The 108,156-nt window shown below is 62.6% G+C and carries 118 protein-coding genes and 5 pseudogenes (2 of these 123 only partly in view); 70 read left to right on the top strand and 53 right to left on the bottom strand.

Annotated features, from left to right (window positions below):
- From ACVWZM_RS33030 to ACVWZM_RS33045, 4 genes and pseudogenes are all read right to left on the bottom strand, one after another.
- A pseudogene (locus ACVWZM_RS33030) lies at positions 1 to 656 on the bottom strand (substrate-binding periplasmic protein); it reaches 300 nt to the left of the window's first position.
- Entirely contained in the window at positions 653 to 940 is a 288-nt protein-coding gene (locus ACVWZM_RS33035) for a c-type cytochrome (RefSeq protein WP_229188856.1), read from the bottom strand. The pseudogene ACVWZM_RS33030 and the gene ACVWZM_RS33035 overlap by 4 nt, the downstream one beginning before the upstream one ends.
- 79 nt (positions 941 to 1,019) lie before the next feature.
- The gene (locus ACVWZM_RS33040; protein ID WP_076834181.1) at positions 1,020 to 2,684 is read right to left on the bottom strand and encodes a methanol/ethanol family PQQ-dependent dehydrogenase; all 1,665 of its coding nucleotides are present in this window, start codon (positions 2,682 to 2,684) and stop codon (positions 1,020 to 1,022) included.
- A 220-nt stretch (positions 2,685 to 2,904) separates the two neighbouring features.
- Positions 2,905 to 3,150: a hypothetical protein gene (locus tag ACVWZM_RS33045; protein ID WP_456855623.1), complete on the bottom strand. Its 246-nt coding sequence runs from the start codon at positions 3,148 to 3,150 to the stop codon at positions 2,905 to 2,907.
- A gap of 192 nt (positions 3,151 to 3,342) precedes the next feature.
- Here ACVWZM_RS33045 and ACVWZM_RS33050 point away from each other — a divergent pair, with 192 nt between their 5' ends.
- The 4 genes from ACVWZM_RS33050 (at position 3,343) to ACVWZM_RS33065 (ending at position 5,612) form a co-directional block, all read left to right on the top strand.
- Complete coding sequence (locus ACVWZM_RS33050; protein ID WP_310879955.1) at positions 3,343 to 3,741, top strand: EF-hand domain-containing protein; 399 nt, start codon at positions 3,343 to 3,345, stop codon at positions 3,739 to 3,741.
- Between the two features lie 328 nt (positions 3,742 to 4,069).
- Positions 4,070 to 4,150: a pyrroloquinoline quinone precursor peptide PqqA gene (gene pqqA, locus ACVWZM_RS33055; RefSeq protein ID WP_009031067.1), complete on the top strand. Its 81-nt coding sequence runs from the start codon at positions 4,070 to 4,072 to the stop codon at positions 4,148 to 4,150.
- A 223-nt stretch (positions 4,151 to 4,373) separates the two neighbouring features.
- Positions 4,374 to 5,258 (top strand): hypothetical protein, encoded by an 885-nt coding sequence (locus tag ACVWZM_RS33060; RefSeq protein WP_456855624.1) that lies wholly within the window; start codon positions 4,374 to 4,376, stop codon positions 5,256 to 5,258.
- A 117-nt stretch (positions 5,259 to 5,375) separates the two neighbouring features.
- On the top strand, positions 5,376 to 5,612 hold the full coding sequence (locus ACVWZM_RS33065; RefSeq protein WP_076834175.1) for a hypothetical protein: 237 nt from the start codon (positions 5,376 to 5,378) through the stop codon (positions 5,610 to 5,612).
- A 5-nt stretch (positions 5,613 to 5,617) separates the two neighbouring features.
- Here ACVWZM_RS33065 and ACVWZM_RS33070 read toward each other — a convergent pair whose 3' ends face one another.
- Genes ACVWZM_RS33070 through ACVWZM_RS33085 form a run of 4 tightly spaced genes read right to left on the bottom strand, consistent with a single transcriptional unit; the run spans position 5,618 to position 8,384 of the window.
- Positions 5,618 to 5,971, bottom strand: coding sequence for a hypothetical protein (locus ACVWZM_RS33070; RefSeq protein WP_456855625.1), 354 nt, complete (start codon positions 5,969 to 5,971; stop codon positions 5,618 to 5,620).
- A 40-nt stretch (positions 5,972 to 6,011) separates the two neighbouring features.
- A complete protein-coding gene (locus ACVWZM_RS33075) occupies positions 6,012 to 6,722 on the bottom strand; it encodes an ABC transporter ATP-binding protein (protein ID WP_076834171.1) in 711 nt (236 codons plus the stop codon).
- On the bottom strand, positions 6,712 to 7,449 hold the full coding sequence (locus ACVWZM_RS33080; protein WP_057020570.1) for an ABC transporter permease: 738 nt from the start codon (positions 7,447 to 7,449) through the stop codon (positions 6,712 to 6,714). The genes ACVWZM_RS33075 and ACVWZM_RS33080 overlap by 11 nt, the downstream gene beginning before the upstream one ends.
- A gap of 2 nt (positions 7,450 to 7,451) precedes the next feature.
- A complete protein-coding gene (locus ACVWZM_RS33085; protein WP_168856108.1) occupies positions 7,452 to 8,384 on the bottom strand; it encodes an ABC transporter substrate-binding protein in 933 nt (310 codons plus the stop codon).
- Between the two features lie 149 nt (positions 8,385 to 8,533).
- On the opposite strand from ACVWZM_RS33085, the gene ACVWZM_RS33090 reads away from it, so the two are divergent.
- Positions 8,534 to 8,875 (top strand): hypothetical protein, encoded by a 342-nt coding sequence (locus ACVWZM_RS33090; RefSeq protein WP_370176133.1) that lies wholly within the window; start codon positions 8,534 to 8,536, stop codon positions 8,873 to 8,875.
- Between the two features lie 121 nt (positions 8,876 to 8,996).
- Here ACVWZM_RS33090 and ACVWZM_RS33095 read toward each other — a convergent pair whose 3' ends face one another.
- Together ACVWZM_RS33095 and ACVWZM_RS33100 are read right to left on the bottom strand one after the other, a co-directional pair.
- A complete protein-coding gene (locus tag ACVWZM_RS33095) occupies positions 8,997 to 9,821 on the bottom strand; it encodes a quinoprotein dehydrogenase-associated SoxYZ-like carrier (RefSeq protein WP_316397603.1) in 825 nt (274 codons plus the stop codon).
- A 43-nt stretch (positions 9,822 to 9,864) separates the two neighbouring features.
- Positions 9,865 to 10,755 (bottom strand): quinoprotein relay system zinc metallohydrolase 2, encoded by an 891-nt coding sequence (locus ACVWZM_RS33100; RefSeq protein WP_456856810.1) that lies wholly within the window; start codon positions 10,753 to 10,755, stop codon positions 9,865 to 9,867.
- Positions 10,756 to 10,958: 203 nt separating this feature from the next.
- Between ACVWZM_RS33100 and ACVWZM_RS33105 the strand changes: the two genes are divergently transcribed.
- Positions 10,959 to 11,840 carry a substrate-binding domain-containing protein gene (locus ACVWZM_RS33105; RefSeq protein ID WP_057020566.1) on the top strand — a complete coding sequence of 294 codons (882 nt, stop codon included), beginning with the start codon at positions 10,959 to 10,961 and terminating at the stop codon, positions 11,838 to 11,840.
- The gene (locus ACVWZM_RS33110) at positions 11,837 to 12,391 is read left to right on the top strand and encodes a PQQ-dependent catabolism-associated CXXCW motif protein (protein WP_456855626.1); all 555 of its coding nucleotides are present in this window, start codon (positions 11,837 to 11,839) and stop codon (positions 12,389 to 12,391) included. The genes ACVWZM_RS33105 and ACVWZM_RS33110 overlap by 4 nt, the downstream gene beginning before the upstream one ends.
- A 27-nt stretch (positions 12,392 to 12,418) precedes the next feature.
- Here ACVWZM_RS33110 and ACVWZM_RS33115 read toward each other — a convergent pair whose 3' ends face one another.
- The 6 genes from ACVWZM_RS33115 to ACVWZM_RS33140 form a co-directional block, all read right to left on the bottom strand.
- Entirely contained in the window at positions 12,419 to 12,715 is a 297-nt protein-coding gene (locus tag ACVWZM_RS33115) for a copper-binding protein (RefSeq protein WP_016847793.1), read from the bottom strand.
- A gap of 142 nt (positions 12,716 to 12,857) precedes the next feature.
- Positions 12,858 to 13,475, bottom strand: a complete 618-nt coding sequence (locus ACVWZM_RS33120) for a hypothetical protein (protein WP_057020564.1) — start codon at positions 13,473 to 13,475, stop codon at positions 12,858 to 12,860.
- Positions 13,472 to 14,320 carry an ABC transporter permease gene (locus ACVWZM_RS33125; protein WP_456855627.1) on the bottom strand — a complete coding sequence of 283 codons (849 nt, stop codon included), beginning with the start codon at positions 14,318 to 14,320 and terminating at the stop codon, positions 13,472 to 13,474. Before ACVWZM_RS33125 ends, ACVWZM_RS33120 begins: the two co-directional genes overlap by 4 nt.
- Positions 14,317 to 15,138, bottom strand: coding sequence for an ABC transporter ATP-binding protein (locus tag ACVWZM_RS33130; RefSeq protein ID WP_246786779.1), 822 nt, complete (start codon positions 15,136 to 15,138; stop codon positions 14,317 to 14,319). Before ACVWZM_RS33130 ends, ACVWZM_RS33125 begins: the two co-directional genes overlap by 4 nt.
- Positions 15,135 to 16,112 (bottom strand): YVTN family beta-propeller repeat protein, encoded by a 978-nt coding sequence (locus ACVWZM_RS33135; RefSeq protein ID WP_076834157.1) that lies wholly within the window; start codon positions 16,110 to 16,112, stop codon positions 15,135 to 15,137. The genes ACVWZM_RS33130 and ACVWZM_RS33135 overlap by 4 nt, the downstream gene beginning before the upstream one ends.
- A 5-nt stretch (positions 16,113 to 16,117) precedes the next feature.
- Positions 16,118 to 17,299: an ABC transporter substrate-binding protein gene (locus ACVWZM_RS33140; RefSeq protein ID WP_141339821.1), complete on the bottom strand. Its 1,182-nt coding sequence runs from the start codon at positions 17,297 to 17,299 to the stop codon at positions 16,118 to 16,120.
- Between the two features lie 146 nt (positions 17,300 to 17,445).
- On the opposite strand from ACVWZM_RS33140, the gene ACVWZM_RS33145 reads away from it, so the two are divergent.
- Positions 17,446 to 17,964 (top strand): DUF3280 domain-containing protein, encoded by a 519-nt coding sequence (locus ACVWZM_RS33145; RefSeq protein WP_141339820.1) that lies wholly within the window; start codon positions 17,446 to 17,448, stop codon positions 17,962 to 17,964.
- Positions 17,965 to 18,154: 190 nt separating this feature from the next.
- On the opposite strand, the gene fghA is transcribed toward ACVWZM_RS33145, so the two are convergent.
- Both fghA and ACVWZM_RS33155 read right to left on the bottom strand, forming a co-directional pair.
- Positions 18,155 to 18,994 carry an S-formylglutathione hydrolase gene (gene fghA / locus ACVWZM_RS33150; RefSeq protein ID WP_456855628.1) on the bottom strand — a complete coding sequence of 280 codons (840 nt, stop codon included), beginning with the start codon at positions 18,992 to 18,994 and terminating at the stop codon, positions 18,155 to 18,157.
- Positions 18,995 to 19,024: 30 nt separating this feature from the next.
- Complete coding sequence (locus tag ACVWZM_RS33155; RefSeq protein ID WP_456855629.1) at positions 19,025 to 19,645, bottom strand: response regulator; 621 nt, start codon at positions 19,643 to 19,645, stop codon at positions 19,025 to 19,027.
- A 181-nt stretch (positions 19,646 to 19,826) separates the two neighbouring features.
- On the opposite strand from ACVWZM_RS33155, the gene ACVWZM_RS33160 reads away from it, so the two are divergent.
- A complete protein-coding gene (locus ACVWZM_RS33160) occupies positions 19,827 to 21,191 on the top strand; it encodes a histidine kinase (protein ID WP_456855630.1) in 1,365 nt (454 codons plus the stop codon).
- Here the strand turns inward: ACVWZM_RS33160 and ACVWZM_RS33165 are convergent.
- Entirely contained in the window at positions 21,188 to 21,622 is a 435-nt protein-coding gene (locus ACVWZM_RS33165) for a YkvA family protein (RefSeq protein WP_229188798.1), read from the bottom strand. The genes ACVWZM_RS33160 and ACVWZM_RS33165 overlap by 4 nt on opposite strands.
- 30 nt (positions 21,623 to 21,652) lie before the next feature.
- Entirely contained in the window at positions 21,653 to 22,627 is a 975-nt protein-coding gene (locus ACVWZM_RS33170; RefSeq protein ID WP_016847804.1) for a helix-turn-helix domain-containing protein, read from the bottom strand.
- A 420-nt stretch (positions 22,628 to 23,047) separates the two neighbouring features.
- Between ACVWZM_RS33170 and xoxF5 the strand changes: the two genes are divergently transcribed.
- The 7 genes and pseudogenes from xoxF5 (at position 23,048) to ACVWZM_RS33205 (ending at position 31,543) form a co-directional block, all read left to right on the top strand.
- Positions 23,048 to 24,853: a lanthanide-dependent methanol dehydrogenase XoxF5 gene (gene xoxF5 / locus ACVWZM_RS33175; RefSeq protein ID WP_076834147.1), complete on the top strand. Its 1,806-nt coding sequence runs from the start codon at positions 23,048 to 23,050 to the stop codon at positions 24,851 to 24,853.
- Positions 24,854 to 24,976: 123 nt separating this feature from the next.
- Entirely contained in the window at positions 24,977 to 25,459 is a 483-nt protein-coding gene (locus ACVWZM_RS33180) for a c-type cytochrome, methanol metabolism-related (RefSeq protein ID WP_076834145.1), read from the top strand.
- A gap of 50 nt (positions 25,460 to 25,509) precedes the next feature.
- A pseudogene (locus ACVWZM_RS33185) lies at positions 25,510 to 26,620 on the top strand (S-(hydroxymethyl)glutathione dehydrogenase/class III alcohol dehydrogenase).
- A gap of 33 nt (positions 26,621 to 26,653) precedes the next feature.
- Complete coding sequence (gene gfa / locus ACVWZM_RS33190) at positions 26,654 to 27,217, top strand: S-(hydroxymethyl)glutathione synthase (RefSeq protein ID WP_016847312.1); 564 nt, start codon at positions 26,654 to 26,656, stop codon at positions 27,215 to 27,217.
- Between the two features lie 137 nt (positions 27,218 to 27,354).
- Positions 27,355 to 28,308, top strand: a complete 954-nt coding sequence (locus ACVWZM_RS33195; RefSeq protein WP_456855631.1) for a hypothetical protein — start codon at positions 27,355 to 27,357, stop codon at positions 28,306 to 28,308.
- Between the two features lie 310 nt (positions 28,309 to 28,618).
- Positions 28,619 to 29,758 carry an epoxide hydrolase family protein gene (locus ACVWZM_RS33200; RefSeq protein WP_253625938.1) on the top strand — a complete coding sequence of 380 codons (1,140 nt, stop codon included), beginning with the start codon at positions 28,619 to 28,621 and terminating at the stop codon, positions 29,756 to 29,758.
- Positions 29,759 to 29,824: 66 nt separating this feature from the next.
- Entirely contained in the window at positions 29,825 to 31,543 is a 1,719-nt protein-coding gene (locus tag ACVWZM_RS33205; RefSeq protein ID WP_456855632.1) for a metallophosphoesterase family protein, read from the top strand.
- Here the strand turns inward: ACVWZM_RS33205 and ACVWZM_RS33210 are convergent.
- From ACVWZM_RS33210 to ACVWZM_RS33220, 3 genes are all read right to left on the bottom strand, one after another.
- Entirely contained in the window at positions 31,540 to 32,574 is a 1,035-nt protein-coding gene (locus tag ACVWZM_RS33210) for an AI-2E family transporter (RefSeq protein WP_456855633.1), read from the bottom strand. The genes ACVWZM_RS33205 and ACVWZM_RS33210 overlap by 4 nt on opposite strands.
- Before the next feature lie 84 nt (positions 32,575 to 32,658).
- A complete protein-coding gene (locus ACVWZM_RS33215; RefSeq protein WP_456855634.1) occupies positions 32,659 to 33,123 on the bottom strand; it encodes a GNAT family N-acetyltransferase in 465 nt (154 codons plus the stop codon).
- 64 nt (positions 33,124 to 33,187) lie between these two features.
- On the bottom strand, positions 33,188 to 33,316 hold the full coding sequence (locus ACVWZM_RS33220) for a hypothetical protein (protein ID WP_283805986.1): 129 nt from the start codon (positions 33,314 to 33,316) through the stop codon (positions 33,188 to 33,190).
- Positions 33,317 to 33,532: 216 nt separating this feature from the next.
- Between ACVWZM_RS33220 and ACVWZM_RS33225 the strand changes: the two genes are divergently transcribed.
- From ACVWZM_RS33225 to ACVWZM_RS33235, 3 genes are all read left to right on the top strand, one after another.
- Positions 33,533 to 34,060: an invasion associated locus B family protein gene (locus ACVWZM_RS33225; protein WP_159109496.1), complete on the top strand. Its 528-nt coding sequence runs from the start codon at positions 33,533 to 33,535 to the stop codon at positions 34,058 to 34,060.
- 393 nt (positions 34,061 to 34,453) lie between these two features.
- Positions 34,454 to 35,860 carry an adenylate/guanylate cyclase domain-containing protein gene (locus tag ACVWZM_RS33230; RefSeq protein WP_246786778.1) on the top strand — a complete coding sequence of 469 codons (1,407 nt, stop codon included), beginning with the start codon at positions 34,454 to 34,456 and terminating at the stop codon, positions 35,858 to 35,860.
- A gap of 495 nt (positions 35,861 to 36,355) precedes the next feature.
- Positions 36,356 to 36,538 carry a hypothetical protein gene (locus tag ACVWZM_RS33235; RefSeq protein WP_018272863.1) on the top strand — a complete coding sequence of 61 codons (183 nt, stop codon included), beginning with the start codon at positions 36,356 to 36,358 and terminating at the stop codon, positions 36,536 to 36,538.
- A gap of 869 nt (positions 36,539 to 37,407) precedes the next feature.
- Here ACVWZM_RS33235 and ACVWZM_RS33240 read toward each other — a convergent pair.
- Positions 37,408 to 37,836 (bottom strand): DoxX family protein, encoded by a 429-nt coding sequence (locus tag ACVWZM_RS33240; protein ID WP_141339808.1) that lies wholly within the window; start codon positions 37,834 to 37,836, stop codon positions 37,408 to 37,410.
- 296 nt (positions 37,837 to 38,132) lie between these two features.
- Complete coding sequence (locus ACVWZM_RS33245) at positions 38,133 to 38,327, bottom strand: hypothetical protein (RefSeq protein WP_016847326.1); 195 nt, start codon at positions 38,325 to 38,327, stop codon at positions 38,133 to 38,135.
- 152 nt (positions 38,328 to 38,479) lie between these two features.
- Between ACVWZM_RS33245 and ACVWZM_RS33250 the strand changes: the two genes are divergently transcribed.
- On the top strand, positions 38,480 to 38,680 hold the full coding sequence (locus tag ACVWZM_RS33250) for a hypothetical protein (protein WP_016847327.1): 201 nt from the start codon (positions 38,480 to 38,482) through the stop codon (positions 38,678 to 38,680).
- Between the two features lie 74 nt (positions 38,681 to 38,754).
- Here ACVWZM_RS33250 and ACVWZM_RS33255 read toward each other — a convergent pair whose 3' ends face one another.
- The 3 genes from ACVWZM_RS33255 to ACVWZM_RS33265 form a co-directional block, all read right to left on the bottom strand.
- A complete protein-coding gene (locus tag ACVWZM_RS33255) occupies positions 38,755 to 39,159 on the bottom strand; it encodes a response regulator (RefSeq protein ID WP_076834133.1) in 405 nt (134 codons plus the stop codon).
- A gap of 291 nt (positions 39,160 to 39,450) precedes the next feature.
- Positions 39,451 to 39,642 (bottom strand): hypothetical protein, encoded by a 192-nt coding sequence (locus ACVWZM_RS33260; protein ID WP_456855635.1) that lies wholly within the window; start codon positions 39,640 to 39,642, stop codon positions 39,451 to 39,453.
- A 466-nt stretch (positions 39,643 to 40,108) separates the two neighbouring features.
- Entirely contained in the window at positions 40,109 to 40,903 is a 795-nt protein-coding gene (locus ACVWZM_RS33265) for a class II aldolase/adducin family protein (RefSeq protein ID WP_456855636.1), read from the bottom strand.
- Positions 40,904 to 41,090: 187 nt separating this feature from the next.
- On the opposite strand from ACVWZM_RS33265, the gene ACVWZM_RS33270 reads away from it, so the two are divergent.
- The gene (locus ACVWZM_RS33270) at positions 41,091 to 42,587 is read left to right on the top strand and encodes a M81 family metallopeptidase (protein ID WP_456855637.1); all 1,497 of its coding nucleotides are present in this window, start codon (positions 41,091 to 41,093) and stop codon (positions 42,585 to 42,587) included.
- Positions 42,584 to 43,594, top strand: a complete 1,011-nt coding sequence (locus ACVWZM_RS33275; RefSeq protein ID WP_456855638.1) for a glutathione S-transferase N-terminal domain-containing protein — start codon at positions 42,584 to 42,586, stop codon at positions 43,592 to 43,594. Before ACVWZM_RS33270 ends, ACVWZM_RS33275 begins: the two co-directional genes overlap by 4 nt.
- Positions 43,595 to 43,633: 39 nt before the next feature.
- Here the strand turns inward: ACVWZM_RS33275 and ACVWZM_RS33280 are convergent, their stop codons facing one another.
- The 5 genes from ACVWZM_RS33280 to ACVWZM_RS33300 all read right to left on the bottom strand — a co-directional run bounded on the left by ACVWZM_RS33280 (position 43,634) and on the right by ACVWZM_RS33300 (position 49,609).
- Complete coding sequence (locus tag ACVWZM_RS33280) at positions 43,634 to 44,263, bottom strand: DsbA family protein (protein ID WP_456856812.1); 630 nt, start codon at positions 44,261 to 44,263, stop codon at positions 43,634 to 43,636.
- 506 nt (positions 44,264 to 44,769) lie between these two features.
- Positions 44,770 to 46,692 carry an NAD(P)-binding domain-containing protein gene (locus ACVWZM_RS33285; protein WP_456855639.1) on the bottom strand — a complete coding sequence of 641 codons (1,923 nt, stop codon included), beginning with the start codon at positions 46,690 to 46,692 and terminating at the stop codon, positions 44,770 to 44,772.
- A 9-nt stretch (positions 46,693 to 46,701) separates the two neighbouring features.
- Positions 46,702 to 47,475 (bottom strand): SDR family NAD(P)-dependent oxidoreductase, encoded by a 774-nt coding sequence (locus tag ACVWZM_RS33290; protein ID WP_076834122.1) that lies wholly within the window; start codon positions 47,473 to 47,475, stop codon positions 46,702 to 46,704.
- Positions 47,472 to 48,116, bottom strand: a complete 645-nt coding sequence (locus ACVWZM_RS33295; protein ID WP_075968242.1) for a TetR/AcrR family transcriptional regulator — start codon at positions 48,114 to 48,116, stop codon at positions 47,472 to 47,474. The genes ACVWZM_RS33290 and ACVWZM_RS33295 overlap by 4 nt, the downstream gene beginning before the upstream one ends.
- Positions 48,113 to 49,609 carry an AMP-binding protein gene (locus ACVWZM_RS33300; protein WP_316397581.1) on the bottom strand — a complete coding sequence of 499 codons (1,497 nt, stop codon included), beginning with the start codon at positions 49,607 to 49,609 and terminating at the stop codon, positions 48,113 to 48,115. Before ACVWZM_RS33300 ends, ACVWZM_RS33295 begins: the two co-directional genes overlap by 4 nt.
- A gap of 171 nt (positions 49,610 to 49,780) precedes the next feature.
- On the opposite strand from ACVWZM_RS33300, the gene ACVWZM_RS33305 reads away from it, so the two are divergent.
- The 10 genes from ACVWZM_RS33305 to ACVWZM_RS33350 all read left to right on the top strand — a co-directional run bounded on the left by ACVWZM_RS33305 (position 49,781) and on the right by ACVWZM_RS33350 (position 58,732).
- Entirely contained in the window at positions 49,781 to 51,040 is a 1,260-nt protein-coding gene (locus tag ACVWZM_RS33305; protein ID WP_038383532.1) for an ABC transporter substrate-binding protein, read from the top strand.
- Positions 51,041 to 51,138: 98 nt separating this feature from the next.
- The gene (locus ACVWZM_RS33310; RefSeq protein ID WP_076834117.1) at positions 51,139 to 52,041 is read left to right on the top strand and encodes a branched-chain amino acid ABC transporter permease; all 903 of its coding nucleotides are present in this window, start codon (positions 51,139 to 51,141) and stop codon (positions 52,039 to 52,041) included.
- Positions 52,038 to 53,066 carry a branched-chain amino acid ABC transporter permease gene (locus ACVWZM_RS33315; protein WP_168856040.1) on the top strand — a complete coding sequence of 343 codons (1,029 nt, stop codon included), beginning with the start codon at positions 52,038 to 52,040 and terminating at the stop codon, positions 53,064 to 53,066. The genes ACVWZM_RS33310 and ACVWZM_RS33315 overlap by 4 nt, the downstream gene beginning before the upstream one ends.
- A complete protein-coding gene (locus tag ACVWZM_RS33320) occupies positions 53,063 to 53,842 on the top strand; it encodes an SDR family NAD(P)-dependent oxidoreductase (protein ID WP_076834115.1) in 780 nt (259 codons plus the stop codon). Before ACVWZM_RS33315 ends, ACVWZM_RS33320 begins: the two co-directional genes overlap by 4 nt.
- Positions 53,843 to 53,844: 2 nt before the next feature.
- A complete protein-coding gene (locus ACVWZM_RS33325; RefSeq protein WP_076834112.1) occupies positions 53,845 to 54,603 on the top strand; it encodes an ABC transporter ATP-binding protein in 759 nt (252 codons plus the stop codon).
- Positions 54,600 to 55,316, top strand: a complete 717-nt coding sequence (locus tag ACVWZM_RS33330; protein WP_075968245.1) for an ABC transporter ATP-binding protein — start codon at positions 54,600 to 54,602, stop codon at positions 55,314 to 55,316. The genes ACVWZM_RS33325 and ACVWZM_RS33330 overlap by 4 nt, the downstream gene beginning before the upstream one ends.
- Positions 55,317 to 55,426: 110 nt before the next feature.
- Complete coding sequence (locus tag ACVWZM_RS33335) at positions 55,427 to 56,626, top strand: CaiB/BaiF CoA transferase family protein (RefSeq protein ID WP_456855640.1); 1,200 nt, start codon at positions 55,427 to 55,429, stop codon at positions 56,624 to 56,626.
- Positions 56,627 to 56,642: 16 nt separating this feature from the next.
- Positions 56,643 to 57,419, top strand: a complete 777-nt coding sequence (locus tag ACVWZM_RS33340) for an enoyl-CoA hydratase/isomerase family protein (RefSeq protein WP_076834108.1) — start codon at positions 56,643 to 56,645, stop codon at positions 57,417 to 57,419.
- Positions 57,419 to 57,874: a MaoC family dehydratase gene (locus ACVWZM_RS33345; protein WP_016847346.1), complete on the top strand. Its 456-nt coding sequence runs from the start codon at positions 57,419 to 57,421 to the stop codon at positions 57,872 to 57,874. The genes ACVWZM_RS33340 and ACVWZM_RS33345 overlap by 1 nt, the downstream gene beginning before the upstream one ends.
- 3 nt (positions 57,875 to 57,877) lie before the next feature.
- Entirely contained in the window at positions 57,878 to 58,732 is an 855-nt protein-coding gene (locus tag ACVWZM_RS33350) for an HpcH/HpaI aldolase/citrate lyase family protein (protein ID WP_141339799.1), read from the top strand.
- Between the two features lie 85 nt (positions 58,733 to 58,817).
- Here the strand turns inward: ACVWZM_RS33350 and ACVWZM_RS33355 are convergent, their stop codons facing one another.
- From ACVWZM_RS33355 to ACVWZM_RS33365, 3 genes are all read right to left on the bottom strand, one after another.
- Positions 58,818 to 59,969, bottom strand: coding sequence for an OpgC domain-containing protein (locus tag ACVWZM_RS33355; RefSeq protein WP_253625955.1), 1,152 nt, complete (start codon positions 59,967 to 59,969; stop codon positions 58,818 to 58,820).
- Between the two features lie 164 nt (positions 59,970 to 60,133).
- Complete coding sequence (locus ACVWZM_RS33360) at positions 60,134 to 60,409, bottom strand: hypothetical protein (RefSeq protein ID WP_141339797.1); 276 nt, start codon at positions 60,407 to 60,409, stop codon at positions 60,134 to 60,136.
- 162 nt (positions 60,410 to 60,571) lie between these two features.
- Positions 60,572 to 61,210, bottom strand: coding sequence for a LexA family transcriptional regulator (locus tag ACVWZM_RS33365; RefSeq protein ID WP_141339796.1), 639 nt, complete (start codon positions 61,208 to 61,210; stop codon positions 60,572 to 60,574).
- A gap of 129 nt (positions 61,211 to 61,339) precedes the next feature.
- On the opposite strand from ACVWZM_RS33365, the gene ACVWZM_RS33370 reads away from it, so the two are divergent.
- The 4 genes and pseudogenes from ACVWZM_RS33370 (at position 61,340) to ACVWZM_RS33385 (ending at position 64,851) form a co-directional block, all read left to right on the top strand.
- Positions 61,340 to 61,576 (top strand): GcrA family cell cycle regulator, encoded by a 237-nt coding sequence (locus tag ACVWZM_RS33370; protein WP_456816366.1) that lies wholly within the window; start codon positions 61,340 to 61,342, stop codon positions 61,574 to 61,576.
- 380 nt (positions 61,577 to 61,956) lie between these two features.
- Positions 61,957 to 62,519, top strand: a pseudogene (locus tag ACVWZM_RS33375) (hypothetical protein).
- 353 nt (positions 62,520 to 62,872) lie between these two features.
- Positions 62,873 to 63,295, top strand: coding sequence for a GFA family protein (locus ACVWZM_RS33380; protein WP_026193083.1), 423 nt, complete (start codon positions 62,873 to 62,875; stop codon positions 63,293 to 63,295).
- Between the two features lie 293 nt (positions 63,296 to 63,588).
- Positions 63,589 to 64,851 (top strand): CaiB/BaiF CoA transferase family protein, encoded by a 1,263-nt coding sequence (locus ACVWZM_RS33385; RefSeq protein WP_076834095.1) that lies wholly within the window; start codon positions 63,589 to 63,591, stop codon positions 64,849 to 64,851.
- Between the two features lie 247 nt (positions 64,852 to 65,098).
- Here the strand turns inward: ACVWZM_RS33385 and ACVWZM_RS33390 are convergent, their stop codons facing one another.
- Positions 65,099 to 65,284 (bottom strand): hypothetical protein, encoded by a 186-nt coding sequence (locus tag ACVWZM_RS33390; protein WP_016847356.1) that lies wholly within the window; start codon positions 65,282 to 65,284, stop codon positions 65,099 to 65,101.
- 25 nt (positions 65,285 to 65,309) lie between these two features.
- Between ACVWZM_RS33390 and ACVWZM_RS33395 the strand changes: the two genes are divergently transcribed.
- Positions 65,310 to 65,492, top strand: coding sequence for a hypothetical protein (locus ACVWZM_RS33395; RefSeq protein WP_016847357.1), 183 nt, complete (start codon positions 65,310 to 65,312; stop codon positions 65,490 to 65,492).
- 25 nt (positions 65,493 to 65,517) lie between these two features.
- Here ACVWZM_RS33395 and ACVWZM_RS33400 read toward each other — a convergent pair whose 3' ends face one another.
- From ACVWZM_RS33400 to ACVWZM_RS33415, 4 genes are read right to left on the bottom strand one after another with little or no spacing between them, the layout of a single operon-like run.
- Complete coding sequence (locus ACVWZM_RS33400) at positions 65,518 to 65,838, bottom strand: cupin domain-containing protein (protein ID WP_076834093.1); 321 nt, start codon at positions 65,836 to 65,838, stop codon at positions 65,518 to 65,520.
- Positions 65,835 to 66,575 carry a YqcI/YcgG family protein gene (locus ACVWZM_RS33405; RefSeq protein WP_233475399.1) on the bottom strand — a complete coding sequence of 247 codons (741 nt, stop codon included), beginning with the start codon at positions 66,573 to 66,575 and terminating at the stop codon, positions 65,835 to 65,837. Before ACVWZM_RS33405 ends, ACVWZM_RS33400 begins: the two co-directional genes overlap by 4 nt.
- Positions 66,576 to 66,615: 40 nt before the next feature.
- Positions 66,616 to 67,908: an MFS transporter gene (locus ACVWZM_RS33410; RefSeq protein ID WP_168856029.1), complete on the bottom strand. Its 1,293-nt coding sequence runs from the start codon at positions 67,906 to 67,908 to the stop codon at positions 66,616 to 66,618.
- Positions 67,908 to 68,621: a hypothetical protein gene (locus tag ACVWZM_RS33415; RefSeq protein ID WP_076834087.1), complete on the bottom strand. Its 714-nt coding sequence runs from the start codon at positions 68,619 to 68,621 to the stop codon at positions 67,908 to 67,910. The genes ACVWZM_RS33410 and ACVWZM_RS33415 overlap by 1 nt, the downstream gene beginning before the upstream one ends.
- Before the next feature lie 63 nt (positions 68,622 to 68,684).
- On the opposite strand from ACVWZM_RS33415, the gene ACVWZM_RS33420 reads away from it, so the two are divergent.
- The 3 genes from ACVWZM_RS33420 (at position 68,685) to ACVWZM_RS33430 (ending at position 71,350) form a co-directional block, all read left to right on the top strand.
- A complete protein-coding gene (locus tag ACVWZM_RS33420) occupies positions 68,685 to 69,704 on the top strand; it encodes an AraC family transcriptional regulator (RefSeq protein ID WP_253589730.1) in 1,020 nt (339 codons plus the stop codon).
- A 165-nt stretch (positions 69,705 to 69,869) separates the two neighbouring features.
- On the top strand, positions 69,870 to 71,003 hold the full coding sequence (locus ACVWZM_RS33425; protein WP_456855641.1) for an alpha-hydroxy acid oxidase: 1,134 nt from the start codon (positions 69,870 to 69,872) through the stop codon (positions 71,001 to 71,003).
- 143 nt (positions 71,004 to 71,146) lie between these two features.
- Positions 71,147 to 71,350, top strand: coding sequence for a hypothetical protein (locus ACVWZM_RS33430; protein WP_076834081.1), 204 nt, complete (start codon positions 71,147 to 71,149; stop codon positions 71,348 to 71,350).
- 13 nt (positions 71,351 to 71,363) lie between these two features.
- Here ACVWZM_RS33430 and ACVWZM_RS33435 read toward each other — a convergent pair whose 3' ends face one another.
- Complete coding sequence (locus tag ACVWZM_RS33435) at positions 71,364 to 71,549, bottom strand: hypothetical protein (RefSeq protein ID WP_253589732.1); 186 nt, start codon at positions 71,547 to 71,549, stop codon at positions 71,364 to 71,366.
- 218 nt (positions 71,550 to 71,767) lie between these two features.
- Between ACVWZM_RS33435 and ACVWZM_RS33440 the strand changes: the two genes are divergently transcribed.
- Positions 71,768 to 72,121 carry a phasin gene (locus ACVWZM_RS33440; protein WP_016847366.1) on the top strand — a complete coding sequence of 118 codons (354 nt, stop codon included), beginning with the start codon at positions 71,768 to 71,770 and terminating at the stop codon, positions 72,119 to 72,121.
- 27 nt (positions 72,122 to 72,148) lie between these two features.
- On the opposite strand, the gene ACVWZM_RS33445 is transcribed toward ACVWZM_RS33440, so the two are convergent.
- A complete protein-coding gene (locus ACVWZM_RS33445) occupies positions 72,149 to 72,409 on the bottom strand; it encodes a hypothetical protein (protein WP_050383887.1) in 261 nt (86 codons plus the stop codon).
- Positions 72,410 to 72,622: 213 nt separating this feature from the next.
- On the opposite strand from ACVWZM_RS33445, the gene ACVWZM_RS33450 reads away from it, so the two are divergent.
- A complete protein-coding gene (locus tag ACVWZM_RS33450; RefSeq protein ID WP_057020638.1) occupies positions 72,623 to 72,925 on the top strand; it encodes a hypothetical protein in 303 nt (100 codons plus the stop codon).
- A gap of 100 nt (positions 72,926 to 73,025) precedes the next feature.
- Here the strand turns inward: ACVWZM_RS33450 and ACVWZM_RS33455 are convergent, their stop codons facing one another.
- A complete protein-coding gene (locus ACVWZM_RS33455; protein WP_076834277.1) occupies positions 73,026 to 73,211 on the bottom strand; it encodes a hypothetical protein in 186 nt (61 codons plus the stop codon).
- Positions 73,212 to 74,057: 846 nt separating this feature from the next.
- On the opposite strand from ACVWZM_RS33455, the pseudogene ACVWZM_RS33460 reads away from it, so the two are divergent.
- The 4 genes and pseudogenes from ACVWZM_RS33460 to ACVWZM_RS33475 all read left to right on the top strand — a co-directional run.
- A pseudogene (locus ACVWZM_RS33460) lies at positions 74,058 to 74,153 on the top strand (GNAT family N-acetyltransferase); the annotation flags it as partial.
- A 407-nt stretch (positions 74,154 to 74,560) separates the two neighbouring features.
- Positions 74,561 to 75,736, top strand: a complete 1,176-nt coding sequence (locus ACVWZM_RS33465; protein ID WP_168856105.1) for an acyl-CoA dehydrogenase family protein — start codon at positions 74,561 to 74,563, stop codon at positions 75,734 to 75,736.
- A gap of 10 nt (positions 75,737 to 75,746) precedes the next feature.
- The gene (locus ACVWZM_RS33470; RefSeq protein WP_076834073.1) at positions 75,747 to 76,301 is read left to right on the top strand and encodes a flavin reductase family protein; all 555 of its coding nucleotides are present in this window, start codon (positions 75,747 to 75,749) and stop codon (positions 76,299 to 76,301) included.
- On the top strand, positions 76,298 to 76,984 hold the full coding sequence (locus ACVWZM_RS33475) for a TetR/AcrR family transcriptional regulator (RefSeq protein WP_253589734.1): 687 nt from the start codon (positions 76,298 to 76,300) through the stop codon (positions 76,982 to 76,984). The genes ACVWZM_RS33470 and ACVWZM_RS33475 overlap by 4 nt, the downstream gene beginning before the upstream one ends.
- 6 nt (positions 76,985 to 76,990) lie before the next feature.
- Here the strand turns inward: ACVWZM_RS33475 and ACVWZM_RS33480 are convergent, their stop codons facing one another.
- Positions 76,991 to 77,866: a polysaccharide deacetylase family protein gene (locus ACVWZM_RS33480; protein ID WP_456855642.1), complete on the bottom strand. Its 876-nt coding sequence runs from the start codon at positions 77,864 to 77,866 to the stop codon at positions 76,991 to 76,993.
- Between the two features lie 12 nt (positions 77,867 to 77,878).
- Entirely contained in the window at positions 77,879 to 78,976 is a 1,098-nt protein-coding gene (locus tag ACVWZM_RS33485) for an LLM class flavin-dependent oxidoreductase (protein WP_456855643.1), read from the bottom strand.
- Positions 78,977 to 79,146: 170 nt separating this feature from the next.
- Between ACVWZM_RS33485 and ACVWZM_RS33490 the strand changes: the two genes are divergently transcribed.
- The 8 genes from ACVWZM_RS33490 to ACVWZM_RS33525 all read left to right on the top strand — a co-directional run bounded on the left by ACVWZM_RS33490 (position 79,147) and on the right by ACVWZM_RS33525 (position 87,627).
- On the top strand, positions 79,147 to 80,028 hold the full coding sequence (locus tag ACVWZM_RS33490; protein WP_456855644.1) for an FAD binding domain-containing protein: 882 nt from the start codon (positions 79,147 to 79,149) through the stop codon (positions 80,026 to 80,028).
- Positions 80,025 to 80,510 (top strand): (2Fe-2S)-binding protein, encoded by a 486-nt coding sequence (locus ACVWZM_RS33495; protein WP_456855645.1) that lies wholly within the window; start codon positions 80,025 to 80,027, stop codon positions 80,508 to 80,510. Before ACVWZM_RS33490 ends, ACVWZM_RS33495 begins: the two co-directional genes overlap by 4 nt.
- Positions 80,507 to 82,897, top strand: a complete 2,391-nt coding sequence (locus ACVWZM_RS33500) for a xanthine dehydrogenase family protein molybdopterin-binding subunit (protein ID WP_456855646.1) — start codon at positions 80,507 to 80,509, stop codon at positions 82,895 to 82,897. The genes ACVWZM_RS33495 and ACVWZM_RS33500 overlap by 4 nt, the downstream gene beginning before the upstream one ends.
- Positions 82,898 to 82,965: 68 nt before the next feature.
- Positions 82,966 to 84,219, top strand: coding sequence for an ABC transporter substrate-binding protein (locus tag ACVWZM_RS33505; protein WP_141342837.1), 1,254 nt, complete (start codon positions 82,966 to 82,968; stop codon positions 84,217 to 84,219).
- A gap of 52 nt (positions 84,220 to 84,271) precedes the next feature.
- Entirely contained in the window at positions 84,272 to 85,156 is an 885-nt protein-coding gene (locus ACVWZM_RS33510; protein WP_076834052.1) for a branched-chain amino acid ABC transporter permease, read from the top strand.
- Positions 85,157 to 85,165: 9 nt separating this feature from the next.
- The gene (locus tag ACVWZM_RS33515; RefSeq protein WP_283070044.1) at positions 85,166 to 86,152 is read left to right on the top strand and encodes a branched-chain amino acid ABC transporter permease; all 987 of its coding nucleotides are present in this window, start codon (positions 85,166 to 85,168) and stop codon (positions 86,150 to 86,152) included.
- Positions 86,149 to 86,919, top strand: a complete 771-nt coding sequence (locus tag ACVWZM_RS33520; protein WP_456792558.1) for an ABC transporter ATP-binding protein — start codon at positions 86,149 to 86,151, stop codon at positions 86,917 to 86,919. The genes ACVWZM_RS33515 and ACVWZM_RS33520 overlap by 4 nt, the downstream gene beginning before the upstream one ends.
- A gap of 3 nt (positions 86,920 to 86,922) precedes the next feature.
- A complete protein-coding gene (locus tag ACVWZM_RS33525) occupies positions 86,923 to 87,627 on the top strand; it encodes an ABC transporter ATP-binding protein (RefSeq protein WP_456855647.1) in 705 nt (234 codons plus the stop codon).
- A gap of 36 nt (positions 87,628 to 87,663) precedes the next feature.
- On the opposite strand, the gene ACVWZM_RS33530 is transcribed toward ACVWZM_RS33525, so the two are convergent.
- Positions 87,664 to 88,677 carry a zinc-dependent alcohol dehydrogenase gene (locus ACVWZM_RS33530; protein ID WP_456855648.1) on the bottom strand — a complete coding sequence of 338 codons (1,014 nt, stop codon included), beginning with the start codon at positions 88,675 to 88,677 and terminating at the stop codon, positions 87,664 to 87,666.
- A 330-nt stretch (positions 88,678 to 89,007) separates the two neighbouring features.
- On the opposite strand from ACVWZM_RS33530, the gene ACVWZM_RS33535 reads away from it, so the two are divergent.
- The 5 genes from ACVWZM_RS33535 to ACVWZM_RS33555 are packed head-to-tail and all read left to right on the top strand — an operon-like array spanning position 89,008 to position 93,560.
- Entirely contained in the window at positions 89,008 to 90,015 is a 1,008-nt protein-coding gene (locus ACVWZM_RS33535) for an ABC transporter substrate-binding protein (protein WP_069275426.1), read from the top strand.
- Positions 90,016 to 90,053: 38 nt separating this feature from the next.
- Positions 90,054 to 90,869, top strand: coding sequence for an ABC transporter permease (locus ACVWZM_RS33540; protein WP_076834043.1), 816 nt, complete (start codon positions 90,054 to 90,056; stop codon positions 90,867 to 90,869).
- Between the two features lie 4 nt (positions 90,870 to 90,873).
- Positions 90,874 to 91,659 carry an ABC transporter permease gene (locus ACVWZM_RS33545; protein WP_028336858.1) on the top strand — a complete coding sequence of 262 codons (786 nt, stop codon included), beginning with the start codon at positions 90,874 to 90,876 and terminating at the stop codon, positions 91,657 to 91,659.
- Positions 91,656 to 92,720 (top strand): ABC transporter ATP-binding protein, encoded by a 1,065-nt coding sequence (locus ACVWZM_RS33550; RefSeq protein WP_456855649.1) that lies wholly within the window; start codon positions 91,656 to 91,658, stop codon positions 92,718 to 92,720. Before ACVWZM_RS33545 ends, ACVWZM_RS33550 begins: the two co-directional genes overlap by 4 nt.
- Positions 92,721 to 92,723: 3 nt before the next feature.
- Positions 92,724 to 93,560: a phosphodiesterase gene (locus ACVWZM_RS33555; protein WP_456855650.1), complete on the top strand. Its 837-nt coding sequence runs from the start codon at positions 92,724 to 92,726 to the stop codon at positions 93,558 to 93,560.
- A 215-nt stretch (positions 93,561 to 93,775) separates the two neighbouring features.
- On the opposite strand, the gene ACVWZM_RS33560 is transcribed toward ACVWZM_RS33555, so the two are convergent.
- On the bottom strand, positions 93,776 to 93,928 hold the full coding sequence (locus tag ACVWZM_RS33560) for a hypothetical protein (protein ID WP_456855651.1): 153 nt from the start codon (positions 93,926 to 93,928) through the stop codon (positions 93,776 to 93,778).
- Between ACVWZM_RS33560 and ACVWZM_RS33565 the strand changes: the two genes are divergently transcribed.
- Complete coding sequence (locus tag ACVWZM_RS33565; protein ID WP_233442927.1) at positions 93,918 to 94,589, top strand: Crp/Fnr family transcriptional regulator; 672 nt, start codon at positions 93,918 to 93,920, stop codon at positions 94,587 to 94,589. The genes ACVWZM_RS33560 and ACVWZM_RS33565 overlap by 11 nt on opposite strands.
- A 132-nt stretch (positions 94,590 to 94,721) precedes the next feature.
- Positions 94,722 to 94,991: a hypothetical protein gene (locus ACVWZM_RS33570; protein ID WP_141342844.1), complete on the top strand. Its 270-nt coding sequence runs from the start codon at positions 94,722 to 94,724 to the stop codon at positions 94,989 to 94,991.
- Positions 94,992 to 95,052: 61 nt separating this feature from the next.
- Here the strand turns inward: ACVWZM_RS33570 and ACVWZM_RS33575 are convergent, their stop codons facing one another.
- Positions 95,053 to 96,147, bottom strand: a complete 1,095-nt coding sequence (locus ACVWZM_RS33575) for an amidohydrolase family protein (RefSeq protein ID WP_076834033.1) — start codon at positions 96,145 to 96,147, stop codon at positions 95,053 to 95,055.
- Between the two features lie 843 nt (positions 96,148 to 96,990).
- On the opposite strand from ACVWZM_RS33575, the gene ACVWZM_RS33580 reads away from it, so the two are divergent.
- Together ACVWZM_RS33580 and ACVWZM_RS33585 are read left to right on the top strand one after the other, a co-directional pair.
- Complete coding sequence (locus ACVWZM_RS33580; protein ID WP_076834276.1) at positions 96,991 to 97,194, top strand: hypothetical protein; 204 nt, start codon at positions 96,991 to 96,993, stop codon at positions 97,192 to 97,194.
- 438 nt (positions 97,195 to 97,632) lie between these two features.
- On the top strand, positions 97,633 to 97,839 hold the full coding sequence (locus ACVWZM_RS33585) for a hypothetical protein (RefSeq protein ID WP_141342846.1): 207 nt from the start codon (positions 97,633 to 97,635) through the stop codon (positions 97,837 to 97,839).
- A 716-nt stretch (positions 97,840 to 98,555) separates the two neighbouring features.
- Here the strand turns inward: ACVWZM_RS33585 and ACVWZM_RS33590 are convergent.
- A complete protein-coding gene (locus ACVWZM_RS33590; protein ID WP_456855652.1) occupies positions 98,556 to 99,431 on the bottom strand; it encodes a tyrosine-type recombinase/integrase in 876 nt (291 codons plus the stop codon).
- A gap of 681 nt (positions 99,432 to 100,112) precedes the next feature.
- On the opposite strand from ACVWZM_RS33590, the gene ACVWZM_RS33595 reads away from it, so the two are divergent.
- The 4 genes from ACVWZM_RS33595 to ACVWZM_RS33610 all read left to right on the top strand — a co-directional run bounded on the left by ACVWZM_RS33595 (position 100,113) and on the right by ACVWZM_RS33610 (position 104,781).
- Positions 100,113 to 103,334: an adenylate/guanylate cyclase domain-containing protein gene (locus tag ACVWZM_RS33595; RefSeq protein ID WP_253625962.1), complete on the top strand. Its 3,222-nt coding sequence runs from the start codon at positions 100,113 to 100,115 to the stop codon at positions 103,332 to 103,334.
- A gap of 346 nt (positions 103,335 to 103,680) precedes the next feature.
- A complete protein-coding gene (locus ACVWZM_RS33600) occupies positions 103,681 to 104,277 on the top strand; it encodes a relaxase/mobilization nuclease domain-containing protein (protein ID WP_456855653.1) in 597 nt (198 codons plus the stop codon).
- 45 nt (positions 104,278 to 104,322) lie between these two features.
- Positions 104,323 to 104,562, top strand: a complete 240-nt coding sequence (locus tag ACVWZM_RS33605; protein WP_141342254.1) for a hypothetical protein — start codon at positions 104,323 to 104,325, stop codon at positions 104,560 to 104,562.
- Positions 104,563 to 104,643: 81 nt separating this feature from the next.
- Positions 104,644 to 104,781 (top strand): hypothetical protein, encoded by a 138-nt coding sequence (locus ACVWZM_RS33610; RefSeq protein ID WP_246786700.1) that lies wholly within the window; start codon positions 104,644 to 104,646, stop codon positions 104,779 to 104,781.
- On the opposite strand, the pseudogene ACVWZM_RS33615 reads toward ACVWZM_RS33610, so the two are convergent.
- A pseudogene (locus ACVWZM_RS33615) lies at positions 104,745 to 104,964 on the bottom strand (hypothetical protein); the annotation flags it as partial. The gene ACVWZM_RS33610 and the pseudogene ACVWZM_RS33615 sit on opposite strands and share 37 nt — an antisense overlap.
- A gap of 226 nt (positions 104,965 to 105,190) precedes the next feature.
- On the opposite strand from ACVWZM_RS33615, the gene ACVWZM_RS33620 reads away from it, so the two are divergent.
- The 3 genes from ACVWZM_RS33620 (at position 105,191) to ACVWZM_RS33630 (ending at position 106,976) form a co-directional block, all read left to right on the top strand.
- Positions 105,191 to 105,622, top strand: a complete 432-nt coding sequence (locus ACVWZM_RS33620; protein WP_141342255.1) for a hypothetical protein — start codon at positions 105,191 to 105,193, stop codon at positions 105,620 to 105,622.
- Between the two features lie 562 nt (positions 105,623 to 106,184).
- The gene (locus tag ACVWZM_RS33625; protein WP_141342256.1) at positions 106,185 to 106,430 is read left to right on the top strand and encodes a hypothetical protein; all 246 of its coding nucleotides are present in this window, start codon (positions 106,185 to 106,187) and stop codon (positions 106,428 to 106,430) included.
- Between the two features lie 342 nt (positions 106,431 to 106,772).
- Complete coding sequence (locus ACVWZM_RS33630) at positions 106,773 to 106,976, top strand: cold-shock protein (RefSeq protein ID WP_253589748.1); 204 nt, start codon at positions 106,773 to 106,775, stop codon at positions 106,974 to 106,976.
- Between the two features lie 820 nt (positions 106,977 to 107,796).
- Here ACVWZM_RS33630 and ACVWZM_RS33635 read toward each other — a convergent pair.
- Together ACVWZM_RS33635 and ACVWZM_RS33640 are read right to left on the bottom strand one after the other, a co-directional pair.
- The gene (locus tag ACVWZM_RS33635) at positions 107,797 to 108,054 is read right to left on the bottom strand and encodes a hypothetical protein (protein ID WP_253625964.1); all 258 of its coding nucleotides are present in this window, start codon (positions 108,052 to 108,054) and stop codon (positions 107,797 to 107,799) included.
- Between the two features lie 98 nt (positions 108,055 to 108,152).
- Positions 108,153 to 108,156: the 3' end of a hypothetical protein gene (locus tag ACVWZM_RS33640; RefSeq protein WP_253589749.1), read on the bottom strand. Its footprint extends 374 nt past the window's final position; 4 of the gene's 378 nt are visible here — the last part of the coding sequence; its start codon lies beyond the right edge, outside the window; the stop codon is at positions 108,153 to 108,155.

The raw sequence follows: 108,156 nt of genomic DNA on the forward strand, positions 1-108,156 counted from the left end.
TCGCCCAACAGATCGCTGCGCCCCGGAACGAGGTGCGTGATGTCGTCGATCAGCTTTCCCTTGTCGAAGGTCATCAGGATGGCGTCGCCCAGCGTGCCGCTTTCGATCGTCAGGCGAAGGCCGGCGAGATCGCCGATATCGGTGATCTTGCGCTCCTTGATCTTGTCTTTGGCCTTGGGACCGAGCACGACGGTCATCGGCGAATAGATGTAGGGCTGGCTCGGCGCCAGCACGCCGATCGGGATCCGCCGGCGGCGATCCTCGCGGGTGGCGCCGTCGAAGTCCGGCAGCTTGGCCGTCGTGACGCCGGGCGCCTTCAGCGAGTCCGTGGTAAGCGCGTAGCCGCCGACCAGCGAGCAGCGCCCGTCCGACAGCAGCGCATTGGCTTCCAGCGCCGGGCTTGCGGTGTCATCGAGCTTGCTTTCGAACCACTGGATCTCGAGCTTGCGGCCGAGCCGCCCGGTTATTGCCTGCGCGAGCGCAACGTCGAAGCCCGAGGCGGGCTTGCCGCGATGATGCACGGAAAACGGCGGCAGGTCCTCGTCGAGACAGACTCGGAGCGGCTCGTCGGCCGCGCGTGCCGCGGTCACGCCGGCAAGCGTCGAGATCAGTGCGAAGCCGAGAGCGGCGGCTAGCGCCGCGGTCCAGGCCCTCATGGCTTTCTCCGGCTTGCGACGAAGGCCCAGAGATCCGATATCTCCTCGTCGCTCAGGATGTCGCCCCACGGCGGCATCTTGCCGTTCTTGCCCTGCTTCACCGTGGTGACGAACCGTGTCTTGTCATCGGGATGGGTACGAAGGTCCGGCGTGACCGTGCCCGAATTGACCATGTTCGGACCATGGCAGTGCGAACACTTCTGGGCGTAGGTGACTTTGCCCTTGTCGATCGTGGCCTGATCGCCGTCGGCATTTGCTTGCTGTGCGATGGCAGGCATCGTCATGGTCGCGATGCCCGTCATCGCGGCGGCGGTGAACACCGCCGCCGTCCAGATCGATACTGTCTTCACGTGCGATCCGCGCTCACTGCTTGACGGCGAAGACCCAGAGGGACCCGCCCGTCGGCACTTTCGCAAGGCGCTCGTCGCCGGAGAAGATCGAGTACACTCCGCCGTAGCCGCTGGTGACGGCGATATACTGAACGCCATCTTGCTGCCAGGTCACCGGCTGGCCTTCGATGCCGGAGCCGGTCTGGAAGCTCCACAGCTTCTTGCCGTTCTCGGCGTCGAACGCATCGAATTCACCGGTCAGCTGGCCGGAGAACACGACGCCGCCGGCGGTCGAGAGCACACCCGAGAAGCGCGGGATGTCGCTCGCCACCTCCCACTTGCTCTTTCCAGTCATGGGCTCGATGGCCTTGAGATAGCCGCGCGGTCCGTTGGGCCAGGCCCAGGGATCGGTGAGGTCCATGCCGAGATACCATTCGCCCTGCTTGTAGGTCGCGGGCTCGGCCTTGTAGTTGCCGCCGATATTGAGCGTATTGGCGTAGGCTAGGCCGGTCTGCGGATTGTACGACATCGGCTCCCAGTTCTTGCCGCCAAGGATCGACGGTTGCACCAGGACTTTCTTGCCGTCGCGCGCATCCTTGGAGATGTCGGTCTCGATCGGACGGCCGGTTTTCAGATCGATGCCGCTCGCCCAGTTGACCGTCACGTAAGGATTGGCCGCGAGCAGCTTTCCATTGGTGCGATCGAGCACGTAGAAGAAGCCGTTGCGGTTGGCGTCCATCAGCACCTTGGTCGGCTTGCCCTCGACGGTCATGTCGGCGAGCACCATCTCGGCAACCGAGTCATAGTCGAACGGGTTGTTCGGCGAGAACTGGTAGTGCCACTTGATCTTGCCGGTCTTCGGATCCAGCGCGAGCACCGAGCAAGTGTAGAGGTTGTCGCCGGGACGCACCGCCGAATTGAACGGTCCGGGGTTGCCGATGCCCCAATAGACGGTGTTCAGCTCGGCATCGTAGGAGCCGGTGATCCAGGTCGATCCGCCGCCGAGCTTCCAGGTGTCGCCCTTCCAGGTGTCGCCACCGGGTTCGTCCGGGGACGGGATGGTATGGGTGCGCCATAGATGCTTGCCGGTTGCGGGATCCCAGCCGTCGATGAAGCCGCGGGTGCCGAACTCGGCGCCCGAGATGCCGGTGATCACGACGCCGTCGGCGACCAGCGGGGCCACCGTCATCGAGTAGCCTTCCTTGATATCCGCGGCCTTCTGGCGCCACAGCTCCTTGCCGGTCTTGGCATCGAGCGCGATCACATTGGCGTCGAGCGTGGTGCGGAACACCTTGCCATCGAACAGCGCCGCGCCGCGGTTGATGATGCCGCAGCAGACGATGCGCGGTGTTTCGGCGGGATATTCGACCTTGGTCTTCCACACCTGCTTGCCGGATTTGGCGTCAATCGCCATCGTGGCGTTGTGCGTGGTGAGATAGATGGTGCCCTGGTAGATCAACGGCTGCGATTGCTCGCTGCGATCGTCGGCGAGACTGTAATTCCAAACGGGAACGAGATTCTTGACCGTGTCCTTGTTGATCTGGTTCAGCGTCGAGAAGCGCTGAAGATTGTAACCCATGCCGTAATTGAGAACGTTCGAAGTATCAGTCGCCCCCTTGACCAACTGCTCGTTGGTCTGGGCGCTTGCACCATACGATGCAAGAATCACGAGGCTTGCGGCCAGCGCAATGCGTCTCATCCTATCCTCCCAATGAACCTTTTTCGCACGCCTATTCCTGACGTTGCGGACGGAACCATCCGCCTGAAACCAAAACGGGTCAATACGAAAACGTGAACGAGCGCCCGCTAACCGCAAGAGACTGATCGAAAGCGTCAGGTCTTTCGCAGATGCGTTCGTGGCTTGCCGCGTGGAATACGCTACACCAGCGCGGCCCGCCGTGATGCCGCGGCGCGAACCGTCAGCTGGACGGCGTCGGAGGACAGACACCCGGCCGCGGTTTCGCGCCCCGCTTGTCCGGCGGCACATTGCAATTATCGATACGCTGCTCGTCGGTCCATTTGCGACCGAGCCGTTCCTTGCCGGTGAGCACGCGCTGCTGGACCGCCTCCGCCGATGGGGCAGGGTGCCGGGTCTGCGCGGACACGGGCGCGATAAGACCGAATGCAACGAGGCACCCCAATGCGTTCTTGCAACTGCTGGTCATGGGTCACCTCGCTCGTTGTGGTGCAATCGAGAGCGCCACAGATGGCCCGTGAGGCAACCGCTTTCCACCCGAATCCCGACAGGATTTCGCCGCGTACACGAACTGTGGGAAGCCCCGCTGAAGCTGCTATGGTAGGCTCGGATCGCAGGCGCTCCGTGTCTTCGCCGGAGCGGCACTTACGGGAGACGAACGATGATTTCGCGCCGATCGCTTGCGCTGAGTTTGGCGATGGTTGTCCTGTCAGGTCCCGCGTTGGCCGCATCGGGCGGTCGCAGTGCGCTCAGGATGCTCGACCCCGATAATGACGGCACGGTCGACCTTGCCGAAGCCAAGAAGGCTGCCGCCAATCTGTTCGCGAAGCTCGATCCCGACCATGACGGCACGCTCGACGCGCGCGAATTGCGTGGACGGCTGACCGCGAAAGAACTGGCCGCTGCCGATCCCGATCACGACGGCACCCTGACGCTCGACGAATATCTCGCGGTCGTCGAGCAGCGCTTCAAGGCCGCAGATCCCGACAATGACGGAACGCTGGATGCGAAGGAGTTGAACTCGCGCGCCGGCCGGGCCCTGCTGCGCCTGCTCAAATAAGTTGCCAGCCGGCGAACTTTGCCGGGCGGATTTGCCGGATATTGACGCAGAATTCCGCGCATAACAAAAAAAGTTGCGATTTCGCTCTTGGGCAAGACGCGGCTGGATGAATCGGGTCTCCTTACCAACGCGTCGCCGCCCGGCAGCCGGAAAATGCCCGACAGATCAGTGTCGGAGTTCCCAATGCCGGGCAGATGTCAGCGAGCCGTCGTCCGCTTCGGCATGTCCAGCAGCGAAGTCGGGTCCTTACCCGGCCGGCTTGCGCCCTGGAAAAGGCAGCCCTAGCTTGCCGCGCGGCTTGCGCCAACTTATGACTTGGGAGAAGGAAATGGCCTGGAAAACACCGAAGATCGTCGAAGTGCCGGTGGGCATGGAAATCAACATGTACGCCTGCGCAGCGCGCAAGTAATCTTAAGACAAGTAACGCGAGACAGCCTGCCCGGCTCGTGCAGCGCGCTGCATCGAGCCGGGCAGGCGTCTTTTGTCGAACGTGTCTTTCTCGGGCGCTGCGGCCGCTCGGACAGCTTCTCTCACACCCTTCCCACAAGACCTTGAGACCGACACCACCTGCGCGATTGGCGGGCCTAGCTGCTTTGTCCTACAGTGTGGCCTGAGGCGGTGGTGCGGGGACGATGAATCCAAAACTCAAGACCGGGCGTTGGGCGGGGATGCTGTGCGCGGCGATTGCCGGCATCGCGGCGGTGTTGCCGCCTGGCGCATATGCCGAGGACTTTGATACCGAGCACATCTTCGGCTTCATGATCGGCTCCGACGTGGGCAATGTCGGTGAGCGCGAATTCCAGAGCCAGACCACAGGGCGCTTCGCCAAGGACGGCGGCCGGTATCGCACGCTCAATCAGGAAATGGAGCTCGAGCTTGTGCCCGCGCCGAATTTTCGTGTCGAGCTCGGAACGTCATTCGGCGCATACGACATCAACCGCGTTCCGGGTCTTGACGATCGGCGCCAGCTGTCGTGGCAGAGCGTCTCGGTCGATTTCCGCTATCGCTTTCTGAATCGCGAGACGGCGCCCTTTGGCATGACGGTCGCGCTGGAGACGCGTGCCGATCGCGTCGACGAGACGACGGCCGCAGCCGTCCGTAGTTATGGCACCGAACTCACGGTCGCGTTCGACCGCGAGGTGATCCCGAATTTTGTCATCGCGGCCCTCAACCTAAGCTACGAGCCGGAATGGACGCGCACGCCGCGCACCGGCGCTGCGGATCAGGATGCCACCATCGGTGCCGCATTCGGCCTCATGGCCAGGGTGAAGCCGGATATCCTGATCGGCGGCGAAGCGCGCTATTTCAGGAAGTACGAGGGAATCGGCCTGGATGAACTGTCCGGGCAGGCGCTGTTCATCGGACCGACCGCCTATTTCCAGCTCTCCGAACGTTCACGCCTGACCGCGACCTGGAGCGTCCAGGCCTGGGGGCAGCGGGCCGGAAGCAATGCCGCCCTCGACCTCGTCAATTTCGAGCGCCATCAGGCGCGGCTGGTGTACGGTTTGAACTTCTAGAGCGTGAAGCCTCCCGGACCGGGTTCCCCAACCTCTCACGGGGCTGTGAAACCCGGACGTGGCTGATTACGTATTTCGCCGTGTTATCTATTGCATGAGCACGCTTAGGGATCGCGCATGAACCCGATTGATCTGATCGTCACGGTATGTGCCGTGCTGTCGCCCGCCACCTGCGAGGAGCAGCATCTGGCGTTCAACTGGAACGGCTCGCTGCAGCAATGCGCCATGGCCGCGCCGCCTTACATCGCGCGGTGGGTCGGCGAACATCCGAAATGGACCGCGGTGCGCTGGCGTTGCGAATATCCGCACAGCAACGATCGGGCCGGCACGGGCGGCGAGCTGCCGGCGGGTTAGCCTTCCTATTTGTTGCAGTCCTTCAAGTCCTTGTCGGATACCGAAAACACGGCGTCGGCCTTGATCTCGATGTCGCGAACGAAGCACTGTTTGGCGCCGCTGTAGCCGACCTTGGCGTCGTAGCGGCCGGGCTCGACGCCGGTGATCCGCAGGCGCTCGTCATGGTCGACTTCCTTGTCCTTGTCGTTGAGCGTCTGGTTCGGACCCCACTCGTTCTTGCCTGCCGGCGACAGCTCAAAGCTCGAAATCGTGGCGCTGGTCAGATTCCACAGCCGAATGCCTTTGCCCTTGCTTTGGGCGAGCACCGTCGCCGGCAGCACAAGCGACGCAACACTAACAGCGATCAACGCGCGCGACATCCAGCCTCTCCTTTATGCTTCGTCCAAGGATGACGGCGTCTCACATATTTGCAAGGTCCAACTGTGAGAGTTGCCGCTTGATTTCGTCGATCTCGGGTTCGCCGCGCGTCGCGCGTGGTGTGGCAATGGTCTCGACGTGGAGGATTCGGGCCGGCCGCGATGACAGGAAGAACAGGCGATCGCCGAGGCGAACGGCGTCGTCGAGATCGTGGGTGACGAGCAAGGTCATCATTTTCCGGCTCGCCACCAGCGTCGCGACCTGGTCGCGCAGCCGCCCCGCGAGCGCATTGTCGAGCGAGGCCAGCGGCTCATCGAGGATCAGGAAATCGGGCTCGATGGCGAAGGCGCGGGCCAGCGCGACGCGGCGGGCGAGGCCGAGCGACAGCTCCGCGGGAAAATGGTTGCGGTGCGCGCCCAGTTCGAGCACCTCGAACAGCGCAGAGAGCGTGCTGTCGTCGACATGCGGCGCGGCCAGCCGTACATTTTCCTCGACCGTGCGCCAGGGCAACAGCCGCGGCTCCTGGAAGACCATGCCAAGGCGCATGCCCGGCGACCGCGCGACATGGCCCCGGTAGTTGGCGTCGAGCCCGGCGAGGATCCGGAGCAGGGTGCTCTTGCCGCAGCCTGACGGGCCGAACAGCACGCCGACCTCGCCGGCGTTCAGCGTGAAGGTGACGTTGTCGAGCACGTCGTGCCGCTTCCCGGCCGCGCTCTCAAAACTCTTGCCGGTGATATTGACTTCAAGCTGCACGGAGCCGCCACCGCGTTAGCCTGGTTTCAAACGGCTGCACCAGCAGGGTTTCGATGATGAGCACGACACCCGCAAAGCTCAGCGAATAGGCAAGCAGCAAGGGGATGTCGAACAGCTGGAAGGCAACCCCGATCTCGAAGCCGACGCCGTTCGGCCGGCCGAGATATTCGGCGACCAGCACGATCTTCCAGACCAGCGAGAGCCCGGAGCGCGCAGCGGCCGCGATGTAGGGCGCAAGCTGCGGCAGGATCACATGACGGAAGGCGCGGCCGCGCGGAAAAGAAAACGCCGTCGCCATTTCGTCGAGCGCAGGATCGAGCGCGCGGGCGCCTTCGCGCAGGGTGACGACGGCGGTCGGCAGCTTGTTGATGGCGATGGCGGCGATCGCGGCGACCTCGGTCAGCCCGGCCCAGATGTAAGCGAGCACGATGACGACGAGCGCGGGCAGGTTGAGCAGCAGGATCAGCCAGGGATCGCCAAGGCGATTGGCAAGCGAGACGCGGCCCATCAAATAGCCGATCGCCGAGCCGAGCGCCATGGCAAGGGTGAAGGCCAGCGCGACCCGGGCCAGGGTTGCGCCGAGATTGACGAACAGCGCGCCCGATCGAGCTTCGGCGACGAGCACCGACAGCACCGCCGGCGGCGCCGGCAGCTTCGCATCGCCGATCAGCAGCGAGGCGATCCACCAGGTCGCGATGAACAGCGTGAATGAGAGGAGACGCAGCACCGCTAGTCTCCCGGGATCGCTTGGTAGAAGGTGCCGGGATCGAGCTCGGTTGCCGTGCCGACCAGATCGCGGCCGCCGAGCTGCGCCAGCACCCGGTAGAGCACGCGCGCATCGGCCTCTTCGTCCGCGATCGGACGGCGCGGGATGCCTTCGCGGTAGCGCTCACGATAGGCATGCAGGGTTGCGGGATCCTGCGCGCCGGTGAGCGGCGCGATCGCGTCCCATTCGGCATCCGAGGTCGCCAGAATCTCTTTCGCCGCGCGGGTCACCGCGATGAAGCGGGCCACCAGATCCTTGTTGGCATTGGCCCAGGCTTCGTCGAACACGTAGCCGATCATGGCGATGCGGCCCTTGCTGCCGAGCTTTTGCAGGATCTCTTCCATCCCGGCGAGCCGGCGAAAGCCCTTGGCTTCGAGCGCGGCGCAGAAATTCCAGTAATTGAGCGTCGCGTCCATCTCGCCGCCGAGCGTCTTGGCAGCGAGCAGCGGCGGCGCGCCGTAGACGATGGTCGCCTGCGACTTCAGGTCGACGCCGTCCTGCTTCGATGCGGCTTGCAGCAACAGCCAGTTCTTGTCGATCGCCCCGCCGGCAATAGCAAGCTTCCGCCCCTTGAGGTCCGCGAGCGTCTTGACCGGCGAGGAGGCCGGGACCATCACGGCGCCGAGCGCGCTCGAATAGGGATAGAATTGCAGCTTGGCGCCGAGCGACCGCTCGCGCGACACCCAGGGCCAGTCCGATACCATCACGTCGGCCGTGCCGGCGCGCAGCGCGATCTTGCCGGCCTCGGGGCTGGCCAACTCGACGACGTCGATCGACAGATTGGCCTTCTTGTCGAGACCATGGGAGCGAATGACGGCCAGTTCCCAGGCCAGCGTTCCGGTCTTCTGCGCTGCAACGCGGATGGTCTGCGCGTAGCACGAGGTGCCGAACTGCATGACCGCCAGAACTGCCGCAGCCAACACCGTGCGTACAGAGATGATCATCGTTTCTTGAGCCACTTCCCCGAATGTTTTCTTTTCTGATCAACATCCATAGCATAGCTTGCGGAAAGAGAAGAGGAAGCAGGACCATGGCAGGAGCTGGCATGCTACGACCGATTGTCGCCATCCTGGTGCTGGCCGGGGCGGCGGTCAGCGTGCGGGCCCAGGAGATCAACGACTATCCGACCTCGGCGCGGGCGGAATATGTGTTCGGCTGCATGAAGGCCAATGGCGAATCCCGGCAGTCGATCGAGCAATGTTCCTGCTCGATCGACGTCGTCGCCTCGATCATCCCCTACGATCGCTATGTCACCGCCGAGACCGTGCTGAGCATGGCGCAGGTGCGCGGCAATCTGGGCGGCCAGTTCCGCTCGTCCGAGCAGGCCGCGAACGCGCTCAACGACCTCAGGCGCGCCCAGGCCGAAGCCGAAGTCAGGTGCTTCTAGAGCATGATCCGGAAAAGTGCGAAGCGGTTTTCCGGAAACATCATGCTTAAATATCGGGCTAAGGCGCGATAGCGATCCAACCTGATCTCATTGCATTTTGCGTCCGTCGTGACGCGAGGCGTCAGGTGCCGGGATTCTCGACCTTCCATTCGTGCTCGAAGATATGCCCTTCGGTGTCCTTGGCTTCGGCACGGAAGCGCTTGGCGCCATTCGAGACGTAGGTGAAGCGGATATTGGGATCCTCGGAAATCGAGATTCCGCCCTCCATCGCCAGCACCGGACTGTCGTCCTGCCAGATGTGCAGCTCGTTGACGAAGAAGGCCGGGATATAGAGCTGCGTGACCTGGTCCATCTGCAGGCCTGAATTATTCGGATGCCCGATCATGATCTGGGCTTCCCGCGTGCTGGTCGCAGGTCCCTGTTCGGACTTGGTGAATTGCCGGTAGCGCATCTGGCCGAGGCGGTTCTTGGCTTCCTCGACGTTCTTGCCGGCCGGCGCTGAGCAGCCGCCGGACGCCTTGACATAGACCTTGCTGACATAGAGCTTGCCGTCGCTGAGCTCCGCGACGGCGTGCACATTGGTGTAGTTGTTGACGCGGACACGGGTCGAGATCTCGGTGACGTTGGCGGCCGGCCCCAGCGTGAACTTCGCGGCCATCGGCGCCGGGTTCTCGTCGATCACAAGCGTGATCGCGACGACGCGGCGGCTGTCGCTGGGTTGCAGCTTGGTGCGCAGCGTTACCGGCACGATCGCGGCGTCTTCCGCACGCATCGGCATCTCGATGCCGATGACATCATTGCCGTCATTCATCGGACGGTTGCTGAAGATGTCCTGGACAAGACCCGGCCAGGGATCATAGGCCTCCGCGGCGGGCGCAGCCGGTGTGCCCAGCGCGATCGTGAGCAGGCTTGCGATGCAAAGCAGGCGGGCGCGATGTCCGGTCATGTTCGCGAAATCCTATGTAGCCGCGTCATCATAGGACGAACAGCTACTCCCATTCAATTTCCGAGAATGCTGCAATTGCGTTGCGGGCGTTGTAGTCGTCGAACAATTGCCAGCGCGGCCGCTCGGCGGCTGCGGCGTGCTCGGCCGCGGCCGTGATCGGTTTGCCGCTTGCGACCCGTGCGCGCACATCCGCGGCCAGCACCCCAAGATAACGCCGCTCGTCGGCAAGCGCGGCCGGCCACGCGCTCACGGGCCCGTGACCGGGAACCACGCGCTCGGCGGAGATCGCCGCGAGCTCGTCGAGCGTACGCAGCCAGCCCTTGAGGCTGCCGTCGACCACGGGAATATGGATGAGAAACACCATGTCGCCGGCGAACAGGGTGCTGGTTTGCTCGTCGAGGACCGTGAGGTCGTTGTCGCTATGGGCGGGCGGCCACGCTTTCAGGGTGAGGGCCCGTCCGCCGAGGTCGAGCTTCAGCGTGTCCGCGACCAGCACGGTCGGGGGGATGATCTTCACCTCGTCGATCAGCTCATCGCCCATGGTCCGGCGAAACCCGTCGAGGTAGAATTGTCCGCGCGCGGCCAGCGCGCGTGGCAAAGACTTGTGGCCGACGAAGCTGGTCCCGTCGCCGACGAAAGCCGCATTGCCGAAGCTGTGATCTGGATGGGCGTGGGTGTTGATCACATAGCGGATCGGCTTGTCGGTACGGCTGCGGATCGCGGCGAGCAGCTGTCGTCCTTCGCGGACGCTGCCGCCGGTGTCGATGACGGCGACGGCGCTGTCGCCGATCACGAATCCCACATTGGCGATGGCGCCTTCGTTCTCGCGCGTCATCAATGCGGTGACCCCGGTGTGAACGAATATTCCGGGAGCGACTTCGCTTACAGGCAATTCCGCCTCTTGCGCCCGCGCTATGGTCGGCGCCCAAAGCATCAGGAGCAGCGCAAGCACCGAACCGCCATGAGCCATGTTTCCGCCTCAGTTACTCCGCGACGCGCGATCGATGTCGTCGCGTTCCAGTTTGCGCTGCAGCAAGCAGCGCGGCGTGGTCGCGATCATTATTCCTGTTGCACGTCATGGTGCGCCGGGCAATTGCTGGATGGCGGCGATCGATCCGATCAAGAGGAGACCGCGTAATGAGAATTGTCGGATGCCGTCCTGTTCTGCTCGCGCTTGTCGGCTTCATCGCCTGTCTGGCCGGCCGCGACATCGCACGCGCGCAGGTCAATGATCAGGGCGAACTTTCCATCGAGCTCATCGATGCCCGCGTGCTGCGCATCTGTGCCGATCCTCGCAACCTGCCGTTCTCGAACGACAAGGGCGAGGGGTTTGAGAACAAGATCGGCGAACTGCTGGCCGGGAAGCTGCAAAAGAAGCTCGACTACATGTTCTTTCCGCAGGCGACCGGGTTCGTGCGGATGACGCTCGGCGCGCATCGCTGCGACGTGATCATGGGCTTTCCGCAGGGCGATGACCTCGCGCAGGGCACCAATCCCTATTACCGCACAGCCTATGCGATCGTCGCGAAGCCGGGCAGTGGGCTCGATGAGGTCACGACGCTCGAGGACCAGCGGCTGAAAGGCAAGCATATTGGCATCGTGGCGGGAACGCCGCCCGCGACCAACATGGCCATCAACGGGCTGATGACCAATGCGAAGCCTTATCCGCTGATGATCGATACGCGCTACGATTCGTCGGCCGAGGCGATGATGAACGATCTCGCCAAGGGCGAGATCGACGCCGGCATCCTGTGGGGACCGATGGCGGGCTTTTACGCCAAGAAGGCCAACCCGCCGCTGCGCATCACGCCGCTGGTCAAGGAGACCACGGGACCGAAGCTGATCTATCGCATCGGCATGGGCGTGCGGGCGTCCGACCAGAACTGGAAGCGCCAGCTCAATCGCCTGATCCAGGAGAACCAGCCCGAGATCAACAAGATCCTGCTCGACTACGGCGTCCCGCTGCTCGACGAGAACGACCGTCCAATCGGGCCGGAGACCGCGACCAAATCACCATGATCAGGCTCGCGGCCACGCTTGCGGTGATGCTCGTCGCCGCTTCGCCTGTCCGCGCGCAAGACCCACCCGCAGAGCCGGAGGGCTATCGCACCGAGGACTACCGCGCTCCGGTGCCGGTGACGCTTGCCGGCGCACGGGTGCTCACCACCGCGGAAGCGGAAGCGATCTGGCGCGACAAGTCCGCCGCCTTCGTCGACGTGCTGCCGCGTGCGCCGAAGCCAAATCTGCCCGCCGGCACGGTGTGGCGCGAACGGCCGCACCTCAACATTCCCGGCAGCATCTGGCTGCCTGACACCGGCTACGGCAAGCTCGCCGCGCCCACGGAGGACTACCTGCGACGCGGGCTGGTCCGCGCCTCAGGCGGCGACGCGACCAGATTGCTCGTGATCTACTGCCAGGAGAATTGCTGGATGTCGTGGAACGCGGCCAAGCGCGTGCTGACCTACGGCTACCGCAACGTGGCGTGGTATCCGGAGGGAACTGACGGATGGGAGCGTGCCAAATTGCCGCTGGCGGATGCCGAGCCCGAGCCGCGCGAGGGAGAGCAGTAAGCCCGGCCTCGCGCGCCACGCGGGCCGTTACTTCTGCTTGTCGAGCTTGTTGATGGTCTTGCCGCCGTCGCTGTCCGTTGTGGTGAACGAGACCTTGTCACCGGCGTGGAAGGCCTCCAGCGATTGTCCCTTCGGCACCTTGTACTCCTGGATCGCGCCACCGGACGCGCCCACCGTGCCGCCTTGCGTCTGCTGGATCGAGATGGTTCCACTCAGTCGGTCAATCTTGGTGACCATTCCCGACATGGATTGCTGGGCCAAAGCCGCTGTGGTGACCAGGCTCGCGGCGGCAAGGCTGGTCATGACGATCTTGGCTGCTTTCATGGAGGTCTCCCAAGTTCAGATATAGTTGGAGACAACGAGCGGGCAGTGCAGTTTGTTCCGGATCGGCGTGGCCCAACAGACTGTTACCCAAAAGACCGTCAAAATGGCGCGTTGACGATCCCGGGGCGTTCGGTCGCAGGCCTCAATCGAGCTCCTGCTGGATGGTGCGGCCGAGCGCGAACAGGCGCTGATCGATCGCGGTCGGCACCTCGCAGACGAATTTCACCACGCGCCCGCGGTCCTCGAAGATGCGGGTCTCCCAGACCAGTTGATTGCCGAGCTCGTCGACCTTGGTCTGGTCCGGCGGTGTCGCGTCCTGCAGCGCCTGCAGCTTGAGCGTATCGTCGCGGATCTTCTCCGCGGCCTCGCGCTGCTTGCGCATCACGCGCTCGAGCCCGTTCATGACCGAGGCGCGCTGTCCGTTCAGCGTATCGAACAGACCGGCAAACAGCAGTTTTCCAGCATTCGCCTTGTCGGCCGCGGCCGCTGACAGGAATTCGGTGATTTCCTTCTGCGCTTCTTCGAGCGGAACGCGGCGCGCCGCGAGCTTGATCGCGAGCGCGCTGACTTTCGGGTCGTCCTTCCACTTGGTCTCGGCATCGCCGAGCGGCGGCCCGGCCCAGACTGCGGCGAGCGAGATCTCGGGCACCTTGGCCTGTTGGCAGGGCCAGTCCGGATAGCGCGGGTCGGCAGCCGATGCGGCCTGGTTCGACAGAACCATCGCGAGCAGCGCGCCCAGTCCTGTTCGCCAGCCTGTCATGCCTCGCCTCCGCCGGGTCCGCGGCGCACCAGGCCGCGCGATGGATCGTAAGCCAGGATCGCGCCGATCATGAAGACGACGGTGCAGCCGCCGACCACCGCGAGCGAAACCCAGTTCATCTTGCCGTACAGTGCAAACCGGATCAGCTCCACCGCATGCGTGAACGGATTGCACTGGCAGATATAATACAGCATCGGGCTGCCTTCCTGCACGCGCCACAGCGGGTAGAGGGCCGACGATGCGAAGAACATTGGGAAGATCACAAAGTTCATCACGCCGGCGAAATTTTCCAGCTGCTTGATGCTGGCCGAGATCAGCATGCCCAGCGCGCCGAGCATCAGGCCCGACAGCACCAGCGCCGGAAGTACGGTGAGGTAGCCGATGGTCGGCGGCGCGATGTCCCAGAACCAAGCGATGACGAGGAAGGCATAGACCTGGAGCAGCGACACCGCCGTGCCGGCGAGCAGCTTGCAGAACAACAGATAGCTGCGCGGCAGCGGGCTGACCAGCAGCGTGCGCATATTGCCCATCTCGCGGTCGTAGACCATCGACAGCGAGGATTGCATGCCGTTGAACAGCTGGATCATCGCCATCAGCCCGGGCGCGATATAGACCTCGTAGAGGATGTAGGTCTCGTAGGGCGGGATGATCGAGATGCCGAGCACCTGCCGGAAGCCGGCCGCGAAGATGAACAGCCAGAGCAGCGGCCTGACCAGCGCCGACACGAAGCGCTCGCGCTGATGCAGGAAGCGCAGCGCCTCGCGCCACACGATGCCGTTCAGGCAGACGATGTATTCCGACAGCGAGAAGCCGCTTCGCTCAGGCGTAACCGTCGTGCTGGTCATGACGGCGGTCTCCCCGCGAGTGTTGCCGTTCCGGTCAGGCGCATGAACGCGGTGTTGACGTCCTGGGCGCCTGCGTCCGCGATCACCCGTGACATCGGGCCGTGCGCCAGCATTCGGCCCTGATGCAGCACGACAAGGTCGTCGTTTGGCATGATCTCGTCGAACAGATGCGTCGCCCAGAGCACGCCGATGCCCTGCTCGGCGACGAGCTGCCGGACATGGTCGAGAATGTCGGCGCGCGCCTTGACGTCGAGCCCGACCGTGGCCTCGTCGAGCAGCAGCAGCCGGGGCCGGTGCAGCAGCGCGCGGGCGATCTCAAGCCTTCGCATCTGGCCGCCCGAGAGATCGCGCACCTTGCTGGCGGCGCGGTCGGCAAGCCCGATGCGGCCGAGCACCTCGGCGCTGCGCAGCCGCGCCTCGCGCCGCGAGATGCCGTGCAGCGCGGCGTGATACAGCAGGTTCTGCGTCAGCGAGAGGTCGAGATCGAGCGTGCGCGGCTGGAACACCACGCCCATCAGCCGCAGCGCTTCACCCGGCGTCCGGCTGATGTCGTGGCCGAATATCTTGATCTGGCCGTTCTGGATGCCGAACAGCCGCGTCACCAGCGAGAACAGCGTGCTCTTGCCGGCGCCATTGAGACCCAGCAGCGCGGTGAAGCTCGCAGGCTGGACCGTGAAACTGACATCGATCAAAGCGCGGCGCGGACCGTAGCTGTGGCTGACATTGCCGATCGACAGGGCCGCCTGCACGGCCGCGGCTGTTCCAGGGCCTGCATCCGGCGAGAGCTGGTTCGCGATATGGGCGTCGGTTGAGGTCATGGCTGCGCGATCGTGATCCCCCAGGGCAGTTCGCCGACCTGAATGGTCTTGATCACCTTCTGGGCCGAGACGTCGATGACCGAGACGTCGTTGGAGACGCCGTTGGTGACCAGCAAATATTTTTCGTCCGGGGTGAAATCCATGTGCCAGACCCGCTGGCCGACCAGCAGATATTTGAGGACCTTGTGGGTCACACCGTCGACGACGGCGACGCGGTTGGCGGGGCCGAGCGCAATGAATGCGGTCTTGCCGTCCTTAGTCATGCCGATGCCGACGGGCTGGATCGCCTCGTTGCGCAGGCCCGGAATTTCGAAGGTGATCTTGCCGGTCACCTCGCGCTTGACCGGATCGATGATCGACACCGTGCCGCCGATCTCGGAGGAGACCCACAATTCGGAGCCGTCACGCTTGAACTGGGCGAAACGCGGCCGCGAATCGACCAGCACATTGGCGACGATCTGGCGCGTCGACGTGTCGATGAAATGCGCCATGTTGGTGGTCTCGGAGGTGTTGATCAGGATCTTGCCGTCCGGGCTGATCGTCATGCCCTCAGGCTCGACGCCGACTTGGATGTCGCCAATCCGGGCGCGCTTTTCGAGGTCGATCACGGTGACCGTGTTGTCGTTCTCGTTGGCGACATACATGGTCTTGCCGGCGGCATCCTGGGTGAACAATTCAGGGTCGGGACCGGAGGGCAGGGTGTCGACGATCTCCTGGGTCTTGGTATCGATCACCTGGATCGTGTCGTCGTCGCCGACCGCAACCATCACGAACTTGCCGTCGCGCGAGAACTCGATGCCGCGCGGCCGCTGGCCGACCTTGATGGTTTTGGTCACCGTCCAGCTGCTGGTGTCGATCACCGTGACGGTGTTGCCCTTCTCGTTGGAGACGTAGGCAACGAAGGCGGACGCCGGTGTCGCGGCAAGCCAAACGAGCATCCCGGTCAACAGACAGCGGCGCCACATGCGTTTCATCTCCCTCACTGCAGCTTGCACTTCGTTTCAGGCCGGTCAACTCCGAGCGTGTCGAGTTCGGAGACCTGATGCAGGAAACCTTCCTGCGGCGAGACCGAAACGACCATACGACCATCGGCCAGCAGGATCGGCTGGCGAAGCTGCAGATTCCAGTCTCGCAGGGTCAAGCGCGTACCCTTGAAGGCGGCAATCGAGAAATCCTTGCCCTTTAGGAAGGCGATGACCTTCTTGGGGTCTCCCGAATTGGTGCGCGATGTGGCTTCCCCGATCATGCGCGCGGCGGTCCAGGCCTGCATGTCGAGCGCCGTCATGCGGCGCATGTTCAGCTTGACGAAGCGGTTCTGGATCTGGACCGCGCCCCACTGGTCATGCGCCGCGTCCCAGCTGGTCGGCACGAGGCCCGCCGAGCCCGCCACCGGCCGCGGGTCCCAGGTACGGTACGGCAGATAGTTCGCGAACACCTCGCTCTCGTCGGCGGCGACCAGCACGTCGTAAGCCGGCGCCTGCTGCGTGAACACCGGCATCTGGCGCTGGATCAAGGTCACGCCGCTGTCGGTGCGGCGCGCGCCGCCGGTGTCCTCGAAAGTCCGTTCCTGAACGATCTTGGCGCCGAAGCGGGTCGCGGCGCGGCGCAGCGCGTCGGCGTAAAGCTTGTCCTGATCATGCGAGCCGACCACCAGCAGCCAGCGCTTCCACTGCTTCCACACCAGATATTGGCCAAGCGCGTCCGCCAGCATCGAGCGGGTGGGTGCGATGTGGATGACGTTGGCGCGGCAGTCCTGCTCGCGCAGCCGGTCGTCGATTGCGCCGGCGTTGAGCAGCACGGTGCCGCGGTCGCGCAGCGCGTCGGCGACCTTGAGCAAGGCGTCGGCGGGCAGGTCGGTGATGATATAGTCGTTGCGTCCGGCGAAGTCGGTCGCGACCTTGGCGACATCGTCGCTGTCCTTGACCTTGGCCTCGTCGAGCACGAAGCGCTGATTGAGGAATTTGCCGGTCGTGTTGTTGTCCTCGATCGCAAGGCGCGCGCCGGCGATGCCGTCATTGTCGGCGGGCTGCTCGACCAGCGAGAGCGTCGATTTGACGCCGGCATGGCCGAGATAGCCGATATGAACCTCGACGGGATCAGCCGCCAGCGCGCCGGTCGCCACCATGCTGAGCGCGATCGTGCCGATCAGCCATCGCAACATAACTCCTCCCGCAGTCTTTTTTCACTCGGCATGGCGTTCGGAAATCCGGCCTCCATGCTGTTGACTTGCAAGATGCCGGAATTGGCCTAGCTTGCAACCCCGCTTTTTGTCGTTGCGACGTTACAAATTACGATTGGTTCACAATCATGAGATCAGCGTTTGCCTTCGCCGTTTCTTTGCTGGTGGTGTCTGCGGCGGCAGCGCGCGCCGAGCCGCCCAGGCTCGCGGTGTTCGACCTCGAGATGATCGACACCAGCCTGCAGGGGGAAGTGAGCGGGCCACGCAGTGATGAGCAGGCGCGGCTGCTCCGGGCCGGCGATCAGGTGCGCAAGGAGCTCGCGGACTCCGGCAAGTTCCGCGTGCTCGACATCGCGCCGGTCAATGCTGCGGCGCATGGCAGCAATCTTCAGGCCTGCGGTGGCTGCGATGTGAAGCTGGCCGGCGAGTTGGGCGCTGATCTCGTGATGACGGGCGTGGTGCAGAAGGTGTCCAACCTCATCCTCAACATCAATCTCTATTTGCGCGACGTGCGTAGCGGGCAATTGCTGGCGGCGGCGAGCGCCGACATGCGCGGCAACACCGACGAATCCTGGTCGCGTGCCACCGACTACCTCGTGCGCAACCGCCTGCTCGCGCCGAACTACGGCGTGCCGAGGGCGCAGTAGCCTGCGCTCACGAATGGACCTCCGTTATCCTGAGGTGCGAGCTTTGCGGCGCAATTGCGCCGCTGAGCGAGCCTCGAAGGATGAATCGGCCCGGTTACAGCCACACGTAGCAAATTCGGGCCGTGAATCCTTCGAGACCGGCCGCTTCGCGGCCTTCTCAGGATGATGGGATGAACGGACTGCGTGACGCTCACGCCTTCAACCGCGCGGCGTGCCAGCGCAGATGATCGGCCATGAAGGTCGAGATGAAATAGTAACTGTGGTCATAGCCCGGCTGACGCCGCAGGGTGAGGGGGATGTTGGCCTTCTCGCATGCCGCCTTCAGGAGTTCGGGCCGCAGCTGCTCGGTGAGAAAGCCGTCGGCATCGCCGTAGTCGACCAGCAGATCGGCGAAGCGGGCACCGTCCTCGATCAGGGCGACGGCGTCGTGCCTGCGCCACGCCTGCTTGTTGCTGCCGAGATAGCCGCCGAGCGCCTTGTTGCCCCATGGCACCTGCGACGGCGCCACGATCGGCGCGAACGCGCTCGCCGCCCGATAACGATCGGGATGGCGCAGCGCCACCGTCAGCGCGCCATGGCCGCCCATGGAATGACCGAGGATCGACTGCCGCGTTGTGTCGACCGGGAACTGCTCGGCGATCAGCTTCGGCAATTCCTCGGTGATGTAGCTCCACATCCGGTAATTGGTCGCGAACGGCTGCTCCGTCGCATCGACATAGAAGCCGGCGCCAAGACCGAAATCGTAGGAGTTGGCGGGATCGCCGGGGACGCCTTCGCCGCGCGGGCTGGTGTCGGGCGCGACGAAGATCAGGCCGAGCTCGGCGCATGCCTGGCGGAATTCGCCCTTCTCGGTGACGTTGGCGTGGGTGCAAGTCAGGCCCGACAGGTAGGTGACGACGGGCAGCTTGGCGCCGGCCGCATGCTCAGGGACGAACACCGAAAAGGTCATGTCGGTCTTGGTCTCGCGGCTTGGATGCCGATAGACGCCTTGCGTGCCGCCATGCGACTTGTTCTGGGAAACCGTCTGCATTGTCGTATTCCTCTTGGTTGGAGCGCTGCGTCAGGCGACGCCGCTCTCGATCGCCAGCCGCACCAGCTCTGCCGAAGTGCGCACGCCAAGCTTCTGGCGCATGATCGATGACGTGTTTGCGACCGTCTTGTATGATGAATGCACCAGCCAGGCGATCTCCGACAGGCTCTTGCCTGAGCTGAGCAGGCGCAGGATCTCCATCTCGCGTGAAGTGAGCTTGGAGAGCGGATTTTGCGCAAAGCCCGGCCGCGCAAACGCCACGTTGCGCGCGATCGCTGGCGGCAGATAGACGCCGCCATTGCCGACCTCGCGCACTGCTTCCACCAGATCGTTGGGGTCGCCGGTCTTCGAAACGTAACCCTTGGCGCCGATGTCGATGGCGCGGGCGGCGAACACCGGGTCATCGTTCATGCTGAACATGATGAGGCGCGCAGACGCATCATGCGTCAGGATGCGGCGCGCCAGCTCGAAACCGGAGACCGTCGGCAGGTTGATGTCGATCACGCAGAGATCGGGCTTCTCCGCGACGAACGCCCGTTCGCCGCTTTCGGCATCCACCGCTTCCAGCAGCGTGATCTCGGGATCGTCGGCGAACACGGTGCGGCAACCGGAGGCAACGATGGGATGATCGTCAACGATCAGAATGCGCATGGCGTTGTTCCGGCGACCTGCTTCGATTCACTCATCATCACGTCGGTTTGCGCGAAGGACAGGTCGGTTCCGACCGGTTGTGCACCTCGTGCGGGATTGCGATAGGGTGCGATTAGATAGCCGGGCAAATTTGGCTGTCAACGATCCTCTCGGAGGAGGGATCGCGGTCGGGGGCAACGTCATGTGGCAAAAGCTATCCTTGCGCGCGCGGATCAACCTGCTGCTGGCGCTGATCCTGGCGCTTGGCCTCGGCATCAATATTGCGCGGCTCGTGCTGGAAGCGGGGCCGCGTGTCCAGGCCGAGGACCAGAGCGTGATCCGCCTGGCGCGTGAATTCGTTGCGACGATCGTGGCCGGTCTCGACGAGGCGCCGGATCCCGATGCGCGGCTCGACCAGATCGTCCGGGACCTGAGCCGGCTGCGTCACGTCAGCATCACGCGGCAGGATGGCGCGACCGCAAAATCTCCTGATCGCCCCGAGGACGTCGGCGATCAACGCGCTCCGCCGCAGTGGTTCGTCGCGTTGGTTCATCCCGAGCAGACCTCGGTGCGGGTGCCGATCTCGGTGCACGGCAAGCCGCAATCGCTGGTCATCACCTCGCATCCCGACGACGAAATCGCCGAGATCTGGGACGGCATCGTCACCCAGCTCGAGGTCGGCTCCGCGATCGCGGTAGCGCTGCTTCTGGTCACCATGCTGGTGGTCGGCCGCGCGCTGGCGCCACTGCAGGCACTGTCGCAGGCCATGACCGGCATCGAGGCCGGGGATTACGATGCCCGCGTCGAGCCCGGCGGATCGCCGGAATTGGCCGCCATCTGTGCCAAACTGAACCATCTGGCGGCGACCCTTGGCGATGCCGTCGAAGGCAAGCGGCAGCTCGCCGAGCGCGCGGTCTCGCTGCAGGATTCCGAGCGCAAGGAGATCGCGCGCGAATTGCACGATGAGTTCGGGCCCTATCTGTTTGCCTTGCGCGCGCATGCCGGCGCGCTGACCCGGCTGGCGGAAGTCGAAAAGCCGGACCCTGCGGCATTGCGCAAGCACGGCAACGCCATCCTCGAGCAGGTCAACGCGCTCCAGCAGTTCACGCGCCGGATTCTTGAGCGATTGCGGCCGGTCGGCCTGGCCGAGCTCGGGCTTGCGGAAGCGCTAGGCGCGCTGGTGCGGCTATGGAGCGAAACGCACCCGGAGGTGGAGATCGAGAGCCGCATCTCGCCGGCGCTCGGCGATACCGGCGAGATGGCCGACCTGACGATCTATCGCATCGTCCAGGAAGCGCTCACCAACGTATTCCGCCATGCCGGCGCGACGGCGGTCGATATCACGATCGAACCGGTGGACCGGCAGGCCGGCCTACGCGGCAGCCGCGACTGCGCGTTGGTGCGGATTCGCGACAATGGCCGTGGCTTGCTGAGGGATCACAGGCTTGGCCGCGGATTGACCGGGATGCAGGAACGAATCCTCGCGCTTGGCGGCACGCTTAGCATCAATTCCAGCGATGATGGCGTGACGGTCGAGGCGCTCGTGCCAAAGGCCGCACAGTCCTAGACGATTGGCTGTCGCCAATATCTGAAAGCCGCCCAAGCCAGCGCCACTGCGCCGGCGATCCAGAGCGCGACGATCGCGATCATTCCCGCCCGGCTGGTCGGACGCTGCAAGACGGCGCCGGCCTTGGCACGGCATTCCGCCATCACCTCGTCCGGCACGAGCGAGATCGCAAGCCAGATGCCGAGCGGCAGCAGGATCAGATCGTCGAGATAGCCGATCACCGGAATGAAATCCGGGATCAGATCGATGGGAGACAGCGCATAGGCCGCGACGGCGACGGCAAGGGCCTTGGCATACCAGGGCACGCGCGGATCACGCGATGCGAGATACAACGCAACGCTGTCCCGCTTGAGGTTGCGTGCCCAAACCCTGATCGAGGACAGCTTGATTGAGGACAACTTGGTTGGAGAAAGTCTGTCGGCGGACGGCATGGCGCAACGCCTGCGCGTCGGATGGAACCGCTATTCGAGCACCACATCCGCCGGCATACCGCCGTGCAGGCCCTTGTGGACGGAGGAGGGCGCGATGCCGAAATACTTCCGGAAGACGCGGCTGAAATGCGACGAGCTCGAGAAGCCCCAGGAGAACGCGACGTCCGTGATGGTCTTGCCGTTCTGGGACTCCAGCTCCTGCCGGCAGTTCTGCAGCCGGGCCTTCCAGATGTAGTCGCTGACCGTCATGCCGCGATCGCTGAACAGCATGTGCAGATAGCGCTTCGAGCAACCGAGCGCCGCGGAAATGCGGTCGATGCAGAGATCCGGATCGCGCAGATGCTCGCGGATGAAGCCTTGGGCCCGCACATAGGTGGCCTCGGCGCTGCCGCGGTCGAACATGGCGCCGGTCTCGCGCAGCGGCAACAGCAGCAAGTCGATCAGCGCATCAGCCACGCCGACGGCGTTGACCGGCGTCAGCGTCGGTGCCTCGCCGAAGGCGGCATGGACGAAATCATAGGCGATGCGGCCGGTGCCGTTGCGCGCCGACAGCTTGCACGGCGCCATCTTGGAGAGCTGGAAGCCGCGCTCCTTGAGCAGGTCCTTTGGAACGATGACAACCTCGTGCCGCGTCAGCGACGGGCTGATGATGGTGTGCGGACACGACACGTCGTAGGCGAAGCAGTCGCCCGGCATGATGTCGAAGTGCAGGCCGTCTTGCTCGAAATGCGAGACGCCGTGGGTCTGGAACACGATCTTGATATAGGGGTGCTCGCTCAGCTTGATGCGCGAGATGGTATGCGCGATCCGGTGCTGGCTTGCCTCGATCTGACACAGCTTCAGGCGCGATACCGTCGTGAAATTGACCCGGGCTTCGAGCGAGGATCCTTCCAGCGCATCGACGTCGAACTGGCCGCAAAGGTCAGTGAGCGCATCCGACCAGCGCTGAATCTGCCGCTTGGGCGTCAATCCGTTCGTGCTGAGAGAATGGACTGTATCGGACATCTTTCCAGCCACCGATTCGATCCCCACGTGACTGCTCACCGAGCTTAAGTCTGGCCCGGGATGATGCGCCTTCTCCCTGATTCTGAATAGCTTAGGGAGGCGGCGGGATTTCTTCCCGGTTAATGTCGGGTGATCCTCCGACTTAGTTCTGGGCTCGTCAAGCGCAACCTTAGCACGCGTCAATCTGGCATCCGGATCGCGCCGGCCGCGATTGATGCCTTGCAACATGAAGCAAGCTTTCCAGCCAATTCAGGGCCGGGCGACAAAAATCTGACGAAGCTTCGCTTTTGAGCAAACGGCTCTTCTCTTTTGGGCAAGTCAGCGCGCTTCGAGAGGACTACGACTGGGGCACCAAAATGGAAGAAGTGGGGCCGTTTCGGCGGAAACCCTTGAGCTCTTGAACCTGGGAGGAAATCCACGATGCGCAAGATGCTTTACGCGACCGGCCTTGGGGCAATGGCGGTATTTGCCGCCGGAGCGGCCAACGCCAATGACGAACTCCACAAGATGTCGCAGAACCCGAAAGACTGGGTGATGCCGGCCGGAGACTACGCCAATCAGCGTTACTCCAAGCTGAATCAAATCAACGCCTCGAACGTCGGAAAGTTGCAGGTCGCCTGGACGTTTTCGACCGGCGTGCTGCGCGGCCACGAGGGTGGCCCGCTGATCGTCGGCAACATCATGTACGTCCACACCCCGTTCCCGAACAAGGTCTATGCTCTTGACCTTTCGCAGGACAACAAGATCGTCTGGAAGTACGAACCGAAGCAGGATCCGAACGTCATTCCGGTGATGTGCTGCGACACGGTCAACCGCGGCGTTGCCTATGGCGACGGCAAGATCTTCCTGCACCAGGCCGACACCACACTGGTGGCGCTCGATGCCAAGACCGGCAAGGTGGAGTGGACGGTGAAGAACGGCGATCCCAGCAAGGGCTCGACCGGTACCTCCGCGCCGCTGGTGGTCAAGGACAAGGTGCTGCTCGGCATCTCCGGCGGCGAGTTCGGCGTCCAGGCTCATGTGACCGCTTACGACATCAAGACCGGCAAGCAGGTCTGGCGCGGCTTCTCGGAAGGCCCGGATGACCAGCTCCTGGTCGACGACAAGACCACCGAGCTCGGCAAGCCGATCGGCAAGGATTCGAGCTTGAAGACCTGGCAGGGCGATCAGTGGAAGATCGGCGGCGGCGCGACCTGGGGCTGGATCTCCTACGATCCCGAACTGAACCTCGTCTATTATGGGTCGGGCAATCCCTCGACCTGGAATCCGAAGCAGCGTCCCGGCGACAACAAGTGGTCGATGACGATCTGGGCGCGCAACCCGGATACCGGCGTCGCCAAGTGGGTCTACCAGATGACGCCCCATGACGAATGGGACTATGACGGCGTCAACGAGATGATCCTCTCGGATCAGACGATCGACGGCAAGGCGCGCAAGCTGCTGACGCATTTCGATCGCAACGGCCTCGGCTACACGCTCGATCGCGCCACCGGCGAACTGCTGGTCGCCGAGAAGTACGATCCGAAGGTGAACTGGACCTCCGGCGTCGACATGAAGAAGGACTCGCCGACCTATGGTCGCCCGAAGGTTCTTGATGCCGCGTCGACCGACAAGGCGGGCGAGGACGTCAACGTGAAGGGCATCTGCCCGGCAGCGCTCGGCTCGAAGGACGAGCAGCCGGCAGCCTACTCGCCGGACACGCAGCTGTTCTACGTGCCGACCAACCACGTCTGCATGGACTACGAGCCGTTCAAGGTGAGCTACACCGCAGGTCAGCCCTATGTCGGCGCGACGCTGTCGATGTATCCGCCTCCCGGTGAGACCAACATGGGCAACTTCATCGCCTGGGACGGCAAGACCGGCAAGATCGTGTGGTCGAACAAGGAGCAGTTCTCGGTCTGGTCGGGTGCGCTCGCGACCGCCGGCGGCGTGGTGTTCTACGGCACGCTGGAAGGCTACCTGAAGGCTGTCGACGCCAAGACGGGCAAGGAGCTCTACAAGTTCAAGACCCCGTCCGGCATCATCGGCAACGTCACCACCTATGAACATGCCGGCAAGCAGTACGTCGCCATTCTGTCGGGTGTTGGCGGTTGGGCGGGCATCGGCCTCGCGGCCGGTCTGACTGATCCGACGGCCGGTCTCGGCGCAGTCGGCGGCTATGCCGCGCTGAGCAACTACACTGCGCTCGGCGGAACGCTCACTGTGTTCTCGCTGCCGCAGCAGTGAGCTGAGCGACCTCGTTCCGGCGCATGGAGCGATCTCCATGCGCCGGTCCGTCTTCAATCTGCACGCGAGGATATGCTTTTGCGTAAGATCTGGTTTGTGAGTGCTGCGATCTTTGTCGTGGCAATGGGTGGAGTTGCCTCCGCCGAGGACGCTGGCGACCCGACCGCCGTCAAGTCCGAGGACGGCAAGTATCTCGACAAGGATGGAAACCCGACGTTCAAGGTTACGGCCGACGGCACGACGGACTGGTACACCTACTCCGGCTATCGCCGCTATCATTCGGAGTGCCATGTCTGCCATGGCCCCGACGGCATGGGATCGACCTATGCGCCGGCGCTGTCGAATTCGCTGAAGACCATGAGCTACGCGGATTTCATGGGCGTGGTCGCGAGCGGACGCAAGAACGTTTCCACGGCGCAGGAGAACGTGATGCCGGCGTTCGGCGATAACCCCAACGTTGCCTGCTACATGGACGACCTCTATGTCTACCTGCGCGCCCGCGCCAATGACGCGGTTGGGCGTGTTCGGCCGGCCAAGCACGAAGACAAGTCGGAAGCCTATGGAAAGGCGGAAGACGCCTGCATGGGGCACAACGACAAGAAGTGAGCCCGTCCGGTGCGAACGAGAAACCTGTTTGACGTTTTGTGGAGACCAAGATGAAGACCCGCGCCGCAGTCGCATTTGAAGCAAAGAAGCCGCTTGAGATCGTCGAGCTCGATCTGGAGGGTCCCAAGGCCGGCGAGGTCCTGGTCGAGATCAAGGCGACGGGCATCTGTCACACCGATGCCTACACGCTCGACGGCTTCGACAGCGAGGGCATCTTCCCCTCGATCCTCGGGCACGAAGGTGCAGGCATCGTTCGCGAGGTCGGCGCCGGCGTGACGTCGGTCAAGCCTGGCGATCATGTGATCCCGCTCTACACGCCGGAATGCCGGCAGTGCAAAAGCTGCCTGAGCCAGAAGACCAATCTCTGCACCGCGATCCGCGCCACCCAGGGCAAGGGGCGTGATGCCCGACGGCACCTCGCGCTTCAGCTACAAGGGCAAGACGGTCTTCCACTATATGGGCTGCTCGACCTTCTCGAACTTCACCGTGCTGCCCGAGATCGCGGTGGCCAAGATTCGCGAAGACGCGCCGTTCGACAAGAGCTGCTACATCGGCTGCGGCGTCACCACCGGTGTCGGCGCGGTCGTCAACACCGCCAAGGTGACGCCGGGCTCCAACGTGGTCGTGTTCGGCCTCGGCGGCATCGGCCTCAACGTGATCCAGGGCGCCAAGATGGTCGGCGCCGACAAGATCATCGGCGTCGACATCAATGACTCCAAGGAGGCTTGGGGCAAGCAGTTCGGCATGACGCATTTCGTCAACCCGACCAAGGTTTCCGGCGACATCGTCCAGCACCTGGTGGGCCTGACCGATGGCGGTGCCGACTACACCTTCGACTGCACCGGCAACACCAACGTGATGCGGCAGGCGCTGGAAGCCTGCCATCGCGGCTGGGGCGTCTCGGTGGTGATCGGTGTCGCGGAGTCCGGCAAGGAGATCGCGACCCGGCCGTTCCAGCTCGTCACCGGACGGGTCTGGAAGGGCACGGCCTTCGGCGGCGCGCGCGGCCGCACCGACGTGCCGAAGATCGTCGACTGGTACATGGGCGGAAAGATCCAGATCGATCCGATGATCACCCACGTGCTGAAACTCGACGAGATCAACAAGGGCTTCGACCTGATGCACGAGGGAAAATCGATCCGTTCGGTCGTCGTATTCTGAAATCAAAACACCAAGCACTAGGAGGATAGGTCAATGACTGTTCATATCCACCCGTCGGTCGACAATGGCGTCAAGCAAGGCTCCGGCAGTTTTGCTGGCGGCACGCTGGTCTGCAAATGCGCGGACAAGCCGGTCAAGGTCGGCATCAAGGGCGACGTCGCCCACAACCATGCCTGCGGCTGCACCAAGTGCTGGAAGCCTTCGGGCGCCACCTTCTCGGTGGTCGCGGTGGTGCCGCGCGAGAACGTCACCGTGTTGGAGAACGGCGACAAGCTGAAGATCGTCGATGCCGCGGCGGTGATCCAGCGCCATGCCTGCACCGGATGCGGCACCCACATGTACGGCCGGATCGAGAACAAGGGCCATCCGTTCTATGGCCTCGACTTCATCCATCCCGAGCTGTTCCAGGAGTCCGGCTCGGCTGCGCCCGGATTTGCCGCCTTCGTGTCGTCGGTGATCGAGTCCGGCGTCAAGCCGGCCGATATGGCCGGGATCAGGTCGCGGCTCAAGGAGCTTGGGCTCGAGCCCTATGACTGCTTGTCGCCGCCGCTGATGGATGCGATCGCTACCCACGTGGCGAAGTCCAAGGCGGCCTGACGACGGCACCGTGACAAAGGCGGCCTGACCGGCTCGCCTTGACGAGATCCTGCGCCGGCAGAGGGTCTGCCGGCGAGGGATATGCTGGTAGTACCCGTGACCTTGAACCTTGCATGCCCTGCGGACGACCACAGGGCATGCATTTTATTTTCCGCTTTGCCCTCGTCCTTTCGCCGATCCTGCTGCTTTCGCCGGCCCGCGCCGCGTCACCGGAAGACCGCTATATCGCCGCGCGTGACGCCGCGATCGCCAAATTCGCCAAGCTGTCGAACGACAACAAGATCAATGAGGCCGTCGACAAGGCCGAGGTGGCCGCGCGCGACGAGCTGAAGGGGCAGCTGACGGCCATCCTGTCCCAGCCCGCCCGGCCGGGCTTTGCTCCGGCCCAGCTCAACCTCGACACTCTATATAAGGGCGATATGGGGTTCGGCATGCTGGACGGCCTGCGCTTCGATGCCGACACCGGCAGGGATGGGGCAAAGATCGGAGAAAAACGCGCCGACGGCAGCTTCGTCGAGCCGAAAGCCCATATCATCGTCACCACCGAGCCTCTGTTCACGCGCTGGCTGCACGAACACAAGACCTGGTGGGACAAGGGCAGCAAGAATGTGCCGCAGCAGGTCGATGCCGCCCTGAAGTTCGAGGGCCTCTACACCCAGGCGATCTCGACCGATGCCGCGGTGGTCAATTTCGACGAGCTGCCGATCGCCAAGCCGGCGTCGGCCGCCCTGGCTTACGGCTTCCTGGCCGGCCGCACCCAGGATTCGTTCCCCGACAAGGCCGACGAGGTGTTCGTGGCGGCGCTCGCCGGCGGCAAGATGTATGTCGCCTATGGCGAGATCGAGCCGGCGGTGCAAGTGCCGGCCTGCACCGAGATCCGAACCGACTACAACAAGAAGGCCGATGCGGCGGCCGAGAGGCTCGAGCGCAAGCAGATCACCAGGCAGGCCTATGACAAGCTCGGTGACCTGCGCCAGCAGGGCGAGGATGCGTTCAAGCGCTGCTTCACCGAGCGCGCGCCGCAACAGCCGGCCTTCGCCGCGGCCACCAGGCAGGCCCAGGCGCTGCTCGAGGCGGCGATCGGCAAATAGCTCGGCGAGCTATTGACCGGCGGCAATCCCAACTTCAGCACGGCATCTTGTCTGTCATGGATGCTAATCAGATAGATTGCCACAACAAGCTCCGTCCTCTGCGACATCAGCCTTTCGATCGCCTGCGCGTGATGTCGACCTATTGTGGCCGATGTCTTAGCAAGATCGCGGTGCCGATGATGGTTCTTGTCGTCAGATTTCGCGGCTAGTCGTGCAGGGTTCGTGCAGGCGAGGTTTGCTGCGCGGGGTTTGATCGGCGACCCGCGCCAGCCTATCTTCCCCGAAAGTTCAGCATCCCCGTGGAGACGCCATGACCGCCATCAGCCCGTTCCGCATCGCCGTCAGCGACGATGTCCTCGAGGATCTGCGTAATCGGCTGCGCCGGACCCGCTGGCCGGAAGCCGAACTGGTCGACGACTGGAGCCAGGGCGCGCCGCTGCAATGGATCAAGGACGTCTGCCACTATTGGGCCGAGACCTATGACTGGCGGCAGCGCGAGGCGCGGCTCAACCGCTTCAGCCAGTTCACCACCGAAATCGACGGGCTCGACATCCACTTCATCCATGTCCGCTCGAAGCATCCGGAGGCGCGGCCCTTGATCATCACCCATGGCTGGCCGGGATCGGTGGTCGAATTCCACAAGGTGATCGAGCCGCTGACCGATCCGACCGCGCATGGCGGCCGCGCCGCCGATGCCTTCCACGTGGTGTGCCCGTCATTGCCGGGCTTCGGCTTCTCGGCCAAGCCTATAGCGACGGGCTGGGGCGTCGACCGGATCGCGACGGCCTGGGCCGTCCTGATGCAGCGGCTCGGCTACGCCAGCTATTTCGCGCAAGGCGGCGACTGGGGCTCCGCGGTCACGACCGCGATCGGCGGGCAGGATGCTGCACATTGCGCCGGCATCCACATCACGCTTGCGATGTCGACCCGGCCCAATGTCGAGGGGCAGCCGACGCCGGAGGAGACGAGGGCGCTCAACGGCATCAAATATTATGCCGACTGGGATTCCGGCTATTCCAAGCAGCAGTCCACGCGGCCGCAGACGCTCGGCTATGGCCTGACGGATTCGCCCTGCGGGCAGGCGGCCTGGATTCTCGAAAAATTCTGGGCCTGGACCGATTGCGACGGCCATCCGGAAAACATCCTCAGCCGCGACGAACTGCTCGACAACGTCATGCTGTACTGGGTCACCGCGACGGCTGCGTCATCGGCGCGGCTCTATTGGGAAAGTTTTGGGCCGGGCAAGCGAACCCCGCACAAGGTGAGCGTGCCGACCGGCGTTGCCGTGTTCCCCAAGGAGATCGTCACGCCGGTCCGCAAATGGATGGAGACAAACTTCACCAACATCCGGCACTGGAGCGAGATGCCGAAAGGCGGACATTTCTCGGCATTCGAGCAACCCGAGCTGTTCATCGGCGAGGTGCGCGAGTTCTTCGGGAAGCTGCGCTGAGCCTGACGCGTATGTTGGTCTGAAGCGGTTTGTGACAGAATGCGCCGTGCAACGGAGGACGTCGGCGTGCTGCTTGATCCCCGCCTCGGCGACTTTGAGGACAATGCCGCCAGCCCGGAACAGCGTTCGTTGTTCGCGATCTTGGGTAGCCTTCTGGTTGAGATAAGCCCGACGAAACTGTTGTTCGCCTGGACGGTTTCGCTTCTGCTTCCGGGCGTACTGCTCGGCCTTGCGCCACTGGTCGCATCCGCCTGGATTTCGAGCCTTTCGCAACACGCTCTTGCCCTGTCCGAAGTGGGCGCCGTGCTGATGCTGATTGTGATCGCGGCCTTGGGATGGCTCGGCGGACGACCGCTGCTTCAAATCGCGGAAACAAGCTTCTGGTCGCTGAACGCGCTCGCGGTCCAACCGAGCTATGCCTTCACGCGCGAGGCGCTGGGCCATCTGGCGGAGCTGCTTTGGCGCACCGGCGCAACTCCTGCCTCTCGCACGAGGCTGCGCCGCGGTTGCTCGGTCGGCGCCGGCATACTGCTCTCCGCGGGGGCGGCATTGATCGCGGCCCTGGCCTGGCCTGCCTCGCAATGGACTGCGACCGTCAATGACCTTGTTCTGATCCATCATCTGGTGTTGCCGACGTTCGCGAATGCCGTGGTGCTGGTGTCCTGCTATCTTGCGGTCGCGTCACTGGCCTGGAGCGTGGCCGACGCCAGTATGGAACAACCGGCCGACCTGGCCGGATTCGACGCGACGCCGTCCGGAGGCCGCTGCTGGCGCGTTGCGCATCTGTCCGATCTTCACGTGGTCGGCGAGCGGTACGGCTTCCGCATCGAAAGCGGGACCGCCGGTCCGCGGGGAAACGAGCACTTCAATCGCGTGTTGGCTCGCCTTGCCGAAATTCACACTATTGATCCGCTCGACCACGTGCTGATCAGCGGCGATATGACGGACGCCGGCCGGCCCGGCGAATGGGCGGAATTTCTCGATGCATTGGCAGGTCATCCCGAGCTTGCAGCACGCATCATCATGCTCCCGGGCAATCATGACGTTAACGTCGTGGATCGTGCCAATCCTGCGCGCCTCGACCTGCCGTTCAGCCCGGGCAAGCGGCTACGGCAGATGCGTACCCTGTCGGCGATCGCGGCGGTCCAGGGCGATCGCGTGCGCGTCATCGACGGTTCCGGCAAACCGTCGGCCACGTTGAACCAGGCGCTCGCCCCTTATCATGATCGGATAATACAATTTGCGCAGCACGGAGGCGTGCGCCGCGCAGCGGCGCTCCGTGGCCTGTTCGATGATCAATTCCCGATGATCCTGCCGCCGGACCAGGACGGTGGCCTCGGGATCGCCATTCTCAACTCCAACGCCGAAACCCACTTCTCCTTCACCAACGCGCTCGGTTTGGTTTCGGAAGCGCAAACGCGGCGGTTGGAGGCTGCGATCCGTCATTTTCCGACGGCATGCTGGACCATCGCGCTACATCATCACGTGATGGAATATCCCATGCCGGTGAAGACATTTGCCGAGCGCATTGGGACAGCCTTGATCAACGGCACCTGGTTTGTACGCAGGTTACAAAGGTTTTCCGATCGCTCGGTGGTGATGCACGGTCACAGGCATATCGACTGGATCGGTACATGTGGTGCGTCGAGGATCGTCTCGGCCCCGTCGCCGGTGATGGGGGCCGACGATGCAGCCAGCTATTTCTATATCCACAAAATGATGGTCGGCCCGGACCGGAAGCTCTGCCTCGTCGAGCCCGAGCGGGTTGAGATTGCCGCAAGCTAGGACGCTTCCGGCTTGTCATGGTGCAATCCGCCACACAGATCGGCTATCCATGCGGCCGACGGACTCTCGGCACAGAAGGTCAGAATAGCGAGCGTGATCGGCACGCCGATGAAGGTCCCAAACAGGCCCCAAAGCGAGCTCCAGAAGAAGATCGCAAACAGCACCAGAAACGGCGAGATCGACAACGTTGAGCCGGCCACCCGCGGTTCGATATAGCTGCCGACCACGAACTGGATGACGTTGAGGCAGGCGAACACGCCAAACACCGCGGGCCAGCTCTCGAACTGCGTCATGGCCAGCAGCGTGGGGAACAGCGTCGCGATGAAAGGACCGACGAAAGGAACGTAGTTGAGGACAAAGGCGATCACGCCCCATTCGAATGCGAATGGCAGCCCGGTCACGGCGGCGAACAGGCCGACCAAGAGACCCGTGACCGCGCTCATCTGCGTCCGCACCAGCATATATTTACGAAACTTGGCGGCCGTCGCTTTGCTGCCCTTGAGCAGGACGCGGGCAGCTGTGCGATTCTCCAGCCGCTGGATTCGTCGACCAGCGTCGTCGACCTCGAGAAGTCCCAGCACGACATAGACCAGCGCGATGAGCCAGAAACTCAACGTGGTGTTGACGCGCCCCGTGACGTATTGCGTGGTGCGCAGCAGCCAGCCGACATTGAAATGCTCCGCCCAGACGCCGGCGAACGAGACGCCATGGCCGTCGAGCCAGATCACCGCGGCATCGTAGAAGGCCTGATACCGCGCCGCATCCGCAATCAAGGAGCGCCCGACGCGGCCGAACCCCCATGCTGCCAGCGAGGCAAACGCGATGCAGGTGGCAACCGTAACAACGACGGTAATGGCGAGCGCGAAGAGTTTTGGCAGCCACGACTGCAGCCGTTGCTGAACGGGCCAGACGATCGCGATGATGAACAGGGCGGCCGCAAGCGGGGCGAGCACGCTGCGCGCCTGAGCCACCGCCGCAATCACCAGCACCGCGGCGATGATGCCGGTCGTGATCTTCAACCCGCCAGCCATCCTTGGGTTACCCGATCTCCGTGAACGCAGAGATTGTCAGTCTGTCTCGTCGCGCGACAAGACGGAAATGGACTTGCGGCGCAGCTACAGCAATCCTCGATAGATCCCCGGCGCGGAACCTTCGATGGCCACCGCGCCGACAGCTTTCGTATAGAAATCCGCCGGCCCGACGCCGCCGATGATGGCGTAACCGAAACCCTGGTGTTTCATGTCCTCGAGGCAGGCAAACAGCAGCGCCTTGCCGATTCCGCCCTGCTGCGCCTTCGGCGCGACACCGGTCGGACCGAAGAAGTTGCGACAGGCCGCGTCGTGGCAGGCGAATCCGAGGATCTTCTTTTGCTGAATCGCGATGAAGCAGGAGACCGGTTGGCGGCTGAACGCGACCTCGGTTTCGCTGGCCCACGCCTCGCTGAATGTCTCCCGCACCCAGGCCACAACCTTGTGCTTTTCCGGCGCGAGCGCGCGGCGCATGACAATTCCGGCCTTGAGCAATCGATCGTAGGCGGGCCGGGAATCGGGCAGGGCGTAGAGCTTGACGAGCATGTCCATCCGGCGAGCTTAGTTGAAAACGCATCCCGCGGGCAAATCACGGGAGCAAGGTCGAGGCGCCGGACTACCATTTGCGTTGTTGCTTGTTCGCGGCCTTGTTCGCGGTCCTGGCTTCACGTGCAATTGCCCAGAAATACCCGCCGCAGAACGCAACAATCGCGACAATTACACCGGCGGCGATCAGCTCTTGCATATCAGCGGCTCTCCACGTAGACCTATCTCGTTCACGTGGGAATTATGTCCACGAATACGCCGACGAAGAGGCAAGTCGGTTTCGGGACGTAACGAGGCGGAGTGAATGCAATGGTGACGGTCAGCGCAGCAGACAGGCGTCTTCGGGCGATTGTTGCTCTCGTCGTCATGGTCGGCGTCGGTTCGGCGCAAGCCGCCCGAACTCCCGATGTGTCGGATGCCAGTGGGAGCACCGTCTCCATGCCGATCGACACACGGAGCCGGACGTCCGCGATGGACGGCGTGGTCCGCGCCGTCCAGCTTCCCAAGGGCGCTTTCCGCGATCAGCGAGACCTACGGAGACTGGATCGTCAAATGCCAGCTCGACGGCGGGGCCAAGCTGTGTACCCTCGGGCAGACACAGTTCGCCAAGGAAACCAATCAGCAAATCTTCGCCATCGAATTGATTCCCAGGGACGGAAAGGCCGAAGGCAACATCTTGATGCCGTTCGGGCTGAAGTTCGACGCCGGGGCCGTCCTCAAGCTTGACGGCAAGGATCTCGAACAGACGCGCTTCTCCACCTGCACGGCGCAAGGCTGCTTGCTGCCGGTATCCTTTCCCACGGCCGTGACCGACACCACCAGCAAGGCCAAAATGCTCACCGTTGCCGCACAGAGCATCAGCAACGGGCAGGCTGTCGTCTTTAACGTCCCCCTCAACGGCTTCGCCGCGGCGCTGGAGCGCACCATTCAGCTCGGAAGCTGAGCGGCACGACGTTCCGCGCTCACCGCACGATGGCTGCGACAGATCACCCCGACGGGCAAATCCCGCTTCCGTCGTCGGGCAAATCATTGATCCAATTCCGCCCGTCTCACCCGATTGAGGGGCGCTTCGCGGTCGTCACGAACGTGGGTCGAGATGCGGTGGACGCCGATTGCGCAACTGACGAGTGCGCATGACGTCGACGGTGAAGTCGTGTGGTCCTGATGCCAAGCCTTTTTTTCATGATCCAAAGAACGAATAAAGCCATGTCTGTCAATGGCTTAAACAGAGTCGCTTGAGCTGGGTCCCAATAGGCCCTTAGACCGTTCACCTTCAGGTGCCAGACCATAGCTTCGGCCCATCGTGTGACGGACAAATACCGGGCATTTACGGTGGATGACGTCCGTTGATGTCCGGCCTGATCTGGAAGATAGTTGGAAACGCGAACAAATGGTGGGGGCCGCGATGACGGAAGTAGCGTTGCCCGAGACGCAGTATGCGCAGAGCGGCGACTTCAACATCGCCTATCAAGTCATGGGCGACGGGCCCACCGACATTATCCTAGTTCCGGGCATTATATCCCACATCGATTTTCAGCACGAACTCCCGGGCTATACGCGCTTTCTTCGTCGCTTGGCGAAGTTCTCAAGGGTCGTCACGTTCGACAAGAGAGGTCAAGGACTATCAGATCGGTTGGCCGACGTACCGTCTCTTGAGGAACGTATCGACGATGTCCGCACGATCATGGACGCAATCAACTCCAAGCGTGCTGCGCTAGTTGGCTTCTCTGAAGGCGCGTCGATGAGCGTTCTATTCGCGACGACCTACCCAGAGCGCGTTTCCCACTTGGTCTTATTCGGAGGGCTGGCGCGGATATCAGACCTGCTCCCGCCCAACCTCACGCCATCCGAGGTTCAGGAACGGTTAGCTTACGTCGTAAAGAGTTGGGGAAACGGTGACTTCCTCAAGCGAGTTTTCGCGAGTGATGCTGGCAATCCGGAGATACTCGCTCGCATCGCAAAATTCGAAAAGTTGGGCAGCAGTCCTGGCGCACTGAAATCCTACATACTTTCGAACCGACGGATAGACATCAACCCCATCCTCCCAGTCGTCCGCACGCCAACCCTAGTGCTGCACCGAACAACCGACGCGCAGGTGCCTGTAACGTTAGGCCGCCAGCTCGCCGCCGGTATCCCGGGAGCGAAATACATTGAATATCCGTCGGGCGATCACGCGTTCTGGACGGGAGACATTGAGCGCGTTACCGGAGACATCGAAGAATTCATCACTGGACAACGCGCCAGCGAGGGAATTGATCTGGAGCGCATACTCGCTACCGTTCTCTTTACTGATATCGTTGGATCGACCAATCTCGCTTTGCAACTCGGCGATCACCGTTGGCGCGACCTCTTGGACAATCACGACGATCTTTCCGGCCGGATTGTCAGCAAGCATCGCGGCACTTTGGTGAAGAGCACAGGCGATGGCGTTCTGGCGACCTTTGACGGGCCGGGGCGGGCTGTGCGATGCGCCTTGGCGCTCAGTGAAGAGAGCAAGAGTATTGGCCTGCCCGTACGCGCAGGTCTTCATTGCGGCGAGGTCGAAATCAGAGGCAACGACATCGGTGGCATTGCCGTCCACGCAGCCGCGCGGGTGATGTCGCAGTCGGGAAGCAATGAGGTATTTGTCTCGCGGGTGGTCACCGACCTCGTAGCAGGCACCGATCTGAAGTTCTCCGAGCGAGGCTCATACGAATTAAAGGGGCTGCCCGGGAAATGGGATCTTTTCGCCGCGAGCAAATAGTAGGCCGCCTTGACCCATAGACGGCGCTGCCATTCCGGCGCAGCACCGTTGCGCGCTCCTCGGCGCAATGCGACCGAAGCATCTCGATAGATCGCCGCCGGTCAAGCCGCGAAAGCGCCCGCCATGATCGCCATACCAGTTCCAAATCGCTCATCGCGCTATCCTACGGAAGTCGCAACGATAACCCGGCGCAGCAAAATCGCGAAAAGACGGGACCAAATACGCGAAAGGCCCGGCGTCACGCGTACCGCCTTTCGAGGGCACGGCTCAAAGTACCTTAGCTTAGGTCCCGTTGCCGATTAGGCCACGAACTCGTTTGACGAGGCGCCATCAGATGTTCTGGCCCCATCAATTTCCATTGGACACCATCTGTTCTTACCCGTTTGGACTGCCGATGTTCTCCGGGGTGAACAGAGTTTCATATCTCGATTAGCGCAGGGTATTGACGTCCGCTAGCGCCCTCTTCAAATGGTTCCCGGCATCGGGGAACCTCAAATGAAGGACATGAAGGCGCACTTGGAGAAGCTTCGGGTCGAGGCCGAGGAGTGCGAACTCATCAGCAAGCTCGCGACCAACGAGACTAAGAAAGACTTGTTTGCCAAGCTAGCCGCCCATCATCGGGCGCTCGCTGATGAGGTGGAACGGACGATCAACGCTTCCAAACCGCAGAGCACATAGGAGTTTGGTTGCCGTGTTCGCGTCGTAGTTCTGCCCTCCGTGGGTGAACCGAGTGCCAGTCCCAGTTAGCGCGCTTTGTACGCCGTGATGACTTGGTGGAATTCGTCGTCATCGTCTACGGTCAATAAACCGATGACCATCCAGCCTGCGCACAAGCCGAGAACTATCAGCGCCATTTTTAGCCACGGTCTCATAAAGGCTAATATGCTCCGAGAACCAGCTATTTACCACCCCACGGTGCTTTGCCGTGGCACAAATTGCACCGGCGATCCCTAGCTCATCGTGGCGCTCGGGCTAAGCCCCATCGCAATCGTGGCTATTGCCCTGTTCATGTAGAAAAGAGAGGCCGCCCGTCGAATGCCCTGAAAGCCGGCCCGCTCGCGCACCGAAAACCTTAACGGGATCGGCAGTATCAAGCCTCTCGCGCGATATCACTGCCGGCAACCCAGACCGGCGTTGCCGATTAACGGTTTTCTACCAATTGGTGTCAGTCTAGGTCATTGCGGTTAGGTCGCGACGAGCGACAACGCATTCCGGAATGCTCAACCTGACCAGCCCGGTTGGCGGTCTCCCTATGGGGCCCACGATGATCAAAGGTTTTGCGATTGCAGCCCTCGCGCTGCTAGGTGCATCGCAGGTAGACCAGTATCTCACCCACGGCCGATATACCGACGCCACCATGATGATGGTGAGACAGATGAGGCACTCCTTTGGGATTTAGCAGTCCCGCGCTCTATGCAACCTTAGGGGTTCCGCTCTAGTGAGGACGAGCGCAGGGGTGTACTGCGCCTTGGGCTTACCGGCGGCCCTAGCTACCTGAGCTAGGGCCGCTCCTCGGCTCGTCGATCCTCACATGACGTCGCTCAAGTTCATGCAGGCACCTTTTGCAATCGTCGCTCCCAAGGCAGCGCCGGCACCTTCAATGCGAAGGCGCCATCGCCGAGCAGTGCTTGGGCGAGTAGCATCACCGCCCAGACAAAGGGCATTTCCCATCCGCCTTCGACGAACCAGAAGTTCTTACGGACCATCCAGAAGTGCGTGGCACCGAGCATCATCGGCAGCGTGTACAAGCTCACCCAGCGGGTATAGACGCCGAGCAGCAATAGGATGCTCGCCGCGAATTCCGCGCTCAACGTGTATGTGAGCACCCATTCTGGATATCCGGCTTTCAATAGGCCGTTCCACCAAAGACTGATCGGCTTCAAGATGAACTTACCGTAGAGCGCCGCCAGGAACAGCCCGGCAATCGTAATCCGCAAAATGAACGCAGCGTAAGGCGCAGTCCTTTGGTCGATCATCGCATGCTCCCAATGAAGCGGAAGCGCATGGTCCGAAGGTCTACTGGCAGGAGATCGTCCGACGGAACGGCGCGACCGCAAATACTAATAAAAGAATGCAGCCATTGGAGGCGCTGCGCGCGATGCAGTCTATCGGTAAAAACCCGGACGACATGCCGGTAAACCGGAGCCACCGTATTCATCCGGAATGGAAGTTCGCCCCGCACCGCAGCATATACCCAGTGTTCATCGAGTTCATATTTGCATTTCGCCCGGCCGTCTTAATTGGCGGCCGGGCTTTTGTGTGCCGATCGGTGCTAGTTCTTCTTGAGATCGCGCAGTTTACGCATGTAGTAGCCGTGGCTCTGGACCGCCTGTCTGATCTCCTCGCTGACCCTGACGACCCTCCTTCTGCTCTTGCGCCACTTACCTTGAGCGCTGACAGCCGGCACCGGAAAACCCTTTCTCACGACGAGCAGATCATGTCTGACATTGAAATACACCTCGACCATGTAATCTCCCAAAACCGTTGAAAGTATTGGTCCAGAGCAGATCGCCGTTCGCCGAAATGCAACCGGGTCTTTGGCGCTCGCCTGTGAATATCAAGGACAAGCCGCGTGCTCGTCGATCCTGAGACGGTATTTTCTGTTTGGATGTTGTTCGTATGCCGCACCCAACGACCAACGACTATCTGGACGAATATGATCGGGAGCTAGACGAGATCGTTGCCGCCTGCGACGGCGATGTGCGCAGCGCTCTGAGGGCTCTCTTGCTGGTCAACGAGCAGTTGGAGCGCATCCTAAATTGTTTGAACGCGGAACTGATCGAGCACGTGTCGCGGCATCGACGGCAGACGGTGCACTAAGCCGCAAATGGGCTCGGGCGAAACATGACGCAGCCTAGAATGTCGCCATCTGTGTCGCAAACCCGGTGGCGCGGCTATGGCAAGTCCTTTGGACAGAGCGGAGACGTGCCAACATTCAACAGTTGAGAGACGGCAGTCACCAATTGGGCAGGCGCAAATGGCTTCGTCAAAAGGATGCTGTTGGGCACGCCGTTCGCAGTCCATTGCTCGGCGCTGGCGCCGGTCATGTAAACGATCGGAAAATCGGGATGCATTTCTCGGACACGGCGAGCAAGCTGCCAGCCATCCATCGTATTCGCGCCGAGATTTACATCGGTGACGAGGGCTCGGTACTTATCTCCACTGTCTCGCAACAAACTCAACGCCTCATCGCCCGACGAAACGCCAAATGGCGCAAAGCCCGCCTCGCTAAGAGGACCGCTAATGAAGCTGTGGACCAAATGCTCGTCATCGACGATTAAGATATCGATAGTGTCCAAGGGGCCACCTCCCGCCGCAGCGTTGAGCGAGTTCCAAATTGACGCCCTGGCAGGAAGATCGTTCCCTTCGGGACGCATAAAGTCACTCCCCTCGGTTCTTGCGTTTCATCATTCGAGGGGCCGGCGGTGTTCTCCCGTGTCGATCCAGATGGACATCTCATCTGCCGGAGGCCTTGCGTAAGCCAAATGGCTTCGCACCGCTTTACAAAGAAAGGGTCCCACACGTGCGGGCTCCCAAGACGCCCGTCTGGTATTCCGCACGTAATTCAGGCGACGAGACGTAGATTGGTCTCAGGTTGCTTTGCGAGGCTGCCAATGATCCGTCACAACTCGGCCGCGACGCCGTCGATTTTCCTTCATTCGCGTCGAATGATTGTAGACCTTGCCGGTGACGGTGGGCACGGCGACCTCGGCCTTCTTGCTCGAGGAATGATCGAGGCAACGTGCGATCCACGCATCATCAAAGCCAAGATCGCCGGCCAAGGTCGCCGCCGTCCGCGTAGATCGTGCTGATCGCCGAGCGGGCAGGCGAAGACGTATTGCTTGTTCGATGCCCTGAGCGCCTCGCGGGCAATCTCGACCGGCAGGTCGGACAGCGGCTGCTGGATCACTCGGCGCTTCTTCACCCGCTTGAAACGTCAAGTTCTACCCATTGCTCGGGGCCCATGGGTGCGATCGGCTCCCAACTTTCCCTACGCTCTCTTCAACAGGGAGGGCGGAACGAAGAGCAAAGCTCGGGCAGATGTGTCGCGAGAATGCGGATGTGTGACTCACAGATCGTGCAACAATTTCAGCGTTGTCCCGGCGAAGGCCGGACCCATTACCACGAATGCGAATTGTTGCGCGACGCTGGGGCCACGGCCTGTTTTTCAACAACGCTACCCTGTGGTTATGGGTCCCGGCCTTCGCCGGGACGACGAATGGAGAAAGCCTGCGCCGGCTTTCGCTTTCAATCCCGATACGATGGATCCGTCCGGTCGAGCTTGCGCAGCAGCGCGGGCCAGGCGAGTTCGCCGTTGCGGGCGGCGCGGCCGGGCTTCGGCAGCATCCGCTCATAAGTGTCTTCGAGGATATTTTGCGGCGGATAGATCAGCTTGGTGTTGCAGGACAGCGCCATCACCTGGGTCTGGCAGGCGCGCTCGAGGCGGAACAGCACGTTGAACGCGGCGGGCACGGTACGGCCGACGACCAAGAGACCATGATTGCGCAGGATCATCGCCTCGTTGTCACCGAGGTCGCGGACCAGGCGTTCGCGCTCGTCGACATTGTCGGCGATGCCCTCGAAGTCGTGATAGGCGATGTGCAGGAAGCGCATCGAGGTCTGCGCCAGCGGCAGCAGGCCGCATTCCATCGCCGAGACCGCCATGCCGGCCGGGGTATGGGTGTGCGCGACGCAATCCATGTCGTGCTTGGCCATGTGGATGGCGCTGTGAATGACGAAGCCCGCGACATTGACGTCATAGTCGGTTGTGTTGAGCAGCGTGTTGCCTTCGACGTCGACCTTGATCAGGCTGGAGGCGTCGATCTCCTCATACAGCATGCCGTAGGCATTGATCAGGAACTGGTCGGTGGTGCCGGGCACCCGGCAGGAGATGTGGTTCGCGATCATCTCGGTCATGCCGTACATCGCCGTCAGCCGGTAACAGGCGGCAAGATCGACGCGGGCCTGCCACTCCTCGGCGCTCACCTGCTCGCGAACCGATTTGACGACCTTGATCGCGGGCGAACTGACGGGGGGATTCATGGCGTTCTCTCCTTGAGGTATCTGCGGGGCCGCGGCCCGATCGTTGCCGCGGACCATAGCAGAATCCGCGCGGCGGCAAGCTGCGCTGCGTCTGCGTATTTGCAGGTCTGGCGGGCAAAAACCGAATGCGGATTGGCGCGCCGCGCCTTCAATGCCACAATGCGGAAAACAGCCGAGGCGCACCAAAATGAGCGATCGCAAGATACGTATCGCCGTCCTGCATTTCTCCCACGAAACCGTCTCGTTCCTGCCGAACGAGACCACGCTCGACGACTTCATCTATCCGGGCTCGCCGGCCAAAGGCGAGGCGCTGCTGCAGTTCGATCCCATGAACTATATGGGCGGCTTCGTGCAGGTGGCGCGCGAGTTCTCCGAGGTCGAGCTGGTCGGCATCGAATCCCCGCTCTGGCCGAAGACTTACACCGGATCCGGCTGGATCACCGAGGAAGCCTATCGCACCTTCACCGGCAAGATGATCGCCGGATTGAAGGAGGAGGGACCGTTCGACGGCGTCTATCTGTGCCTGCATGGCGCGATGGCCGTGCGCGGCGTGCCGCGTCCCGAAGCCGATCTGGCGCGGCAGGTGCGCGAAGTGGTCGGCCGCTCCGCCTTCATTGCGGCGACGTTCGATCCTCACGGCAACGAGGATGAGGCGTTCCTCGAGCAGGCGGACATGGCATTCGCGGTCAAATATTTCCCGCATTATGACGCGCATCTGCAGGGCGAACGCGCGGCGCGAATGCTGGTGCGGGCGATCCGAGGCGATTACAAGCCGGCGCACAGGACGATCAAGGTTCCCGTGATCTCGCCCACGGTGCTGCAATGGACCGGGGCGCGGCCCTGGATGGACCTCGTGCAGCGCGCGCTGGTCTGGGAGGCGCGCGAGGTCGACGTCTATGTCAACATCTTCTTCGGCTTCCCGTTCGCCGACGTTCCCGATGTCGGCATGACCGTGCAGGTTCTGACCAACGACAATCCAAAGCTCGCCGAGCAAATCGCGCGCGATCTCGCCGGCACGATCTGGCGGCTGCGCGAACCCTTGCTGCAATCGACCAGGCTGTACAGCATCACCGAGGGTATTGCGCTGGCCAAGCAGGCCGTCGCCGCTGGCAACACACCGGTGGTGCTGGCCGATCACAGCGACCGGTCGGGGTCGGCGACCTGGCTGCTGCGTGAGATCATCGCGCAGGACCTCGCCAACACCGTGATCGCGACCATTGCCGACGCCAGGGCGACCGCAAGCCTGAAGGCCGCGGGCGCCAAGGCCGGCGATACCTTCGACATGGAGATCGGTGGTCGCGCCGACGAGTCGGCAGGCGATCCGGTTCGGGTTCAGGGCACGGTTTCGGCGACGGGCGAGGGCTACGGCCAATTCTGGGTCTGCGTGCGCTTCGGCCGCAACAATGTGCTGATCCTGTCCACCTATCTGGTGCAGGTCATGGAGCCGTTCTCGCTGAAGGCGCTGGTGCCCGACATCGGCGCCTTTGACGTGATGGCGATCAAGTCGCGGGTCCATTTCCGGCGCGGCTTCGACGACAATGGATTTGCCAAGACGATCCTCCTGGTCGAACCCGATGAGCCGTTCCTCGGTACCACGCGTCTCGACAAGCTGCCGTACAAGAACGTCGATCTCGCGCAGTTCTATCCGTACGGCAATCCGGCGTTTTTGGAGCAATCGTCATGACGGAGAACCGCTATCGCCTGATCGGCTCGACTGCGTCGCCCTATGCGATCAAGCTGCGCGCGCTGATGCGCTACCGCCGGATCCCGCACGACTGGGTGATCATGACCAAGGCTTTGCGCGAGGCAACCGCGCATCTGAAGCCGATGCTGATCCCGGTGCTGCAATATCCCGACGGCAGCTACCGCGGCGAGACCACGACGCTGGCCTATGATCTGGAAGCGCGGCATCAGGGACGGTCGGTGATCCCCGAAGACAAGGCCATCGCTTTCATCAGCGATCTGCTCGAGGACCTCGCCGACGAATGGGCGGTGAAGCCGTTGTTTCTCTATCGTTGGTGGGATCCGGAAGACCAGGCCTATGTCTCGCGCTGGGCCGGCGAGGAGTGGTCAACATCGCAGGCCGAGGCCGGCAGCCGCGAGGAGATCGAAGAGTTCCGGCAGCGGCAGATTTCGCGCATGGTCATTCTCGGCGCGACGGATGAGAACAGGCCGCTGCTGGAGGAGAGCTACCGGCGTACGCTTGCCGCGTTCGAGCCGCATGTCGGCATGAGGAGCTATCTGTTCGGCAGCCGGCCGTCGCTGGCGGATTTTGCCTGGTTCGGCCAGCTCAGCGAGATGGCGACCGACCCGACCCCGATGCGGATCATGCGCGAGCGCGCGCCGTTCACCGATCATTGGGTGCGGCGGCTCGATGATGCATCAGGTGTCGAGGGTGACTGGTATCCTCGTGAGCAGGCGCTTGGCGGGTTCGCGGAGGCGCTGCTGCGGATCGCCGGCGAACTTTATCTGCCGTTCCTTGCGGCCAACGCGGATGCATTCGCGAAAGGCCTCGAGCGGCTCGAAATCAAGGTCTGGGGACTGCCCTATGCACTGGCGCCGTTCAAATATCAGGTCAAATGCCTGCAGCAGCTGCGCGAGAAGTTTGCCGCGCTCGATGCCGGCGATCGCGCGGCGTTGAAACCGGCGCTGGAACGCACCAGGTGCTGGGCGATCCTGAACGGAGGCTGATCGATCAGCGACGATAGGCCGATTCGAAACGGTCGGCGCCTACGTCCGGTGCCGGCTGCCAAGCGCGATCGCAATCGTCTCCGGCTGCTTGATCCGCTCGATCAGCATATCGATGCGATCGCCGCCCCAGAACAACTCGTCGTTGAACACCATGCTGGGAACGCCGAACACGCCGAGCGCTTCGGCTTCGTCGATGATGCGATCATGTTCGGCGCGGGCAGGGCCGCGAACATAGGCCTCGAAGGCGTCGGCGGAGCCACCGACCGCGGTGATCACGCCGGCTATCTCCGCCAGCTCGTCGATCTCCAGCTCGTGGTTCCAGAACTTCCGGAACACCGTATCGTGATAAGGCCGGAACAGCCCGTGACGCTGCGCGAACAGCATCCCGGCGCTGGCGTAGAAGGCGTCGTAGATCCGGCGCGGGCCCTTCATGGTCAGTCCCTGCGCGTTGGCGAACCGGCGCGCATCCATGTAGGCGTAGCGCACCTTGCGCCAGAAGTGCGGCGTACGCTCCTCGACCGTGCCCATGAATTCGGGAATGCGCAGCGTATAGGGCAGCCATTCCAGCTCGACGCCGTATGTCTCCTCGAGTTCGAACAGCCGCTTGTTGGCGACATAGGCATAGGGAGACTTGTAGTCGGTGTAGATTCGGACCCGCGGCTTTTCCATCATCATTCCCCATCTCGTCGCGACAATTGTTCCCGATCCCGTGCGGTGGCGCAATGCGGCGTGACGAAGGGGAGATCGCGGGCAAACGAACGGGCCCCGGTGCAGTCAAGCATCGCGGGGCCCTGCTACTTCGTTTTAGCGAAGGATGTCTGGTATCGACCAGTCGTGTTTCGGGACCTAAAAGCGCGTGGCCTTTGCGCTCCTGTCCTGCGGATATATTCAGATTGTCGGTGGCGCACGCGGCTAGCAGCTGCTGTTTGCCTCAACGTGCACCGAGACCTTGCCGCTGAGCAAGGTCGCTGGCTTGCGCCGGTGGCGTCATGCTCCTCTCCAAGGGTGGGCCGACGGACATCTGTCCGCTTCAGCTGCCTGACGGCCGATCCCATAATCGTCCGTCAATTCCTGCGACGCGAGGAGCAAGCGCTCCAGCACCCCAACAGGTGCAGTCAGCGAAATGCTGCGGCAGTTATAGCCATCTGTCAAGTTAACGAGCGAGGGAATTCAGGTCAGGAGTCCTGTCGCGACTTGGTCTTTCGATATTGGGTGAAGTCCGGATCGTGCGTCATCTTCCAGTAGTCGACGAACCGCCACGGCATCGCCGAGAACACCCGGCCGCTGCTGTTGCGGTAGTAGGTCGTCATGCCCGGATGCGTCCAGATCAATTGCTCGTGCTCGGCGTCGACGTCGCGGATATACGCGTCATGCGCGTCGGGATGCACGTCGATCGCGGCGATGTCATTCTCGATCATCTCGACAAGGCACGCGGAGATGTAGCGGCTCTGGCACTCCGACTGGAAGATGACGCTGCCGCCATGCGCAGGCCCCGAATTGGGGCCGAGCATCAGAAAGAGATTGGGGAAATCAGGCACGGTGAGGCCGAGATAGGCGGTCGGATTGTCGTCGCGCCACGCCTGCTTGAGGTTCTTGCCGTTACGCCCGGTGATGTTGAGCCGCGCCGCCATCTCGGAGACCTTGAAGCCGGTCGAGATCACGATGACGTCGTGCTGCCGCGACGTGCCATCGGCGGTGACGATTCCGTCTGCGGCGAAATGGTCGATCTTGTCGGTGACCAGCTCGACATTCGGTTTGGTCAGCGTCTTGAACCAGTTGTTGTCGAGCAGGATGCGCTTGCCGTAGGGCGGATAGGTCGGCATGCATTTCTCGATCAGGTCGGGGCGATCCTTCAGCTCGGACAGGATGAAGTCGGCGAGCTCCTGGCGATGCCGGTCGTTGCCCTTGTTGACGGCGCGGTCCGGATGCGGCCAGGCCGGATCCTTGCGCAGGAACGGCAGCAATCCGTCGCCGTAACGCCAGAACATGTTGAAGCGATACCACTGCACATAGAACGGCAGATGCGCGAGCAGCCACTGCGCACCTTCGGTGATCGGATCGGAATAGCCCTTCACCGGCCGCGCCCATTGCGCGGTGCGCTGGTAGACGGTGACCGAGGCGACGCGGTCGGCGATCGACGGCACCAGCTGCATCGCGGTTGCGCCGGTGCCGATCACGGCGACATGCCTGTCGTCGAGCTTGATGTCGTCGGACCACAGCGCCGAATGGACCTTCAGGCCTGTGAAGGCCTCGTCTCCCTCAAAGCGGGCAGGCAGGGGATCATTGAGCTGGCCGATCGCGCTGACCAGCGCGGTGGATTCAAAGGTTTCTTCGCCGCGGGCAGTCTTCAGCGTCGAGATCCAGCGTCGCTTGCCTTCGTCCCAGCGCGAGGCGACGAGCTCGGTATTGAGGCGGACATGCTTGCGGATGTCGTATTCGCGCACGACCTTGAGCAGATAATCGAGCAGCTCCTGGCGCTGCGCGAAATAGCGGGTCCACGGATTGCGGGCGCCGAACGAGAAGGAATAGGAGTGGTTCGGCGTATCGACGCCGCAGCCGGGATAGCGGTTGACGTACCAGGTGCCGCCGATCTCGTCCTGCCTCTCGACAATCGTATAGGGGATGCCGAGCCGGCCGAGCGCGACGCCAAGCGCGATCGCGCAGACCCCGGCGCCGACGATCAGCACATGCTGCTGCGCCAGCTTCTCGCCAGAAGGGCGCTCGCGCCAGCGCGCGTCGCGTGGGATGAAGCCCATCTCCTCCCGCATCAGCGGCGCATATTCCGGCGCGACATTGTCGCCGAGCGTCGCGCGCATCATCCGCAGCATCAGCTCATTGCCGGGATCGGTGATGACGGGCTTCGGGGTGCCGTTCGCGAACAGGTTCAGGACCGCCGCGCGAATCTCGTCCTGGATCTCCTGAGGCACACCGGCGTCGGGATCCGGGATCAGACGGACGTCGCGCTTCGGCTTGTAGGGCGGCTCGAGCCACTTCTCGTCGCCGGTCATGTGCACCAGCACCATCAGCAGCACGCGGATGTCGCCCTCGGCGATGGCGGAGGACAGATCGAGGTGTTTGCGCGGAAGCTCGATATTCATGCGTTGTCCTTAGCTGCGTGGGGCTTCCGGCAGGCCGCCATAGGCGGCCCAGGTGGTGCCTGCGATGTAGCCGGCATCGACCGGCAGGTTGATGCCGGTGATGCCGCTGCTCTGCGGCGAGAGCAGCCATGCGATCGCCTGCGCGACTTCGATCGGCTCGACCAGCCGGTTCAGCGCGGTCGGCCGCGCCAGCAGGTCCTTGTTGAGGGCGCCCGATGCGATGCCGGCCTCGAGCGCTGCCGTGCGGGTGAAGCCGGGCGACACTGCGTTGACGCGGACGCCGGAACGGCCCCATTCGGCGGCGAGCGTCTGCGTGATCTGGATGACGCCGGCCTTCGCCGCGGTATAGGCGTGGATCGGGCCCGACGTCATGCCGGCCACCGAGGCGACGTTGACGATCGCGCCATGCCGACGCTTCGCCATGGCGATGCCGACGCTGCGCGCGACCAGGAAGGTGCCGCGCAGGTCGATATTGACCTCGCGATCCCATTGCTCCATCCGCACCCGTTCGATCGTGTGCATCTTGCCGAACACGCCGGCGGCGTTGACGAGGCCGGTGATCGGACCATGCGCGGTCTCGATATCGGCAATGCCTGCGACAACGGCGCTCTCGCTCGCGACGTCGAACGGCGCCGGCCACAGGACGGCGGCTGTTCCAACCAGCGGCTCGGGCGCGATGTCGACGATGACGACGCGATGCCCCTGATCGGCGAGCAGTGTCGCGGTCGCCGCGCCGATGCCGCGGCTGCCGCCGGTGACGAGGATGGTGCCCTCAGCGCTCATGACTTTCTTCCCTTGTCGCTGGTGGTGAACAGGCCGCGGGTGACCAGCTTTTGATAGGCCGTGATCACATAGTCGGGCACCGCGGTGACGCCGCGCTCGGAATAGGAATAGCGGCGGCTGAGATAACCGCGCGCGCCCATCAGCACCTGGACGATGGCCTCGAATTCCTCGTCGCTGAAGGCGTTGGTCGCGCCCGCAGCCCGCGCGCGTTGCAGGATCCGCACATAGGCGCTCGAGATGTTGTCAAAATGCTTCTGGTAGCCGATCGGCGCGAAGAATTCGGCCTCGTTGAGGATGCGCAGGAATTCCGGCACCTCGCGGATGAAATCGAAGAAGGCGCTGAAGCGCTCGACCTCCTGCCGGGCCTCGCTTGCGGTGCCGGTGCGCGCATGGATGAAGCGGACCATGTCGAGGCCGATCTTCGGCAGCAGCTGGTCGAGCAGCTCCTGGCGGTTCTCGAAATGATTGTAGAAGGTGCCCTGCGCGACACCGGCGGCTTCGGTGATGCGCGCGACCGAGGCTTCGGCATAGCCGTATTTGCCGACGACCTTGGTCGCGGCGTCGAAGATCTTCTGCTTGGTCCAGGCGTTGCGCTCGACCCGGTTAAGTTTTGTCACTTTGGCGGATGTCGCTTGCGTCATGCGGTGGCCTCGAGTTCGGCACGGAGCACGCGTTTGAGCACCTTGCCGGATGGATTGCGCGGCAGGCTGTCGCGGATGACGAGCTGCCGCGGCACCTTGAAACCGGCGAGCCGTGTCCGGCAGTGGTCGGTGAGACCGGGCAGGTCGAGCTTGGCGTCGTCGGCCAGCACCACGATCGCGACCGGCTTCTCGCCCCAGCGCGCGTCCGGCAGGCCGATCACCGCGACCTCGCGCACTTCAGGCATTTCGTAGATGACGCGCTCGACCTCGGAGGAGGCGATGTTCTCGCCGCCGGAGATGATCATGTCCTTCTTGCGATCGGTCAGATACAGGAAGCCGTCGTCGTCGAGATAGCCGACATCGCCGGTACGGAACCAGTCGCCGAAGAACGCGGATGCGGTCTTCTCGGGATCCTTCCAGTAGCCCTGTGTGACCTTCGGGCCGCGCAGGCAGATCTCGCCGTTCTGGCCGGCCGGCAGGCGCTTGCCGGCATCGTCGCGGATCTCGATCTCGACATGGGCGATGGCGCGGCCGGTCGAACCGATCTTCTCGATCTCGCGGCCCGCGTCCATGAAGGTGTCACCGCCGCAGCTTTCAGTAAGGCCGTAGGCATCGATGTAGCGCGCGTTCTTGAAATAGTCAGAGAAGGCGCGGATGCGGACCTCCGGCGTCTTCTCGCCGCCGCCGATCGCCCATTGCAGGCTGGAGACGTCATAGCGCTCGCGGTTCGGGCAGGTGAGGAGCGCCGTCGTCATGACCGGCGCGAACCATGCCGCGTTCAGTTTCTCCCGCTCGATCGCGGCGAGTGCGGGTTCAGGCTCGAAGGTGCGGTGGATGCACAGCATGCCGCCATGCCAGAGCACCGCGATGCCGGGCAGGTCGAGCGCGCCGACGTGATAGAGCGGACCGACCACGAGCAACCGCGTGTCGGTATTGAGCCCGAGCACCAGGGTTTGGTCGGCGGACTTCCAGTAGACGTTCTCGTAAGTGAGCATCACCCCCTTGGGACGATCGGTCGTGCCCGAGGTGTACATCAGCCGCATCAGGTCGCGTGGCTGGCAGACATGCATCGGCGCCGGCGCGATGTCGGGCGCAAGGTTGGTGACGCTGGACTGCGCGACTTCATCGAGCAGCACGACCGGCGCGCCGCCGGCGGCGATCGCGGCAAACTCCTCGTCGGCGACCAAGAGGCGCGCGCCCGAATTGCCGACGATGTAGCCGACCTCATCGGCCGAGAGGCGATAGTTGATCGGCAGGAACACCGCGCCGATATGGCTGGTCGCAAACACCAACTCGAGAAAGGCCGTGCTGTTCTTCATCAGCACGGCGACGACGTCGCCGGGCGCGATCCCGCGCGCCGCGAGCCAACCGCCCACCTGCCGGATTCGCAGATCAAAGTCGGCGTAGGAGACGTCCTCGCCGCGATATTTCAGCGCACAGCGGTCCGGAGTCCGCCGGGCATGAAATGCGATGAAGCTGGAAAGGTTGATCATTTGCCGCCCGCGGGGCCGATTCCGGCGCCGTTTTCTCCCTAGATGAATTATGAGTCGTAATTCATCTTTGGCTTGACGTCACCCCCCTTGCTCTGAAAACATCGTGGCCATGGAGACGAAACGATCTCCGGCAGGGATTTTGGGAACGCGAACCCGACAGGGAGGGGAATGATGAAGAGGACCCGGAAACCGGGCATCACCCGGCGCTCGACGCTTGCGCTGATGGGCGCCGGTGCGGTGAGCTTTGCCGCGCCATGGGTGGCGCGCGCACAGGCCAAGACGATCAAGATCGGCATGCCGACCATTCTGTCGGGCCGCGTCGCGCAACTCGGAACGTCCTCGCGCAACGCAGTGCTGCTGGAGGTCGAGAAGGTCAATGCCGCCGGCGGCCTTGCCGGGCGGCAGATCGAGATGGTGATCCGCGACTCCAAGGGACAGCCGCAGGAGGCCGCGCGCATCGCGCGCGAGCTCGTCAACACCGACGGCTGCGAGATGCTGCTCGACGGCGAAGCGTCCTCCGGATCGTTCGCGGTTCACGAAGTGGCGCGCGATCTCGGCGTGCTGTGCATCCACACCTGCTCGGAAGCGTCATCGCTGACCGCCGATCCCAAGCAGCACATCCCGAACGCCTTCCGTTGTGTGCGGCAGGGCATTCATGATTCGATCGTCGGCGCCAGCTACGCTGCAGGGATCGCCAAGGCCAAGGGCCTGAAGAAATGGGCGACCTGTTCGCCCGACTATGCCTATGGCCGCGACACCACCGGCGAGTTCGTGCTCTACCTGAAGAAGTTCGCGCCCGACGTCGAGATCATCAGCGAGTCCTGGCCAAAGCTGTTCCAGCCCGATTACACCGAGGTGGTGACCAAGATCCTGCAGGCCAAGCCGCAGGCGCTTTATTCGTGCCTGTGGGGCGGCGATCTCACCTCCTACATCGACCAGGCCAACATCTACGCGATGTTCACCCAGATGGAGGTGTTCGCGGTCAACATGGCCGACTACACCGCACTCACGGTGGTGAAGAACCTGCCCAAGGGCATCCACTCCGGCGATCGCTACATCAAGACATTCCCGCCGACGCCCGAAAATGCGGCCTGGGGCGATGCCTACAAGGCCAAGTACAACGAGTACCCGACCAACTGGTCGTGGCAGAACGCCACGGCGGTCATGTTCCTCAACGAGGCCGTCAAGAAGGCGAACTCGACCGACGGCAAGAAGGTCGCGGAGGCGCTCACCGGCCTCACCATCAAGTGCCCGTTCGGCGCCGACGGCACCGTGACCATGCGCGCCGACGACCACACGCTGGTCGGTTACGCCATCGGCTGGGGCACCACGATCCCGCAGGAGCCCTACGTGCCCGATGTGAAGGCCGGAGACTGGAAGACCATCTTCGAGCTCGAAGCCGAGTGGAAGAAGAGCAAGGGCTACACCTGATCCGCATGTCGGGCGGAGGCGGCAATCTGCTGCCTTCGCCTCGCATCTGATGTTTGTCGCGCGCCGACGTTGCGGCCCGCCGTGATGGATGATTTTCCGTGGACCTCGACGCGCTCGCCAGTTGCCTCGCCAGCCCTGCCTGCCTGGTGACGCAAACCACCAGCGGCCTGATCATCGGCATGCTGCTGTTCCTTGTCGCCGTTGGGCTGACGCTGATCTTCGGCGTGCTCAAGGTGGTCAATTTCAGCCACGGCGCCTTCTATATGTTCGGCGCCTATTTCGCGATGACGGCCTATCAGCTCACCGGCAGCTTCGCGCTGGCGATGCTGAGCGGCGCCGTCGGCACCGCGATCCTCGGCCTGATCTTCGAGCGCGTGTTCATGAGCCGGGTTTACGGCCGCGACGTCTTGATGCAGCTCCTGGTCTGCTACGCCTTCGTGCTGATCTTCGACGATGTGGTCCGCATGATCTGGGGGCCTGAGTTCAAGTCGATGGGCATGCCGGCTGCGTTCCAGGTGCCGCCGCTGTTCATCGCCGGCGGCGTGGTGCCGCCATATTATCTGCTCTTGATCGGGGTGGCGCTCGCCGCGGCCGTTGTTCTCGGCCTGGGGCTGGCGCGCTCCAGGATCGGCAAGGTGATCCGTGCGGCTGCGCATAATCCCGGAATGGTTTCGGCGCTCGGGATCAATACCGGGCTGATCTATGGTGGCGTATTCGCGCTCGGCGGCATGCTGGCGGGACTGGCGGGAGCGCTTGCCGCGCCAGTGCGCTCGCTGACGCCGGGCATGGGCTTCTCGGTACTGATCGAGTCCTTCATCGTCACCGTGATCGGCGGCATGGGCTCGATCCTCGGCGCGCTGATCGGCGCGCTTTTGATCGGCCTGATCCGCTCCTTCGGATCGCTCGGCTTCCCGCTGTTCACCGAGGGCTTGATGTATCTGTTCATGGTGGTCGTGCTGGTCTCGCGTCCGAGCGGGTTGTTCGGCAAGGAGGTCGCATGACCGAATTGCAGGCCGGGCAGGGCACGCAGCCCCTCGATGTTGCCCGGATCGACGCCAGGCCGCAGCGTTACCGCGATGTGCTGATCGCGCTCGCGGCCTTTGTCCTGCTCGCGCTGCTGCCGTTCATCTTCGGCAGCAAGCAGCTGCTCGACTTCGTGATCCGCTGTGCGGCCTATGGATTGTTCGCGACGTCGCTCAACCTTCTGGTCGGCTACACCGGACTGATCTCGTTCGGCCACGGCATGTTCTTCGGCCTCGGTGCCTATGGTTTCGGGCTGATGATGCAGAAGACCGGCGTGCCGATCCCGGTGGCCTTCGTCGCCACGCTGGCGATGACCCTGGTCGTCGCCGTCGTCATCGGCGCGATCTGCGTCCGGTTGAAGGAAATCTACTTCGCCTTCGTCACGCTGGCATTTCAGATGCTGATTCACTCAACCATCCTGTCGTGGCAATCGCTGACCGGCGGCGACCAGGGCCTGCGCGGCGGGATCCCGAGGCCGCCGTTTCTCGGCATCGATCTGTCGAATCATCTGCATCTCTACATCACGAGCTGTGCCCTGCTGGTGATCGGCCTGCTGCTCATGCGCCAGATCGCGCAATCGCCGTTCGGCTACACGCTGCGCATGATCCGCGACAACGCCACGCGGGCGAGCTTCATCGGCATCGATGTCTGGCGTGCCAAGCTGACGATCTTTGTGCTCGCCGCGCTGTTCGCCGCGACCGGCGGCATCATCATGGCGCTGTTCGTCTCCGGCGCCTATCCCGAGTTCGCCTATTGGACGATCTCGGGCGAGGGCATCTTCATCAACATGCTCGGCGGCGTGACAACCTTCCTCGGACCGATGGTCGGCACGGTGCTGCTGCTGATCCTCAACGATACCGTTACCCGCCTGACCGAGTATCACGGCATCGTGCTCGGCATCGTGATCCTGTTCTTTGCCATTGGCCTGCGAAAGGGCTTGATGGACTTTGTCGTCGAATGGTTCGCGCAGCGTCGCGGAGAGGCCGGGGAGCGCGCGCCATGAGTGCACAGACGCGGATCAGCGTCGTTACCGGCGGCGCCAGCGGCATCGGCGCGGCGTGCGTGCGTGAGCTCGCAGCAGCCGGCGATCTCGTCGCCGTTCTCGACCGCGATCTCGCCAAGGCGCAGACGGTTGCGGCGGAAGTTGGTGGCAAGGCGTTTGCGGCCGACGTGGCGGACGAGCGCAGCATCGAGGCCTGTGCGGCCGCGATCGAGCGCGACTGCGGCCCGGTCGCGGTGCTGGTCAACAGCGCCGGCATCATCCAGGTGCCGGCCCGGCCGCACGAGCTGCCGATGACCTCCTGGGACGACGTCGTGCGTGTCGACCAGCGCGGCACCTATGTCGCCTGCGTTGCCTTTGCGCGGCAGATGATCGCGCGCAAGCGCGGCAGCATCGTCAACATCGCCTCGATTGCCGGCATGCGCTCGATGCCGTTGCATGCCTATGCGCCCGCCAAGGCGGCGGTGATTGCCATCACCGAATGCCTCGCGGCCGAATGGGGGCCGTCCGGCATCCGCGTCAATGCCGTATCCCCCGGCTATACGCTGACGCCGGCGCTGAAGAATGCCATCGATCGCGGCGAGCGGGATGTCTCGGCGCTGGCTGCCAATGCAGCACTTCGCCGCCTCGTCGACCCCTCGGAGATCGGCCGCGTCGTCGCATTTCTGGCCTCCGATGCGGCCTCCGCGATGACCGGCGCCAACGTGCCGGTCGATTGCGGCTGGCTTGCCGGCACATCGTGGAGCACCTATGGCGGTCTGCGGGAGGCGAGCGGTTAGTCATGCTGGAAATTCGCGGGCTCTCGAAATCCTTTGGCGGCGTCAAGGCGACCGACAACGTCTCGCTCGACTTCGCTGACGGTTCGCTCACCGCCGTGATCGGCCCCAACGGCGCCGGCAAGAGCACATTCTTCAACCTGATCACGGGCGCGCTGCAGCCTGATGCCGGGCAGATCTTGCTCAACGGTGTCGACATGGCGGGCAAGGCCCCGCCGGAGATCGTGCGCCATGGCATCGGCCGCGCCTTCCAGGTCGCGAGCATCTTCCCGTCGCTGACGGTGGAGGAGACGATGCTCGCTGCAGTCTGTGCCGATCAGCGCCGCGCCGGCGTGATGCATCGCCGGTTTCCGCTGGCCGAGACGCGCGACCGCGCCGAGCATACGATGGAGCTGCTCGGCCTCGCCGGGAAGCGCAACCGGACCGCGGCGACGCTGTCGCATGGCGACCAGAAGCTGCTCGATATCGCGCTCGCGCTGGTGCTCGAGCCCAAGGTGCTGCTGCTTGACGAGCCGACCGCGGGCATGGGTACCGAGGAGCGCTGGCGCATGATCGACAAGGTGCGCGAGCTCTGGGAGAAGCAGAAGATCACCGTCGTGTTCATCGAGCACGACATGGACATCGTGTTCAAGATCGCGCCCCAAATCGTCGTGCTGTGCTACGGGCGGATCCTGGCGACCGGGACGCCGGACGCGATCCGCAGGAACGATGCCGTGATCGAGGCCTATCTCGGCAGCGACGACCACGCGGGAGCGGTGGCATGAGCGCGCAGCCGGTGGTGCAGGTCGAGGACCTCGACGTCTATTACGGCACCAGCCAGATCCTGTTCGGCGTCGGCCTGTCGGTGCGGCAGGGCGAGACCATGGCGCTGCTCGGCCGCAACGGCGCCGGCAAGTCGACCACCATGAAGGCCATCATGGGGCTGGCGCCGGCGCACCGCGGCAGGGTGACCCTGCGCGGCCAGGTGGTCTCGGGAATGCGGCCGCATCACATCGCGCGGGCCGGGCTCGGCTTCGTGCCGGAAGACCGCCAGATCTTTCCCGAGCACACGGTCGAGGACAATCTCGTCATCGGCCAGAAGAAGGGGCCGGATGGCGAGGACGAGTGGTCGATCCGCCGCGTCTATGACGTGTTCCCGCTGCTCGAGCCGCTGCGGCACCGGATCGCCGGAAGGCTCTCCGGCGGCGAGCAGCAAATGCTGGCGATCGCCCGCACGCTGATGGGCAATCCCGTGCTGCTGCTGCTGGATGAGCCGAGCGAGGGGCTGGCGCCGATCATCGTGCAGCGCATCGGCGAACTGCTGCGGCAGCTCCGCGGCACCGGTGCCACAGTATTGATCGCCGAGCAGAACATGCATTTTTGCCTTGGCCTTGCGAGCCACGCGACGGTTATCGACAAGGGACAGATCGTCTACACATCCTCGATCGAGGAGCTGAAGGCCAACGACAACATCCGGCAGCGCTATCTGGCGCTGTAGGGCATGATCCGCGAAAAGCGCGCAGCGGTTTTCCCTCGCGACAAGCGCGCAGCGTTTGCGCGGGGATCATACCCAAAGGACAGGGCTCTTCGACAGCGATGGGAGGACAAATGGCGGGCAAGCTGACGCCGACGCATGAAGCGCCGTATCGTGGGCTGAAGGTACTCGATTTCGGGCAGGGGATTGCCTCGCCCTACTGCGCGATGCTGCTTGGGGTCTACGGCGCCGACGTCATCAAGGTCGAACCGCCGGAGGGCGACTGGTCGCGCTATCTCGGCACGACCTACGGCAATCACACGACACTGTCGGCGGTCTACAACCGCGGCAAGCGCAGCCTGTGCCTCGACATGAAGCACAAGGACGGGATCGCGATCGCGCAGCGGCTGTCGCGCGAGGCCGACGTGCTCATCGAAGGATTTCGTCCCGGCGTCGCGGAGCGGCTCGGGCTCGGCTACGAGGGCCTGTCGCGCGACAATCCCGCCCTGGTCTATCTGTCGGTCAGCGGCTTCGGGCAGAGCGGCCCGTACGCCAAGCGGCCCGGCTCGGATTCGGTGGCGCAGGCGTTCTCGGGGCTGGTCTCGGTCAATCTCGGCGCCGATGGCGTGCCGCATCGGGTCGGCACCACGATTTCCGACGTCGTCACCGGCGTCTATGCGTTCCAGGCCATCGCCACGACGCTGTTCGCGCGCGCCACCGTCGGCACTGGCCGCTGGATCGACGTCAATCTCTGCCAGTCGACGTCGGCGCTGCTCGGCCACAAGGTGGCGGAGTTCATCCTCGAGGGCGGCGCGCCGCGCGCGCTGAACGTTCCGGCCGGCACCTACCAGACCCGGGACGGCTGGATGATGGTCACCCTGGTGAACGAGCCGCAATACAAGCGGCTATGCGGTGCGATCGGCCGTGAGGATCTCGCCGGCGATCCGCGTTTTGCCGACTTTGCCCGCCGCGCCGATGCGGCCGACGCGCTGATCCCGCAATTGCGCGAGGTGTTCCTGACCCAGGCGACGGATGCCTGGCTGACCCGTCTGCATGCGGCCGATATCATCGCGGAGCGGATCCTCGATCCCGGCGAATGGCTGCGCAACGTCCATGTCGAGGCGACCAGGGCGTCGGTGCGCCAGGACACACCCGGCGTCGGCGCGGTCTACACGCCACGCACGCCGGGGATCGCGGGCCTGTCCGAGGATCACCTTTGCCCCGCGCCTGACGTCGGGCAGGATAGCCGCGCCGTGCTGACGGAGGCCGGCTTCGGTTCCGCCGAGATCGACGGCCTGCTGCTATCGGGCGCGGTGCGGCAGGCCAAGAGCTAACGGGAGGCAATACATCATGAGCACCGACCTCGTTCGTTACTCGGTCACCGACCAGATTGCGGAGATCGTGCTGGATCGCGCGCCGGTCAACGCACTCAGCATTCCCCTGATCGACGCGCTGCTGGCGGCGCTGGCGAAAGCGCGCGATGACGACGCGGTGCGTGCCGTCATCATCAGCAGCGCTCACAAGGTGTTTTGCGCCGGCCTCGATCTCGACATCGTCAGGGGCAAGCCCGCGATCGAGACCAAGACATTTCTCGAGCGGCTATACTTTGCGTTGAACGATACGCAGTATCGCATGGGCAAGCCGACCATTGCGGCGATCGATGGCGCGGTGCGCGCCGGCGGCATGACGATCGCGATCTCCTGCGACATGATTGTCGCGGGCGACGGCTCGACCTTCGGCTATCCCGAGATCGATGTCGGCCTGATCCCGGCGATCCATTTCGTGCAGTTGCCGCGGCTGGTCGGAAAGCACCAGGCATTCGGCCCGCTGTTCCTTGGCGAGCCCTTCGATGCCGCGACCGCCTTTCGCATGGGGCTGCTCAGCGAGGTGGTGCCGAAGGGCACCGCGCTCGCGCGGGCTCGCGAGATCGCACGCAAGCTGGCGGCGAAATCGCCAATCGTGATGAAGATCGGCCGCGACGCCTTCATGCGCGCGGTCGATGCCGATTTCCGCCGCTCGGTGGAAAATACGGCGGAAAGCTTCGTTGTGGTCGCATCGACGGAAGATTGCCAGGAAGGGCTGAATGCATTCGTCGAGAAGCGGACGCCCAACTACAAGGGACGGTAATGGCTGGATTGTATTTCGAGGAGTTCGAGATCGGACAGGAATTCCATCACGAATTCAGCCGAACCGTGACCGAGATGGACAACACCATGTTCAGCCTCCTAACCATGAACCCGCAGCCATTGCATATCGACGCGCATTTCTCCGAGAAGACCGAGTTCGGCCAGCGGCTGTTCAACAGCCTCTATACGCTCGGCATCATGATCGGCATGAGCGTGTACGATACGACGCTGGGAACGACCGTCGGCAATCTCGGCATGACCGACGTCAAGTTCCCGAAGCCGGTGTTCCATGGCGATACGCTGAAGGCGCACACCAGGATCATCGGCAAGCGCGCCAGCAAGTCGCGGCCGACCCAGGGCATCGTCGAGTTCGAGCACACCATGACCAACCAGCGCGGCGAGGTGGTGGCGAGCTGCCGCCGGACCGGCCTGATGCACTGCAAGCCGAAGGCGTAAGCGATGCGATCGTTCCTGTTCGTTCCCGGCGACAGCACCCGGAAATATGAAAGCGCGAAGAAGACCGCAGCCGATGCGCTGATTCTCGACCTTGAGGATTCCATCGCGCCGGACCAGAAGGTGGTTGCGCGGGGCATCACGCGCCAGATGCTCGATGCCCGCAATCCGGAGCAGAAGCTTTATGTCCGCGTCAACGCGCTCGACACCGATCTGACGCTCGGCGATCTCGCCGCCGTGATGCCCGGTAAACCCGATGGCATCGTGCTGCCGAAATGCGCCGGTGCCGCCGACGTCAACAGGCTCGCACTCTATCTCGACGCATTCGAGGCCGCCTCTGATATCGCGCAGGGCACCACCCGGATCGTGACGGTCGCGACCGAGACGGCGCGGGCGGTGCTGAAAATCCTCGATTTCGAGAACATGAGCCCGCGGCTGTGGGGCATGATGTGGGGCGCGGAGGATCTCGCGGCCTCGCTCGGGGCAACGCGCAACCGCAGTGACGGCCGCTATCACTCGCCCTTCATCCTGGCGCGCGATCTCTGCCTGATCGGCGCGGCCGCCGCCGGCGTCGTCGCGATCGACACCATCGCAACCGACATCAACGATCTCGATGCTTTGAAGGCCGAGGCGGTCGCCGCGCGCCAGGATGGCTTCCTCGCCAAGGCCGTGATCCACCCCAAGCATGTCGACGTCGTCAATGCGGCCTTCATGCCGACAGATGAGGAAATCGCATGGTCGGAGCGGGTGATCGCCGCGTTCGCCAATAATCCATCGGGGGTCGCCAGGATGGACGGCAAGATGCTGGACAAGCCGCATCTGCGCGCCGCCGAGAAGATCCTGGCGTCGCGCAGGAAATAGTCGGGGAGGCGGGCCAGACACCGCGATGTTGCGCGATAGCGAGGTGCGGCTGCGGCGGTCGCTGGCGATCGACTAACCGCAGGAATCAGGAATGAGCGACGGCCGACTTGCCGTCCTGCTGCTTTGACCACGAGACGTAGTAGGCGACGGCCGTCATCGCCGCGATGCCGGCGATGCTGACCGCGACCTGCCTTGCCAGTGAGTATGGGCCCGTAATCAGGATCAGGTGCGCAGCGAATGAGAGGAAGACGCCTGCACAGAACACGGCCAGCCATTCCTCGCCGCACTTGATGATCGGCTGCAAGGCGGGAGATCGCAGATATTCCCAATCGCGCGGCACCAGCCAGCTGAACAGGAATGTCAGGACCAGGAAGTGCAGGATGCGATGCGGCGCGATCTCCTCCCGGTCGTTTGGCAGCAGCACATCGCTCAGCCCGCTCGGCATCATTTGCGCGAGTGCCGGGATATCGCTGATCGAGACAATTGTCAGGGCGAACAGCAGATACAGCAACGCCATGGCGCGCAGCGCGGGAGCCGCCTGCATCGCGCGGATCGCGGGCGCATATCGCGCGCCGATCAGCGCGAGCCAGCCGCCCATCACGAACAGCAATTGCCAGCAGAACGGATTGAGGTACCAGTCGCCATACGGATATGACGACAGGTTCCAGTTGAGCAGCCGGCCGGCTGCATAGAGGGTCACGGACGCGACGACCGTCGCGTTCGGCACGTACAACAGCCCGAACACGATGATGGGCTGGAACGCCATCAAGGCAATGGTGAGTTGCAGCACATCGAGATTGAGCGGCTTGGCCTGCAGGAACAGGCCGTAGATCAAGGTCCGGATCGGGTGATCGATGAAGCCCGTGATGTTGAACTCGCTGATGATCTCCGGCGCCGCGGTCCGGGTGGCGACATAGCTGATCAACTCGACATAGATCACGAACAGAACGATATAGGCAGCATAGAGCTGCCATACGCGCTTGAAGATGCGGGTCGCGGCCACCAGGAATCCGCGTTCCAGCGTCATCCTGGCGTAGATGAGCGTCACTGCGTAGCCGCCGACGAATACAAAAAGGTCGGTTGCGCCGCTGAAGCCGAAGTTGCGCATGGTCAGCGCGCCGACGACGTTGTGCGGAATATGGTCTAGAAACAGAAACCAGTTTGCGATGCCAAGCAGCAGCGCGATCCTGAGATCGCCATCGGCTTTCGCGATCTCGGCGTTTGTTGTCGAAGTCATCTGAAGCTGAAATTTGCCGGCCCGAGAAACGAATCGCTAATCTAGAGGGAACCCGCGCCTGGTCCGAATAGACTTTGCGTGAACCCTATCTAGTCCGTTTCGGGTTTCGGCCAAGTGGCCGGCTCAAGAAAGATCACGTTTTCGCAATCATCCCGTGAGCGGTGTCAGACCGGCTCGTGTTTGCGCAGGTCGCGGGCGTGATCCAGCGTATTGGCTTGCAGGTTCGCGCCGGTCACGGGGAGCTCCGGCAGGGCGGCCTCGGCCAGCAGGTCGTCCGTGACATCCTCGACCGAACGCTCGGCAATCTCGTGAATGAAGCTGATGTTCGTATATTCGCCCGAGGCGATTCGTGAGACGACGTCGCGTCGTGTCATTCCGGGATCGACGATCGCCTCGCGGCCACGGCGGCCATAGTCGATCATCACGACGAAATACTGCATTGCCTGATCGTTCGATGTTCTGACTGTTACTACGCATTATTTCCGATAATCGGAAGTAAGTCAAGGGTGAATTGTTGAAAACCGAAATTCAGGCATGCATGGCCGGACCGATTCGGTCCGAAGGCGTCCGAATCGGTTCGGCCGGTCCCTGAAGCGGCGCGGTTACTTCTCGGACGATCGCCCGCCCTGCGTCCGGGCAGATTTGCGACTCTTCGCCCCCGACTTGCCGCGCAGCCTTTCGATCTGGCCGCGGGGCAGGGTGACACAGATTTCGCCGATCCATTCAAGTTTTACGCCGTTGATCGGCTTGGCATTAAAGCTCTTGAGGTTTACGGTACCGGACGAACTGCCGCGTTCGATCGTCTTCAGATACCGCTCACCGCTCTTCAGCCGGACCGCAGCTTCCTCTCCGTAGAAGCTCGACAGCGGATAGCGCTGCTCGCGATACACCACGATGACGTCGCCGTTCTCGTATTTCGGCAGCATCGAATCGCCTGAGACCTCGAAAGCGACGGTCTCCTCCGTCATCGGGAACGGAAGTTCGATTTCGCCGAGACCCTCCGGCGGGACCTGCTCCAGCTCCGGCTGGATCGAGGCGCCGGCGCCGACCCGGCCCACGATCGGCACCGAATTCAGCTCCAAATACTCCATGATCGGGGCAATCTCGGATGCCTTGATCAACCTTATTCCCGACAGGATTTCGGAGACCGCCCCGGCCCGAACCCCCATCGCGCGGGCAAGCCCGCCTTTGCTCTTCCCAGTCTTTTCCAGTGCTCGTTCGATCAGCGCCGCGTCCAGCATGTTTCATCCTTTCCCAAACCCGGAGAGACTATATCCGTTACGATTATCAGAAACAAGCTTGACTTTTTTTCTTCGGAATATCGGAAGGTATGCGAGGCGCCGGCGGAATGACAGAAATGGGAATTTGGAATGGAAATGATGAACCGGCTGCCGGAGCATTCGGCAGCCCTGCAAGATCTCCGCGCCCGCGGCTTGTCCTATTCGAAAATCGCTGACACGACCAACGCTACCTTCAATACGGCCTATACGCGCAACGCGGCGCTCAGCCGAGCGCAGCGCATGGGGTTGGCGGGCCTCGAAAGGCCCGAGCCGTCCCTGCCGGGCTCCGAAGGATCAGGCGGCTGCGTGAAGGGCGCGCCGAACTGACGCCGGATCTGCTTCGCGAGCCAAAGATCTTCACTGAAACGGTGGAGATGCCGCAGCTTCGTTGCGCGGCGGTCGCGCCGCGGCATCTTTCGCTGCTCGACCTCAAGCCCGGAGACTGCCGCTATCCCTATGGCGGGATAGCGACGGCGAGACCATTACCTTCTGCGGTCATCCGTGCCGGTCGGGCTTGAGCTACTGCACACCGCATTTTCACCTGAGTCGCGATCCTGAGGCCACGAGGCCGGTATTGAGCGCCGACTAGCTTCAAGCCATCGGGGCCGGTTGAGGCAATTCATCACCTGACCGACGGACATTGGTCCGCAACTGCGATCGCGCGGAAGCCTCCGCCAGCCCATCATCAGACATTTTGGAGGTTACCAATGCCGCGAGCCAAGCGCCGGAAGCCGTACGATCCCGCCGGAGCGCACGATCGACGTGCCCAGGATCTGCCGTTTAATGCCGAGGTGGCGACCGTCGACGTCGACGATCCCCTTGCGCTCGAGCCAGGCGAGAAGATCGTTGCTTTTCGCTCGATCCGCAACGATCCGCTCGGCCGGTTGCACGCGCACCGCCAGATCGACGATACGCAATATCGGAGTGGCCGGGCGTTCCAAAACGACTGGCAAAAGGCCGAGCGCGGGCCGCGCGCGGTGGATACGACGCGCGAATTCGTCGATCGCGGCCTGCGACGCAAGCCGATCACCGAGGGGCGGCGCCAGACGACGCTGCGCCTCAATCGCGCCGAGCATGAACTCGGCGCCGACGGTTCGGCGCCACTGCACGATGTCCTGGTTCTCGGCATGACCATGGAGCAGGTTGGACAGCGGCGCAGCGCTGGCAGGACTATTTTGCGCGGCGTCTCAAGGAATGCTTGGATCGGCTGGCGCTGATGTACGGGCTTGCGACGGCAAGCAGGGTTCCGGTGAAGGACCATCAACGCTGATCTGACGTGATTGCTGACGTGCCGGTTTGCCGCGCAGGAATCCGGCACGGTAGCCCTCATCGCATGACTGTGCCTTGCCTCACACTGAACTCCTTCCTTGTGTGCGGTCGGGATTGGCCCGGCCAAGGCTGTGAAGATGGTCGACAGCGGCGCGGACTCTCATGTAACTTCGGTCGCGTCGACGACCGGACTGCATTCGAGCCTCTCGCGCGAGAAGGGTCTGGTACGTCCACGCAAGGGAGTCGCCGCGGCTACGCACTGTCTACATCTTCTCTGCATCACGAACACCACGAGCAACGTGGATCGATGCCGACGCTGAGCCCAATCAAAATAACCCAAGGGAGAACCGACCGATGAATCACACTGGAAACTGCTTTTGTGGCGCCGTCGAACTCAAGGTGAGCGGAGAGCCTGAGGCAATGGGCTATTGCCACTGCCGTTCATGCCGCTCCTGGTCCGGTGGTCCGGTGAATGCGTTCAGCCTCTGGAAGCCCGAGGCGGTCGAGGTCACCAAGGGCGCCGACCACATCGCGACGTTCGAGAAGACCGCGATGAGCCAGCGCAAATACTGCACAAAGTGCGGCGGTCACCTGATGACCAACCACCCGACGCTCGGGCTCGTCGACGTGTTCACCGCAACGATCCCGACGCTGAAATTCAGCCCAGGGGTTCACGTCAACTATTCCGAGGCAGTGCTGCAGATACGCGACGGCCTGCCGAAGTTGAAGGATTTTCCGGCTGAGTTCGGCGGCTCCGGCGAAATGATCGCCGAATAGCTCGAAGGCTCCCCATCACGAAAGCGGGTGGCGGCGGCGTGCCGCCACCCGCTTGCGTATGGGCTCCGCCCCCACAAATCGGTATCCGGCAGGCTTGCTTCGCATGCGAGGCGCCCGACCATGTCGGCGGCCGCCGGGTCGTCTTTGGCCATCGACAGCCATGTCGGACGAAGGTCCCGCCCTGCAAAATCCGGGTTTGGTTTTGCTGACGAGCTTCCGCTAAAAGGCGAGCAGTGCCGGTCTTGGCAGGGACCGTCGTATTTCGCCTGACAAAATAACAGAGGAAGCGTCAGATCATGACCAGACCAGAATTGCCGGGGCGCACGCCGCGCGGGGAGGGAGTTCCGACGGCGCTCGACGGCCTGCTGGTCGTCGACTTCACCCGCGTCGTGGCCGGCCCGGCCTGCACGCAAACGCTGGCCGACTTCGGGGCCGAAGTCATCAAGATCGAGAATCCGGACGGCGGTGATGACACGCGCGCCTATGAGCACGCCGAAATCGGCGGGGAGAGCGCGGCGTATCTGAGCCTCAACCGCAACAAGCGCGGCATTGCGCTCGATTTCAACAATCCGGCCGCGCTGGAGGTGGCGCGCGCGTTGATTGCCAAGGCCGACGTCGTGGTCGAGAATTTCTCCGGCGGCGTGATGAAGAAATTCGGTCTCGATTATGCGTCGGTGGCGCCGACCAACCCGCGGCTGATTTATTGCTCGATCTCCGCCTACGGCCGCAAAGGCGATTTCGCGCTGCGCCCGGGCTTCGACCCGATCACGCAGGCCGAAAGCGGCTTCATGTCGCTCAACGGCTTTCCGGATGGCGAGCCGGTGCGCACCGGGCCGCCGATCGTCGACATGGCGACGGGCATGTCGGCCTGCAACGCCATTCTGCTGGCGCTGATTGCGCGCGATCGGCTCGGGCGCGGTCAGCAGGTCGAGGTCGCATTGATCGACACCGCGGTGTCAATGACCGGCTTCTACGGCATGGCCTATCTCATCAATGGCAACAATCCCGGCCGTTTCGGCAACTCTCCGAACGGTTCGCCGACCGTCGGCGTCTACCGGGCCTCCGATGGTCCGCTCTACATGGCCTGCGCCAATGACCGGCTGTATCGCCGGCTTGTCACCGACGTGCTGGAACGCCCGGATCTCGTCACCGATCCCGAGTTTGCTCACCGCAAGGCGCGCACGGCCAACAAGGAGAAGCTGCGCGCGATCATTGCCAGCGTGTTTGCGGGCGACACGCTCGAGAACTGGATGGCGAAGATGAAGAAGGCGAACATTCCGGTTGGTTATCTGCGGACGGTCGAGGAGGGGTTCAACGCGCCCGAGGTGCGCGACCGGCATCGCCTGAGCAGGATTGCGCATCCAACCGCCGGCTCGGTTCCGAACATCGAGTCTCCGGTCAATATGAGCCTGACGCCGACCGTTGATCCTGTTGCGGCTCCGCTGCTCGGTCAGCATACCAAGGACGTGTTGAGCAAGACGCTTGGCTACGACGACCGGCGCATCGCCGCGCTGGCCGAGGCCGGCGCGTTCGGCAAGGCAGGCAACACCGGCTAGAGCCTTTTCCGTTCCGATGGAATCGGAACGGGGCTCTAGATTCCAGTTTGACGCGCTTCCTTGACGCGAACCGGTATCCGCTTCGCTTGAAAACGCTCCAGCGTGCTCAGCCTGCACAAAAGATCAACTATTCGCAAAACAACCTGACCGCAGGCGAGAGAAAAGCCTCTCGCCTGGCGAGATGTCTTTCAGGCGTCGCGGGCCCGGCGCGTCGCCGGCGGCCCTGAAGCTGGTCCGTTTCGGGAACTCAGTTCGGCTTGCTGCGCAAGTTGTTCCTTGGCATACTTTCAACTTCCTCGGGCTCCGCCCGATCAATCTCGAGGCGTGCCATCCGGAGGATGAGGGTTGCCGTGGTCAGGCCGAGGCGTTCGGCCTCTTGTGCTGCGGTGTCGACCTTCTGGGCCAAGCCTTCACGTTTACCTGGGTATGCCATTCGTAATCCTCACTTAAGGTGCGAGATGAAAAATCCCACATACGTTGCGGAGCTGCAGAAGAAGCTCGGAGCTCCATCGAGCGAAACACTGGAAAGCCTGCGACTGTTGAAGGCTTTCCTTCGACTTGCGCCCGACCAGCGTTCCGAGGTCATCGAGCTCGTCGAACGTTTGGCGGTTGAGCCGCCGCGCGATCCCTCACTGTCCTGAGGTGCTCGCAAATCTCTCCTGTGCGTCAGTTGTTCATTGGCTTGGCGGGCGCTTGCGTCGCGATCACGTAGATTGCGCCGCCCTCGAGCGCTTCGGATTGGTGCCGGGTGCCGGCTGGCAGCAGGATGGTGTCGCCGGCGCCGACCACGCGCTCGCCGCCATCCCAGATGAAGTTCAGCCGGCCGCTGATGATCATCAGGATCTCGTCCACAGGATGGGTATGGAACTGATGCACCTTGCCGGCCGCATCATGCTGCAGCTCGACCGAGCCCTGGGCCGGGAGCAGGTTCAGGATCTCCGGGTCGATGGCAAATTCAGTCTTCGTGCCTGCGATGATCTGGGTCACGCTGCCTGCTCCTTGTTCGCGATCGGTTGAGCCTTGTTCTGCGCGAGCTTGGCGAAGGGGCAGCCCGAGCTCGCATGGTTGTCGTCGTGCAGGAAGTACTGCAGATACTCGCGGCCGTCGGTTGCGCCGTAGCGGCCAAGGAGCGGAGAGGGGCTTGCGCTGTCGTACGGGATCAGGCGCTTGCGCACCTCCGCGAACGCGGCGTTCGCGGCCTTCTCCGTCCCGAGGATCTTGTCGAACACCCAGCGCGGCTGGAACGTGAGCATGAAGGCGCTGGACCGGCGGCTCTGCCGCATCACATGCGCGGGCGTCGTGCAGACCACGAAGATCGGCTCGCCCGCAAACGAGAACTCCCACATCGGATGGTCGATCTGTTCCGGAATCTCTGATGGCCACGGGTTCTTGTCCAGCCGCGCGAGCTGATCCAGCGTCAGCCACATCTTGCGATAATAGGCATCGAGCGTCTGCACCGGGCGGGGCCGCGTGAACACGATCAACGAGGTGTTGGGACCGAACGAGCGCGCCTGCGAGACATATTGCCCGAGTTGCTCGCCCAGCACCGCCACGTCATATGGATCGAGGAAAAGGTAGCGGAGCTGATCCTGGCGATGTCCGGTCACGCCGAACACGCAAGGGAACGGCCTTGCCTCGCTGCTCATCTGCGCTTCAAACTCGGAGAACATCACGCTCTGCCAGCTGCTGACCGGAAAGTTTGCCGCGACTTCGCCTTTTCTCAAGAACAAGCGCTCCATAATACCCCCTACGCTCATAACGACACTAACGAGCTATCAACTTGCTTCTCATCAAGAGCGGCCCGGCAATGCCCGGCAGCGACATGAGAAGCAGAATGACAATCAACGCGCTGTAGCCGCCGTCGCCGATCGCGGCCGTGTTGTGTACGGCGTCGGTCCCCGAGGCGTTGCTGGCGGCGAGCATCGCGAAGCCGATGATGGGCTGCGAGATGCCGGCGAAAATTCCGGCGGCTGTGGTGTTCACGGATGCGCCCACACCGATCAGATCGGCGGTGTAGAGCTTCTTGACGCATTTCAGCACCAGCGGGACGGTGCCCCCGGCGACGAGCCCCAAGGCAGTGAACGCGACGGTGACGTAGGCGAGTCCAAATGTCTGGGCGATCGGCGGCAGCAACATCGCGATCAGCAGCATGCGCAGCACGCAAATGCCGATCAGCGCGCGATCGAGCGCCGCCGCGGCGCGATCGGCGGCGTGACCCAGGAAGATCGAGCCGAGCGCATTGCCGATCATGAAGGCGAGCAGGGGCGTGCCGGCGGCTGTCGGGGAGATATGGAAGAAGTGCGCGACCATCGGAATGCCCCAGACGCCCGACAGCGTCGTCACCACCGCGAAATGCGACGCAAACGTCATTGCGCAACCCCAGTTCGCGACATGGGCCAGCGATTGCCGCGCGGCGATCACCACGCCCTTCAGCGTCTTGTTGCTGTGCGAGGCCGGATCGGGCTTGAGCGCGAGCTTGGCGAAAGCCAGGTTGGCGAGGCCAATGCAGGCGATGAACAGGAAGCAGGCCCGCCAGCCGAACCCTGAGACCGCGGCTGCAAGCGGCGTGGTCGCGATCACGCCCCCGACATAGCCCGAGACCTGCGAGATGCCCGACATCATGCCGAACCGCTCATCCGCGAAGCTCTGTGCCACGAGCTTCAGGAGTGCGGTGAAGACCAGCGCATCGCCGCAGGCGACGATCAGGCGCGCAACAAAAACGTCGAGCAGGTTCGGTGCTAGCGCGAACGCGGCGCTGCCGAGCGAGGAGGCGATCATGCTGACGAGAACGACGCGCTTGACGCCGTAACGGTCGACCAGAAGGCCTGCCGGAATCTGCATCAAGGTGTAGCCCCAGAAGTAGCTTGAGGCGAGCATCGCAACGCCGGCCGCGTCGGTGTTGAAGTCGTGCATGAAGCTGAGGCTGACCGACTGCGGCGATACGCGCTGCAGGAAGGCGATGGCGTAGGCGATGGCCACCGCCGTCCACGCGAGATAGGCGCGATCGGTGAAGCGCGACGTCGGGGCATAAACAGCTTGTTGTCCGAGCATCGACATCACACCCTCGCGTAACCCACCGAGAAAAGGGCATCCGCTGAATTCGGAATCTTCCGCGACATCGCGGCATCGACCAGCGACGCGGTGCCATGATAGGCCTGCCGATGGTGCTTAATGTGGCCGTAAGCGCCACGCATGATCATGTCGGGCAGTTCGAGCGGCTTGCCCGGATAGAGCGAGGTGCACATTTCGATACAGGCCGCCTGCAGGGCGAGATCCTGCGTATCGTCGAGCAAAGATGGAGTCACTTTTTCGCAAATCTTAGCGTTCGCTGCCCAGACGATCGGGTTGCGGGTTCGCCAGCCGTAGAGCACGTTGCCCTCGGCTCTCGCGGCAGCGCCGGAGCATTTCAGGACTTCCGATGTGAAGAAGCCGTAGAAGCCGCGGCCTTGGTGCGCCGGGAGCACTTCCGTGCCGCTGCGATAGATTCCAAGTCCGGCCGACATCTGCAGGATGCGATAGACCGAGAAGGCAATGAGGCCAGACCGATCGTAGACAAGGATCAGGCTATACTTCTTGTCGAAGGGCGAGGAGGTTGTTGTCCAGTGCGGCTCGGTGGCCTGCCAGTTGACGGCAATGATGCCGTTCATGGCGTCCATCAGCGGCTGACGGTCGCAGGCTTCGACCCGGGAGGCATCGGGTAGACTGTAGATCGCGTAATCCGTCCAAGGCGATTTGATCGCCTCGTATCCGCTGCCCAGATTTCGCGGCATGGCAGAACTCCAGAATTCCATTGCGAGCTATACAGGGCAGCCTCGAATGGCTTAAAGGACAATATGCCCTCGAAAACTGCCAAAGCGCCCCGGCCTGAGCCGCGCGACAAGAAAGCGACGCGGCGGATCGCGATCGTTGCCTTTCCGGGTGTGACCTTGCTCGACATCTCGGGACCGGCGCAGGTGTTTGCAGAACTGGAAGCAATCGAGCTGCCGGGACCGGACTACTCGCTGTCCTACCTGTCGACCTCCGGCGGGTTGGTGCCGACCGATGTCGGCATGATGATCGACACGGCGCCGATCGACAGTATTGCGCCCGCCGAGGTCGACACGCTGGTGATCCCCGGCGGACCCGGCATCTGGAAGATCCGCAACGACGCGAAGTTGATGAACTGGATCGCGGAGGCGCTGCCCAAGGCGCGCCGTATCGCGTCGGTTTGTCTTGGCGCGTTTGCGCTGGCCTGGACCGGGATTCTGGACGGCAAGCGGGCGGCAACGCACTGGCGTTATTGTCCCCGTCTGCAGGATAGCTTTCCCAATATCCGGGTTGAGCCCAACGCGATCTTCGTCAAGGACGGACGGGTCTGGTCATCGGCCGGGGTCAGCGCCGGCATCGATCTGGCACTCGCCATGATCGAGGAGGATTTCGGTCACACCATCGCGCTCGATGTTGCGCGCAGACTTGTGGTGTTTCTGAAACGGCCGGGCGGTCAGAGCCAGTTCTCCACCGTCCTTGCCGCCCAGGCATCGGACGTCGAGGGACGCTTCAGCGCGCTGCACGCCTGGATCATCGAGAACATCACGAGCGACCTCAAGGTCGAAACTCTCGCGGAAAAGGCGGGGATGTCGCCACGCACCTTTGCCCGGACCTATGTCAGCCGCACCGGCATGACACCCGCAAGCGGCGTCGAGGCGCTGCGGGTGGAGACGGCGCGCTTGCTGCTCGAAAGCCGCCAGATCGGCGGCGTGGTCGAGGTCGCCAAGCGCGCGGGATTTGGCGATGACGAGCGAATGCGGCGGGCCTTCCTGCGCCACCTCGGCGTATCGCCGACCGAGTACCGAAACCGGTTTTCGGGCAGCTAGCTCGCCTCGGGCGAGGTCGTCTGGATACGAACCGCGTCGCGTCGAGAACCGATCTATCTCACGAGCGAATAGCTGGCCTTCGCTGGCCGGATTCGTGGCGCAAGGTGGTAGCTTTTCCGGTTTGTCTGCGGCTAATGTGCCGGCCAAATCGGGAGAAGAAACACCATGAATGACGGGACCCCCATTCGACAGGCGCGCAATGTCGAACTCGGCGCCAGCGGCGAGGAATTCCAGAACCTGCACGAATTCGCGCGAAAGGCCCGCGCCAAGCTGAATCAGAACGCCTGGGACTACATCGTCGGCGCCTCGGAGACCGAGACCACGATGCGCCGCAACAGAATGGCGCTCGACGAGATCGCGTTCCGGCCGCGCGTCCTGCGCAACGTCATCCACGTCGATCCTTCTACCGCGGTATTCGGACGCAAGCTCCGGCTTCCCGTGATGATCGCCCCGGTCGGCGCGCTCGAGATCTTCGATCCGGATGCGGGCGCGGCCGTCGCGCGTGGAGCGGGAACGTTCGGCGCGGCGCACATGCTGAGTTCGGTTTCCGAGCCCGGGCTGGAGGACACCGCCAGCGCGGCACCGGATGCGCTTCGCATCTTCCAGCTCTATGTGCGTGGCGACGATGCCTTTGTCGAGGATGTGGTCAGCCGCAGCATCGACAACGGTTATGCCGCGTTCTGCCTCACGGTGGACACTGCCCATTACAGCCGGCGCGAGCGCGATATAGCCAAGCGCTATGTCCGCGAGAGCCGCATCCGCGCCACCGGCGGCGATTTCCAGAAGGGGCTGGAATGGCGGACGGTGAAGCTGATCAAGGACAAGTTCAAGATTCCACTTATCCTCAAGGGGATCGCCACCGCCGAAGACGCCAAGATCGCCCTCGACCACGGGGTCGACTGGATTTACGTCTCAAATCATGGCGGCCGACAGCTCGACCATGGCCGTGGGTCCATGCATGTCCTGCCCGAGATCGTTCAGGCGGTCGCCGGCCGTGCCAAGATCATGGTCGACGGCTCGTTCTGCCGCGGCACCGATATTGTGAAGGCTATCATTTCGGGCGCTGATCTTGTCGGCATCGGCCGGTTGCAGTGCTGGGCGCTCGCCGCGGCCGGTGAGGCCGGCATTGTCCGGATGCTTGAACTGCTGGAGGACGAGGTGATCCGCTGCCTCGGTCTGCTCGGCGTCACCAGCTTTGCCGAATTGGACAAATCCTACCTTCATCCGGCGATGCCGACCAATCTGCCGAGCGTGTTCAGTGCATTCCCGCTTCTCGATATCGATCCCTACCGCTACTGAGCCGCTGCGGGCAATGTATGAAGCGTTGGCGCGGTCGAGGCATTGTGCGCCTCGATCGCGCCAGCGGTGATCTATCTGTGGTGTCCATGAAGCCGCCGCGGCAACGACAAAGTCTGATCCAAATGCCGCACTAGTCGAGGCGGATGGCAGATAATCCATTCGCGGAATTTTCACTCGAGCGCGCGATCGGCTTGCGCTGGACCTTGCGGGATATTCAGGCCGGCAGGCTCAAATTGTCACCGGTCAGCGACGAGGATCTGCACACCCTCGCTGAGCTCGGTCTCGTCGAACTGCATGACGACGAGCCCGGGCTGACGGAGGCGGGAGCCGCCGTGCTGAGCGATTGAACAGGCGCGCAGCCTAGCGCGCATTCAGGAAGCTTTCACCGGAATTGCAAGGCGTGCACTGATAGGTCAGCACGTCGTAGACTTGGTCGCGCGGCTCGATCAAGGCAAGCCGCATTTGCGTGCCGCACCTCATGCACGGCATTTCTATACTGGTCTTGAACCGGGTGCAGGTCGGTGTCGGACGAACGGCGCGCAGCATCGGATCCCCTTATTCCCCAGAGACGCGAGCGCGACCGACGAAGAAGCCGAATCACTATGCCACAGTGCTGACATGATTGGAATCGGCTGTCGGTCGCGGCTAGGTAATTTTTCCTCAATCGGCCGGAGCGGGTGGGGTCTTTATAGCTCGCGATCCGGCGCTGACGCCGTCACAATCTATGCTAACCTCACCAGACGCTTATTTCAGGGGGCGCGATCATGATTGAGCCTAAGCTTGAAGTTCCCGCCGAGTTGCGCGATCTCGCGGAAAAGACCATCGACCAGGCCGAACAGGCCTTCAGCCTGTTCTTTGATGCTGCGAGCAAGTCGATGACGTCGATGCCGGGCGCCGGTACCGAGATCTCCAAACAAGCGCTGTCGTTCACCGAGCAGAACATGAAGGCGGCGTTCGAGCATGCGCGCAAGCTCGTGCACGCAACGGATCTGCAGGAGGCGATGCGGATCCAGTCGGAATTCCTGCGCAGCCAGTTCACCAATGCCGGCGAACACATGCGGCAGATCAGCGGTAGCGTGATGTCGGCGACCAAGGACGCGACGAAGGGCAAGTTCTAGGACGGCGTTCGCGGCCCCATCGACGCTTTAGCGCCGGCGCGCGACGGCGACGCCGAGCAGAAACGCGACGAACAGGCTTGCGAGCGGCGCTTCGCGCGTGACCGCACTCACGGTGGCCAGGGCTCCGCCCGGTCGGCGCGAGGTCGCGATGGCATCGCTGAGGCGATCGGCGGCGGCTCGGAGTCCATCCGACACCTCCGTGATCGTACGCGAGACGTCCGTCGCGGTGTCGATCGCTCGTTCACCGAGTGTGGGTTGAAGCGGGAACTCGGGTGTTTCGGAGCTCATGTGCCGTGCCGCGATTTATTGAAGGCCAGGTGACCGACGTCAGGTGACCAACGCCTTTGCTATCCGCACGTTTTGCACGGCGATGGCGGCCACATATCGGAGAAATTCCGCAGCGGTGGATTGGTTCCACCGACATGCCTCGCTTTCACGTCGGGGAACCGGAAACTTACGCGCGGGTCGCGGCTTGTTTCCGTGGAGGAGACGATGATGACAATGCAGGCGCATGGCATTGCAGATGGCGGTTCGGTCAAGCATCGAAATCGGCATGGTGGCACACCGCTGTTGGTGGCGGCCGTGGTTGCGATCCTCGGCGTGCTCGGCATGCTGATCGTGGATCACGGCCCGTGGAACAAGCCGAACGTGCAGCCGGCCGCTTCGGCTAACTACTCAACGACCGGCGAGGCGGCGCGAGCCGCTGGCGCAAAGGTCATACCGACCGAGCCCAAGGCACCGATCGAGCCTGATCCACCCGGCCCAAAGCCCGCTCATCCGGCAAACCCGAGCACGCCGCAATAGCTGCGGGCGTTCGTGGGATCACATCCCGACGCAGGGCGCGGGAATTGACCCGTCGGGCAAATCAGCGGCACAAAATCATCGTCGGAATGTCGCGGGATGATCAGCGAATGCTGACCAGCATGCCCCACGCTGCTGCAAATCCTGCACCAACGAGAACCAGCACCGGGCTGTCGCAGAACATGCCGCCATACTTGCACATGGTGACGCCGAGAGAGCCGATCTGATGATGGCCCGCGGCGTAGAACATGCCGGACAGGACCGCGAGCACGGCAGCAACGAAATACATCGACGCTTCCTCCTTGCAATCAAATGCGGCGCGGGTCAGTTCGACCGACGCAGGCCAAAAACTGCATTGATGTCGATCCAAATATTGTGAGATGTCCGCTTGACGCGTCGGGCACACTGACATCATCGCAGCAAGCATAGGCGCTTGGCACCGGCCTGCGCTGCGATTCCGGATCAATGCCCAAACTTTCGCTCAAGGCGGTTTCTCACCATCGAAGCCGACGCATCGCATTTTACCGATCGCATTCAGCCCGAAATAGGTTTGACACGTCGGGCAACTCAGGGTCATAATCCGAAAATCAGAAATTGTTGAGCCCGCGCGGAGCAATCCGCGGCGGGCTTTTCCTTTGCCGTTTCACCAATCGGACGGCGACCGCACCGTGACAACGCCACATCCTCCCAGCCCGTCGCCTGAGTGTCGCAAACGCGCCGCCGTCCGGACCCCTTGAAAAGAGAACGAATTGGCTGGTGCGCGCGAACGCGCCGGTCCTGCGGCGCGGCGAAAGCCGGCGCCGCCCGCGGCCCCGCTCGTCAGGGCTAAGGTTCGCGCCCCAAAGATCGCCGCCCGCTGCGCGATCTGCCGCACATTCATGCCATGGCCGCATCGCGCGCTGACGGCCGATCAACGAGGTTTGCATGACCGCCTATCTGATATCGCTCGCGCTCGCGGGATCTGGTTGCCATCGGGTTGTGGGAGCTTTGCATGAGCGCCGAGATCATCCAGTTCATTCAGAGCGCCCGCATTCCAAACGCGAGCAGACGGACGTTCCCACGGTCGCATTTTCGTGCGGTGTTGCCTGATCCTGATCCGGATTGCGACACGGCTCCGAGCGAGTCCGTCTTCTTGGCCAATGATTTTATCCGGCGAGGATATCGGCTCTTCGAACCTGTCTCGCCCTGGGCATGGCAGCACACGCTGTATTGGAGGAAGGAGCTCGTCTAGATCCTGCGACGTGGGTTCGGGTTGTCGCGAACAATTCGATGACGTTGAGCGCCCGGTGGCTTCGGCGATCGGTGTTTTTTGCGTTTCTGGCCATGGGTAACATCCTTCGGCAAGCCGCGGTCGTAGCCGGCATCGAATTTTGGGCGTGGGATGCTAGAATGGGCCTCTGCAGTGCGAACGAAGCATCGCTGGAAGCGTTTCCTCAAATGGGCGCCCGGCGGCAGTCGTGGATCCTGGGCGCTGAATTCGCGGAATGCAGGCTTGCGCGCCTTGATCTCTGGTGATCGATCGATAAACTGAGTTGACGGCTCGATCGCGCGCGCAAATGTCTTGGAGATCGAACGAAGGAAGAGACCATGGTTGAGGTTGGCCGCGGGCTCGACACGAAGGTACAGCCAGGCCCGGATATGGATCGTTATTCGGTCATGGTCGCACGAGCCAAAGCGCTTGTTCCGGCATTGCGCGAACGGGCATCGCGGACCGAAGAGCTGCGCAGATTGCCGCCGGAGACCGAGCGGGATTTGCTTGACAGCGGCCTTTTCCGGATCCTGCAGCCCAAGCGCGTCGGAGGCAGCGAGCTCGACTATGTTGCCCTGGTCGACTGCGCCGATGCGCTCGGGCAGGGAGACGCCTCGGTCTCCTGGAATTTTGCCAACCTTGCAAGTCACCACTGGATGCTGGCTATGTTCGCGCCCGAAGCGCAGAGCGCGGTGTGGGGAGAGGATCCGGATGCGCTGATCGCGTCTTCCTTTGTCTTCCCGGCAGGTCGTGCGAGGAAGGCAAGTGGCGGATATGTTCTGAGTGGTCATTGGCCGTTTTCGTCCGGGGTGGAATCCTGCGGATGGAACATGCTCGCGAGCGTGGTCGCCTCGGATGATGAGGCCGACGGTGTCGAGTATCGGCTATTCCTGTTGAACAGGCGGGACTACAGCATCGACGACACCTGGAATGCGGCTGGCTTGCGCGGAACGGGATCGAACGACGTGCGGGTCACCGACGCATTCGTTCCCGAGCATATGACCGTTGCCGTCAGCGATCTTGCGGGAGGTGCGACGCCGGGCAGTATCGTCAATCCGAATGCGCTCTACATGCTTCCAGTCTTTTCGTTGTTTCCCTATGTGTTGTCCGGGGTTGGTTTGGGAAATGCGCAGGCTTGCCTTGATGACTATGTCGAGATCGCGCGACACCGCGCTTCGACATATAACCGGGCCAAGATCGGGGACCTGCAAAGCACACAGATCAAGATCGCCGAGGCGTCGGCGAAGATCGATGCCGCGCGGCTAATCATGCGCACCAACTGCGTTGAGGCACTTGCGGAGGTCCGGCGTGGCGATATCCCGGGCATTGCAGCGAAGACGAAGCTTCGGCGCGACGGTGCGTTCGCGGTCAATTTGTGCACCGAGGCGGTGTCTCTTCTATTTGCGGCGGGCGGCGCACGCAGCCTGTTTACCTCGGGAGCGTTGCAGCGCCAATTCCGCGACGCGCACGCGGTGAATTCGCATCTCGCGTTCAATTTTGACGCGGCGGGCACCAATTACGGGCGGGTGGCTCTGGGGCTGCCGTCTGAAAACCTGACGCTTTGAGGTAAGCCGGATGTCCGACTCGCCCAAACATCCGCTGGATCCCGCCAGTGAGCTCGCAAGCGATAGTTCGGCGATCGATCCCCGTGATTTCCGCAATGCGCTCGGTACGTTCGCAACAGGTGTGACGATAGTCACCGCGATGGCGGCTGAAGGACGGCCCTATGGAATTACTTGTAATTCCTTTGCATCGGTGTCGCTCAATCCGCCACTTGTGTTGTGGAGCCTGGGCATGTTTTCGCAGGGACTGCCGATCTTCCAGAATGCCAGCCATTTTACGGTCAACGTTCTAGACGCGTCGCAACAGGCGCTGGCGGTGCAGTTTGCCAGATCGTCGGGTGACAAGTTCGCGGGTGTGAGCTGGACGCCGGGCCTCGGGAATGCTCCCGTGCTTGCCGATGTGGTCGCGAATTTCCAGTGCCGTGCCGCCAACCGCTACTATGGCGGGGATCACGTCATTTTCCTGGGCGCGGTGGAAGCCTACGCCTATAACCGGAACAATCCGCTGGTGTTCGCGCGCGGAGGTTTTGGCGGGTTTTTGGCTGAGGGTGGTGACAAGACATCATGAATCGAAAGACGCCCGTCAAGCGCGTTCGTGCCAAGCAGAGGCGACTATCAGCCGTCGATCGTCGCAGTGAATTCGTTACCAAGGCAACCGAGCTATTTGCGGAGGAGGGATTTGGCGGCGGCACGCGCGCCCTTGCTCACAAGCTCGGCGTAACGCAGCCGCTGCTTTACCGCTACTTTCCGAGCAAGGACGATCTCATCAAGGAAGTCTACCGCAAGGTATATCTCGAACCGCTTGAAATCGGCTGGGAGAAGGTGCTTTCGGATAGGTCACGTCCGCTCCGCGTGCGGCTCCAGGAATTTTACGAGATCTATACCGACGCGATTTTCAACCGAAGATGGCTCCGGATCTATCTCTACTCCGGCCTGAAGGGCCTCGATATCAATCGGTGGTATGTTGGCATGGTCAAGGACAAGATCCTGACACGCATTCTCCGGGAATGCCGCCACGACGCCGGCCTCGCGACGCAAGGCAGGCCCAGCGCCGCAGAACTCGAGCTGGCCTGGGTGTTTCACGGTGGCATCTTCTATTATGGCGTACGCAAGTACATCTACGAAGCGCCTGTCCTCGAGGACAAGGCGCAGATGATCAGTGACGCGCTGGATATCTTCCTCGCGGGATTTGAGAGGATGGCCGAGAGCGCGACCGATCGTCGACGGGCGCCGGTCAAGGTCGTCGGCTGAGCCGCGCTACCTTGTCGCCATCTGACCCCGATACCAATCCCCGATCTCGCTTGCCGTCATGAGGGCGACGCCGTCATGGCCGATGACGTAATCGAGCAGGGCCTCCAGGTACTTGATGCGATGCGGCACGCCCGTGATGTAGGGATGCACCGAGATGGCCATGATCCGCGCGTTCTCTGCGCCCTCGAGGTACAGCCGATCGAACTGGTCAGTGCAGCGCGTCAGGAACTGCTCCGACGGAAAGTGTTGCAGCGCGTGAATGACAATGTCGTTGGTCTCGACCGAATAGGGAATCGTCGTCACGGTGCCGTGCGGCGTGGCGATGTCCTGGGGGAGATCGTCAATCACCCAATCGGCCACGTATTCGATCCCATTGAGGCGCAGGAGATCGAGCGTGTCTTCTGTTTCGGTCAGGCCCGGGCTTTCCCATGATCGCGGCGGCTTGCCGGTAAATCCAGCAATCGTGTCGACCGCGCGCTTGATTGCGTCCGCCTGGTTCTCGACCTTGTGCATCGGGCCCTGAACAAACCCATGTCCCATGAATTCGAATCCCGCCTCGCGCGCCGCCGACGCCACACGCGGATAGCTGTTGCAGACATTGGCGTTCGCAGCCAGCGTCACCGGTATCTTTCGATCGGTCAAAGCTTTGAACTGCCGCCAGAAGCCGGCGCGCATGCCGTATTCATGCCACGACCAGTTCGGCACGTCGGGCAGCAGGGGCTGGCCCATCGGGGGGCTCAGCACGGTGCGTGGCATCGCATTGTCGATGCGCCATTCCTCGACATTGAGGATAACCCACACGGCAAGCTTCTTGCCGTCAGGTAATGTCAGTTTCGGTCGGTCGACCTGCGCCTGGTACGCAATGCGATCAGTAAAGGCCATGTCGAACCTCCTTCACGTCGATGATCCGGCAGCGGTGGCATTGATCCGCGGCAGGACCTTCTCGGCCATCAGGATCATCGATTGACGGCCAAGCTCGCGATCTTTCCAGTCCTTGCCGGCGTAAAGCAGGGTTCCGAAGGTGCCAATCTCTTCCTGGAACGCCAGCAACTGGTCAGCCACGCTTTCGGGCGTGCCGTAGATGATCAATTTGTCGCAGATCGATTCCAGTGTGACCTCGGCGACGGGTTGATCCCGTCGCGTCTTGAACAACTCAAGCCGGCCACTGCGCTTCAGCTTCGTGAACAACTGGTGATAATAGTACACGTACGGACTGTCTGATGACGTGGCATAGGCCTTCGCGGTTGCTGCATCCCTTGCCACGAACACGCTCTTGGCGACACGCCAATTGGCAGGCTCGGCTGCCCGGTTCACGCGGTCACAACCCTCGACATATTTCGGCCAGTGACTCTTCACCCAGGCCGGCATCAGGAAGTTGGCCGAGATCGGATCCCAGCCGCGCGCCGCCGCCTCCGTGACGCCCTTTGAGAATGGCGCAACCGCGGTCACCACGATTGGCGGGTGAGGGACCTGCAAGGGGCGAGCGACGATTCCCTGGCCGATGTCCTCGATCAGAGTCCGTTTGACCGAGACGTTCCAATATTTGCCCTGCAAATCATAGGGCGGTTTACCAGCCCAGATATCAAGAACCTGGTTGATGGCCTCAAGGAACATGGCATTGCGGTCGGCATCGAGATTGCCGAAAACCTCCGCGTCGGACAGCAATCCACCGGGGCTGATTCCAAGGATGAAACGGCCATCAAGCATGTGATCGAGCATGGCGACGGACGCTGCGATAGCTGCCGGATGCGTGTTTGGCATGTTGATGGTGCCGGTTCCGAGCTTGATCTGCTTGGTTGCGGCTGCGAGCCAGGCAATGAAGGCGATGCTGGAGGTGATGTTCTCGGCCTTGTCGGTGACGTGTTCGCCGACATACGCCTCGGTGAAGCCGAGCTCGTCCGCGAGCAGAAAGGCCTCGCGATCCTCCCGGAGCGATTGCCGCCAATCCTTGTCGAGAGGATGGATCGGCATCGTAAAAAAACCGAGCTTCATGATCCGCCTCCCCGCGATTTGAACTTTAGTTGGCAAGGAACCTGCGGCCTTCCCGAGGCGAAGACAAGCCCTTGCTGCACAAATAATCACTCGATAAACAAGCTTGACCTTTGAAGAGGGCGGCCCTCTAATCGGGCAAACCAAAATTGGGCCCGGGAGGCCATGCCCACATGAAAGCTGCGGCTTTCGCCTACGCCCGCGCGACCAGCGTCGTGAACGCGCTGGAGTTGCTCGCCATGCACGGCGACAAGGCGAAGGTTCTGTCGGGTGGTCAGAGCCTGATGCCGGCGATGAACCTGCGGCTCCTGTCTCCGGACATCCTGGTCGATATCGGCGGCCTCGCCGAGTTGCGCGGCATCACCGTGAGGGGAGACGTGCTGGTCATTGGCGCGCTGACCCGGCACGTCGATCTGCTCAGATCGCCGGAGGTTGCACTGCACGCGCGGCTGTTGCGCGATGCCGTTGCCCACGTTGCCCATCCCGCAATTCGCAATCGCGGAACGATCGGCGGCAGCCTCGCTCACGCCGATCCTGCCTCGGAGTTGCCAGCCTGTGTTGTGGCGCTTGACGCCACGATCGTTGTTCGGGGCTCGGCCGGCGAACGCCGGATTACTGCGACGGAGTTTTTCAGGGGAATCTACGAGACCGCGCTACTGCCGGACGAGTTGCTTGTCGCGGTCGAGGTGCCGGTCGCAGGCCAAGGCTCGACATTTTTCTTTCAGGAGTATGCCCGGCGGCATGGCGACTACGCTGTCGTTGGGCTCGCCGCCCATGCTGTCGTTGCGGCCGGCAGGTTTTCAGCTCTTCGCCTCGGCTTCTGTGCTGTTGGCGACCGGCCATTGCTCGCGGCGGCCGCCGGCAAACTGATCGATGCAAGGGTAACTCCCGCCTTGCTCGCAGAGGCGACGGCCGCACTGGCCGATGAACTCGATCCACAGGAGGACCAGCAGGCGACCGCGGCCATGCGTCGACACCTCGCGACGGTCTTGCTCCGGCGCTGCGTGGCAGCATTGCTGGCACGGCCAGAACTGGAAACGGGAGTCGGCAAGTGAACGCTCCGGTACCGGTCTCGCTTCAGGTCAATGGCGAACCCATCGACGCCTTCGTCTTGCCGCGGCTCAATCTTGCTGATTTCCTCCGGGAAAATCTCAAGCTGACCGGAACCCACGTTGGGTGTGAGCACGGCGTTTGCGGCGCCTGCACGGTCCGGCTCGATGGCGAGATCGTTCGCTCCTGTCTGATGCTGACGGTCCAGGCGCAGGGCGCGTCAGTTGAGACAATCGAGGGGCTGTCTGACAGCGGTGAGATAGCCGATCTTCAGGCGGCATTTCGCGAACGCAATGCATTGCAATGTGGCTATTGCACGCCTGGGATGCTGATCACGGCGCAGGACCTGCTGAAGCAGGTGTCCGTGCCTGATCGTCGAGCGATCCGCGAGCATCTTTCCGGCAACTATTGCCGCTGCACAGGCTATCAGGCCATCGTGGATGCGGTGGAGGCGACAGCCAAGACGCGCGCGGAACGGGGCGCATGACGGTGACGCGGGCGCCAGCAGTCACGCTTTCGGTGCTTGATCGCCCGAATTCCTACATCGGCAAGACCGTACCGCGGCCGAACCTCGACAGGTTGCTGCAGGGGCGGGGCCAATATGTCAGTGATCTCGAATTGCCGCGGATGGCGCATGTGGTTTTTCTACGGTCGCCACATGCCCACGCCAAAATCGCAGCGATCGACGCCGAGGCGGCAAGGCGCATGCCCGGTGTCGTTTCCATCGTCACGGGTCGTGAACTTGAAGCGGTCATCACGCCGTGGGTCGGGGTGCTCTCGCACCTGAAGGGACTGAAGTCAGCGCCACAACACGCGATCGCGGTCGACCGCGTGTGCTGGCAGGGCGAGGCCGTTGCAGCGATTGTGGCGACCAGCCGTGCTGCAGCTGAAGATGCCATGGAGCAGATTTCAGTCGACTACGAGGAGCTCGAGGCGGTCACGGACATGCGTGCTGCGCTCGATCCGGCAGCTCCCGTCATTCATGCTGCGCTCGGCGACAATCTTGCCTTTGAGCGGACGCTCGACGCCGGCGACGTCGATCATGCATTGTCGGGGTCCGAACTCGTCGAGGCCGACTTCGTATTCGGGCGCCACACCGGCGTGACACTTGAGCCGCGGGCCGTCGTTGCCGATTGGAATGCGGCCGAGGCACGGCTCACGATCTATCAGGGCACGCAGGCGCCCCATATGGTGCAGAACATTGCGGCGCTGCATCTTGGGTTAAGGGAAGCGCAGGTCCGGGTGGTCTGCAAGGATGTCGGCGGCTCGTTCGGCATCAAGGTCCATATCTACGCCGACGAAATGGCGACCTACGCGCTGTCCAAGCTGCTGCGTCGGCCAGTCAAGTTCGTGGCGGACCGCGTCGAGAGTTTCAACACGGACATCCACGCCCGCGATCATCGATGCAGGGGACGGATCGGGGTCAGGCCGGACGGTATGATTACGGCCTTCGAGATCGACGACCTGACGGGGATCGGCCCGTACTCGATGTATCCGCGCACCAGCGCCATCGAGGCCAATCAGGTGGTCAACCTGGTCGGTGGGCCCTATGTCACGGCGAACTATCGGGCGCGGGCGCGCGTCGTTTTCCAGAACAAGAACGTAATGTGCCAGTACCGGGCGGTCGGACACCCGATCGCCTGTTCGGTCACCGAAGGCCTGGTCGATCTGGCGGCCGCGAGGATCGGCATGGACCCCGTCGAAATCCGGCGGCGCAATCTGATCGCCGACGATGCCTATCCGTGTGCATCACCCTCGGGCATGAAGTTCGAGCAACTCTCGCATCACGCCTCGTTGACCAAGCTGCTTCAGATGATGGATTACGACGCGTTGCGCGCTGAGCAAGCGGCCTTGCGCGCCAGAAACGTCCATCGAGGCATCGGAATCGCGAGCTTCATCGAGGTGACCAATCCCAGCGCTGCCTTCTATGGCGTGGGCGGCGCGAAAATTTCATCGCAGGATGGCGTTGCGGTCCGGCTCGACGCGCAAGGGTCCGTGATCTGCCAGACCAGCATCACCGAACAGGGGCAAGGGTCGGAATCGCTGACGGCCCAGATCGTCGGCAGCGTGCTTGGCGTTTCGATGGAACGCGTCCGCGTCATCCTGGGCGACACCGACCACACGCCCTATGGCGGTGGTACCTGGGCCTCGCGCGGTGCCGGCATCGGCGGCGAAGCTGCATTGCAGGCAGCCAAGGGCCTGCGAGAGAACATCCTGAACGTCGCCGCGGCCATCCTGCAATCGACGCCGGACGGGCTCGATATCGTCAACAACACGATCGTCAACGCCGCCGACGGCGCGCTTCGCATCGAACTGAACGAGCTTGCGCGGATCGTCTATTTTCGACCGGACACCCTGCCGCCCGGTGTCCAGCCCGAATTGATGGCGACCCGGCATTTCGTTCCGCGCCAATATCCCTTTGCGTTCACCAACGGCGTTCAGGCCTCATGGCTCGAGGTCGATACCGAGACCGGGTTCGTCAAGCTGCTGAAGCATTGGGTTGTCGAAGACTGCGGCACCATCATCAACCCGCAACTGGTCGACGAGCAGATCCGGGGCGGGGTCGTGCAGGGGCTCGGCGCGGCGCTGTTCGAGAAGTGCATCTACGACGAACGCGGTCAGCTGACCAATGCCAATATGGCGGACTATCTGGTCCCGATGTCCGGCGAGATGCCCGACATCGAGGTCGGCCACGTGGTGTCTCCGACGCAGGAATCGGAACTGGGAGCCAAAGGGGCTGGGGAGGCGGGGACGGCCGGCGCGGCAGCAGCGGTTGCCAACGCGGTCAATGACGCGCTCCGGCCGCTTGGCGCAACAATTACCGAGATTCCGCTCACGCCTCAGGTTATCCTGACCGCCCTGGGACGGATCTGAGTGGAGACGTTCCGGGCAACGATAATACCATAAGCAAAAACGCAGACAGTTCTTGGGGAGGAATAGTCATGACGAAGAAGGTCACCAAAGCTGGATCGATATCACGGCGTCGTCTGCTGACGACGGCAAGCGCCGGCGCCGTTCTCGCCGTCTCGCCTTTTCGCATCAATCTGCTTCAGGCCCAGGAAGCGCCCATCAAGATCGGCTTCCCGGTTCCTTTGACCGGTCCATACGGCGCCGAGGCCCAGGACCAGGTGCGGGCGGGTCAGCTTGCTGTCACCCAGTTCAATGATGCCGGCGGTCTCAACGGCCGCAAGGCCGAGCTCGTCGTGCGTGACGACAAGCTGAATCCGGGGGAGGCGGCGACGCGGACCCTGGAATTGGTCGAGAAGGAGAAGGTGAATTTCGTCGTCGGCAGTCTATCCGCGGCGGTTCAGCTCGCGATCAACAACGTCACCAAGGAACGCGGCGTCATCTTCAATTCGATCAGCCAGTCCGACGCCATCAACGAGGCGGCAGATTTCAGCAAATACACGTTCCACGAAGCGCTGAACCCGCACATGACGTCAGGGGCGGTTGGGCGCTACGCCTTCACCAAATTCGGCAAGAAGGTGGCGTTTCTCACGGCGGACTATGCTTACGGTCACGAGATGGTTCGCGGCTTTCTCGAGGTCGGCAAGCAGTTCAACATCGAGAATCTCGGTGACATCCGACATCCGCTTGGAACGACGGATTTCTCGACCCTGCTGCCGCGTCTCCAGGCGCTCAAGCCCGATATTCTATGCATCAGCAATTTCGGCCGCGATCAGCAGATCGCGCTGAAGCAGGCGACCGACTTCGGCATCAAGAAATCGATCCAGATCATCGCGCCGCTGCTGTCGCATGCCAGTCGCGTTGCGGCGGGCCCCCAGGCATTCGAAGGCGTCGTCGGGGGCTGCTCGTTCTTCTGGGGCATCGAGGACAAGTTCGCCTCGACCAAGGCGTTCAACGACGCGTTCCGCAAGATGTATGACGGCAAGTTGCCTACCGACTACGGTGCGCTCGGCTATGGCGGTGTTCGGACGGTGCTCGAGGCGGTCAGGGGCGCGGGCAGCGTGGAGACCGACAAGGTCGTCGCGGCACTGGAGGCTTTGAAGTACGACTACTACAAGGGGCCGCAATACTATCGCAAATGCGATCACCAATCGGTGCAATCGGTGCTCGTGATCAAGTCGAAGTCCAAGGACATGAAGAACGAGTCAGATGTGTTCGAGGTTCTATCGACCGAAGAGCCTAACGAGAAGAACCTGCGTAGCTGCGACACGCTTGGCCACAAGAGCTGAGCCATGCGCCGGCGCGCACCGCGGGGCGGCGCGCGTGCTGAGGGGGGGACAAATGGCGGGCCTGAGCTTTGATCTGATTGCACTGCAACTATTCGCTGGGCTGGCGCTCGGCGCGATCTACGTGCTGTTTGCGATCGGCCTCTCGCTGATCTTCGGGATGTTGACCGTCGTCAACTTCGCCCATGGCGCGTTCTACATGGTCGGCGCCTATGTCGGGCTGTACCTGATTTCGATCGGCGGCAATTTCTGGCTCTGCTTGCTGGCGGTACCGCTTCTGATCGGGCTGTTCGGCCTTGCCGTCGAGCGCGTGCTGATCCGGCCGCTTTACGGCCGCGGCATCGATTATCCGCTGCTGCTGACCTTCGGGCTGAGCTACGTCATGGTCGAATGCGTGCGCATTGCCTTCGGCAAGACCGGTTATCCCTTCGACACGCCTGAGCTTCTGCAGGGGGCTGTCGACATCGGTGTCGGATATTTTCCACTTTACCGCCTGTTCGTGATCGGCGCGACGGCCGTTGTCTTGTTGGCGCTCTGGCTGTTTCTGGAGAAGACCAGCTTCGGACTCATTATCCGCGCCGGCGCGCGCGATCCGCAAATCGTCCGCGTCCTCGGGGTCGACGTTTCCAGGGTCTGGTTGATCGTGTTCGGGATAGGCACCGCGATTGCGGGCTTTGCCGGGCTGCTGGCTGCCCCGCTTCAAGGCGTCATTCCCGAGATGGGCGGCACGATTCTCGCCGAGGCTTTCGTGGTTACGGTCGTAGGAGGCATGGGTTCGATCGGTGGCGCCGTACTGGCGGGCCTCCTCGTCGGTGTGGTGGTCAGCATGACGTCGCTGTTTGCGCCCGAGATGGCCAAGGTTTCGATCTTCGCCCTGATGGCGATCGTCCTGATCGTCCGTCCTCAAGGCTTCTTCGGCCGCGCCGGATTGATGAGCTGAGAGCCAAGGATGACCGGAGCCACCGAATCCATCAAACAGCCTCGTGCCGCGACGGGCAGTTGGTACGAATTCGCAACGCGGCATCGCGCCAGCATTGTGGCGGCGGTGATTCTGATTTTCCCGTTGGTGATGCCGTTCACGGCTCTCGCGGTGAACATCCTGATCTATGGATTGTACGCTGTCGGCTTCAACCTCGTGTTTGGTTATCTCGGTCTGCTGTCGTTTGGTCACGCGGCGCTGTTCGGAACCGGTGCCTACCTGTGTGGCATCGCCATCGTGCATTTTGGCTGGCCATGGTATGCGGCCATCGCAGCCGGGATCGCCGGCGGCCTGTTGATGGCATCGTTGATTGGCGTGCTCGCGATCAGGACCCGCGGCATCTACTTCGCGATGGTAACGATGGCGCTGTCGCAATGTGTCTACTACCTGTTCTATCAGGCGGTTGACCTGACCGGTGGCGAAAACGGCCTCCGCGGCATCAACGTCCGCACCATCGATCTGTTCGGCTTGCGGCTCGACTTCATCAATCCGATGATCCGTTACTATGTCATCGCGGCTTTCGTGATTGCCGCTTTTTTCGTGATGTCGCGCATTCTTGCCTCGCCATTTGGCGCCGTCATTGAGGCCGTGCGGGAGAATGAGATGCGCGCCCGCGCGTCAGGCTATGACGTCACCAAGACCCGATTGCTGACCTTCGTTTTGTCTGGCGGCTTCTGCGGTCTCGCGGGAGCCTTGCAGGCGCTGCATCTGTCGATCGTTCCGATCGAGATCCTGCACTACGAGACGTCGGGTCTGGTTGTGATGATCGCATTGCTGGGCGGTATGGGAACGTTCTTCGGGCCGATGATCGGCGCCGCCGTCTTCCTGGTCCTGGAGAACGTGGTCTCCGTGTGGACGGTTCACTGGCAACTGATCGTTGGCGCCATTTTCATTGCATGCGTGCTGTTCTTCCCCGCCGGCATCTGGGGCACACTGATCGCGCGAGGCAGGCGATGAGCGCCGCGGAAGGCCAAACCAGGGAAATCATTCTGCGTACCAGGGGCGTCGGCAAGACGTTCGGGAAGTTTGTTGCGCTGAACAATATCTCGGCGGAGTTTTCCAGAGGAGCGATCACCTCCATTATTGGTCCGAACGGGGCCGGTAAGAGCACCTATTTCAATTTGCTGTGCGGCGCGTTTGCGCCCACCAAAGGCAGCGTTGAATTCGAGGGCAAGGATGTCACCGGGCTGCCGCAGCACCGCTTTGCGCATATGGGGATCGCAAAGTCCTTTCAGATCACCAGCGTGTTCCCGCAGCTCACGACCCGTGAAAACATCCGCGTCGGTCTGCAGGCGCTGGTGTCGAGATACGACATCTGGCGTCCCCGCGCGCGCCTGACCGAGCTGGTCGAGCGGGCGGACGAGCTGCTTGCGCTGGTCGGATTGTGGGAATCTCGCGAACGTGCCGCCAGGACGCTGGCCCATGGCGAGCAGCGGGCGCTGGAGATCGGCATGGCGCTTGCCAGCCAACCCCGGTTGCTGTTGCTGGACGAGCCGACGGCCGGCATGAGCCCGGAGGAGACCCGGACCATGATGGATCTGATCGTGAAGCTCGCAAAGGAGCGTACGGTCATCCTCGTCGAGCACAAGATGAAGCTGGTGCTCGGGATCAGCGATCGCATCCTCGTGCTGCATCACGGAGAACTTCTCGCCGAAGGAACGCCGCAGGAGGTCCGGCAGAACGAGGCGGTGAAGCGCGTCTATCTCGGCCAGCGGGAGCATTGACGAATGCTGCAGATCAGCAAGCTCAATGCCTGGTACGGCGCAAGTCACGCGCTGCAGGACATAACTCTCGAAGTGACCAAGGGCGAGATCGTCTGCCTGATCGGTCGCAATGGAGCCGGCAAGACGACGACGCTGAAATCGATCATGGGGTTGATGGGACGAACGCGCGGCTCGGTCACCTTCAAGGGCAAGGAGCTGCTGAGCCGGCCGCCGCATGTGCGCTTCGCGCTGGGACTTGCCTATGTTCCCGAAGAGCGGCGGATTGTGCAGGGATTGTCGGTCCGGGAAAATTTGCGGCTCGGGCTGGTGGCGTCGCCGGCGAAGAAGCGGGAAGCCGAGCTGATCGACGAGATCGCGGTGATATTCCCACGGCTGGCCGAGCGCATGGACCAGGAGGCGGTCACGATGTCCGGTGGCGAGCAGCAGATGCTGGCGATCGCGCGGGCGATGATCGCAAAGCCCGACCTGATCATGCTGGATGAGCCTTCGGAGGGCATCATGCCGGTCCTGGTCGACGAAATGTTCGAGCTATTCCGCAGTATGAAGGCGCAGGGAACGACGGTGCTGTTGGTTGAGCAGAATGTCGAGCTCGCGCTTGGCATCGCCGATCGTGCCTACGTCCTTGATCAGGGGGCGGTGGTGCACCAGGCGTCGGCGCAGGCCCTGCTGGCCGACGACGAGATCAAGGAACGATATTGTTCGGTGTGAGCGGGCTCTCCGGTCTCCCGCCGGCGCGAACGGACCTTACTCCGCAGCGCGCGCGATCGCGTCGACCTTGCGGGTGGTGACGACGACCTTGATCGCGTCATCCACGCGATCCCGTGCATATCTGAGCGCCGTCGGCAGGTCTTCCAGCGGAAACGTATGCGTGTGGATCCTTGTCGCGTCGAACCGCTTCGCTGCCATCAATTCCATGGCGCGGCGCGTGGCGCTGCGGCCCTCGCCGCGGATCCCGTAAGCATAGATGTTGTTTCGCACGAGATGCGCGATATCCAGCGTCGCGGCCTCGTGCGGGAAGGCGGCCAGACAAATCTTGCCGCCGCGATTGGTCATGTGAATGGCCTGGTTGAGTGTCGCTTCGGTGCCGGCACATTCGACGACATAGTCCGCGCCGATTCCCCCTGTTAGTTGCTTCACGACCTCAACGGCGTCTTCGTCGTTGATGTTGATGACGCGGTCGGCCCCCAGTTCCTGGCCGATCGCCAGCCGCTTGTTGCGCGTGCCGGTCAGAATCACCGGGCTTGCGCCAAGCGCCTTGGCCACGGCAACTGCGAGAAGTCCGATCGGCCCCGGGCCGATCACCACGACGCTCTCGCCCGCCACCAATCCCCCCAATTCCGTCAAGCCGTACATCGACGTGCCTGCGGTCACCACGAGCGTCGCCTCCGCATCGCTCATGCTATCCGGTACGCGCGCCAGCGTATTGATGTGGTTGACTGCGTACTCCGCGAATCCGCCGTCGGTCGTAAAGCCGTTGGCGCGGTGGCCCTTCTCCGGCTTTCCATAGTTGAGACAGGATGTGTACATGCCCTGGCGGCAGCGTTTGCATTGGCCGCAACCGGCATGGATTTCGACGCTGACCCGATCACCGATCCTGAATTCGTCAACGTCCGGCCCGAGTGCGGCGACCGTGCCCATGTATTCGTGGCCCGGCGTAAAGTTCTTGTTGAAGGGCAGGCCGCCCTGAATGCTTGCCGGCGACCCGGCATGGATGATTTCGAGATCGGTGGCGCAGATCGCAACCGCATCGATGCGCACCAGCACCTCGGCACGCGCGGGGACCGGCGTCGGCTTTTCGCAAAGCAGGAGCTGGCCGGGGTCACCCAGGACCCAGGCCTGCATCAGGCCGGGAACGGGCAGATCAGGCGATGTGTTGACGCCGGGCGGCTGGTACATGGGCTTCCTCTTTCGGCCGTCAGCCTAGCGCGAAACCAGTGGCTGCCGCGAGCACCCGATGGTCGGCATCGGAGCCGTTGCATTTGCTGCACGGCAGCAAGCGCGTCGCAAAACATTCATACGCGGCCTATACTTGGTCGCCCGGTTGATGTTGAAATCCTCTTTGCATCCTCTCCCAGACCGGAGCCTCCCATGAAGACCGTCCGCCTTGTCCTTGCGTTGCTGGCGCTGATGCTGATCGCGCCGTGGCAATCCGCCAGGGCGGCGGACGTGATCTGCTACAATTGTCCGCCGGAATGGGCGGATTGGGCCTCGATGCTGAAGGCGATCAAGGCGGATCTCAACTACGATATCCCGCACGACAACAAGAATTCCGGCCAGGCGCTGGCTCAGATCCTGGCCGAGAAGAGCAATCCGGTCGGCGATATCGGCTATTTCGGCGTGACTTTCGGCATGAAGGCCAAGGCGCAGGACGCGCTCGAGCCCTACAAGCCGGCGCATTGGGATCAGGTCCCGGCCGGCCTCAAGGACGCGGATGGCTACTGGACCACGATCCACTCCGGCACGCTCGGCCTGTTCGTGAACAAGGATGCGCTTGGCGGCAAGCCGGTGCCGGCCTGCTGGAAGGATCTCCTGAAGCCCGACTACAAGGGGATGGTCGGCTATCTCGATCCGTCGTCGGCGGCGGTCGGCTATGTCGGCGCGGTCGCCGTCAATCTGGCGCTCGGCGGCTCGCCAGGCAACTTCGATCCGGCGATCAGCTTCTTCAAGGAGCTGCGCAAGAACGATCCGATCGTACCCAAGCAGACGTCGTATGCCCGCGTCGTCTCCGGTGAGATGCCGATCCTGTTCGACTACGACTTCAATGCCTATCGCGCGAAATATTCGGAGAAGGGCAACTTCGAGTTTGTGATTCCCTGCGAGGGATCGGTGGTGTTTCCCTATGTCGTTGGTCTCGTGAAGAACGCGCCCGACAAGGAGAAGGCCAAGAAGGTGATGGACTATCTCTTGTCCGACAAGGGGCAGGCGATCTGGACCAATGCCTATCTGCGTCCGGCCCGCCCGATCGAGCTGCCGGCTTCCGTGAAGGGGAAATTCCTCCCCGACAGCGACTATGCCCGCGCCAAGAGCGTCGACTGGGGCGAGATGGAAAACGTGCAAAAAGCCTTCGTCGACCGCTATCTCGCCGAGGTTCGCTGAGGCAATATGGTGCCCTTCGCCGGGGCACCATTCTTCCGATGTCGCAAAAATCCTTCGTTTGGCTCTGCCTGCTGCCGCTCGCGGTCGTGACCACGGCATTCTTCCTGCTGCCGATGGCACGGCTGGTTGTCGCAGGCGCCGAAGGGCCGCACGGGCTCGCCGGATATCTCGCCATCCTGACCGAATCTCGTTATCGCGCGACGCTGATCAATACCGTGCTCCTGGCGGCGGCAACGACCGTCGTCACGCTGATCGTGGCGACGATAGCCGGAATGTTTCTGCAGCGGCACCGCTTTCCAGGCCGGGCCGTGCTGATCGCGATGCTGACCTTTCCGCTGGCGTTTCCCGGCGTGGTGGTCGGCTTCATGATCATTCTGCTGGCGGGGCGGCAGGGGCTGATCGGCGATCTGTCGAACCGGATCTTCGGCGAGAAGTTCGTCTTCGCCTATTCGATCTACGGGCTGTTCCTCGGCTATCTCTACTTCTCGATCCCGCGCGTGATCCTGACCATCATGGCGGCCGTGCAAAAGCTCGATGTCGGTCTGGAAGAAGCCGCGCGTTCGCTCGGCGCCAGCCCCTGGGCGGTCCAGCGTGACGTCGTGCTGCCGGCGCTGGCGCCGGCCTTCGTTGCGTCCGGCGCGATCGCATTTGCGACGGCGATGGGGGCCTTCGGGACTGCGTTTACGCTGGCGACGAATATCGATGTGCTGCCGATGCTGATCTATACCGAGTTCACGCTGGCCGCCAATTTCGCGACCTCGGCCGCGCTGTCGGTGGGACTTGGCCTGATCACCTGGCTCATCCTCGCGCTCGCCCGCTCGTTCAGCGGCAGCGCGGTCGCGGCGGCCGGGTGAACGCATGCGTGATCGCTTGATCTTCACCGGCCAGTTCATCTTCACGCTGCTCGTTGCCGCCTTCCTGGTCGTCCCCGCGGGGTTGTCGATCTCCGCCGGCGTGACCGTGAACTACTTCCGGGGTATCCAGTCCGGCGTGACCCTGCAATGGGTCGCGCAGGTCTGGGAGCTCTATGCCGGCACCATCCTGCTCTCCTTCGTGATCGCATTCGCGACCCTTGCCGTCACGCTGCTCGCCGGCGTTCCCGCAGCCTACGCGCTGCATGCGCGGGGAGGCCGGCTTGCGCGCATCGTCGAGGAAATCATTACGCTGCCCTTGGCGATCCCCGGGCTTGCGATAGCGCTCGCACTGCTGCTCGCCTATGGCAGCTTCGGCGACTTTCGCCGTTCCTGGCTATTCATCCTGGTTGGACACGTGATCTTCACCATGCCGTTCATGGTGCGGTCGGTGATGGCGGTGTTCGCGACCGTGGACATCAAGACGCTGGATGAGGGGGCGGCCTCGCTCGGGGCATCGCCATGGCGACGCTTCCGCGACGTCATCGTGCCGAACGCACTGCCGGGAATTCTCGCCGGCGCATTGATGGTGGTCACGCTGTCGCTCGGTGAATTCAACCTGACCTGGATGCTGCATACGCCGTTGACGAAGACACTGCCGATCGGGCTCGCCGACAGCTACGCCTCGATGCGGCTCGAAGTGGCGTCGGCCTATACGTTGATCTTCTTCGTGATGATCATTCCGCTGCTGGTCGCAATGCAGCTGCTGGCCGACAGGGATCACAAGCGATGAGCACGGCCGGGCATGGCGCAGCGGTGCGGATCGAGGCGTGCGGCAAGACCTTTGCCGACGGCACGCGCGCGCTCGATCCCGCGACCCTCGACATTGCGCGTGGCGAGACGCTGGTGCTGCTTGGGCCGTCCGGCTGCGGCAAGACCACGATGCTGCGCATCATCGCAGGCCTTGAGCTGCCGGATGTCGGCGGCAAGGTCCTGTTCGACGGCAAGGACATGACCTCGGTCCCGATCGAGCGGCGCAATGTCGGGATGGTGTTCCAGTCCTACGCCCTGTTCCCCAACATGACGGTGGCGGACAATATCGCCTACGGGCTGAAGATCCGCGGTGTTGCCAGGGGCGAGCGTGCCGCACGCGTCGCCGAGCTGGTTGCTCTGACGAACATCACGGGATTGGAGAATCGCCGCATCGACCAGCTTTCGGGCGGCCAGCGTCAGCGCGTCGCACTGGCGCGCGCCGTCGCGATCCGGCCCGGCATCTTGCTGCTCGACGAGCCCTTGACCGCGCTCGACGCCGCGTTGCGGGACCGGCTGCGCAGCGAGCTCAACCGGCTGTTGCGAGCGCTTGGGATCACGACGATCTATGTCACCCACGATCAGTCCGAAGCCATGGAATTGGGCGACCGGATTGTCGTGATGCGGAAAGGCGCAATCGCCCAGATCGGTACGCCCCGCGAGGTCTACTTCGCGCCGAAGGACCGGTTTGTGGCGGAGTTCATCGGAGCGGCGAACATTGTAGAGGCTCCGGTCGAGAACGGGGCATTGATCCTGCCCGGCGGGCGACTGCCGATCGAGGGTGCAGCTACGACCGCGAACGCGACCGTCATGATCCGCCCCGAAACCATTCGCGTGACGGAGGCGGGCGAGGGTTTGCTCTCGGGACTCGTCGATTCCGTCAGCTTCATCGGCGACCGGCAGCGGCTCGTCGTGCGTGATGCATCGGGCAAGCCGCTCAATGTCGACGCTCCCAACACGATTCAAGCCAGGATCGGCGATCGTGTCGGGCTTTCGATTGCGCCCGACGCTGTCCGTCTGCTTCCCTCCGAACCACGAGATTGATCGATGCCGTCGAAACCGGTCCTCATCGCCCAGATTTCCGACCTCCACATCAAGCCGCCGGGAGCCTTGGCCTATGGCCGGGTCGATACCGCGAAGGCGCTTGAACGCTGCGTGGCGGCGATCAATGGATTCGAGCCGGCGCCCGATTTCGTCGTCATCTCGGGCGACCTTGTCGATACGCCGTCGGTCGAGGAATACGACCATCTCAAACGACTGCTCGCGCCGTTGCGCGTTCCGTTTGCCGGAATTCCCGGCAATCACGACTCGCGTGCGTGGATGCGCGCCGCGTTTCCTGCCGCACCCTATGTTCACGCGACAGGCCCGCTCGACCAGGAGATCGAGGTGAATGGCCTCGATCTGCTGCTGCTTGATTCAAGCGTTGCCGGGAAGCCTCATGGCATGCTCGAGCCGTCGACGCTGCAATGGCTGGACGCGACACTGGCGGCAGCAGACCGGCCCGCGCTGCTTTTCCTGCATCACCCGCCGTTCAAGGGCGGCATCTGGCACATGGACCGTCAGGACCTTTTCAATGCCGCAGAACTGGCAGCAATCGTCAGGCGCCATCCGCGGGTGCGTTTGATCGGCTGCGGGCACGTCCATCGTGCCATGCTGACCTCCTTCGCCGGGATTCCCGCGACATTGTGCCCCGCGCCGAACCATGCGGTTGACCTGGACCTCGGACAGCTCCGCGAACCGTCGTTCAAGGTGGAACCGCCGGCATTTCATTTGCACACGTGGTTTCCCGGTCCGGATTTTGGACAGTTGGTCACGCACCAGGTCCCGATCGGTCAGTTTGACGGGCCGCATCCGTTCTTTGGGCCGGACGGCAAGCTGCTGTGAGCTGGCCGCGTTGACCCCTCGCACCGACGGGATCTTGCCAGGCGAGATTGTCGCGGATCGGTCGGGTATGTCGGATCAAGGGCAGCCCGTCGCCTGCAATTGAGCGTTGCATCGACGCAGATTTATTCCAAATTGTACCTTGGATGCCTCCCAATGCGCCGGCTCGGTCCCTTTGTTGCTGTAGGCCCCCGGGGGGGCTATACTTCTGTCTGCTTTCATTGATCGATGGCTTTGTCGGCGTCCGCTGTGCGGGCGGGCCGATTGAACGCAACACAATCAGTCTGGATCACGATGACCGGAGCGCCGCCCATAGAACGAACTTCCGGCGCGCCGTTGTTTTCGAACAACAAGCTGTCGGTGTTGCGCAAGCATCCCTATTTCGCCGATCTCGAGCCCGAAGCATTCGATCAGCTCTGCCGCTACGCCAAGCACACCACGCTGAAGCGGGGCACGACGATCTTTTCCAAGGGCGATCCGGGCACCAGCCTGATTGCGGTGATCTCGGGCACGGTCAAGATCAGCATCTCGTCGCCGGATGGTCGCAACGCGATTTTGAACCTGATCGAGGCCGGAGAGATCTTCGGCGAGATCGCGCTGCTCGACGGCTTGTCGCGGACGGCCGATGCCACCGCCAACACCAATTGCGAGCTGTTCGTCATTGACCGGCGCGAGTTCATTCCGTTCGTGCGCAGCCAGCCGACGCTTGCGATGAAGTTCATCGAGCTGCTTTGCGAAAGACTGCGCCGGACCAGCGATCAGGTCGAGCAGGTCATCCTGCAGAACCTGCCCGGCCGTCTGGCCAGCGCGCTGCTGCGACTGAGCGACAAGCACAAGCCGCAGGGACGCACCATCTCGATCACCCAGCAGGAGATCAGCGAGATGGTCGGGATGACGCGCGAGAGCATCAACAAGCAGCTCCGGGCGTGGGCAATACGCGGTTGGGTCAGGCTCGAGCATGGCGCGATCGTCGTGTTGAAGCGCGAGACCCTCCAGGAGCTGGTCGACGCCGGGGCGAACGACGGCGAGTAGTCGCGCCGGCTGCCCGGTCGGTCGCGCATTTCACGAAACGGTGAGCTGAACAAGGCCTGTGAAGCCATTCACATCGGCCTTGCGTGCGCTGCGGTAAGTGACGCGTCAGGGGAGCACAATATGGAGGAATCCATGCAGAGCTCTTTCGACAAGCGGCGGCAGAACCCACAGCACAATTACCAGAGCTTCAGCATCAAGCTTGTCGCGCTGCCGCTGCTCGTCATCGTTGCGCTGATCGGGATGCTGGTCAGTCACCCGGCTGCGGTCAGATGGATATCGGACGCGGCGCAAGCGGAGTTCGTCGGAACCGACACCGTCTACACTGATCCGATACCCAATATCGCGCAGGTGGCACCCACGGTGCGGCCGGGCAGCGAGATCCGGACGGTGAAGGCCTACTGATCGTTGATGCCGTCGTCGCGCAAGGCGCGACGACAGGCGCTTGTTCAACAGCAAGCCGTCCTCACGCGGCTACTCCAAGCAGCTTTGCTGCGGTCCGCCCGAGAATATTGGCCTTGTCATCGTCGCTCAGCGACGACGAGGCGAAGATGTGGTCGACCGGCGCCAGTTGCCATGGATAGGGATAGTCGCTTCCCAGCACGATCTGGCCGGCGCCGACCTGGGCGGCGAGGTGCCGGATCGCCTCCGGCGTGAAGATCAGAGAGTCGAAATATATCTGCTTCAGATACTCCGCCGGCGCCTTCTGGAGCTTGATCTCCGGATTGCATCCCTTGGGTCCAACCAGACAGGCATGGTCCGAGCGGTCGGCGTACGAGCCGAGATAACCGCCGCCATGTGCGGCGATGATTTTCAGCCCCGGGAAGCGATCGAGCGTGCCCTCGAAGATCAAATGGGAGAGTGCGATCGTGGTCTCGAGCGGATTGCCGATCGTGTTGCCAAGCCACCCATTGCCGGAGAGCCGCTTGTTGAGCTCGGGCACGCCCTGCGGATGGATGAACAAGGGAACGCCGAGTTCCTCGGCCTTGGCCCATACCGGATGAAACTTCGGATTTGAGAATTCGGCGCCGTCGACGACACCGCCGATCGCAGCGCCCTTCAGCCCCTGCTTTTTCACCGCCGTTTCCAGCTCCTGCACCGCAAGGTCCGGTGCCTGCAGCGTCAGCGAGGCGAACGCCGCGAACCGGTCGGGCTTCGAGGCACAGAGTTCGGCGAGCTTTTCATTCTGGATTTTCACGATCTTTCCGGCCAGATCGCGGTCGCGGTCGTACCAGAACGGATTGATCGAAAGCACCTCCATGTCGATGGCCTGCGCGTCCATTGCAGCCAGTCGCTTGTCGATCTCGATGAAGGCCTCGCTGGCGCCGTTGACCGGCGGCAATTGATATTTTCCGGCGTCCGCGCCGAGCAGCGCGCCCGCCTCGCGGAAATGGCAATGCGCGTGAATGTCGATCGTCTTGACACGTTTGCCGTTGACCGTGACCGGCAACTGCTGGCGCGGTTGCTGCGCATTTGCGTTGTGGACGAGCCCGCAGCCGCAGAACACGATGCCTGCCGCCGCATTTGCTCCCGCTTTCAGGAAATCCCGCCTTGTAGTCATGACGATCGCCTCCCTGGTTGTTATGTTATGGAGGGGGAGCGTAGGGATGCTGGCTAGTGCTCGCAAGATCACACGCTGTGCGTGTCGCGCAATGTTGATCTGCTCAGACCGGCTTGGTCTCCGCCTTTGCGATGATGTCGCGCCATTTCGGCACTTCGTCTGCGATACGCCTGCGCGTGCCATCGCGCTGTTTGCGGCAAGTCGCCGTGTAATGGATAGCATTCAGTCAGATCGGCAATGCGTCACCCTCGATCGACTTTGATCAGGTCGCGAACACGACAAATGCCAATATCACGACCGCACCGCACCGTTCAGCATGCAAGTGACGGCATTGATCACTATCGCCACTTTCGCGAGCGCTTTTCGAGCGGATTGGCGCCGCCAGCAATCTCGCCTTCTGGACCAAAGGCCACTCAGCCCTCTCGCGATTTCGCGCTGATGTGGGACATCAAAGGTTTTCTGGCGCCACCCCCAAAATCGTCTGTTCCCCGTCGGACTGAAACCGCGACAGATCGCCGTCCGTCGCCATCCGCTTGTTCATCATCCACTAACCTTGCGCTTTCACCGCATTTGCTAGCTGCCAACGCTGTGAAAATGCCCGGCCAATCAAGACGAATCTCCTGGTAACGATAGCGGGATTTCCTCAAGAGCCGACGCGATCCAGCGGTGTGCGGCGGAGCCGCGTGCTCCGTTGGCGGAACGGAACGGCGATTTCATGCTAAAATGAAAGAAGCGAGGCCGAAATAGGGTCTGCTTACGCCGAAGCCGACCAGACGCGAGCACTGCCTCGTCTAAGCAACAAGGAAACGTCCTCGTGAGAAGACGGGTTCGATGGGAGGGAAAATGGACCGAAACCTGGTGATCCTGAATGTGACTGGTTCGGAGACGATGTTGCGTTCCGACGGACATGCTGCCATTCGACTGGAGACTAAGGAGATGGGCCCCGTCGCCTTCGAGGTGAGCCTTCAGGCAATTGCCGCACTTCGTCGGCACTTGGCGCGAGCAGAAATGCATATTCTTCAGAGTCAGAATCAGACCAAAAACTGATTATCTTCAGAAGATGTCACTAGACTAAGGTGGCTATCAAATTCCCCCCTGAGGTCCGAGGGCGGGAATCCAATCGGAGGCGCCTGCAAGTCTAATGGTGGTGTTACCGACGCAAATAGACCGGTGCCGTCTTGAAGACGACGGTACGTTCGCCGTGCGACTTCTTATCGTTTGACGAACGGCGTTGACCGCAGCGGATTTTTGATTCCGCCATTCGGAGGTTCGATCCCTCCCGCTATCAGGCAAGTGCCTGAAAATGCATGAGAATAGGCCCAAAATGGCTGACTTCTACGGATCGCGTCGGTCTCCGTCATCTCGGCGTTTACTGCTTCCGAGCCCAGACGGCCGAAAGTCTCCCGCCGTGTCCCCGGAAGTTCCCATTTTGGCGAGCGACCCGGCGGAGACTGATTCGATCAAGACTGCCACCCGACCCGGCAGTTGGCCGATCAGGTTGACCGACAATCTAGGGATATGACTCTCGTCCCTCGCATCGTGGAGGCGGTCAACACGAACTTGCCTAGCTACTATCGGACGCTGCAGAACATTGCGACAAGAAATGGCTTTGCTTACTCTGGCGAGTTGCGACGCGAAAACTACGAAGCGATGTATGCCGTTGCAGAAAAATACGGCAAGCTGAATCGTTGATCCCGAGATATGGTGTGCCGCTCTGGGAGCAGGGAATGACGGCCCACCTTAAGACATCGCCGCCGAACGACCGGCGCATATGCGGCGCCGGCTGCGTCGCATTAAAGAATGGCGCAGAGCGCACTTCTGTCGGTTATTGGACGGGCCAGACCGCGATACGTCGATCAGTGCGGCGCGGCTCTACCTTGAAGTTGGTGCGCGGCGCATGGCGGTGGAGCGGGGGCTTGTTTAGACGCACATCATCAGAAGTTTGAAAGTGAATGCAGGCCCGTCTATTGGGTGTGGCAGGCATCATTCGGCGTCATGCCAATGCTGACTGCATCGGTGTACTGAGTGGCCCTCAATACGTGAGGTACGAGGCGCCCTACGGGGCGCTATTCTGTGTGTGCCGAGCATGACCGGCAGCTTGGAGGTGGAAGTCCTCTATCCAGCCTGATGACGGTGAAGGATTAGCGAAGCGCAAGGGCGTCATCGCGAGGTGGGGTCTGAAGGAAGCGTGGAGCAAAGCCGCGGCCCGATGGACAAAAACCGGATAACGAGGCCTACCCGGCCGGACGAGCGAGCACGTGATCGCGAAGTCCACGGTCATCAAGGGCCGGGGTGGTAAATCCGGCGGGCGTGCGGCGAAGGCGGTCGATCTTACCTCGGGAGATCTGCGCTGCGTCTCGGCAACGAGACTGAGGTCGTCCTAAGGCGATCTGACCGCAGTGCAGAAGTCAGCAGAGGGCATAGTAGGCGGAACGAGTTTCGCCGACATGCTCCAGCGGGCTCATGACCTCGCTGATCGTCTTGGTGGCGACGCGGGTATAGAGCGCGGTGGTGTCGAGCTTGGCGTGGCCGAGCAGCACCTGGATGACGCGGACGTCGATGTTCTGCTCAAGCAGGTGGGTGGCGAAGCTGTGCCGCAAGGTGTGCAGCGAGACGCGCTTGTTGATCTCCGCCATCTGGGCGGCGGCGTGGCAGGCACGGTTGAGCTGGCGTGTGGTCATTGGCTGGGCCGGGTCACGGCCAGGGAACAGCCAGCCTTGCGGCCGAGCCATCTTCCACCAGGCCCGTAGCAGCGCGAGCAGGCTGGGCGACAGCATGACATTGCGGTCCTTGCCGCCCTTGCCCTGCTCGACGCGGATGATCATCCGCTTGCTGTCGATATCGGAGACCTTGAGCGAGACGACCTCGTTGGCACGCAGCCCGGCACCGTAGGCCGCGCTCAGCGCCGCCTTGTATTTGAGCCCCGGTGCGGCATCGAGCAGCCGTGCCACTTCCTCCACGCTCAGTACCACCGGCAGCTTGCGCGGCTCGTGAATGACATGGGTATGCTCGACGATCTCGTGGCGCTTGAGTGTGACCCGAAAGAAGAACCGCAGCGTCGAGACGGTCTGGTTGATGGTCGGCGCGCCAACGCCGCTTGCCGTCAGATGTAGCTGATAGCGGCGCACGTCCTCGAAGGTCGCCGTATCCGGTGATCGCCCGAGAAATGCGGCGAAGTTCTTGACCCTTTGCACGTAGTCATGTTGGGTCTTCGGGGCCAACTTGCGGATCGTCATGTCTTCGATCATGCGCCGGCGCAACGGGCTCATTGCCTCGTCGGTCATGGGGATGCTCCTGTCTTGAGTGAGGTTGTCGAACCCCTCGATCTCAAGACAGGACGCCCCGTTGCGCTATCGTCTTGGCCCTGCCGCCAGCCGCGGCGTCCTACCGCGCGAGCGGTTTAGTCCCTTGTGCCTTCGCGACATATTGCGCCGCCACACGACTTCGGTCGCCAACGGGGTATAGCGGAAATCGACAAGCCACCGTCTATTGCAGAGGGCGACGTTCGTGACCCGAAGCCGAAGATCGGCGAACGCAAGGTCGCGCGCTATTTGGTCTGTCCTTCCGGTGGTCAAATTGAGGACACCAGATGGTGGACGTTTGCGTTTTAGCCCATCGAAAAGCTTTCTCCAGAAAGCGCTTGTGAGGGTTCTGGACTCGCGTACGCATCAAGGGGGCGATGACGTCGTGTTCGATTTCTCCATACGGGTACAGCACGCCGCCACGTCGGATGACGTCGAGGGCGCTTCGCGGTGGTGGCCCCGTCCTCTAGAGTGGCTAGTGCGCCTGAGACACCTGCCGCTCCAGGGCAGGGCTTGACGCAGAATGCGCTGTACGGCCGCGGGAACATGGTGTTCAATCCATGGAACTGTTTGCCCGAGCACAGGCCGCTCGGCAGCGTCAACCTGACGCGGCTTGCCGTCGACCTTGCCTCCCGGCACGGCGGAAACTGAACACGGTGGGTCATGAGCAGCCAGCCGAAGCCCGATCGTTCGGGCGGACTTCAGCGGACGCAGGCGCCGCCGAATGTCGAGAATGAAGCTCTGCATGCCGAACGCCGGCAGCTCACCGTGGTATTTATCGACATCGTCGGCTCGACACCCCTGAGCGAGCGGATCGATCCCGAGGAGTTCTTCGCGGTTATCAGAACTTACCGCGATATCTGCGACGAGCAGATTCGCCGCTACGGCGGTCATATCGCCAGAATGATTGGCGACGGATTGCTGGCGTATTTTGGCGTCCCGCAAGCCCACGAAAATGACCCTGAGCGCGCGGTCCGCGCTTCGCTGGCGGTCGCCGCGGCGATCAAGGATCACAACTTTCTGCTGTCGGATGGCAGTTTTGTCCGCCTCGGCGTGCGCGTCGGGGTCAATACCGGGGTCGTCGTCGTCGGCAGCGTGCCCGGCGAGCCGCCCGATCGGCGGGAAGTGTTCGGTAGTTCGGCACATGTCGCTGCCCGTCTGCAGGGGCTCGCCAGCGAGAACGGCGTCGTGGTTGGCTCAAGCACTTACGAGCTGACTCGCGGAACGTTCAGCTACGTGCCGCTTGGCAGACGACCACTCAAGGGCGTCGAGGAGCCTGTCGAAGCCTGGCGCGCAGAGGCGCTTGCGTCCAGCGAGAGCAGGTTCGACCGAGCGCGGAGGTCGCCTCTCGCCCCGATGATAGCCCGAACCGGCGAAAGTACGTTGCTTGCCGAGATGTGGCAGAAGAGCCTCGCCGGCTCGGGACAGGTCGGTGTGATTTCCGGTGAACCCGGCATCGGCAAGTCACGTTTGATCCGCCAGTTTCGCAGTTCCCTTGATGCGTCTCCGCGTGATGTTCTATCGCTGCAATGCTCACCATTCCACGTCAACACACCGCTTGCCCCGGAAATCGAGCGGCTCACACGTGCGACCGGCATCCAGGACACCGACGACGCTCAACTCGCATTGGCAAAATTGCGCTCGCTTTTGGCAAGAGCCGTCACTGATGTCGAGCAGGCGCTTCGTTACTACGGAGCAGTCCTATCAATACCCGCATGCCCGGGATACGAACCCGCGGATCTCGGATCTCCCGCGGAGCGCGAGCGTGCCTTGCAGATGTTCGTCGATGCTCTTCTCGCAGCCTCGCGCAAGCAGCCGATCCTCGGAATCGTCGAGGACGTCCAGTGGATGGACCCAACCACCATCGAACTGCTGGTGCGCGTGATCGCACGCTGTCCCGGCGAGCGGATCATGGTCCTGATCACGCATCGCGATGATTACAGGGCCGACTGGCTGACAGGGCCGGAAATTCGGCGGATTGCTCTGCAAAAGCTGGCAGTGCATGAATGCGAGCAGATGGTCGTGGCCGTGGCGGGCAGCGATCTGGTGCCGCGCAGGATTGCCAGCCAGATCGTGGAAAGAACCGACGGGGTGCCACTCTTTGTCGAGGAGTTCACACGCGCCATCGTCGATGCTGGCGCGATCCCGCGGCCGGCCGAGAGCCCTGCGCCGAGCGGGAAGTTGCCGGAGACCCTGGTGCCGGCAAGCATTCACGATTCACTGATGGAGCGTCTTGATCGTCTCGGTCCTGCCAAGCGCGTCGCCCAGATCGCCTCTGTTTTCGGAAGGCGCTTCAACTATGATGGCATTTTCAGCGTGCTTCCAGGCAAGGGCCAAACGCTGAAACTCGCGTTGCGGGCGCTCGAGACAGCCGGGATTGTGTATCGTAGCGAAGAGTCTCAAGGTAAGGTCTTCACGTTCAAGCACGCGATGATACAGGAAGTCGCCTACTCCTCATTGCTCAAGGAGGAAAGGCGTGAGCTCCATGCGCGCGTCGCATCGTGGCTGCTGCAGGAAGCCGCCATTGGAGAAAGCAGCCAGCCGGCGGTGTTAGGCTATCATTATGCACGCGCAGGCAACATTCCGGAAGCGATCGAGGCCTGGCTTCAGGCGGGCAAATCCGCGCTCCGCAGCTCTGCCACCAAGGAAGCCGTGGCTCATCTTCGCGAAGGTCTCTCGCTGATACCCAAGATGCCGGCGTCACCGCGGCGCTTCGAGGCTGAAATCGCGCTGCAATCCAATTTGGCGATGGCGTACACAGCCAATGCCGGGTGGTCCGATCCCAACGTCTATGGCCCCTACAGTCGTGCACTCAAGCTTTGCGCGAGCCATGGCACCATTCGCGAGAAGGCGACGGTGCTGTGGGGAAGTACCATAGCCAAGCTGGTCAACTGCGAGCTCACCAAAGGCCTCGAAAACGCGCACGATTTCGTCCGGCGGGCAGAAGAGTGGCGCGACGACGAGGCTGCCCTCATGGCCTACACCGCTGCCGTAATCGCCAATTTCTTTCTTGGTCGTTTGGAGCAGGCAAGTGAGCTCGCGGCTCTGGTCAGCGCTCGCTACGATCCGCGTGAGCACGGCAAGCTGGTCCAGATCTATCAGCATGATCCATTGATCGTATCGCTCGTCTATTCCGGACACATCGAATGGTTGTTGGGCCGCCCGGGGCGGGCCAGAGAGTGCTGTGTGACGGCGCGCCAGCTCGCGAACGAGATCGGACATCCGTTCATGCAAGCTTTTGCCTCCATTCTTGGCGTCGCCGACCACTGGTATGAGGGCGATCTCGCGGCCAACCTCGCCAGCGTCAAGCGCGGTCTGAAGGTCGCTGACGAGTATGGCTATCCGATGTACCGGGTCATCGGCCCATTGTGGGCCACCGCTGCGTTGGCGGCACGAGGCCCCGCGCCGGAAGTGCTCGAACAATTATGCGGCTTGCTCGGCAGACTACCCGCCGAGAACCGGTGCATTCAGATGCCACTCTATCGAATTCTGCTCGCCACAGAATTCGGACGGATCGGGCAGATGGAAAGGGCTCGAAGTTTCGCTGCTTCGGCTGAGTCCCTGATGAAGAAAACCGGCGAGCGCTGGGCGGCTCCCGAGATTTATCGGATTCACGGCTCGCTGCTGTGTCGGGAACCATCGCGAGACGACCGGGCTGCCATGCGCTTGTTCAAACGCTCGCTTGCCTCTGCCAGGAAGCTCGGGGCGGTCGGTTGGGAATTGCGCACGGCGATCAGCATCGCGCGCTTGGTCAGCGCCGGCGAGAGCGCATCCGGACGCGCCGAAGCACGAGACCTGCTGATATCGATCCGGGCGAAATTTGCATCCGCGGAAACGTCCCGCGATCTGCGCGAGGCTGATGACCTGGTGAGAGTGTTGAACTAGTGCCGAATGACCCCCGGCCTGTGGTCGACTCACATCATCTGCGATCCCAAAAAGCGGATCGCCGAGAGGCTCGGCAGGAACGTATAGGCGCCGCCCCGCGCCCAGACAAATTGCGGCAATCCCCGCAACCGGATCGTGCCGCCGGAATGCCGATCGTGTGAACCGGCCTCCCCCCGGGAACTGGCTCCGGCAGATTGTCGATGATGGCCTGGAGGAGCCGCTTTGCTACCGATGCATCGACCAAGTCCTCATCGCGCCGGGTCGGGCGGCAGCGGCGGGCCACGCCTCGGGGTTATCGCCGGCCTCGAAGACGCGGCTGGAGCGGCTGGTTCGCTAGGCGCCCGAGGTGGTTGTGAAGGTGTCGGGGCGGACCAAGGATGCCGGACATCTGAGGGCACATTTGGATTACATCACCCGCAATGGCAAGGTGGAGATGCAATCCGATTACGGGCCGATGAAAGGGAAGGAAGCGGTCGGAGAGCTGCACGCGGACTGGGCCGATACCGCGGAGGTGACGGCGCAGAACAAGAGCCTGCGAAAGGCGCCGATGTCGGTCAACATGGTGCTGTCGCTACCGAAGGGAAGTGACCGGGAAAAGTTCAGGGATGCGGCGACCGATTTTGTCGACAAGGAATTGCGGCCGCGGGTCGATATCGTGGTGTGCTTCCACGACGACACGGCGCATCCGCATGCCCATGTCACGGTGCGCGGCCGAGACCGGGAAGGGAAGACATTCAACCCGCGAAAGTCACAGCTGCACGAGTACCGGGAGAAGTTTGCGGCATGCCTGCGGCACCGCGGGATCGATGCCGAGGCCACACCGCGCTACGCGCGCGGGGTCGGGATGCGCGACTATGCGACGGCAATGCCACGCATGGAGCAGCGCGGGGAGGCGCGGGTGCGGCACGACATGATCCGCGAGCTCAGACAGGATTATGACTAACGGAAACAGAATCCAGGGCGGGACGAGCACCCCTGGGAGCAGAAGATGCGTGCGAAGCATCAGGGGGTGCGGACCGCCTATGCGACGGTGGCGCGGGCGCTGGCCAACAGTCCTGATGCGCGCGACCGGGCGCTGTCGGAAAACGTCACGCGGTTTCTTGAGGCGATGCCGAATGACCGGCCGCTGACGTTGCGCGACAGGGTCTATCTCGGCCACGAAAAGCGGCTGGCCAAGGAAAAGGAAACGGAACAGCCCGAGCCGGGCCGGGGCGCGCCGGAGCGTTAGCCGCGGCGGCATCGCGCCTCGCTGGATCCGTTTGGACAGTCCAGCAGTAAATGCTGTGTCGTCCCGTGCGACGCGCCAGGCGTGACAATTATCGCCCGGCCGGTCGGGCGCCCCGGTGAGGCATCGGCCAAGTTTTCGGCCAAGTACGGTCAGTCAGTCGGTGTCGTCATTTTCGATGACGTATTCGTCCCGCAGCCAAGGCATTTGACCTCAAGGTAGCGGTAGCCGGCGTTGAGCGCATCACCGAGGGCAGGGGATGGCTGGGCCGGCCCCTGGAAGGCGAGCATGCGGGCATTCCACGCGGCAGGCGACGGTGTCGGCCTCGAGCCGGGCTTCCTTGGCGCGCTCGGCTAGGTGCCTGACCGTTGCTCCGAACATGTACTCCCGAGATTTCGAGCCCATCCTGACTAGAGAGCAGGCCGAGGGTGGCCACGCAAATTATCAATGAGTTGAGGCGCGGAACAGGGCACGGCTATAGCGTGTCGTGGCTGTGAAGAAGTGGACGCGTCATGATGTCGGCAGTGATGCGGCGAGGCTACGGGGTTGCCGTCATTGCCAGAACCAAGTGACTCCGGAACAAACCGGAGATTGGATAGTTCTTCCATCTGTCCAAATCGGGGAACTTCTCATGACCGCCGATTCGTCAACGCCCGGCGATGCACAGGCGCGATCGTCGTTTCCGCTGCTCATAGCTGTTCTCGCCGTTATCGTCGCTTGCGGTGCGCTTTGGATGAGCTACAGCAACGCGACAAAGTTTGCAGCCTCGCAAGAGCGCGCGGCCGTCGCACCTCCACCGGATCCGGCCCTTGCGGAGATGAAGCAGACTTTAGCGTCTCTCCAACAGGCGGTGCAGGGGATTGAAGCCGGCCAAAAAAGGCAGGCTGCTCAGATCGGTGACGCTCAGCAGAAAACTTCCGCTCAGCAGGGCGAGCAGAAGCTAATATCCGACCAGCTCGGTGCGCTAAGCGCGCGAGTTAACTCGCTGGAATCTGCAAGGGCTGAAAGCCCAGCGCAGGCAACCCCAGCGGCTCCTTCTCCGCAAAGACGCACCAAAAGATAGGCGGTTCGGTCAGAGGCACGCGCGGCGCCGATCAGCCTCTGCCAAGTTGTGCTTGTCGCTGGCAATGACGCCCAAGACAACAATTAGGCTTGTGGTCACGCGGCCCGAGCCGCCGCGTGGGAACTGGCGTCAACGATTCCCACGACCGTTGCCGGCATCGCCGCCGTGCTCCGGTACGCGAACGAGATGGAAGATGAGGGCGACGAGTGGCCCGACACCGACACCATTGGCCCGGATGGCTGGCACTACCAACTGAGGCAGACGATCGCCCGTGCGGCAGTCAACTTAGGACCAGTATAAAGGTCCCAGGAAAAGACGCCGCCGGTCTCACGAATACACGCCCGGCGGCGTTTTCTTCCTGAACTGGGACACTGAAATCCCCAGCCTCAAGTGTGCTGCACGACCAATGCCACAGGGGAATGACAGGCTCGACGAAGCCGCCGCCTCAGTAAAGCGCTGCCTCAGGATCAAGTGCGCGTGAAATGTGAGGCCGTTCACACTCGATAATCGCGAGCTGATCTAACGCAAGCGCCGGGTGGCAGCTCGGTGTCGGAGAATCGTGATGCCGTTTTTCAAAAGCCAAAGCTGGTCGGCAACAGCCGCCGCTTCGGTGGTCAGTATTGTCATCGTGGCGGCGGTTGCTTTTGCGGTCGTTGGTTATGTGGAGTGGTCATCGGACGTTAATTTGACCCACTTCATGGGCGAGACTGCCGCGGATGCCTCAACGCCGAGTCTACCGCCCAAGGGGCGAACAGGTTGCGAGCAGGGCAATAAGCCGCTGCCGACACTTTCCCTACCACTCGAATGAGTGGCCTGCAGCGCCCAACTAATCTCCCGAGAAACTACGCCGCTGGGCTCGAAATGTTTTGTCCCGGCCGCGGAATTTCAGCTGGTCAGCAATGCCAGCAACGGTAACAGCACTCTCGTCACGCCCGTATGACGCAGGTCAATGCTGCGCAGTGGTTGCGCGGTAGGTCGCTCCGAAGCCTAGCGGTCCCAAGAAAATCTAGGAGCTGACAAGCGGGGCGGCGCACCCGCTCCTCCAAAACGTTACCGTACTTATACTGTTGCCAACGGTCCCGCATTGGGCCTTGCGGGATGCCGCGCTGTCGAACTAGGCTGCCGCCATTCCTCAAAGGAGATTTGTCTAGTGGCGATTGGTACTGTGAAGTGGTTCAACCCGACGAAGGGCTACGGTTTCATCCAGCCTGACAACGGTGGCAAGGATGTCTTTGTGCATATTTCGGCCGTTGAGAAAGCGGGACTGAGCAGCCTCAACGAGGGTGCAAAGGTCAGTTACGAAGAGCGGGAAAACCGCGGCAAGACGTCAGCCGAAAATCTGCGGGTGGGCTGACACCGGGAACAAGTGGCAGCGCCCGGGTTCAATTCAATGCTTCCGTGGTTTCAGTTGCCCAACCCCGACTGCGGGAGATTGAAATGCGGCCCCGACGCGACGGCGTCGGGGCCATTCTCATGTGTGCCGAGTATGAACGACAGCTTGGAGGTGGAAGTCCTCTATGCTCGGCGATGTTTGGCGTTCTATGAGCGAACCCCCAGCCGCCGAGTGCCAAACGATCTGACGATCGTTACAGCATAGACGCGCGAAAGCAGCCCTTTCGAACTTGCCGTTCGGCGGCGTGCGTTCACTGGATTTCGCCTTCAGCCCGATCTCGACCAGCCGGCGATTGGCCTCGGAGCGCCGGGGAGGTCAGCTTGGTTACGGCGCCGTTCGCGAGCCGCCCATCCTCGGGCCCATCCTCGGCGAGACGCCTATCCTCAGGTGGCCCCGATGGCGATTAACGAAAAACCAGCCGCCGTATGTTGAGTCCCACGTCGGAGCAGTTGCATCGTAGGCGAGAGCAGCCTCTTGGTCTGACCGACGCCTGAGTCGCTCGGCCTCGATTTGTTGCCTCTCAATCGCGAGCTGTGTTTCAATCTGAATCTTTTCAGAAGCCCGCTGGTTTCGTGCACGCATCTCGGCATCGTCGAGGACCTCACCACCAGGTCCGTATACATGCTCAAAGTCCCCGGTGATCACCCGCACCTGCTGGGCAACCGATGGCGACGCTGCAACTAGACAAGTCGTAATGAAGATTGCTCTCAGCACGGCAGACCTTCTCTGACTGACGATTAGTTGGTAGCCGAATTCTCTGGAGCCGGTAACGGCGCGGCTATCATCCTTCGATAATGAGGCGACCCAAGAACGCATTGCAGGCCCGCTCGGCTTCAGCGAACGTGCCGAAGGGCGACCCGGACACTTGAGCTGCGGGCATATTCAGAAAGTCGGGGCGATATGACGCAACAAAGCCCGGCTCTCCATGCAACCCGGGTCCACTCCGGCTCTCGTTGCTGATAACGAATGAGTAGTCGTCGCTGCTTGCGATCCACATCTCCAAATCGCCAGTCCAGACCTGGCTGAAGTGCAGGGCCATTTTACCCTCCACATTTGCCGGGCAAAGCACCCGCGGCTCCCCAATCGGCAGGTCGCGATTGTCTCAACATTCAAGCAGGATGAGCCGCTGGCTCGCTATTAA

Source organism: Bradyrhizobium sp. USDA 4501 (genome assembly GCF_054062115.1).

Excerpts from the sequence above, each read along its gene's own strand:
- ACVWZM_RS33035 (WP_229188856.1), bottom strand. The coding sequence starts at position 940 with ATGACGATGCCTGCCATCGCACAGCAAGCAAATGCCGACGGCGATCAG.
- ACVWZM_RS33040 (WP_076834181.1), bottom strand. The coding sequence starts at position 2,684 with ATGAGACGCATTGCGCTGGCCGCAAGCCTCGTGATTCTTGCATCGTAT.
- ACVWZM_RS33045 (WP_456855623.1), bottom strand. The coding sequence starts at position 3,150 with ATGACCAGCAGTTGCAAGAACGCATTGGGGTGCCTCGTTGCATTCGGT.
- ACVWZM_RS33050 (WP_310879955.1), top strand. The coding sequence starts at position 3,343 with ATGATTTCGCGCCGATCGCTTGCGCTGAGTTTGGCGATGGTTGTCCTG.
- pqqA (WP_009031067.1), top strand. The coding sequence starts at position 4,070 with ATGGCCTGGAAAACACCGAAGATCGTCGAAGTGCCGGTGGGCATGGAA.
- ACVWZM_RS33060 (WP_456855624.1), top strand. The coding sequence starts at position 4,374 with ATGAATCCAAAACTCAAGACCGGGCGTTGGGCGGGGATGCTGTGCGCG.
- ACVWZM_RS33065 (WP_076834175.1), top strand. The coding sequence starts at position 5,376 with ATGAACCCGATTGATCTGATCGTCACGGTATGTGCCGTGCTGTCGCCC.
- ACVWZM_RS33070 (WP_456855625.1), bottom strand. The coding sequence starts at position 5,971 with ATGTCGCGCGCGTTGATCGCTGTTAGTGTTGCGTCGCTTGTGCTGCCG.
- ACVWZM_RS33085 (WP_168856108.1), bottom strand. The coding sequence starts at position 8,384 with ATGCAGTTCGGCACCTCGTGCTACGCGCAGACCATCCGCGTTGCAGCG.
- ACVWZM_RS33090 (WP_370176133.1), top strand. The coding sequence starts at position 8,534 with ATGCTACGACCGATTGTCGCCATCCTGGTGCTGGCCGGGGCGGCGGTC.
- ACVWZM_RS33095 (WP_316397603.1), bottom strand. The coding sequence starts at position 9,821 with ATGACCGGACATCGCGCCCGCCTGCTTTGCATCGCAAGCCTGCTCACG.
- ACVWZM_RS33100 (WP_456856810.1), bottom strand. The coding sequence starts at position 10,755 with ATGCTTTGGGCGCCGACCATAGCGCGGGCGCAAGAGGCGGAATTGCCT.
- ACVWZM_RS33105 (WP_057020566.1), top strand. The coding sequence starts at position 10,959 with ATGAGAATTGTCGGATGCCGTCCTGTTCTGCTCGCGCTTGTCGGCTTC.
- ACVWZM_RS33110 (WP_456855626.1), top strand. The coding sequence starts at position 11,837 with ATGATCAGGCTCGCGGCCACGCTTGCGGTGATGCTCGTCGCCGCTTCG.
- ACVWZM_RS33115 (WP_016847793.1), bottom strand. The coding sequence starts at position 12,715 with ATGAAAGCAGCCAAGATCGTCATGACCAGCCTTGCCGCCGCGAGCCTG.
- ACVWZM_RS33120 (WP_057020564.1), bottom strand. The coding sequence starts at position 13,475 with ATGACAGGCTGGCGAACAGGACTGGGCGCGCTGCTCGCGATGGTTCTG.
- ACVWZM_RS33125 (WP_456855627.1), bottom strand. The coding sequence starts at position 14,320 with ATGACCAGCACGACGGTTACGCCTGAGCGAAGCGGCTTCTCGCTGTCG.
- ACVWZM_RS33130 (WP_246786779.1), bottom strand. The coding sequence starts at position 15,138 with ATGACCTCAACCGACGCCCATATCGCGAACCAGCTCTCGCCGGATGCA.
- ACVWZM_RS33135 (WP_076834157.1), bottom strand. The coding sequence starts at position 16,112 with ATGAAACGCATGTGGCGCCGCTGTCTGTTGACCGGGATGCTCGTTTGG.
- ACVWZM_RS33140 (WP_141339821.1), bottom strand. The coding sequence starts at position 17,299 with ATGTTGCGATGGCTGATCGGCACGATCGCGCTCAGCATGGTGGCGACC.
- ACVWZM_RS33145 (WP_141339820.1), top strand. The coding sequence starts at position 17,446 with ATGAGATCAGCGTTTGCCTTCGCCGTTTCTTTGCTGGTGGTGTCTGCG.
- fghA (WP_456855628.1), bottom strand. The coding sequence starts at position 18,994 with ATGCAGACGGTTTCCCAGAACAAGTCGCATGGCGGCACGCAAGGCGTC.
- ACVWZM_RS33155 (WP_456855629.1), bottom strand. The coding sequence starts at position 19,645 with ATGCGCATTCTGATCGTTGACGATCATCCCATCGTTGCCTCCGGTTGC.
- ACVWZM_RS33160 (WP_456855630.1), top strand. The coding sequence starts at position 19,827 with ATGTGGCAAAAGCTATCCTTGCGCGCGCGGATCAACCTGCTGCTGGCG.
- ACVWZM_RS33165 (WP_229188798.1), bottom strand. The coding sequence starts at position 21,622 with ATGCCGTCCGCCGACAGACTTTCTCCAACCAAGTTGTCCTCAATCAAG.
- ACVWZM_RS33170 (WP_016847804.1), bottom strand. The coding sequence starts at position 22,627 with ATGTCCGATACAGTCCATTCTCTCAGCACGAACGGATTGACGCCCAAG.
- xoxF5 (WP_076834147.1), top strand. The coding sequence starts at position 23,048 with ATGCGCAAGATGCTTTACGCGACCGGCCTTGGGGCAATGGCGGTATTT.
- ACVWZM_RS33180 (WP_076834145.1), top strand. The coding sequence starts at position 24,977 with ATGGGTGGAGTTGCCTCCGCCGAGGACGCTGGCGACCCGACCGCCGTC.
- gfa (WP_016847312.1), top strand. The coding sequence starts at position 26,654 with ATGACTGTTCATATCCACCCGTCGGTCGACAATGGCGTCAAGCAAGGC.
- ACVWZM_RS33195 (WP_456855631.1), top strand. The coding sequence starts at position 27,355 with ATGCATTTTATTTTCCGCTTTGCCCTCGTCCTTTCGCCGATCCTGCTG.
- ACVWZM_RS33200 (WP_253625938.1), top strand. The coding sequence starts at position 28,619 with ATGACCGCCATCAGCCCGTTCCGCATCGCCGTCAGCGACGATGTCCTC.
- ACVWZM_RS33210 (WP_456855633.1), bottom strand. The coding sequence starts at position 32,574 with ATGGCTGGCGGGTTGAAGATCACGACCGGCATCATCGCCGCGGTGCTG.
- ACVWZM_RS33215 (WP_456855634.1), bottom strand. The coding sequence starts at position 33,123 with ATGGACATGCTCGTCAAGCTCTACGCCCTGCCCGATTCCCGGCCCGCC.
- ACVWZM_RS33220 (WP_283805986.1), bottom strand. The coding sequence starts at position 33,316 with ATGCAAGAGCTGATCGCCGCCGGTGTAATTGTCGCGATTGTTGCGTTC.
- ACVWZM_RS33225 (WP_159109496.1), top strand. The coding sequence starts at position 33,533 with ATGCCAGTGGGAGCACCGTCTCCATGCCGATCGACACACGGAGCCGGA.
- ACVWZM_RS33230 (WP_246786778.1), top strand. The coding sequence starts at position 34,454 with ATGACGTCCGTTGATGTCCGGCCTGATCTGGAAGATAGTTGGAAACGC.
- ACVWZM_RS33235 (WP_018272863.1), top strand. The coding sequence starts at position 36,356 with ATGAAGGACATGAAGGCGCACTTGGAGAAGCTTCGGGTCGAGGCCGAG.
- ACVWZM_RS33240 (WP_141339808.1), bottom strand. The coding sequence starts at position 37,836 with ATGATCGACCAAAGGACTGCGCCTTACGCTGCGTTCATTTTGCGGATT.
- ACVWZM_RS33245 (WP_016847326.1), bottom strand. The coding sequence starts at position 38,327 with ATGGTCGAGGTGTATTTCAATGTCAGACATGATCTGCTCGTCGTGAGA.
- ACVWZM_RS33250 (WP_016847327.1), top strand. The coding sequence starts at position 38,480 with ATGCCGCACCCAACGACCAACGACTATCTGGACGAATATGATCGGGAG.
- ACVWZM_RS33265 (WP_456855636.1), bottom strand. The coding sequence starts at position 40,903 with ATGAATCCCCCCGTCAGTTCGCCCGCGATCAAGGTCGTCAAATCGGTT.
- ACVWZM_RS33270 (WP_456855637.1), top strand. The coding sequence starts at position 41,091 with ATGAGCGATCGCAAGATACGTATCGCCGTCCTGCATTTCTCCCACGAA.
- ACVWZM_RS33275 (WP_456855638.1), top strand. The coding sequence starts at position 42,584 with ATGACGGAGAACCGCTATCGCCTGATCGGCTCGACTGCGTCGCCCTAT.
- ACVWZM_RS33280 (WP_456856812.1), bottom strand. The coding sequence starts at position 44,263 with ATGGAAAAGCCGCGGGTCCGAATCTACACCGACTACAAGTCTCCCTAT.
- ACVWZM_RS33285 (WP_456855639.1), bottom strand. The coding sequence starts at position 46,692 with ATGAATATCGAGCTTCCGCGCAAACACCTCGATCTGTCCTCCGCCATC.
- ACVWZM_RS33290 (WP_076834122.1), bottom strand. The coding sequence starts at position 47,475 with ATGAGCGCTGAGGGCACCATCCTCGTCACCGGCGGCAGCCGCGGCATC.
- ACVWZM_RS33295 (WP_075968242.1), bottom strand. The coding sequence starts at position 48,116 with ATGACGCAAGCGACATCCGCCAAAGTGACAAAACTTAACCGGGTCGAG.
- ACVWZM_RS33300 (WP_316397581.1), bottom strand. The coding sequence starts at position 49,609 with ATGATCAACCTTTCCAGCTTCATCGCATTTCATGCCCGGCGGACTCCG.
- ACVWZM_RS33305 (WP_038383532.1), top strand. The coding sequence starts at position 49,781 with ATGAAGAGGACCCGGAAACCGGGCATCACCCGGCGCTCGACGCTTGCG.
- ACVWZM_RS33315 (WP_168856040.1), top strand. The coding sequence starts at position 52,038 with ATGACCGAATTGCAGGCCGGGCAGGGCACGCAGCCCCTCGATGTTGCC.
- ACVWZM_RS33320 (WP_076834115.1), top strand. The coding sequence starts at position 53,063 with ATGAGTGCACAGACGCGGATCAGCGTCGTTACCGGCGGCGCCAGCGGC.
- ACVWZM_RS33325 (WP_076834112.1), top strand. The coding sequence starts at position 53,845 with ATGCTGGAAATTCGCGGGCTCTCGAAATCCTTTGGCGGCGTCAAGGCG.
- ACVWZM_RS33330 (WP_075968245.1), top strand. The coding sequence starts at position 54,600 with ATGAGCGCGCAGCCGGTGGTGCAGGTCGAGGACCTCGACGTCTATTAC.
- ACVWZM_RS33335 (WP_456855640.1), top strand. The coding sequence starts at position 55,427 with ATGGCGGGCAAGCTGACGCCGACGCATGAAGCGCCGTATCGTGGGCTG.
- ACVWZM_RS33340 (WP_076834108.1), top strand. The coding sequence starts at position 56,643 with ATGAGCACCGACCTCGTTCGTTACTCGGTCACCGACCAGATTGCGGAG.
- ACVWZM_RS33345 (WP_016847346.1), top strand. The coding sequence starts at position 57,419 with ATGGCTGGATTGTATTTCGAGGAGTTCGAGATCGGACAGGAATTCCAT.
- ACVWZM_RS33350 (WP_141339799.1), top strand. The coding sequence starts at position 57,878 with ATGCGATCGTTCCTGTTCGTTCCCGGCGACAGCACCCGGAAATATGAA.
- ACVWZM_RS33355 (WP_253625955.1), bottom strand. The coding sequence starts at position 59,969 with ATGACTTCGACAACAAACGCCGAGATCGCGAAAGCCGATGGCGATCTC.
- ACVWZM_RS33360 (WP_141339797.1), bottom strand. The coding sequence starts at position 60,409 with ATGCAGTATTTCGTCGTGATGATCGACTATGGCCGCCGTGGCCGCGAG.
- ACVWZM_RS33365 (WP_141339796.1), bottom strand. The coding sequence starts at position 61,210 with ATGCTGGACGCGGCGCTGATCGAACGAGCACTGGAAAAGACTGGGAAG.
- ACVWZM_RS33370 (WP_456816366.1), top strand. The coding sequence starts at position 61,340 with ATGGAAATGATGAACCGGCTGCCGGAGCATTCGGCAGCCCTGCAAGAT.
- ACVWZM_RS33380 (WP_026193083.1), top strand. The coding sequence starts at position 62,873 with ATGAATCACACTGGAAACTGCTTTTGTGGCGCCGTCGAACTCAAGGTG.
- ACVWZM_RS33390 (WP_016847356.1), bottom strand. The coding sequence starts at position 65,284 with ATGGCATACCCAGGTAAACGTGAAGGCTTGGCCCAGAAGGTCGACACC.
- ACVWZM_RS33395 (WP_016847357.1), top strand. The coding sequence starts at position 65,310 with ATGAAAAATCCCACATACGTTGCGGAGCTGCAGAAGAAGCTCGGAGCT.
- ACVWZM_RS33410 (WP_168856029.1), bottom strand. The coding sequence starts at position 67,908 with ATGTCGATGCTCGGACAACAAGCTGTTTATGCCCCGACGTCGCGCTTC.
- ACVWZM_RS33415 (WP_076834087.1), bottom strand. The coding sequence starts at position 68,621 with ATGCCGCGAAATCTGGGCAGCGGATACGAGGCGATCAAATCGCCTTGG.
- ACVWZM_RS33420 (WP_253589730.1), top strand. The coding sequence starts at position 68,685 with ATGCCCTCGAAAACTGCCAAAGCGCCCCGGCCTGAGCCGCGCGACAAG.
- ACVWZM_RS33425 (WP_456855641.1), top strand. The coding sequence starts at position 69,870 with ATGAATGACGGGACCCCCATTCGACAGGCGCGCAATGTCGAACTCGGC.
- ACVWZM_RS33430 (WP_076834081.1), top strand. The coding sequence starts at position 71,147 with ATGGCAGATAATCCATTCGCGGAATTTTCACTCGAGCGCGCGATCGGC.
- ACVWZM_RS33435 (WP_253589732.1), bottom strand. The coding sequence starts at position 71,549 with ATGCTGCGCGCCGTTCGTCCGACACCGACCTGCACCCGGTTCAAGACC.
- ACVWZM_RS33440 (WP_016847366.1), top strand. The coding sequence starts at position 71,768 with ATGATTGAGCCTAAGCTTGAAGTTCCCGCCGAGTTGCGCGATCTCGCG.
- ACVWZM_RS33445 (WP_050383887.1), bottom strand. The coding sequence starts at position 72,409 with ATGAGCTCCGAAACACCCGAGTTCCCGCTTCAACCCACACTCGGTGAA.
- ACVWZM_RS33450 (WP_057020638.1), top strand. The coding sequence starts at position 72,623 with ATGCAGGCGCATGGCATTGCAGATGGCGGTTCGGTCAAGCATCGAAAT.
- ACVWZM_RS33455 (WP_076834277.1), bottom strand. The coding sequence starts at position 73,211 with ATGTATTTCGTTGCTGCCGTGCTCGCGGTCCTGTCCGGCATGTTCTAC.
- ACVWZM_RS33465 (WP_168856105.1), top strand. The coding sequence starts at position 74,561 with ATGGATCGTTATTCGGTCATGGTCGCACGAGCCAAAGCGCTTGTTCCG.
- ACVWZM_RS33470 (WP_076834073.1), top strand. The coding sequence starts at position 75,747 with ATGTCCGACTCGCCCAAACATCCGCTGGATCCCGCCAGTGAGCTCGCA.
- ACVWZM_RS33475 (WP_253589734.1), top strand. The coding sequence starts at position 76,298 with ATGAATCGAAAGACGCCCGTCAAGCGCGTTCGTGCCAAGCAGAGGCGA.
- ACVWZM_RS33480 (WP_456855642.1), bottom strand. The coding sequence starts at position 77,866 with ATGGCCTTTACTGATCGCATTGCGTACCAGGCGCAGGTCGACCGACCG.
- ACVWZM_RS33485 (WP_456855643.1), bottom strand. The coding sequence starts at position 78,976 with ATGAAGCTCGGTTTTTTTACGATGCCGATCCATCCTCTCGACAAGGAT.
- ACVWZM_RS33490 (WP_456855644.1), top strand. The coding sequence starts at position 79,147 with ATGAAAGCTGCGGCTTTCGCCTACGCCCGCGCGACCAGCGTCGTGAAC.
- ACVWZM_RS33500 (WP_456855646.1), top strand. The coding sequence starts at position 80,507 with ATGACGGTGACGCGGGCGCCAGCAGTCACGCTTTCGGTGCTTGATCGC.
- ACVWZM_RS33505 (WP_141342837.1), top strand. The coding sequence starts at position 82,966 with ATGACGAAGAAGGTCACCAAAGCTGGATCGATATCACGGCGTCGTCTG.
- ACVWZM_RS33510 (WP_076834052.1), top strand. The coding sequence starts at position 84,272 with ATGGCGGGCCTGAGCTTTGATCTGATTGCACTGCAACTATTCGCTGGG.
- ACVWZM_RS33515 (WP_283070044.1), top strand. The coding sequence starts at position 85,166 with ATGACCGGAGCCACCGAATCCATCAAACAGCCTCGTGCCGCGACGGGC.
- ACVWZM_RS33520 (WP_456792558.1), top strand. The coding sequence starts at position 86,149 with ATGAGCGCCGCGGAAGGCCAAACCAGGGAAATCATTCTGCGTACCAGG.
- ACVWZM_RS33525 (WP_456855647.1), top strand. The coding sequence starts at position 86,923 with ATGCTGCAGATCAGCAAGCTCAATGCCTGGTACGGCGCAAGTCACGCG.
- ACVWZM_RS33535 (WP_069275426.1), top strand. The coding sequence starts at position 89,008 with ATGAAGACCGTCCGCCTTGTCCTTGCGTTGCTGGCGCTGATGCTGATC.
- ACVWZM_RS33540 (WP_076834043.1), top strand. The coding sequence starts at position 90,054 with ATGTCGCAAAAATCCTTCGTTTGGCTCTGCCTGCTGCCGCTCGCGGTC.
- ACVWZM_RS33545 (WP_028336858.1), top strand. The coding sequence starts at position 90,874 with ATGCGTGATCGCTTGATCTTCACCGGCCAGTTCATCTTCACGCTGCTC.
- ACVWZM_RS33550 (WP_456855649.1), top strand. The coding sequence starts at position 91,656 with ATGAGCACGGCCGGGCATGGCGCAGCGGTGCGGATCGAGGCGTGCGGC.
- ACVWZM_RS33555 (WP_456855650.1), top strand. The coding sequence starts at position 92,724 with ATGCCGTCGAAACCGGTCCTCATCGCCCAGATTTCCGACCTCCACATC.
- ACVWZM_RS33570 (WP_141342844.1), top strand. The coding sequence starts at position 94,722 with ATGCAGAGCTCTTTCGACAAGCGGCGGCAGAACCCACAGCACAATTAC.
- ACVWZM_RS33575 (WP_076834033.1), bottom strand. The coding sequence starts at position 96,147 with ATGACTACAAGGCGGGATTTCCTGAAAGCGGGAGCAAATGCGGCGGCA.
- ACVWZM_RS33580 (WP_076834276.1), top strand. The coding sequence starts at position 96,991 with ATGGACCGAAACCTGGTGATCCTGAATGTGACTGGTTCGGAGACGATG.
- ACVWZM_RS33590 (WP_456855652.1), bottom strand. The coding sequence starts at position 99,431 with ATGACCGACGAGGCAATGAGCCCGTTGCGCCGGCGCATGATCGAAGAC.
- ACVWZM_RS33595 (WP_253625962.1), top strand. The coding sequence starts at position 100,113 with ATGAGCAGCCAGCCGAAGCCCGATCGTTCGGGCGGACTTCAGCGGACG.
- ACVWZM_RS33605 (WP_141342254.1), top strand. The coding sequence starts at position 104,323 with ATGCGTGCGAAGCATCAGGGGGTGCGGACCGCCTATGCGACGGTGGCG.
- ACVWZM_RS33620 (WP_141342255.1), top strand. The coding sequence starts at position 105,191 with ATGACCGCCGATTCGTCAACGCCCGGCGATGCACAGGCGCGATCGTCG.
- ACVWZM_RS33625 (WP_141342256.1), top strand. The coding sequence starts at position 106,185 with ATGCCGTTTTTCAAAAGCCAAAGCTGGTCGGCAACAGCCGCCGCTTCG.
- ACVWZM_RS33635 (WP_253625964.1), bottom strand. The coding sequence starts at position 108,054 with ATGGCCCTGCACTTCAGCCAGGTCTGGACTGGCGATTTGGAGATGTGG.